Genomic DNA, 115,343 nt, shown 5'->3' with positions numbered 1-115,343 from the left:
CTGTATGGTCTGTTGATGAAGGAATAAAGGAAGCTTCAAATCTAGGATACCCACTGTTAGTTAGACCATCTTATGTACTAGGTGGACAGGGAATGGAGATAACTCACAATGAGAAAGAACTAAAGGGATATCTTGAAAATTCATTTGAGAGAGATCCTAAAAATCCTGTTTTAATAGATATGTATTTAACAGGAAAAGAGATAGAAGTAGATGCAATATGTGATGGAAATGATATATTAATACCTGGAATAATGGAACATCTTGAAAGAGCAGGAGTTCACTCTGGAGATTCTATATCTATATATCCAAGTCAAAATATAAGTGATGATATTAAAAAACAAATAGAAATAAAGACAAGAGAAATAGCAAAAGAGCTTAAGATAGTTGGAATGATAAACATACAGTATATAGAGTTCAAAGGGGAACTATATATCATAGAGGTAAATCCAAGATCATCAAGAACGGTACCGTATATTAGTAAAGTTGCAGGAGTTCCTATGATAGAACTTGCAACTAGAGCTATGCTTGGAGAAAAAATTCAAGATATGGGATTTGGAACAGGAATTTATAAGGAATCTAAGAAAATATCTGTGAAGGTTCCAGTATTCTCAACTCAAAAACTTCCAGATGTTGAGGTGAGTCTTGGACCTGAGATGAGATCAACTGGAGAAGTGTTAGGAATAGGTGAAACTTTTGTAGAAGCTTTATACAAAGGACTTATAGCTGCTGGAATTAATATACCAAACCAAAAATCTACAATACTTGCAACTATAAAACCTAGCGATAAAGAGGAATTTGTTGATATAGCTAAGCGTTTTGATAAAAAAGGATGTAAATTTATAGCAACTAGCAAAACTGCTGATGAACTTGAGAAAAATTCAATAGATGTTCAAAGAGCAAAAAAAATAAATGAAGGGGTACCTAACATATTGGACATTATAAGAAGTGGAATGGTGGATATGTTGATAAATACCCCAACTAAAGCAAATGATTCAACTCGTGATGGATTCAGAATGAGAAGAGCTGCTATAGAGACTTCTGTACCAGTGTTTACATCACTGGATACTGTAAAAGGAATACTAGATATAATGGAATCAGATATAAAAGTAGAAGATATGAAAGTATATAATATGGGGATAAAGTAGGGGGGATATTATGTGCGTAAGTAAGAAAAAGGTAATAGCAAAGATAATAAAAAATGAGATTTTAGTGGATAATGTGTATAAGATGGTGGTTAAATCAGAAGAATTAATATACGATTTTAAGCCGGGTCAGTTTGTAAACTTATATAGTAAAGATAAATCAATGCTACTCCCAAGACCTATAAGTGTATGTGAGGTGGATGAAGAAAATAAAGAGATAACATTAGTATTTATGGTCGTAGGAAAGGGTACTAAAGAGTTTTCAAAACTTAGAGAAAATGATGATGTTTATTTGATGGCGTTTTTAGGAAATGGATTTGATTTAGATTGTGAAGGGGAAAATATAATAGTTGGAGGTGGAGTGGGAACACCTCCTCTTCTAGAACTTGCCAAGAGATTAAAGGGAAACAACAAGATATTTTTAGGTTTTAGAAAAGATGTTTATTTAATAGATGAATTTAAAAAGTACGGAGAAGTCTATATAGCAACTGAAGATGGAGAACATGGAGAAAAGGGAAATGTTATAGATTTAATGAACAAGTATGTAAAAAAAGCGGATAGAATATATTCTTGCGGACCTAAAGGTATGCTAAAGGCTGTAAAAGAGTATGCATCTAATAATAATGTAGATGCATACTTGTCTCTTGAAGAAAGAATGGGATGTGGATTTGGAGCATGTGTAGGATGTGCTGTTAAGATAAAGGAAGATACTGATAAGGGATATAAGAATAAAAAGGTTTGTGTAGATGGACCTGTATTTAAAGCTTGTGAGGTGATGTTTGATGAGTAATCTAGGGTTTAATATAGCTGGAGTAGAATTTAAAAATCCGGTTATGACTGCATCAGGAACATTCGGTTCTGTTGGAAAAGAATTTGAGCAGTTCATAGATTTAAGTTCACTTGGAGCAATTGTTGTAAAAGGAATTAGTTTAGATCCTTGGGACGGGAATAACTCACCTCGTATAGCTGAGACTTACGGAGGAATGATAAACAGTGTAGGACTTCAAAATGATGGAGTAGATAATTTTATAAAAAATGACATGAAGTTTCTTCAAAAACAAAACACTAATATTATAGTAAATATCGCAGGTAAAACTGTTGATGAATACAAGGAAGTAGCTAGAAGATTAGATGGTACAGATATTGATATGATAGAGCTTAATATAAGTTGTCCTAATGTCAAAGAGGGTGGGGTAGCTTTTGGAACAAACGCTTTAATGGCTGAGAGTATAACTAAAGAGGTAAAAACAGTTACTAATAAGCCTTTAATAGTAAAATTATCTCCTAATGTAACTGATATAACTGAGATTGCAAGAGCAGTTGAGAGCGGAGGAGCAGATTGCATATCTATGATAAATACTTTAATAGGTATGAAGATAGATATACACAGAAGAAAGCCGGTTCTTTTTAATAAAATAGGAGGGCTGTCAGGTCCAGCTATAAAGCCTGTTGCAATTAGAATGGTTCATCAAGTTTCTAAAACTGTCAAAATTCCTATAATAGGAATGGGTGGAATAATGAACGGTGAGGATGCTATAGAGTTTATAATGGCAGGAGCTACAGGAGTAGCTGTAGGAACTGCAAACCTTATAAATCCAACAGCTACAATGGATGTCTTAGATGGGATTAAAAAGTATATGAATGATTACAACATAACAGATTTATCTAGTATAAGAGGAATAATAGATTAAAAAGGTGGGATATTATGAAAAAGTATAAACAAGAATTTATAGAGTTTATGGTTGAGTGTAATGTTTTGACGTTTGGAGATTTTGTAACTAAAAGTGGTAGAAAGACGCCTTTTTTCGTGAATACTGGAAATTATCAAACTGGAGAACAGCTTAGCAAATTAGGCGATTTTTATGCAACAGCTATAAAGGAAAATTTTGACGAGGATATAGATGTATTGTTTGGACCAGCTTATAAAGGTATACCTCTTTGTGTTACAACATCGATATCTTTAAACTCAAAATACAATATGAATGTTAGATACTGCTCAAATAGAAAAGAGATAAAAGATCATGGAGATAAAGGGATTCTTCTTGGAACAAAGTTAAATGACAAGGATAAAATTCTTATAATAGAAGATGTTACAACAGCTGGAACAAGTATAAGGGAGACTATGCCAATACTTAAAAATGACAAGGATGTAGATGTTGTAGGTCTTATTATATCAGTTAATAGAATGGAAAGAGGAGCAGGTGAAACATCAGCACTTGATGATATCAAGGATACTTATAATATGAAGACATGTGCAATAGTTGATATGAATGAAGTTGTAGAATATCTGCATAATAAAGAAATTAATGGGCAAGTTATTATAGACGATAATATAAAGGCAAGAATTGAAGATTATTATAAGGTTTATGGAGTAGTATAAAAATTAAACTTTATGATAAAATTTATTTTTTATGTTGACATAGTAGATTAAAGAGAATATAATCTAATCTAACAAAAGATAATATTTAAATCCGAAGAAGTGGAAAGTAGGTATAATGATTGTTTCAGCGAGCTGAAGTAGGTGTGAGTTCAGCAACATAGTTATATTGAACAAGAGCCATGGAGGAGATCTTCTGAAATAGTAGTATGAAGATACGGACCTATCGTTAAAGGATAATGAGTGGATATGAAACTATATCAACAAGAGTGGTAGCACGGGAATTTTACTCTCGTCTCTTATTTAAGAGACGAGAGTTTTTTAATTTTCTGGTATTATTTGTTGTATAGACATATCAACAAGAGTGGTAACACGGGAACTATATCTCGTCTCTTATTTTTAAGAGACGAGATTTTTTAATATAAAAAAGCGCGCGCGAATTTAAATAAATCTAGCTAGATACCAAATTAAAAGAATATATTAAAAATTTTGAGGAGGAATCTATTATGAAAGAAAATATGAAGGAAAAAGTTGTTTTAGCATACTCAGGAGGTTTAGATACTTCTATAATAATACCATGGCTTAAGGAAAACTATAATGCAGAGATAATAGCAGTTTGCGTTGATGTAGGTCAAGATGAGGATATGAGTGAGGTTGAGGTAAAGGCTATAAAATCAGGAGCATCAAAAGCATATATTGAGGACTGTAAAGAAGAATTTGTGTCTGAGTATATATATAAGGGAATAAAGGCTGGAGCTATATATGAAAATAAGTACCTTTTAGGAACAAGCTTTGCAAGACCTCTTATGGCTAAGAAACTGGTTGAGGTTGCACATAAAGAAGGGGCTAAGTATATTTGCCATGGATGTACAGGAAAAGGAAATGACCAAGTAAGATTTGAGGTTGGAATTGCAGCAATTGATCCTAGCATTAAGATAATAGCGCCATGGAGAATTTGGGATATAAAATCAAGAGAAGATGCTATAGATTATGCAAAATCAAAGGGTGTAGAGGTTGCTGCAACAAAAGAAAAGATATATTCAAGAGATCAAAATATATTCCATATAAGCCATGAAGGTGGAGAACTTGAGAATCCAGAGAATGAGCATAACCCACATGATATATACATGATGACAACACCACTTGATAAGGTTAAAGATCAAGCAACTTATGTTGAAATATACTTTGAAGAGGGAATACCTAAGAAGATAAATGATGAAGAAATGTCTCCTGTTGAAATAATATCTTATTTAAACAAAATAGGTGGAGAAAATGGAATAGGAGTTATAGACTTGCTAGAGAACAGATTAGTTGGTATGAAATCAAGAGGTGTATATGAAACACCAGGTGGGACAATACTATTTAATGCACACAAGGAACTTGAATATTTAACACTTGATAGAGATACACTACAATATAAGCAAATTATATCTCATAAATATTCACAGCTTGTATATGATGGACTTTGGTTCTCAACTTTAAAAGAAAGTTTAGATGCATTCGTTGATTCAACACAAAAAACTGTTACTGGAAGTGTAAAATTGAAGCTTTATAAAGGAAATATTATGATAGCCGGTATGAAATCACCTTTTGCACTATATGATGAATCAATTTCATCATTTGGAGATAGTGATATGTATGATCATAAGGATGCAGAAGGATTTATAAACTTATTTAGCTTACCTTTTAAAATAAAGTCAAATATGAAAAATAACATCAAAAGTGAGGTTGGTGGAATCTAAATGAAGCTTTGGGGTGGACGTTTTAAAACTGAAGAAAGTAAACTTATGGAGGATTTCAACTCTTCATTAAAATTCGATAAGGTAATGTATTTCGAAGATATAAGTGGAAGTATAGCACACGTTAAGATGCTTCTTAAATCTAAAATATTAACACAAGTTGAAGCTGATACTTTGATTAAAGGATTGAATGAAATATTAGAAGAAATAGAAAGTGGAAGACTTAAAATAGAAGGAGACTATGAGGATATACACAGTTTTGTAGAGATAAACCTTATAAAAAAAGTAGGGGATGTAGGTAAAAAGCTTCATACAGGTAGAAGTAGAAATGATCAAGTTGCTGTAGATATGAGAATGTATACAAAGAAAAAAGCTCTAGAGATAATAGCTAGTATACAAAATCTTCAAGACGTTATAAAAGATAAAGCTGATAAAAACAACTATATAATGCCGGGATACACTCATCTTCAAAGAGCTCAAATAGTAACATTTAAATATCACTTGATGGCTTATTATAATATGTTTAAAAGAGATAAAAAGAGAATGTTAAACTCGTTGAAGTTAATGAATGAAAGTCCACTTGGATGCGGAGCTCTTGCAGGTACTACTTATGATATAGATAGAGAATATACGTCTGATTTACTTGAGTTTGACAAACCTGTTGACAATTTCTTAGATGGTGTAAGTGATAGAGATTATATAATAGAGATTATATCTAATATGAGCATATCTATGATGCACCTTAGTAGATTAAGTGAAGAGATAATAATATTTAGCTCTAAGGAATTTGAATTTATTAAGATAAGTGATGCGTATTCAACTGGAAGTAGTATAATGCCTCAAAAGAAAAATCCAGATGCAGCAGAGCTTATAAGAGGAAAAACTGGAAGAGTATATGGAAGCTTAATGTCTATGCTTACAACTATGAAGGGTCTACCTCTTGCATACAATAAGGACATGCAGGAAGATAAGGAAGTGTTTTTCGATTCAATAAAAACAACACTTAGTTGCTTGAATGTTATGGCTAATATGATAGATACTCTTACAGTTAATAAAGATAATATGCTAAAAGCTGTAAAACACGGATTTTTAAATGCAACAGAAGTTGCTGATTATCTAGTGAATCATGGTATGGCTTTTAGAGATTCTCATAAGGTTGTTGGTGAAATAGTTTTGTACTGTGAAGAAAAATCAATAGCTATAGAGGATATGAGCATTGATGAATTCAAGAAGTTTAGTGACTTGTTTGATGAATCTATATATGAATTTATAGATTATGAGAACATACTTAAAAAAGGAATAAAAAAGGAAATCGGTAATTAAAAATTAATAATTATTTGATTACAGATTAATCCAAAAATGAAGCTTATTTAAATAAGCTTCATTTTTTGTCCAAAAGTTAAAAGTTTATGAATTAATTCACGTTATAAATTAAAAAAATAAATATTAAAAATCATAAGAATACGGTAATGTTTTAACGAGAGTAATTGTGATTAAGTGGCTTTGATTATGAAAAATAAAAAAATGAAGTGAAAACGTTTTCGAAAATAAATACGATATAACTTCTACTTTTATGTTAAATAAAAGTTATTTTACAGATAAAGCATTTGGACAATTTAATATATGGATTAGTGCATGTATATGGCAATAAATCAATATATTCTGCATTTTAAAAAAATTCTAATATATTCCGTATTTGAATCTTTTTTAGGCAACATACAACACATATAACTATTAGTATTTAGTATAAAAAAGAACACTGGGAAAGTATAAGCAAACGTTTTTAAACTATTTTTGAAACACACATATAGATAAAAGTTTGTTAAAAAAATATTTTAAATTTTCTTAATATTTCAAAAATACCTTGTTTTCTACATTTTTTTCTATTATACTTAATATAAATTGTATTTATATGAATACACAATATTATTCGCAATTTTACAAAGGAGTGGTTTTTTTGGAAGCTTTAAATAATTTTTTTACTCAATTAAGTGGTATTGTTTGGGGACCAATTATGCTTATATTATTGGTAGGGACAGGTATTTTACTAACATTTAGACTTGGATTTGTTCAAGTTACTCATCTTCCTTATGCTTTAAAATTAGCTTTTTCAAAACCTAAAGAAGAAGAAAATAAGCCTAAAGAAGAAGGAGATATATCTCATTTCCAAGCTCTTATGACAGCACTTGCTGCAACAATAGGTACTGGTAATATAGCTGGAGTTGCTACAGCTGTTTCAGCAGGTGGTCCTGGAGCAGTATTTTGGATGTGGGTTACAGCATTCTTTGGAATGGCTACAAAGTATGCTGAAGGTATGCTTGCTGTTAAGTACAGAACTATTGATGAAAATGGAGAAATGGCTGGAGGTCCAATGTACTATATAGAAAAAGGACTGAATGCTAAATGGTTAGGAGTTTTATTTGCATTCTTTGGTGGGGTAGCAGCTTTTGGTATAGGAAATATGGTTCAAGCAAACTCGGTTGCTGAGTCTATAAATGTTACTTTTGGAGTAAGTCCAGTTGTAACTGGTATTATTTTATCAGTATTAACTGCGATAGTTATACTTGGTGGAGTTAAAAGTATAGGTAAAGTTACAGGTCTTATAGTTCCTGTTATGGCAGTATTTTATATAGCTGGTGCTGCGTTAATATTAATTATAAATGCATCTGAAGTTCCTCATGCTTTCTCTCTTATATTTAAATATGCATTTACACCTGCAGCTGCAACTGGTGGATTTATGGGATCTGCTGTAAAAATAGCTATTCAAAAGGGTGTATCTCGTGGAGTATTCTCAAATGAGTCAGGTCTTGGTTCAGCGCCAATCGCCGCTGCTGCTGCTAAAAGTGACGTACCTGGACGTCAAGCACTAGTATCGATGACTGGTACATTTATAGATACTATATGTGTTTGTACAATGACTGGTCTTGTATTAATTTCAACAGGAGCTTGGACTAGTGGAGAAACTGGTGTTGCATTAACTACAAGAGCATTTAGTACGGGTCTTCCAGGATCCGCAGGAGGATTTATAGTTTCAATAGGAATTATATTCTTTGCTTACTCAACAATACTGGGTTGGAGTTATTATGGAGAAAAATGTATGCAATACTTATTTGGTTCAAAAATTGTTAAACCGTATAGATATGCTTGGATCGTATTCGTTTTAGTTGGTTCTGTTATTAAATTAGATCTTGTTTGGGCAATTTCAGATGTATTTAATGCACTTATGGCATTCCCTAACTTGATAGGACTTATAGGATTAAGTAGTGTACTTGTTGCTGAAACTAAAGAATTTAATAAATTATTGGAAGAAGAAAAGAAGCAAAATCTACGAGCATAAACAATAAAAAAAGCATTGAAGAACTTATTTAAGTTCTTCAATGCTTTTTTCTATTGCGTGGGATATTAACATTATCCTTCTTAACTATTTCAAGGATTAGTGGATATAATAAAATGACAACAACATAGACAGATTCATAGAATTAGCCAATCTTAATGCTTTAGATAGCTTTGAGATGGTGCTATGTATGACTAATCAAATTTTTGATGAGCAGCGTTATTTTAGATTTTAAGCAAATTAAAACTAGTACTTATCGAGAAATTTATTTATAACTAGAATAAAAATTATAAAATATGATTAATTGAAATTGTTAAAAATTCAGGCATGGGTATAAAACTTCCTAAACTTGAATTTAATTATTCCTGAGATATCTTTCGTAATCCTTCAGAAAGTATATCTGCAACGAATACAACAAGAAGGTAACATATTAAAATAACAGTTATGTCAGTATATTGAAACCAACTCATGCTGAGTTTAAATTGTTGTCCAAGTCCTCCTGCACCAATAAATCCAACTACTATAGTTGTACGTATTATAACTTCCCATCTATATAGTATGAACGTTATAAATTTTGGAGTTACTGTAGGTAAAATACCATAAAGAAGTATTTGAATAGTACCAGCACCACTTGAAGATAAGTTTCTTATCGCTCTATGATCTATATCTTCAATTACTTCAGCACATAATTTTCCCAAAATTCCAAAGTTATGAAGTGCAAGAGCTATTGCTCCTGGAAGTATACCAGGTTTAAGAATAAAAATTATTACCATTGCCCATATAAGTTCTGGAATTGCTCTTGTAAATATATAAAGAGCTCGCATTATAAAAAATAGAGACCAACCAAGTAAGCCTTTTTTTAGAGTTAAAGTTCCATCCGCATAATTTCTGGCAGCAAAGAGAACTGTTAATAGCATTCCGATTGTTGCAAAGCCTGCAGCCATAACACTCATCTGAATTGTCTCGTATGTGAGCTTTAATGAATTCTTCCAAGTATTTATATCTAAAAAAGCTGGCTTATCTTCTTCAATTCCTATTAATCCTATCAAAAATTTTTTTGCATGAAAAATATTTTTTTGAGTGAATAATCCAGAAAGACTAGCATCATCCACCCTATATATATAAATCCATGAAAATAATATTATAAAAATAGCAAATAGCATTGACATTTTAACAAAGTCTATATTGAAACGAGTCCTCGATTTTTTTAAACGTATCATTTTATCAGCCTCTTTCTAAGCGCGTTGCTCCAGCAATCTATAGCTGTAACAAGAAATATCAAAAAAAATATAAATGTCCAAACACGCTCGTACATTAAATCGGACAATGCTAACTGTATTTGATATCCAAGACCTCCAAGACCTACAAAACTCATTATTGTAGATGAACGTACAGAGCATTCAAATCTATACATAGAGTAACTTATCATATCACTGATCGACATTGGAAGATATCCATAAAATAAAATTTGAAGCTTAGAAGCTCCGCTTGCTTTAAGTGCATTTATAGGATGCCTTTGTACATCATTAAAAATATCTGCAAAAATACGTCCTAAAGTACCTCCATAAGGTATAGCAAGAGCAAATATTGCTGCGTAAGGAGATAGCCCTATAGCGGCTACAAAAAGCCAAGCCCATACAAGTTCATGTATAGCTCTCATAGAACCTAATATGCCTCTAAAAAAAGCTTTCAAAAAATTTTTTGCAACACCTTTTTCAGAAAAAAGTATACCAGATGCTAGTATACTTAGGAAAAAAGCTATTATAAATGCTATACTCATACCAGCAGCAGCGTAAGCAAGAGTTATCCATGAAGAAGTTAGTGCAAGCTTTATAGTTTCATACGAAAAATCAGGTTTGAAAATAGAATATATTATTTGGATCATAGTCGCTTTTCCACCAGAATGCATAAGTTCACTGTTCCAACTTACAGAAAAGAGACTCCATAAAAAAAGTATAAATAAAAAAATATTCAAAAATGATTTTTTATACATGTCGATTGAAGTTCTTATCTGTTTCATATCAGATCAACTCCTCTATAGTATAAAGATTGTCTAGATCATATTGTGTAACTTTTTTAGAAGGTAAATCGAAAAATATTTTCCCATTTCTTAGCGCTATTATTCTATCAAAGTATTTTTTCGCATACTCAACAGAATGCAGTGTTGTTATAAGTGTTTGATTTGCTTCTTTTACTAACTCTGTGAGCATAGACATTATATCTTCAGCTCTCGCAGGATCTAGAGAAGAAACTGGTTCGTCTGCAAGAATTATCTCTGGATTTTGAACTAATAAGCGTGCAAGAGCTACTCTTTGCTGCTCACCTCCAGATAATTTTGAAGTCTTATCATATATTTTTTCTATTAATCCTATTCTAGAAAGTGCATTTTCAGCTGATTTTTTATCTTGGGGAAAAATCAGAGAAATGAGTGATTTAAGAAGACTCCATTCGGAAAAGTGACCTATTAGAACGTTGTGAATAACAGGAAGCTGAGGTATAAGGTCAAATTGTTGGCGTATTATTCCAACTTTTTTTGCGAATTTTCTATTATCACGATAATTTTTTAAAGATATGTCGTCTATAAAGACGCTGCCGATATCAGGCTCTATTAAGTTGGCAAGGATATTTAAAAGAGTGGTTTTTCCAGCACCACTTGGACCTATAAGTGCTATAAGCTCACCTTTTTTTACATTAATAGAAATGGAAGACAAAGCTTCCATTTCTTTGTAGTATTTTGATATATTTTTTATTTCAATTGAGTTTGACATCTTTATGCACCTACTATTTTATTATTCCTATTTTTTCAGCTACTTGACGTATAGCATCATAGTTATCATTGCTAGCTCCTATAAATTTATCAGTTCCTAAAAGATGAAGTATCTCATTTTCAGACTGCTCATCTCCAAGAGAAAGAAGTGCTTGTTTTATTTTTTCTTTCGAACCTTCTCCAAATTTCGAATCTATATTGTTTATAGACCAGTTATAGTCATAGTAAGAAGGAGTAGTGTAAAAAGCTTCAACCTTGTTAAGATCAACTTTGTTTTCTTTTACAGCATTTTCCCAAACAGCTTCGTTCAAAGCTCCAGCATGAAAAGCACCAGATTCTACAAGTTTATATGTTTTATCATGAGATCCTGAAAAATTAGGCTTTCCGTCAAAATCAGTCATAGGATCAATATTTTCTTCCATTATAAAATAACGAGGCATAAGGTGACCAGAAGTTGAACTTTCACTTCCAAATGTGAAACTGTGATCTTTTAAGTCAGTAAGAGACTTTATTCCAAGTCCTTTTTGAGCTATAAATACAGAGTGAAACTGCTCGTCCCTAGGTCTTTGAGCTATAGCTTCTGCATCTTGAACTAGTTCTCTTGCTTGAACACCTGTAAGTCCACCAAACCAAGCAAGATCAATATCTCCTCTTTCAAAACCAGTTACAACCGCTGAATAATCGACAGATGGAACGTATTCAACTTTAAGACCTGTTTTTTCGCTTAAGTAAGATGCAAGATCATTGAATCCCTTTTCCATATCAGAAGCATTTTGGTCTGGTATTCCAGCAATTTTTAAAACTTGAGTTTCAGATGAAGCATTTTCTTCTTCCGTGTTCTCTTTTTGAGAACAAGCAGTAAGTGAAAAAATCATTAAAAGTGATAAAAGTAAAACGACAATTTTTTTCATAATAAACCTCCTAATAGTAAGTTTTATGTAAGTACAATAATTGAAATATATTTTCAATTGAACGGCTAAATGATAAGCCTTAAGATTAATTATAAAGTAAGAAAATAGAAAAAGTAAAATAGAAAAAAAAAATAAATAGACAGGAAAGTATAAAAAAAGACTATAACAAACAAATTTTTACAAAAAAATCTTGAATAACCATATTTATTAATATAATCTTAAAAAGATATAAAACACTATAAACATATAAAAATGCTATAAGGAATCAATAGATATAATTACTAAAGCAAAAAGTATAGTTTGGAGGAATCAATTTATGGAAAAGTTAAGCACGTTAGAGCATGCTAATATCATAGAAACGAGAATGTTTTTATACAATATATTAAAATATGCTTTTTATGTCGAGCCGAATATTGAGCTTATAAAGCTTTTTTCAGAAGATGATTTTTTGATGAATCTGCCGTTTAAAGAGGAAGATTGTCTTATAAGTGAAGGGATATATGATTTGATTGAATATTTTAAAAAAAATGATGTATTAGAAACAAATAATTTCAAGTGTTTGCATTGGGACTACACAAAAATGTTTGTAGGTCCAGGAAGCCTTCCTGCACCACCTTGGGGATCAGCTTATATAACTGAGGACAGATTACTATTTCAAGAATCTACGTTAGATGCTAGAAAATCTTATTTGAAATACAATCTTATAGTAAAAAATTATCTTCAGGAGCCTGACGATCATATAGGGAGCGAACTTGATTTTATGTATAGGTTATGTGAATTTGCAGTTAAAAATATAGATAAACCTAATAAATTGATTGAAATATTAGAAGATCAGAGGAGTTTCTTAAATGAACATATTGGGAAATGGGTTTTCGAATTTTCAGATGATATTATAGAATATTCAGATACTCTTTTCTATAAAGGAATAGCTAAAATATTAAAAGGGTTTATAAGAATAGACAAAGTGATTGTAAGTGATTTAATTAAAACTCTAAATTAGACTTAAACAAATGCCATAAATATAAGGAGGCAGTGAAAAATGAAAAATCTTATTCAAAAGATAAGTAAGCATACTATTAGTAGGCGATCTTTCTTAAAATGGAGCGCAGCAATTGCTGCTACTACTGCAGTAACTGGGTATGAATCGGGTCTTATGCAAATATCTGACAAAGATGTTGAAGCAATAAAAAAAGATAGTGGCAAATGGATATCAGCAGCGTGTTGGCACAATTGCGGAGGTAGATGTCTTCTAAAAGCATATGTAGAAGATGGAGTAGTTACTAAATTAAAAACAGATGATACAAAAATAGATAGTGAAGATAATCCTCAGCAAAGAGCATGCGCAAGAGGAAGAGCTCAAAGAAAGCAAGTCTTTGGAGCTGATAGATTGAAATATCCTATGAAACGCAGTAATTGGGATGTTGGTGGTGGAAATAAAGAGTTAAGAGGTAAAGACACATGGAAAAGAATTTCATGGGATGAAGCTATATCAATCGTATCTGAAGAAATTAAGAGAACTAAAGAAAATTTTGGAAATGAGTCTATATATCTTGTGCATGGAGGAGATATGAAAAGAACATTATCTCTTTTTGGAGGATATGTTGAAAAATATGGGAGTAGATCCCGTGGAGCATGGCATAAAGCAATGAAGCCAATACTAGGTGTTAATCAAAAAAATCATATAATAAATGATAGAATGGATATTCTTAATTCAAAGCTTATAGTTCTATGGGGGAACAATCCTGCATGGAGTTCTGCGGGAAATCCTATAAATAATTTTTTAAGAGCTAAGAAAAAAGGAATAAAATTTATATGTATAGATCCATATTATTCTTCAACAGCATCTGTACTTGCTGATGAATTTATTCCGATAAGGCCAGCCACAGATACAACAATGCTTCTTGCAATATCATATGTTCTTATAACTGAAGATTCTCCACAAACGCCATTAATAGACTGGGATTTTTTGAATAGGTGTACAGTTGGTTTTGACAGTAATCATATGCCTAAAGGTGCTGATCCAAAGGAAAATTTTAAGGATTATGTTCTTGGAACATATGATAATCAGCCTAAAACTCCTGAATGGGCTTCGCAAATATGTGGAGTTCCAGCAAATAAGATATATTCATTTGCATTAGAACTTGGAATGGCAAAGCCTGCTACTGTACTTTTTGGATGGAATTCTGCAAGAATAGAAAAGGGGCAGCATGTATGTCTTGCACAAACATGTGTAGGAGCTATGACTGGGAATATGGGAATAAAGGGAGGAGCGTTTGGTATAAGTTGTCAGGAACCTGCTTCAAATGGAGGTCCCCCTCTCGTTAAGCCTGGAAAAGATGGACTTGATGAGATAAAAAATCCTTTAAAATCACCAAAACTTTGCACAAATGAACATTGGAATGCAATACTTACAAATAAGTATACAGCAGGAAAAAATGATATAAGAGATATTGATATAAGACTTATATATCACAGCCACAGTTCTACACTAAATCAAACAAATAACATTAATAAAGGTATAAAGGCACATAGAAAAGTTGATTTTGTAGTTACTCATCAATATGTACTCAATCCTAATGCTGCATATTCAGATGTAGTACTTCCAGTTACTACTGAATGGGAACGATATGGTACAGTGCTTACTGGAAATAGAGAAATATTAATATGGGCAAGTCAAGTTATAAATCCTCTCTTTGAAGCAAAAGATGATATGTGGATAGCGAAAGAGATAGGGAAAAAGCTAGGTATAGATGAATCAAAAATAGAGCCATTACCCCTTAAACAAAGGGTATTCAATCAAATTGCAGGAGCTACAGTAGTAAATCAGGACACTTCTGAGTACGAACCACTTGTTGAAATAACTCAACAAGACATTGAAGAACTTGATGTGATAGGAAGTCCTCAGAATGGAAGAATATCTATTATGGAATTTAGAGAAAAGGGGATATATCAGATTCAAAGAAAACTGGATGACAAATTTGTATATATACATAATAAAGAATTTAGAGAAGATCCAGAAAATAATCCACTAGAAACAGAAACAGGAAAAATACAGCTTCACTGTAGAGAATTAGCTGATATCGTTACTAATGCAGGGTGGAATGAAGGATGTCCAATAGCAAAATACGATCCACCTACAGAAGGATATGAGGCTACTTTTTACAATTGGGATAAAAAAATAAAGGGCAAGTACCCATTGCAGTTATGCAGTTATCATGGAAGAAGACAAACACATTCCATTATGGGAAATGTTCCTTGGCTAAGAGAGGCTTTTGAAAATGAAGTAATCATGAATCCTATCGATGCAAAAGAAAGAGGTTTGAAAGAAAAAGATACAATAAGGGTATTTAATGACCATGGTTCTTTATTAAGAAGAGTACATATAACAGAGCGTGTAATGCCTGGAGTAGTTATGCTTGCGCAAGGGGCCTGGGTTGATATTGATGAGGAAGGAAACTGTAGAAGTGGAGCTGCGAATATACTAACGGGAGACTATCCTTCTGGACCGAATATAGAATCATGGCAGGCTTGTGTAGTCCAGGTTGAAAGACACTATACTCATCTTAAACCAGATTATAAATGGCCTCAAAAAATAGTAGAAATATAAGAAATGAGAAAAATTCAAGTCATAATTAAGGAGGATAAAAATGTCTCAAAATGGGTTTTATTACGATATGACAAGTTGTGTCCAATGTAAGGCTTGCCAAATTGCATGTAAAGATAAGAATAATTTGGACGCAGGAATATGCTATAGAGAAGTTAATGAATTCGAAATTGGAAAGCTTCCGAATATATGCGTATATTTTATATCTATGAGCTGTAATCATTGCAAAGATCCTATTTGCGTGAAAAATTGTCCTACAGGTGCTATGAAAAAAAGGAGAAAAGATGGAATAGTAAGTGTAGATAGAGAAAAGTGCATAGGTTGTAGGACATGTGAAAGAAAATGTTTATATGGAGCGCCTAAATATCTGGGAGATAAGATCAGAAAGATGTCAAAATGTGATGGGTGTATAGACCTTATAAATCAGGGTGAAAAGCCAGTTTGTGTAACGGCGTGTATGACAAGGTCTCTTGATTTTGGAAATCTGGAGGAAATGAAAAAAAGAGGTATGTATAATGTCGATATACTGGGACTTCCAAACCCTAAAAAAACAAAACCCTCAATAGTTGTAAAGCCGAAAAAACGAGCTTTAAAAAAATAATATGTTAAAAAGCAAATTAGGAGGGCTTTACTGTGCTGTTAAACCTAATTATGAAAAAAATTTCATTGGACAATAATTTAGAAATAGAAAATCTAAAATGTATAAATAATAAAAATAAATTTTTAGACTGTAGAAAATGTATAGACTCATGTACTCAAGGTGCAATTGAGATCAAAAATAAAAAAATATCAATAAAGAAAAGCTTATGCAAAGGATGTGGGGTGTGCAGTACTGTATGTCCAACTAAGGCATTATATATTGAAATGAAAGAAAATGAGAAAAAATATGTTTTTTTAAAAGAAAAAAAGAAAAATATTATTACAATAGGCTGCAGATATTCTAATTTTTATACTGATTTAAGATACCAATGTTTAAATGGTATTCGAAAGGAATATCTAGCTGCGCTTATTTTATATTTTAGAGAATCTATTATAAATATCTATAGAGGAAAATGCAGTGAATGCTCAAATGGATGCTTTAAGGAAGAAGATTTAATTTTAATAGTGGACGATATTTTGAATTTTTTTGGTAGTATGAATATTCATATAAATGTAGTTTATGATGAAAAGAATAAGAAAAAAAATATAAAGAAATATTCGAGAAGAGATTTTTTGAAAATTGTAAAAAAAAGTTCATCAAAAGCTGTTATTAATGTAAGAAACCAAGGTATTCAGTATATAAATTCTCGAGAAATCAAATTTGAACCAAAAAAAATCATATCAAAAGCTATAAAAGATTCTAAAGGATATATTATAAAAACAGATATGTTCACTAATTTTGAAGTAAGCGATAAGTGTACAATGTGCGGAGTTTGTGTAGCTATGTGCAGTTGTAAGGCTTGGAAAAAAGAAGACAGTGAAAATAAGATATTTCTTCTACATAGTACGTTAAGGTGTACTGGGTGTGGACTTTGTATTAAAAGTTGTCCTTATAATTCAATAATGAAAAATGATTTTATAAATAACGTGCTTATAAAAAATGAATATAATTGTAAAAAAGAATTCAACATTGGAATATGCCAGATTTGCTGTGATAAATTCACAAAGTTTAAAAGTGAAGATAAACTTTGTGAAATTTGTAAACGCAAGCTTAATAGAAAGAATGATTAGCATAAATAAATATTTTTAGAGGAGGATGAAGCTATGTTTGGAAGAATGGGTATGCCAGAACTTATAGTAATAATGGCTATAGCTCTTATAATTTTTGGACCTTCAAAATTACCGGAAATAGGAAGAACTTTTGGAAAGGCAATTGGAGAATTTAAAAGTCATGCTAGTAAAATATCTGAAGATGTTGAAGTGGAAGTTGAAGAAATTAAAAGTAGTTTAGAAAAATAAAGATAATTTAGTAAGATACTACATATGTAGTATCTTATTTAAATGGGTTAATATGATGTATAAGGAGGAATCAGCTTGGAAGATTCAAAATTTACTATAATAGAACATTTAGATGAACTAAGAAAGAGAATAATAATTATTGTAATTTCAATACTTATTGGCACTGGATCAAGCTATATTTTTATAGAAGAGCTTGTAGATATAATACTAAAGCCTGCAGTAGATTTAGATTTTATATATATAAGTCCTCCCGAATTATTCTTAGAATATATAAAAATAGCTTTTGTATTTGGAGTTGGAGTTTCTATACCTATAATTATGCTACAAACTTGGCTTTTTATCAAACCTGGATTGAAAAAAAAGGAAAAGTTTTTTATTCTTTTTTCAATGATAATGGGACTTATATTTTTTGTTTCTGGTATATCCTTTGCCTATTTTATAATAACACCTTTAACTCTTAAGTTTTTTGCCAATATGTCTCTTAATCAAATTTCTCCACTTTTTTCATTTTCAAATTATATAAAGTTTATTAGCTCACTTTTAGTATCATTTGGATTGGTATTTGAATTACCAATGATAGTTATTCTTCTTACTCAGTTAAATCTCGTAACACCTTTTGTATTCAAAAAGTACAGAAAAATTGTAATACTAATAGTATTTATATTGGCATCATTGCTTACTCCGCCAGATGTAATATCTCAAATCTTACTGGGGGTTCCTATGGCTTTATTATATGAATTGAGCATATTATTTTCAGTTATCCTATATAATAGGAAGCAAAAAAGTTAATAGAGCAAAGAGTAATTAAAAATAGGAAAGTACAACTATTTTATATAATTTGTGTTATAAATTTAAAAAAAAGACATTAAAAACTACAAAAAAATGGTAAAAATTTAACGAACATAATCGTGATTAAATAATTCGAAATATTAAGTGATAAGTTATTGCAATGAAAACATTTGCAATAAATAAATGTAGCATAAATGCAACTTTTATTTAAAATACGCGGATATAACTAAGGCTTTGTCTTATTAATAATTCTAAAATTTACGAACTCCCTATGCTCAGACACGCAAATTTCTAAACGAATTATTAAACGTAAAAACCTAAGTTAGATTAGTCAAAATATTTAAAAGCATTCGATAACATTTTAATAGAAAGTTTTTAAGACTATTTTTTTTATATGAACTAATAAATAAAAACCATGATGCAGAGTAGATTGATAAATTTATTGCACATGGTTTTTTAAAATTATGCTAAGCATTAATATTATTCTCTTTAACTATCTAAAGGGTTAGTGAATATATTAAAATAACAATAAAAATAACTATTAACAGATATATTTATAGAATCAGGTAATTTAAATACTTTAAATAATTTTGAGGTGGTGTTATGTATGACTAATCAAATTTGAGATTGGCGCAATAACTATAATGGTGAATTACATGATAGTACTTTTAGGACGAATGTGAATATACCAAAGGATTCTACTGGTTTTCTAAATAGAGTTATAGCTATATCTGCTGGTAATCATCATAGTTTAGCCCTTAAGGTTGATGGATCAGTTTGGGCTTGGGTGAGTAACTCTAATGGTCAGTTATGAGATGGAACTTGTGAAACGAATAAGAACACCCCAGTACAGGTTATAGATTTTAATGATTCGACGGGATTTTTGAATAATGTTATAGCTATTTTTACTAGTTGGAGACACAGTTTAGCTCTTAAGACTGATGGAACAGTTTGGGTTTGGGGAAATAACTACGATGATCAATTGGGGGATGGAACTTCTGGAATGAATAAGAACATACTAGTACAGATTAAGGATACCACTGATCCGACTGGATTTCTGACTAATAGTATAGCTATATATGCTGCGAATCGCCATTATAGACTTTAAATAAAAGATGATTCTTTGAATCATCTTTCTGTATTTTATATGAAGCTTTATACTGTCTAGTTTGTATCAAAAACCTCAATAATATAAGGATTTGACTCGATATCAAAACCACCAAAATATGCAAACCTTTTTAAATATAGAACTATTGTACATAATGTCTATTACTTGTTAGTACTAATCTGTATCAGAAGACAAGAATGTGTAGAGGTAGAGGAAAATAAGAACATGACATTAATTTTCAAAAAAATATATATATTTACAAAATATTCAATCAAAATATAATTAATTACAAAATTCTGCAAATTATGGAGCGTTTTAGATTGAAAAAAGTTTTCCTTTTGCATATAATGAGAACTATAAAGTAAATAAACATCTTAAAGGGGAGATATACAAATGATTGACAACATATTAACAAAATTCACGTTTAAATGGAAAGTTATAAGTATTGTATTAACTTTATTTCTTATCTCTATTTCAATTCTTATGGGTGCATCTATTAGAACAGTTAATAATAAATTAGAAGATGAAATAACAAAGAATGGTATGAATTTAGCTGAACAGATAGTGAATCAAATACAGGGCAGTAAAGAAATTGAAAATATATTAGAGAATATAATAGATGACAAAATTATAACTGCTTCTTCTATGATAAAGTATATGGATATGAATACGATTTCTAATGAAAAAATAGTTCAACTAGTTTCTGATTTAGGGATTTCGGAAATAAGTATTGTAGGTCCAGATAGGATTATAGATTATTCTAATGTTCCTGCTAATATAGGTTGGGCGTATCCTGAAGGACATGCTATGGATGCTGTATTTAATGGCAGCTCAGATACTTATTTAGAGGATGCAAGAGAAAACCCATTAGATGGAAAGCTTTATAAATTTGGAGGTATTAGTTTAGGTAATGGTTATTTTGTACAGGCTGGTGTTTCTGTAGGTATAATAGAGGAGTTTAAGAAAAATGTTAATATCCAAAATACACTTACAAAAGTAACAGAAGATGAAAGTGTATTATATGCAATACAGATTGATAAAACAGGTTTAGGTGTTGCAGGTACTAAGGAAATGATTGGTAGAACATATGATGATGATGTAACAAAATCAGCAGCTATAAACGGAAAATCTGCTGCGAATAAATGGTTTGATGAAAAATTAAATATTTGGGCATATGATGTACAAATACCATTTTATGAAGATGGAAAGCATGTTGGTTCTATTGATGTAGGATTATCATTAGATTCTTTAACAAATGCTAAAAATGATATTATGAAAACTTCAATTATATTATCCTTAATTATAATTTTATTAGTTGCTCTAATTCTATATTTTGTAATAGGGTATTCTATGAAACCATTAAAAACAACTTCTAGGCATATTCAAAGAATTGCAGAAGGAGATTTTGCTGAATGTATAGATTCAAAAATATTAAAATACAATGATGAAATAGGATACATAGCTAATTCAGTTCAAAAAATGCAGGAAGAATTAAAAAATCTTGTAAGCAATATTAAAAATAGCGCATATACAATGTCGAACCATTCAGATAGTTTAGCTGAAATTACTGATCAATCTAATCAAGCTATGAGCGTTATTGCTCAGTCAGTTGAACAGATATCATTAAGTGCATCTGAACAAGCAAATGATGCTCAATCAGTTGCTATTAGTACAGAAAAATTGGGTGAAAAAATAAATATTTCTACTGAGGTTATTAATGAAGCTGTTTGCTTGACAAATGAAACGGACAAGATATGTAAAGAAGGTAGTATTATTATATCTGATTTATATGAGAAAACAGAAAACAGTAAAAAGAAGAACAGAGATGTTCATAGCATTATTGAAGAAGTAAACATTGCAACCGTAAATGCAGAGGGCATCACAAATCTTATAACTCAGATTTCAGAACAAACCAATTTATTAGCTCTTAATGCAAGCATAGAAGCGGCTCGAGCAGGGGAAGCTGGTAAAGGATTTGCTGTAGTTGCAGATGAAATTAGAAAACTAGCAGAAAATACAGGAAATGCAACAAAGGATATAAATGAGATAATAAACAACATACAAATGAAAGCAGTTAATGCTGTAAGTATAATGAATGAAGTAAATCATATGACAGAAATTAATGATCAGACTATTGATAATACAGGTAATGCATTTAGAAAAATTGAACAAAAGTTAGAAGAACTTGTATCAAAAATAGTAGAAGTAAAACAAGTTAGTAATGATATTTCAGATAATAAAGAAATTATTATCGAGTCTATACAAAATATATCAGCAATAACAGAAGAAACTTCAGCAGGAACAGAAGAAGTTTCAGCTTCAGCAGAAGAACAATTAGCTTCTATACAAGAAATAATGTCCTTAGCTAAAACATCAAATGAATTGGCTAAAGAACTTCAAAGTAATGTAGAAAGATTTAAAGTTGAATAGTTAATAAGACTATATGATTTTTAATAAAAATCCTGCATTTTTAATCCTTAAATAGGGTTTTAAATGCAGGATTTTATTTTGTATATGAATGAAAGTTATTGGCATTTGACAATAATTAAAAATGAGAGTATACTTAAAGTGGCATATGCTAATAAAAAAATTACATATGATAAATAGGAGGGTTAAAAATGGAAATTCAAAAAGAAAAAACAAATGATCTCACAAGTATAAAAAAAGTAATAGCTGTTATGAGTGGTAAAGGAGGAGTTGGAAAGTCTTCTGTAACTTCTTTAATGGCAGTATCTTTAAAAAATAAAGGATATAATGTAGGTATTTTAGATGCTGATATTACAGGACCGAGTATTCCAAAAGTATTCGGAGTCAATTCTAAAAGAGCTGATAGTGATGGTACTCATATATATCCTGTATCTACAACTACAGGTATTAAGGTGATGTCTATAAATTTACTTATAGAGAAGGAAGAGTCACCAGTTATATGGAGAGGGCCTGTAATAGCTAATAGTGTGAAACAATTTTATACAGATACAGCATGGGGAGAACTTGATTATTTATTAATTGATCTTCCTCCAGGAACAGGAGATGTACCTCTTACTATAATGCAATCTCTACCGGTAGATGGAATAGTTGTAGTTACATCACCTCAAGACTTAGTAAGCTTAATTGTAACAAAATCTATAAATATGGCTAAAATGATGAATACTCCAATACTTGGAATAGTAGAGAATATGAGTTATTTTGAGTGTCCGGATTGTAATAAAAAAATCAATATATTTGGGAAAAGTAATATAGAAGAAATAGCACAAAATCTAGATATTGACGTAATTGCCAAACTTCCGATAGATCCACAGTTTGTAGAACTTTGTGATGAAGGAAAAGTAGAACTTTATGAAAAAATCAATTTAACTTTTGAAGATATTTTTTCTAAAAAAATAGAAGAAAAAATAGGAGGAACAATATAATGAAATTATGTATATCAAGCATAACAAATAAAGAAAATTCTCAAGCTGATTCTAGATTTGGAAGATGCCCTTACTTTGCAATATACAATACAGAAAATAATACTTTTGAATTTATAGAAAATAGTGGAATAACATCACCACAAGGAGCAGGAATTGCTGCTGCTCAACAAATTGCTGATCAAAAAGTTGAAGCCGTTATTACAGGAAACATGGGACCTAATGCTATGAAAATAATAGATGCCGCAGGAATAAAAACATATAAGATTAATAATGAAACAATAAAAGATGCTGTTAAACTTTATATTGATAATAAATTACCTACAATAGATAAAGCAGGTCCATCTCATTTAGGGATGCAAAAATAGAAAGGATTGACAAAATGCAAATAACTATTCTAAGTGGTAAAGGAGGAACTGGTAAAACTACTATATCTACTAATCTTGCTAAAGTGATGAAAGCAAGATATATAGATTGTGATGTTGAAGAGCCTAATGGCTTTATATTTTTAAAACCTGACATTGAAGAAAGTAGTGATGTTTTTATACCTGTTCCAAAGGTAGATAAAGATAAATGTATATCTTGCAAAAAGTGCGTTGATAGATGTCAATTCAATGCTTTAGCTTTTGTAAATAAAGAAATAGTTTTATTTGAAAAACTTTGTCATGGTTGTGGGGCTTGTTCACTTATATGTCCAACAGATGCAATTTCAGAAGAACAAAGAATTATAGGAAAAACTCACAAAGGAAAAAGTGATGATTTAGAGTGTTTAATGGGAATTTTAAATATAGGAGAGCCAATGGCAGGACCTATAATAAGTAAGTTGAAAAAGGCAATTGATGAAAAAACTACAATAATAGATAGTGCACCAGGAAGTTCCTGTAATGTAGTTAAAGCTTTGATTGACTCTGATTATGCTATTTTGGTAACTGAGCCTACAGCTTTTGGTCTTCATGATTTAAAAATAGCAGTAGAACTTGTTAGAAATATGAATATTCCATTTGGGGTAATTATAAACAGAGCTGATGATTATGAAAATATAATTGTTGATTATTGTATGGATGAAAATATAAAAATTATTGGAATAATTCCATTTTCAAAACAAATAGCACAACTATACTCTCAAGGGAAATTATTAATTGAAAATAATGAATATAGAAATATATTTAAAAAAATAATAAAAGAACTTGAGGGGGAAATCATATGGAGTTAATTGTCATAAGCGGAAAAGGAGGAACGGGTAAAACTACAGTTGTAGGTTCTTTTGCATATCTAAGTGAGGAGAGTCTTAAAGTAGATTGTGATGTAGATGCATCAAATTTACACATACTATTAGGTGTAAATGATATAGAAAAAGAAGCATTTATAGGTGCTAAAGTTGCTCATATAGATAGGGAAAAGTGTGTGAAATGTGGAAAATGTGAAAACACGTGTAGATTCAATGCTATAAGTAATTTTGCTATAGACCCTTTGAAGTGCGAAGGTTGTGGTGTCTGTAATATTGTCTGCAAGTATGAGGCAATTAAATTAGAGGATGAAGTAACGGGTGAAACATTCATAACGGATACAGATAAGGGGATTTTATCAAGAGCAGAGATGATTGCAGGTGCAGAAGGATCTGGAAAATTAGTTACTACTGTTAGAAAAAATATATCAAAGTATAAAAAAGACGAGAATCTTATAATATTAGATGGTTCTCCTGGTGTAGGATGTGCCGTTATGGCATCAGTAACAGGGTGTGATGCAGCACTTATAGTAGTAGAGCCTACTCAGTCAGGGCTTGAGGATTTTTTAAGAGTACTTTCTGTAACTATACTTTTTGGATTAACTTCATTCGTATGTATAAATAAATACGATATTAATGAAGATATGTCAAATGAAATAGAAAAAGTTTGTGAAAAAGAGAATGTAGAGGTAATTGGAAAAATTCCTTTTGATGAAATGGTTAAGAAGTCAATAAATGAATTAAGACCTATTGTAACTTATGAGAATAGTAATTCTGGAAAAGAAATAAGAAATATATGGAAAACATTGAATGAAAAATTAAAGGAGGTAAATTAAATGAAAGTAGCAATTGCAAAAGAAGGAAATATGGTATCAGGTCATTTTGGACATTGTGAAGGCTTTGAAGTTTTTGATATAGAAAACAATAGTATAGCAGGAAGAAATTTTATAGAAAATCCAGGACACAGACCAGGATTTCTTCCTGGATTTGTAGCTGAAAAAGGAATAAAGCTTATTATTGCAGGTGGAATGGGAGAAACAGCACAAGAACTATTTAAAGAAAATGGAGTAGATGTAGTAGTTGGAGCACAAGGAAATTTAGATGATATAATTAATAAATATATAAGCGGTGAACTCAAATCAACAGGAAGTGTATGTAAAGAACATCAACATGAAGGACATTGTAACGATTAATTTGGTAAGAAAATCCCTGGATATACATTTTAAATAAATGATATAATTAAACATATACAGTACAGGGAGGTATAACTATGGCAAGACCTACAAAGGCTAGGACAGTAGAATTTTTTCCGGAAAATAATTATTTCGTTCCAGTTGGAAAACAAAAATGTGATATAGAAGAAGTTGAGGTAAAGATAGAAGAACTTGAAGCTATGAGACTTAAGGATATTGAAGGATTGAACCAAGAAGAATGTGCAAAGAAAATGCAAGTGTCTAGACAGACATTTCAAAACATAATAGACAGTGCCCGTAAAAAAGTAGCCTTATCATTAACAGAGGGAAAGGCTATAAGAATAAGTGGAGGACATTACACTACTAAGCACTGTAAGTTTAAATGTATGGACTGTGGAAATGAGTATAACATACAATATAGTCAAGATAAGATATCTTGTCCTTCCTGTGGATTAAGCAAAGTTGCTTGCACAAAGAAGGTTGGATTATGTAAGAATTTATGCAAAGATAAATAATATATTTGCAAAATAATAGATTTGATGTATAATTAAACCAGACTTTGAGAAAAGTTTAAAACAATTTAATAAAAAGCTAGGGGTGCCTTTTGGCTGAGAAATAGACATTGTCTATTAACTCTTTAAACCTGATTTGGTTAGTACCAACGTAGGGAAGTTATGATTAAATGATTTTAGTATATGCATATTAATTGTATTCGTTATGAATACAATTTTTTTTTGCAAAATCACTTATTTATATATAAAGAATTCCCCCTAGACTTTTTGAGAATAGGGGGAATTTTTCATGAATATTAAAAAGAATTACAGAGTACCAGTACTTACAATAGCAGGATCTGATTCATCTGGAGGAGCCGGTATTCAAGCTGATTTAAAGACTTTCAGTGCTCTTAAGACTTTTGGTATGAGTGTTATAACAGCAATTACAGCTCAAAATACTAAAGGAGTATTTGCTGTAGAGGAGATTAGTCAAGAGATAATAAAAAAACAGATAGAAGTAATATTTGAAGATATTCCTCCTAAGGCTTTGAAAATAGGTATGGTTTCAAGTGCTCAAATAATAAAAGAAATAGCAGATACATTAAGCAGATATGAGGTTAATAATCTTGTGATAGATCCTGTTATGATTTCAAAGAGTGGATACTCTCTATTAAAAACAGAAGCGAAGAAAAGCCTCATCCATCATCTGATACCAATGGCTCATATCATAACTCCTAATACAATGGAAGCTGAGGAAATAACAGGTATACATATTCAAAACTTAGAAGATATGAAAGAAGCTGCTAAAAAATTACTAGAGATTGGGCCTAAGTATGTATTAGTTAAAGGTGGTCACTTAGAGGGTGATGCTGTTGATTTATTAATGGGTGATGGTATATGTGAATTATTCGAATCTAAAAGGCTTGATAGAAAAAATACTCATGGAACAGGGTGCACACTATCATCAGCTATAGTTACTCAATTAGCTCATGGATATGATATAAAACAAGCAGTCAAAAATAGCAAGGAATATATAACAAATGCGATAGAAAATAGCTTTGATATAGGTCATGGCATAGGTCCTGTTCATCACTTTTATGAATATGATAAGGGAGGAAATCAATAGTGTACGAATTAATAGAAAAAGTAAAAAAAGTATCTCCATTAGTAGTTCATTACACTAATGAAGTTACTATAAATGATTGCGCAAATATGACTTTGGCAATAGGAGCAAGTCCTTTGATGAGCTATTCATATGAAGAATTAGAAGATGTAATAAATATTGCAAGTTCAGTTGTTATAAATATAGGAACTATGAATACTGCTTACTTAGATTTATTTATAAAAGCAGCTAAATATGCAAATAAGATTAACAAAAAACTTGTATTAGATCCTGTCGGAGTATTTGCATCAAATAAAAGACAAGAAATAGTAAAAAGACTTCTAGAAGAAGCAAAATTTGATGTTATCAAAGGTAATATGGCAGAAATAAAATTCATAGGAGGACAACAGGTAAATGGTCAAGGTGTTGATTCTCATGAGGAATGTGATGATATTGAATATCCAAAAAAAATAAGCAAACAATTCAGTGCCACACTAGCTATAACAGGCAAAACAGATATTATAGTAGATGGTGATAGTGTTGTAAAAATACACAATGGAACATCTAAGTTAAAGAGCGTAACAGGAACAGGATGTATGATAAATAGTTTGATAGGAAGTTTTTTAGGAGTTAGTGATAATAATATGGATGCTGCAATTATGGGAACATTGTGCATGTCATTAGCAGGTGAGTTAGCAGATGAAGGTGGGATTGCAATCGGATCATTTAAGGTAAATTTATTTGATAATATATATACACTTACTGAAGATAAAATACGAAGTTTTGGAAAGGTTGAGACTATATATTAAAAAGAGGGGATATAAATATGAAGGATTATGGTCTTTATATAGTAACAGATAGTAAAATATTAGATGGAAGAGATTTTCATGAGTGCATAGAAGATGCATTAAAAGGTGGAGCTAAGACTGTTCAACTTAGAGAAAAATATGCAACTGGAGCTGAGTTTTTGCAAAAAGCAATTAAGCTAAGAACATTGACTAAAAAGTATAATGCTATGTTTATTATAAACGATAGGGTTGATATTGCTATGATATCAAATGCTGATGGAGTTCATATAGGGCAAAGTGATATACCCGTTTCTTATGTGAAATCTATAGTAGGTAAGGAGAGGATAGTAGGAGTATCAGTATCTAACATTGAAGAAGCAAAAATAGCTAAATTAAATGGAGCAGATTATATAGGTGTAGGAGCTATGTTTAATACCTCTACAAAACTGGACGCTAAAAGTGTTAGTATAGAAACACTTAAGAACATAAGAAAAGAGATTGATATTCCGATAGTTGCTATTGGAGGACTTCAATTAGATAATATAGATTTATTAAAAAAGTGTGATATTCAAGGGTATGCAGTTGTATCTGCAATACTAGGAAACGATGATATAGAAAGTGAATGTGATAAATGGTTATGTAAAATAAAATAGCTCCATCAACAGGGGGGAGGTAGTTGATGGAGCTAATCTAGGAATTAATTAAAAGTTATTAATTCCTCAGTAGATTATTTATATTATTTACAGTTATAAATTTTATATACATTTTTTATTTAAAAAAATATATATAAAAGATATAAATTATTGTAACAAAACTGTGACAAAACTTCTTTAGAATAAAGAGTAAGAAATAAAATATCTGAATTCGAAAGGAGAAATAAAAATGAAAACAAATTCAAGAGTAAGAAAATTACTTAGTGGAGTTTTAATAGGAGGAACAGTATTATCATCTATTGCAGGTGTTGCTTTTGCAAATGAATTGGACAATTTAAATACTACAGAAAAAGCATCTATTAATAGTCAAATGAATAAAGGAATCGGTTCTAAAGATTGTAACTTTAAACAAAATAGAAATGGCGTTAATAAAGACATGGATACTTTAGTTGAAAAAGGTATTATAACTCAAGAAGAAGCCGATAAGTGGAATGACTTCCGTGAACAAAAAAGAAATCAAATGCAAGAAGCTACTAAGGATATGACAAGACAAGAAAGAATGGAATATATGAAAGAAAATCATGTTAAAGGTGAAGGACTTTCGCAATTAGTTGAAGAAGGAGTATTAAATCAAGAAAGAGCAGATGAAATACAAGATAAGATGCATCAAATGAAGGTAGATTTAAATAAACAAAAGCATGAAGAAAGAGTAAATAAATTAGTTGAAGATGGTATAATAACTCAAGATGAAGCTGACAAGTGGATAAAGTTTAGTGCTGAAAAAATGGAAGAAAGAAAAGCAGAAATGGAAAAAATTAAAGATATGACAGCGGAAGAAAGAAAAGCATATTTTACTGAGAATCGTAAAGAAAAAGGAGAAGGATTAGCAGAGCTTGTAGAGGCTGGAGTAATATCTCAAGATACAGCAGATAAAATAAAAGAAATCCATCAAGATAATCAAAGAGGAAATAGACAAAGAAAAATGATGAAAAACTTTTAATAAAAAAGACTCTCGAAATCTGAGAGTCTTTTTTTAGTATTATATATAATACTGAGACTGAATTAAAAAGCCGAAGTAAAAATCTTAGATAATTATAAAAGTTGTTGGAATTGACAAAAATTTATTAATCATGTATAATAAATGAAACGATTGTATACAAAAACTTATAATAAGAGGGTGTTTAATCAAGAAAATATAGAAAAATTAATTTAAAAAACTAATAGAATAAGGTTAATTAAATTTAAAAGTCTCATTTATTTCATAATATGTAAATGAGCAAAAAAACAAAGATTAATAAACAAAATATTATGCGAAAAAATTAGGGGGTTATTATGAGTGAAAAAAAACGTATAACGTTAGGAGTATCACTTATACCGATAATTTCATTGGTATTATTTTTAGCAATAGCAGTATTTAAATTTGAGTCATCTCCACATATACCATTAATAGCAGCATCTGCTATTGCTGGTCTTGTTGCAACTTATATAGGTTACACTTGGAAAGAGATAGAAACTGGAATGTTAAAAAGTATAAATATGGGAATGCAAGCCATATTAATACTTATGATAATAGGAACTATTATAGGTACTTGGATATTAAGTGGAGTTGTTCCAACGATGATATATTATGGACTTCAAATATTATCACCATCTATATTCTTGGTTGCAACTGCTATAATATGTGCAGTGGTAGCGCTTTCAACTGGATCATCTTGGACAACTGTTGGTACTGTTGGTATAGCACTTGTTGGTGTTGGTAAAGGACTTGGAATGTCAGAACCTATGATAGCAGGAGCTATAATATCTGGGTCTTATTTTGGAGATAAAATGTCTCCTTTATCGGATACAACTAATTTAGCGCCTGCGATGTCAGGAGCTACGTTGTTTGATCATGTAAGACATATGATATATACAACTGGACCTTCGTTTTTAATAGCACTTGTGATTTATGGAATACTTGGGATGAAGTATTCTGGAGGAGAGGTTGATTCTGAAAGTATTAATTTAATACTTAACACTTTAAATAATCAGTTTAATATAAACTTTATGTTATTGATACCACCGCTTTTAGTTATAGCTCTTGTTGTATTCAAGGTTCCAGCTATACCTGGGCTTGTATGTGGAACTATAATAGGAGGTATATTTGCTGTAGTATTCCAAGGCGCAGGTCTTGAAAGTATTTTAGCATCAGCTCAAAGTGGATTTGTATCTAATACTGGAGTTGATGTGGTTGACCAACTATTAAGTAGGGGTGGACTTGATAGTATGATGGGAACAGTATCGCTAATACTATGTGCCCTTAGTTTTGGTGGTATATTAGAAAGTACAGGTATGCTTGAGTGTATGGCAGCTAATATATTAAAGTTAGCAAAAGGGACAGGATCATTAATACTTGTTACTGTATTATCTTGTATATTCACTAACCTAGTTACTGGAGATCAATATTTATCTATAGTTGTGCCGGGTAGAATGTATAAGGATGCATATAGAAAGAGAGGATTACATCCTAAGAATCTATCTAGAACGCTTGAGGATTCAGGAACTCTAACTTCTGCATTGATTCCGTGGAATACGTGTGGAGCTTATATGTCAACGACACTTGGAGTTCATCCGTTTGCTTATATGCAATATGCATTTTTAAACCTAATTAATCCTGTAGTGGCTATAGTATATGGATACTTAGGAATTACAATAGAATATGTAGATGAGGAATTCTTCGAAGAAGAAACAGCTTAAACATAAAAAAGGCTACTTTAAAATAATTTTAAAGTAGTCTTTTTTATGTTTAAGTAGATTATATAATTTTCAATTTGTGGTAATACTTATGAAAGAACTACGATATTAACTATTTTTTAGAAACGTAGTTAGTATCACTAGTTGGGTACATATAGGTATGTGATAGAATAAAACGAATTTTTTTATACATATCAACACTATTATATGAAAACAATATTAAATATAAGTTAAACAATGCTGATTTTAACTTTTATTTAACTTATATTTAACTTAAACTTAACAATACTAACATTCTATTTTGTTAAGATGAATTAGAAGGTAGAATTACATTTATGAGGACTATCGAGGAGGAATAATATGTTTTTAGAAATAGCATTAGGAGTAATTGGCGGTCTTGGATTATTTTTATATGGGATGAATCTAATGGCAGCAGGACTTCAAAAGGCAGCAGGAGAAAAATTAAAAAAGATAATAGCGATGTTAACAAGTAATAGATTTATGGCTGTTTTAGTTGGAACTTTTGTTACTGCTGTGATACAGAGTAGTAGTGCAACGACTGTTATGGTGGTTGGATTTGTTAATGCAGGTATAATGCAATTGACTCAAGCTATAGGTGTTATAATGGGAGCAAATATCGGTACGACAGTTACAGCTCAGCTTGTATCTTTTGAATTAACTGAAATAGCACCAGTTGCTGTTGGAATTGGTATGATAATATATTTATTTTCGTCTAATGAGAGAAATAAAAAATTTGCAGAGATACTAATAGGTTTTGGTATATTATTTATAGGTATGGATTTTATGAAGGATGCCGTTAAGCCATTAAGAGAGGTTAAGGCTTTTACTGATGCATTAGTAAGTTTTGGGCATAATCCTTTCTTAGGTATATTAATGGGATTTGGACTTACTGTAATAGTTCAAAGTAGTAGTGCTTCTATGGGGATACTTTTAGCTCTTGCATCTGAAGGGTTGATGCCTTTATCATCAGCACTTCCTATATTATATGGAGAGAACATAGGAACGTGTATTACTGCGCTGTTATCTAGTATAGGAGCTAGTAAAAATGCAAAAAGAGCAGCTATTATGCACTTAACATTCAATATAATAGGTACTACTATATTTGCTTTTGTTTTAAGGGCACCTATAACTATGCTTGTAACTAAACTTAACCCTATTGATGTGACGAGACAAATAGCTAATGCCCATACTTTATTCAACATTATAAATGTTATAATACAGTTTCCTTTTGCAATGTTTATAGTGAAAATTGCTATGACTATAATACCTGAAAAAGAAGATGAAAAAGAATACAAGCTTACTAAGTATATAGATGATAGAATTCTTGAAACACCATCTATAGCTCTTTCGAACTCTATAAGAGAGGCTTTAAGAATGGGTAAGACTGCTAGAAAGTCGTTTGAATCATCTATGAATGCAGTTTTAAATAGATCGAGAAAAGATGTAGATGAAACGTTTGCAAAAGAAAGAAAAATAAATGAATTACAAAAACTGCTTACAGAATACTTAATGAAATTATCAAATAAAGATTTATCTGTAAATCATAGAGAAATAGTAGATGGGTTATTCCATACTATCGGTGATATAGAAAGAGTTGGAGATCATGCTGATAATATAGCTGAACTTGCTATAGAAGTTATAGAAAAAGAGATAGTTTTCTCTGAAAGTGCTATACAAGACTTAAAAGTTATGTTTGAAAAAGTTATGTTAGCATATAAGACATCTATTGATTCTATGAAGAATGCAGATATAGATTTAGCTTTAAGTGTATTAAAGATAGAAGAACAAATAGATGAGATGGAGAAATCATATAGAAAGAATCATATATATAGATTGAATAATAATAAATGTAGTATAGAATCGGGAATAATATTTTTAGAATTAATAAGTAATATGGAAAGAATAGGCGACCATGCTTCTAATATAGCCAAGTATGTAATAGATGCAAATCCTAATAGTTAAAATTAAAAAGTATTCTTTATAAAAAACCAGCTTCGAATTTTCGGAGCTGGTTCTTTTATTTAAAAAAATACAAAAAAAGAAAAAACCTAGATTATACTAGGTTTTCCTTGAAATAAATATATATTAAAATATATAATTATTTATTATACTCTACTTACGTTAGCAGCTTGAGGTCCTTTAGGTCCATCAGTTACTTCGAATTCAACTTTTTGTCCTTCTTCTAAAGTTTTGAATCCATCAGTTTGGATTGCTGAGAAATGTACGAATACGTCTTCTCCACCATCTACTGTTATGAAACCAAATCCTTTTTCACTATTGAACCACTTAACTATTCCTGTTTTCATTTAAAAATCCTCCAAAAAAATTATTCTGTAACTACGTTACTCATATTCTGTAACTATATTACTTATATAGAGTAACACGTATACTTAGTATTGTCAAACTTTATATTTCATATACATCTATTTATTTTTTTTATTTATCATAATCATATGCTCTTGATAAACATCTTTTATTAAATCTTTTAAAAACCACGATTTATTAGTTTTAGTTAGTAGTGCTACCAGTGGTTTGGCGAAATTATTCTCTTTTATAAAATTAAAGAAATCTATAACTTCTTTATTAGAAAAACCACTTAAAAGTATAAAAGGTATATCTGGAAAATCTTGATTTGAATTATTATTTTGATTAATATTATTCGAAGTAACTATATCATACACTTTTTGATTTAAATATGACTTATTTAAAAATACAAAATTATTTTCACCAATATCTTTGAAGGATGTCTCAAACTTAATAATATCTTGGTCAGAATATCCATATATTAAAATTTTATGTGGATCATTAGGTTTTTCATTATTTCTATCATCTATTTTATTAAAACTCATTTTTAACACTCCTTTATATATATCATATTATATTTATATCCCAAAAAAAGATATTTAAAAGCTTGTTTTTGATTTTTACACATACAATTATAATATAAGTTTTAATTTATATGATAAGGGAGGGCAATTAGTTGGATTTTGAAGTTATAGTTAAATATCATGGTGATTTATTAAAACTAGAAGAAGAACTAGATGCAGATGTTGAGCTTTTGAACGAAAGATTTGCAATAATTACTTTAAAAGAAGAAGATATACCAAAATTACTAGATTATGAAGAAATAGAATATATAGAGAGACCCTTTGTTTTGGGTCCTAGCTTAACTAGTTCTGAAGCAAGTGGAATAGATTCTTTCAAAAGTACTACTGGTCTTACAGGTGATGGAGTTATATTAGGGATTATAGATTCGGGAATAGACTATAGACACCCATATTTTATTAATGAAGATTCTAGATCAAAGATAATAAGTATATGGGATCAGACTAGAGAAGGGAATCCCCCAGATGGATTTAAACAAGGATATGTTTACACTAATGAAGATATTAACAAAGCACTTGAGGAGGGGGAGAGTATTCCTTTTATAGATCAGGTAGGTCATGGCACACATGTATCTGGGATAGCATCTTCTATAGCGCCAGATGCCGATATAATAGCCGTTAAGGTAGGTAGCAAAGGGATAGAGTCGTTTGCTAGAACAACAGAGTTTATGAGGGCTGTAAAGTATATAATAGATGAAGCAGAAAAATTAGGTAAACCAGCTGTTATAAATATAAGCTATGGTACTAATGAAGGGCCTCATGATGGAACTTCGTTGTTTGAAGAGTATTTAGATGATATGTCATTAAGGTGGAAAACTTCTATAGTTGTTGCGGCTGGCAATGAGGGAGATAAAGGGCATCATAAGTATGTAAAGCTTCAAAAGGATGTATCTAAGCCAATTGAATTCTCTGTAGGACCTGGAGAAAGGGAACTGGATATTGCTATATGGAAAAAGTTTTCTGATGATTTTACTTTTAAAGTAGTAAGTCCATCAGGTATATCTAGTCCTAATATAGGAGAATACTCAGGTGAAATAAATGCAATATTAGGAAATACTAAGATGATATCTTTTTTTGTTCCTCCAACACCATATACATTAAGAGAACAGGCTAGAATTAATCTACAAGGTAATCCATATATTCAAGAAGGTATATGGAAGATAATAATTGATGCTACAGAGGTTGTAGAAGGAGATGTTGATTTATATTTGCCTATATCGGAAAAATTAAGTGAGAATACTAAATTTTTAGATCCGAGTATAGAGCTTACGATAACAACTCCAGCTACAGCACAAAGAGTCATATCTGTTGGAAGCTATGATTATACAACAAATACAGCTTCATCTTTCTCAGGAAGAGGTGATGTATCAAGAAATGTAGTTAAGCCTGACATAGTAGCTCCTGGAGAAGATATAGTATCTAGTTTTCCTGGAGGGGGATTAGCTTCTTTGTCAGGGACTAGTATGTCTGCGCCACAAGTAGCTGGAAGCATAGCTCTTTTGATGCAATGGGGTATAGTTGATGGAAACGACCCCTTCTTATATGCAGATAGAATTAAAGCTTTAATATTGAAGAATGCTACAAGAGATAAAAGTTTTTTAGAATATCCAGATGAAATTTGGGGGTATGGTACATTGAATTTAAAAGATATTGAAAATGTAAGATCAAGAAGTTTGTATAGAAATAAAATAGAATTTAGTAGATTTAATACAAAAGAATATATAATACAATATGATGATGAAAATATAAAAGATATATTAATAGAAAATGGTATAAATGATATACAAATGATAGCAGATAGGTACGCTATTGTTTATGTCCCAGATGATTTTGATGAAAATAAATTTAATGAAATACAAGGAATTGCATATTACGAAAGAGCATATAAAATGGTACCTTTATTAGATACAAGTGTTGAAGATATAGGAGCTAAGTTTTTTCATAATAATCCATATATACCTTTAACAGGAAGAGATGTGCTTGTTGCTGTTATAGATTCAGGTATAGATTATTCTCACCCTGACTTTATATATGAAGATGATACTTCGAAAATTGTAAGTATATGGGATCAAACACTGGAAGGAGATCCTCCTGAAGGGTTCTTATTTGGAAGAGAGTATACAAGAGAAGAAATAGATGAGGCTATTCAAACAGGAGAGAAATTAGATACTGTTGATGAAACAGGGCATGGGACACTAGTATCTGGAATAATATCAGGAAGAGGAAGTGAGGATGATAAATATGTAGGGGTGGCGCCAGATAGTGAGTTGATAGTTGTAAAATTAAATAAATATGATGATAAATACTATAAATCATCTGATTTAATGCTTGGAATAAGATATGCATATGAAAAAGCGTTAGAACTTGGCAAACCATTAGTGATAAATATATCTCTTGGAACTAACGAGGGAAGTCATGATGGAAGAACTATGCTTGAAAGTTATATATATGAGCTCACAAGAGATAAGGGAGTAATAGCAGTCGCTGCCGCTGGAAATGAAGCAGATACAAAAACTCATTACAGTGGTAGAATTGAAAATAGTGGAGACTATCAAGATATAGAGCTTAGAGTAGGAGATAATCAAGGTGATTTAGAAGTTCAGATATGGGGGAAAAAGCCAGATAGGTTATCTGTTGCTCTTGTATCCCCAACAGGAGAAATTATAGATAAAATACCTGCAAAATTAAATGAGACAGAACTTGTTAAATTTACAATGGAAGATGTAGAAGTATATATAACATATAGATTTCCAGATGAATTAACAGGAGATGAATTTATATCTATCTTATTTAAAGATATAAAACCTGGCAATTGGATTATAAGAGTTTATGGTGATTATATAGTCGATGGAAAGTTTGATGTATATCTGCCTAGTAAAGAGCTTTTAGCACAGGATACGGAGTTTTTAAAGGCAGACCCATTTGGAACTATAGTAACTCCTGCAACAGCAGAAGCTACTATAACTGTTGGTGCATATAACAATGATGATAATAGTCTTTATAGAGCATCATCAAGGGGACCAACTAGAGACGACAGAATAAAACCGGATTTGGTTGCACCGGGAGTCAATATAACTTCAACATATCCAGGCGGGGGATACGCAACTATAACTGGAACCAGCGCTGCGGGAGCTCATGTAGCGGGTGCGGTTGCATTGTTATTGCAATGGGGAATAATTGAAGGAAATGACCCTAAAATGTACACTCAAAAGGTAAAAACATATCTCATAAGGGGAACTGATAGAAGAAAAGGAGAGATATATCCTAATGTATCTTGGGGGTATGGAATACTAAATCTTAGAAACACATTTGAGAATATAAGATCTGTATTCAGATGGAGATATTCACAAAGTGCTAAGAGACATAAAGAATAAGTAAAGCCTACGTCATGATGACGTAGGCTTTAACTTAGTTCAATTCTGCGATTTTAGTTACAGCTACATAAATATCAGAAATTTTAAACCAGGTTCTAAAATCTACTGTTCCTGTAACAGGTAACCTGAAAACTTCTTGAAATACTCTTACAGACTCAGCTGTTGAGTCTCCATATACACCATCTACTTTCATCTTAGGTATAGCAGGGTAGTTGTTAGATATTCTATTTAGCTGTGTTTGTATTGTTCTAACCTCACTTCCGCTTGAGCCAATTCCTAGAGTGTATCCGGGATATGATGTAGGAACTCCCGTTACAACTTGAGCTCTATCAAAACCTATATCATTTCCATAAAAATATTTTAATATCTGATCATAAGATTTACCAAGGTCTCCTTGATATTTACTACCCCATTGAGTCATCCATGTAGGGCATTGAACCTGAACACCATCACAGTATTGAGCAAGAAGAGGCTGTCTTCTATCAGATGGTCTTTTAAAATATAGATTGAATATATCATCTACAACTAAACTTATATTTTCAAATATATTTCTACCATATATCCATTTATGATCGTATGCTGTTGAAGATGTTATGGTGAAATTTTTACCTTTTCCTCTATACCATTCTGTAAAAACTCTATTTAAAGTAAATGATACTATAGCGCATACATTTGCGTATATTGTACTTATTGGCCATGTTGAGTATATTTCAGATGATGCTACATTTTTGATATAATCTTTATATCTAATCCAATAGTTAGGAGCAGAGGCATCATCTGGGGAACCATCATGCACTATAATATATTCAGGAACTTGAGGATAATCTAAAACTACAAATCCTGAAGGTGGAGGTATAATCTTATTTGGAGCTTCGGGAATCTTTGGGGGAAAGGTTCCCCATAAAGTGTGTGGACCAATAACTATAATTTCAGTTTCTTGTCTCATAAGTCTAGGATTTTCTATTTTATTAAGCTCTATCGTTTGAATGGAAAGTTCAGTTGGAAGTATTTGAATACCCTCCACTACTACATCTATATATCCATCTTTTATAACTTCTACTAAATAGTCGCTATAAGGCTTTACGTCAGATGGTTCTTGTGAATATTCAATATCAGGTGCTGGCAAATTTATAATTGCTGTTTGACCAGATATATTTGTTGGAACATTCTGTGCTAAAGTTTGTTGAGTTTCAGTTTCTGTAGAGTAAATATTAATTCTACAATCTGGTATTGGAGTTTTAGTTTTACTATCTATGACTTGAACCAATAAGCTACCATCTGCCATTATTACATCACCTTCCTAACTTCGAATAAGTTGTTTAGGATATACCACGTAGGAGCTATTTCGGTATTTAATACCCAATAACCAATACCTTCAAGGTTCATATCTCTTGCAAGTTCATGCTTATACAATTGGCTTAAAGCATCTTCAAAATGAACTTCATGAAGATCGTTATTACTATCCGTATATCTAAAGTATGGAGTCTTAGACAGGTTATTCCACATTATTTGAGCATTATTATCTATTGCTAATTTATACGCATTTTCAAGTGTTACTGTTTTTGCAGACTCTTGCTTATATTTGTAAACAAGCCAATCATATCCATATAAATTTACTCCCATATAGATTACATTTTTAGGCATTTTAGTTATAGCATAATCAAGTACTTTTTTTACATTAGGAAGAGGAGCTATGGGCTGAGGATCTCCACCTACCCATCCCCATTCATAAGTCATAATATATGCTATATCTAGGTGTTTTCCTAATTCTTCATAGTCAAAGAATCCAACCCAAGGTCTATCAGGCCAATCTTCCCATTTAGGGGCAATAGCCATACCTAAAACTTTATCATTTTGATGAAGCTTATCTGAGAGTTTTCTTACGAATTCATTGAATAGAGATCTATCATCTGGATATAGGTTTTCAAAATCTAAAATAACTCCACCGTAATTGTTATCAATAGTTAACCTAACTATGTTGTCTATTAATGTATCCATATTGTTAGTTAAAACTTCTCTTGCTAAATCTTTATTGAAATTTACTCCGTCAAAATTAGTTATAACTGGAAGCGGACTTATATTATTATCTAAAATAAACTTAGACAGACCATTTGGAATTTCATTTATTAAATTGCCAGTATTGTCAGTTCTTACATCGAATATAGCCATATAAGTCAATTCATCTGATATTTGTGTTATATAATCATAATATTTTTCATAATCTTTTCCTGGTTGAAAAAACGGTAGTGTAGAAATTGATTGTCGTGTTTTAGAGCTAGGAATTTTAATGATTTGACCAGGATAAACTACATATGGAGATTTTAAATTATTAATATTTATTATATTTTGGTAATTCACATTAAATTTTTTAGCAATTTTATATAGGAAATCACCAACTTTTACCTTATATTCGAAAAAGTTTTTATTAGATTTATTGGAATTTGAAGGTATTAGAAGATTCATTCCAACAGCTAATTTATCATAGTATGGAAGATTATTGCTTTTTACTATATCATCTATAGAAACTTTGAACTTCTTTGAGACATCGTAAAGACTGTCTCCTTTATTGACTTTATAAATTTCCATTTTACCCCTCCTAAATTAAATTATTATATAATATGAAAAAAATCATATTTTGTTAAGTGATTTTGGGAATAATAAGATTAAATAAAGAGTTTGGAGGAAGATTATGAATATTAGACTTTTGATTATAGCTATAGCGCCGTCTTTTGCACTTTTAATAGGAATCTATCTTACAGATAGGTATGATAAAGAGCCACCAGAACTTTTGATAAAGGTATTTATACTGGGGTGTTTATCAGTAATTCCGACTATTGTAGTTGAAAAAATATTAGATAGATTTAATGTATTTTCAGGCATAATGTGGCCTTTGTATACAGCCTTTATAGTGGCTGCTTGCACAGAAGAATATTTTAAGAGATTAGTAGTTTTAAATAGTGCATTTAAAAGTGCTCATTTCAATGAAAAGCTTGATGGAATAGTGTATTGTACTTTTGCATCCCTAGGATTTGCAACGGTAGAGAATATAATGTATGTTGTCTTTAAATTTAGTTCGAATCCTACTGTAGGAATAGGAAGAGGTTTATTTTCAGTTCCGTCCCATATGTTATATGGAGTAACTATGGGCTATTACTTGTCTCTTGCAAAATACTGTATTATGGATGATCGCATTTGTAAAAAATATCTGAGAAAATCTTTAACTATGCCTATAATACTTCATGGTATATTTAATTTTATATTAATGTCTAATATGCCTATACTAATGGCTTTATTTATACCTTATGTGATTTATTTGTGGAAGATAAATCTGAATAAATTAAATGAATATACAAAAGATTCAAAAGATAGATTTGGCTTTATAAATAAAACGGAAAAGGAATAAAGTTAAAAAAGAATATCTACTATTTAATTTATGATATATTATAGTAAATATATCTATTTAATTTATTACGTTTTTATAGTAAAGTGCTTTTAAAATGATATAATATATTTTATATACGGATTTAATCAAACAGAAAAAATCTAGTTAAACATATTTTGGGGGATTTTATGAAAAATAAATTCTATAAGAATTGGATTATATTGTCGATTGTTGTTTTATTTATAGATATATTAATTTTAAATAATATATCTTTTGAAGGGAATGATCAGTCGGTTATATTCGATTTTTTTATTAAAACATTAGGATATATACTATCATTGTTATGTCTTGTGATATCGATTAAGTTTAAGACAAGGCATTTAAGTTTTGGATGGATATTCTTCTCTTTATATATACTTGGAGATATTATAAATATAATGGGATACGATATAATAAATAACGAGATAATTAATGTTTTGTTTAATAGTTCATTACTATTGGCTATAATATTTATCTTTTATGGATTTTTAAGAACTATAATAGAAAGAGAAAATTTATTGAAAGAGATAAAGCATACTACATTTAACGATTCTTTAACGGAACTTCCAAATAGAAGAGATATCGAAAAAAATATTGAGAAGGCTTTATCAGAAGATAAAAAATTTGCGATATTATTTATGGATTTAGATAAGTTTAAATTGATAAATGATTCTCTAGGACATAGTCATGGAGATGACATATTGAAAAAAGTGGCTATAAGAATTAAAGAAAATATAAGAAAACAAGATTATTTAGCAAGATCTGGTGGAGATGAATTTCTTATAATACTTAATAACATTGAAGACGAAAATATAATAACTAAAATTGTTAAAAATATCGTATGTGAATTTAGAAAGCCGTTTGAATTAGATGATAACACTGTACATATAACATGTAGTATAGGTATTTGCTTATATCCTAAAAATGGAGATAATATGGAAACACTTATGAAAAATGCCGATATAGCTATGCATAAAACTAAGGAAAAGCAAGGAAATGATTATCAATTTTATAATGACAATATGCATAGTCAGATAAAAAATAAATTTGACATTGCAGAAAGCCTTATAATTGGTATACAAAAGGATGAGTTTGTTCTACATTATCAGCCTAAAGTTGATATAAAAACAAACCAAATAACTGACATTGAAGCTTTAGTTAGATGGAATCATACTAAAAAGGGAATGATTTATCCTAATGAATTTATACCGATAGCAGAAGAAACAGGTTTCATAAAAACATTGGATAAACATATATTAAAGCTTGCATGCCTTCAAATAAGAGAATGGATAAATCATGGAAAAGAACCTATAAATATTTCTGTAAATATATCACCTAAATTATTACATGAAGAAAGTTTTATTCCATACTTAGAATCTATATTTGAGTTTACAAAAATAGATCCTAAGCATATAAGTATCGAAATAATAGAAACTGCTGCCATGGAAGATAAAGAATATGTTTATAATGTTTTAAATAAATTGAGAGGCAAGGGTATAAAAATACATTTGGATGATTTTGGAAAGGGATACTCATCATTGAGTTATTTAAAAGATTTACCTATAGATAAGGTTAAGATAGATAAACTATTTGTAGATGAAATTTGTTCTAATAATGTAAATAGAACTATAATGAAGGCTATTATAGATATGTCAAAGGCTCTAAATCTTAAAGTGTTAGCTGAAGGAGTAGAGACAGTAGATCAATTGAATTTATTACAAGAATTAGATTGTCAGTCTTATCAGGGGTATTTATATAGTAAACCAGTACCTATTGATAAACTTGAAAAAATGATATATAAAGAAGAAAAAGAAGGCACTATTGTATAATGGTGCCTTTTCTTATAGTATAGAAATTATATTTTTCTTTAAATTGTGAATAAATATAATTTCCATTATGGGTTTCAAAAAAGTTTACATTTAATATTCTTTAAAGAAAAACTTTTTTATTTTGTAAGTATAGATATTATTTCATCTACATTTGATTCTGTTTTTATTTTATATGTATTTGCTTTTATAGAATTTCCAAGATTTAATTTTTCTAATTTTGTTAAAAAATCTTGTGGTGATTCAATTAATCCTAAACTTTCAAGGTTAGTAGCTACGTTAACAGCTGGTTCACCAGATTTGACTTGGAAGTATACAATATCTTGTATTTTGATTTTAGAATTATCTTCATTTGAATTATCATCAGGTAGAGTATTGATATCTTCAATAGTAGTATTTATATTCATTACTGATTCCTTATCTTTATCAAACCATCCATAAAATTGATATCCAATGGTGTAAACTATGATTAATAAAACAAAAAATCCTAGCAATAAATCACTTGTTTCATAAAAAATATTTTTAAATCGTTCTATGGGAATAACCTCCTTTGTTATTAGTTTTGTCCTAATTATATTTTAATGTATATATGTATATAGTCAACAGAAAAATTAATTGAAATATATAATTGGAAATGTTATCCTAATTATAAAGATATGATTGTGTATTTATATAGATTTTATATGAAGATAGAAATTTAAATTAGATAATAATAAAAACAAGGGGGATAAAATATGAAAAAGAGGATATCATCATTACTTATAGTTAGTATTATTTTAACTTTATTTAGTCCGTTACCATTAATAGTTAGTGCAAATGAAGATGAAACTACTATAACAATATTAGGAACAAGTGATATGCATGGAAGAATATTTCCATGGGATTATGCATTAGATACAGAGGATTCTGATGCAGGATATTTGAAGGTTGCAACTGTTGTAAAAGAAATAAAAAGCAATAATAAAAATACAATATTAGTTGATGCAGGAGATACAACTCAAGATAATTCAATAGAACTTTTCCAAGGAAACGATAAAAATCCTATAATTGAAGTTATGAATGATATAGGATATGATACATGGACTCTTGGGAATCATGAATTCAACTTTGGTCTTGATATATTAAATAAGGCAGTTAAAACTTCAAATGCAGCGGTTCTAGCTGGAAACGTATATAAAGAAGATGGGCAAAGAGCTTATGATGCTTATAAAATAGTAGAAAAAGACGGAGTTAAGGTAGCTATAATAGGAATGATTACTCCTAATATACCAAGATGGGAATCATCAACTCCCGATCATTTTAAAGGATTAGAATTTAGAAATCCTGTTGAAGAAACTACCAAGGTGATTAATGAGCTTAAGGGCAAGGTAGACGTATTTGTTGGAGTATTCCATATGGGACTTGAAGATGAATATACAGATTTTGACGGAACAAGAAGTATAATAGAAAAAAATCCAGAGCTTGATGCTGTTATAATGGGACATGCTCATAGTGATATTGGTGGAGAAAAAGTAGGAGATACGTTAGTTGTTGAGCCTATGAGCTATGGAAGTAGAATATCTAAAATAGATTTGAAATTAAAAAAAGAAGATGGAAAATGGGATGTATTTGAAAAAAGTAGTGAAAATATAGATACTAAAGGTTATGAGGTAGATGAAAATCTTGAAGTTAAATATAGCTATATTCATGAAACTTCTAGAGATGATGCAAACATGGTAATAGGAAATGTTACTGACGATTTTATAAAAAATACTCAAGTATTACCTGGAATACCTACAGCTCAAGTACAAGATACTTCGTTAATAGATTTTATAAATGAAGTTCAAATGCATTATTCTAAAGCTGACATATCATCAGCGGCAGCTTTTAAAAATGATATGAATCTTTTAAAAGGGGATTTTAAGAAAAAAGATGTTGCTAATATATACAAGTATGCAAATACTTTAATTAGTGTAAAGGTTACTGGAAAGCAATTAAAAGATTATATGGAGTGGTCTGCTAGATACTATAATATATACAATGATGGAGATGTTACAGTTAGCTTTAATCCTGAAATAAGAGGATATAACTATGATATGTTTTCGGGTGTTGATTATGATATAGATATATCAAAGCCAGAAGGTCAAAGAATAATTAATCTTAGGTTTAAGAATAAACCTGTTACTGATGACATGACATTTACTATTGCGGTTAACAACTATAGATTTGGAAATATGGTTAAAGACGGATATTTTAAAGAAGAAGATAAGGTCTTTGATTCTTCTTTGGAGTATGCAGATGGAAGTATAAGAAATCTTATTGTTAAATATGTTACTGAAAACAAAGAAATAGTTCCAAAAGTTGATTATAACTGGAAAATAGTTGGGGTGGATTTAAATAATCCTTTAAAAGATGAAGTTTACAACTTAGTTAAAGAAGGAAAGATAAGTATTCCGATGTCAGAAGATAAGAGAACTCCAAACGTTAAATCTTTAAACGTATATGAACTTCAAAAGCAAGGATTGATTAAGTCGAATGTTAAAGAGAAACCTAAAAAGAAAGAAGTTATAAAAGAAGGAATTGAGAAGGAAGAGATTGCAAAAAAAGAAAGCAAAAATGGAGTTGTTGCTAAAGAACAAAGCTACACAGTTATAAAAGGAGATTCTCTTTGGAAGATAGCTAAAAAATTCAATGTGGATTGGAAAAAGTTAGCTGAGTATAATAACTTAAATAATCCAAATTTAATATATCCAAATCAAATAATTAAAGTACCGATTATGTAACCATAGAAAGACCCTGTAGGGTCTTTTTATGGTTATAAGATAAAAATTATTTATATTATTATAAATTAATATATGAATTCTTATGTCAAAAATTTAATTGTTTTAATAAGCTAAATAAAAGGCATTATATATATAGATACTAATTTTGCTTTATAGGAGGATTATATGGGAAGCATAGATAAAAAATATGAATTTGTAATAACAAAATTTTTAGCAAGGTATAATTATGATGCGGTTATAGATATATTAGAAGAGCTTGGAATAAATAATGGAGATGTTCATATATTGATTAGTTATTGCAAGTCATCTGTTAATTTTGACTTTAAAACTGCAATAAAAAAGCTTGATATGTTAAGTCCTCAAATTAAAAATAGGAAAGATATAAAAATGCTTAGAAATAATTCTATAGACTTGATAGATGGAGATGTTGCGGCTATATTCTCTGAATTCATAGAAAATATAAAAATAAAGTTAATAAATGAAGAATATATAGATTTTTTAGGCAGGATATATAGATTAAAGGAAGCTTTATTTAAGTATGTATTTGTCCAAAGTCAATCAAATAAAACAAAGGTATCTATGATAGGTTATATGGTATCTAAAAAAAACATATTGAATATACTTAAAAAGAGGTATAATATATATACTAGCAACTTAACTTATGGAATTACTAGGTATATAAACAAAAATATGAGAAAGACAAAAAAAATAGTTGAAGTATTGGAAATACTCAATAGTGAAAAATTAGAAAACTTAATAAGACTTAGAAATGAATGTCCTGTGGGGCATGGTTTTAAAGGAGTTAGTAAAGAAGACATAGAACATATATATGGTAAGCCGTTTGAAGTTGTGGATGACTTTATAACAGCGTGTGAAAAATTAGATGTTGATATAAAGTTTGATAAATATGATGATATAAATAATATAATAATAGAACTTCTGAGTAAATATGTAAGGGATAAAGGAGACGTTTACTATGAATGAAAAATTAAAGAGTGAAATTTTAGAGTGGATAAAGACTATAGGAATAGCGTGTGTATTGGCTTTTTTTATAACCTTATTTATAAGGCCTACTCTTGTTAAGGGATATTCTATGTATCCTACACTTGAAGAAAATGATTACCTTATAATAAACAAAATACCATATACTATGAATGAACCTAAAAAAGGAGATGTAGTTATATTTAAATCACATCTTGTACAAGAAAACGGAAAAGAAAAAGACCTTGTTAAAAGGGTTATAGGACTTCCTGGAGATAAGGTTAAGGTTATGAATGGTAAAGTATATGTTAATAGTGTAGAACTTAAAGAGGATTATATAAATGGAGATTATACAGATGGAGTTATAGATTCAGTAGTTCCTAAAGGTCATATATTTGCTATGGGAGATAATAGACCTAACAGTTTAGACAGTAGAGACCCTAGAGTTGGTTTTATAGATGAAGATGAAATAATAGGTAGAGCTTTTATAAGACTTTATCCGTTTAATAAAATAGGTTTATTAAAATAATTATGAAAATTAGGACTGGATTATCTTCTATGGCATACCAGATAAAAGAAAAAATAAAAATATGCCAAAAATTAAAATTTAATCATATAGAAGTTGGGATAGACAATCTTGAAGATTGGGATTATTTATATCATAATAAGGATGAATTTACGAAAAACGATATATCAATAGGTATTCACATGCCTATGGAGCTTAATACTTGTGATCCTATAACAAGGGCAAATGAGTTTTGGCTTGATTATTTTCATGAAAACTATAAAAAAGGAAAAACATTGAATGTAAAATATTATAATTTACATTTAGGGTATGGAATTGAAAATAAGGTCAAAAAAAATAGAATTGATTACTTAAATAATACTATAAGTTTTCTTTTGAAAATTTTAAACAATGTAGATGATGTGGATATATATATTGAAAATACATACTCCAAAAATGGAGACTTGATTAATCTTGGAAATAAGGTAGCAGATTTTGAATATTTGTTTAAAAATGTGACAAAATATAATTTGGGATTTTGTTATGATACAGGACATAATCTTATAAATAAAGATAATTATTTAAGTAGATTATCTGATAATGTAAGATTAGTTCATTTAAGTGATAATGATGGAAATGATGATTTACATCTAGGTTTGAGTGAAGATGGATTGTTAACTGAAAAAGACATAATAGATATATTAGAAATCAAGAATAACAAGTATTTAGTGTTTGAAATGAACACTGAATATATAAATGAGAGTTTCGATTTATATAAAAAAATATCTGAAAAGTAGAAGAAGGGAGCAATTGCTCTCTTTTTGTACATATACTATTATACAGACTCTAAAAAAGCAAGGGAGATGATAATGTGAATAAAGTTAAAATTAATATAATGGATGATATTAGAGAGTATGAAACTGGGATTACACTTCTTGAGATAAGCAAAGAATATGAGGAAAAATACGATTCTACTATAGTTCTTGGAGTTGTAGACAATAATCTAAGAGAATTAACGTATAAAGTAGAGACAGACTGTAATGTTGAATTTATAGATCTAACAAAGCAAGATGGAATAAGAACTTATATGAGGAGCTTATCCTTTGTGTTTATAAGAGCCTGTGAGGAGATGTTATCTGGATGTAAAGTATCTGTAGAACATTCCCTAGGAAAAGGCCTTTATTGCGAAATAAACTATGATAGAGATATAAACGAAGCAGATATAGAAAAGGTAAAAGCTAGAATGAGAGAAATAATAGATGAAGATACTCTTATAGAAAAGAAAAAGTTACCTATAGAAGAGGCTATAAAAATATTTGAGACGAATGAGAAGAATGCAAAAGCTGATTTATTCAGATATAAAGAATCTGATACTGTGAGTATATATAAATGTGGATGGATAAAAGATTATTTTTATGGTTATATGGTTCCTTCTACAGGGTATTTAAAAATATTTGATTTAAAGTACCATAATCCTGGAATTATAATACTTGGACCTAAGAAGGAACATCCTGATAAAGTAGCTAAATTTATAGATCAACCAAAGCTTGCACAAGTTTATAAAGAGGCAGAGGAATGGGCTAAGATAATGGATGTTCACAAGGTTGCTATGTTAAATCATCTGATTGAAGATGGAGATTATGGAGATGTTATAAGAACTGTAGAGGCTTTACATGAGAAGAAAATAGCTCAAATAGCTGATATGATAGTCAAAAACAAGGAAAAGAGCAAGGTTATATTAATTTCGGGACCATCATCATCTGGTAAGACCAGTTTTGCTCAAAGGCTATCTATACAATTAAGAGTTAATAAGGTAAGACCTGTATCCATATCTTTAGATGATTATTTTGTAGATAGAGAAGATACACCTAAGGATGAAAATGGAGATTATAATTTTGAATCTATATATGCTATTGACTTAGAACTTTTTAATAAAGATTTACAAAAAATTATAAATGGGGAAGAAATACAGGTGCCTTATTTTAACTTTAAAACTGGTAAACGAGAATATAGAGGAAATACATTAAAGGTTAATGAGGATCAACCTTTAATAATAGAAGGTATACATGGCCTTAATGATTTGCTTACAGAATCTATTTCTGAAGATAATAAATTTAGGATATATGTTAGTGCTTTAACTCAGCTTAATTTGGATGAACATAATAGAATACACACAACAGATGTAAGGCTTATAAGAAGAATGGTAAGAGATAATAAGTTTAGAGGACATAGTGCAATAAGAACTATTCAAATGTGGTCTATGGTAAGGCGTGGTGAGAAACGCTATATTTTCCCATACCAAGAAAATGCAGATGTTATGTTTAACTCTGCTTCTGTTTATGAGTTGTCTATATTGAAAAAATATGTAGAACCTTTGTTAAAAGAAATAGATCCTAATTGTAAAGAATACAGAGAAGCTAATAGATTATTAAAATTTCTACAATATTTTGTTACAATAGAAGATGAGGGAGATATTCCTCCAACATCAATACTTAAAGAGTTTATAGGTGGAAGTAGATTGGTACATTAGATAGAAAGCGGGGGGCAGGAATTGGAAAAAATATTACAAAAGATAGTATATGACAATAAAAGGTATACTGAATATGGGAATGTAGCAACGTATATACCTGAGCTAAGAAAGGCTAATAAGAATGATTTGGGGATTTGCATAATAGATATGGATAATAATATCTATGAGGCAGGTAATTGTAATGAGAAATTTACTATTCAGAGTGTTTCAAAGCCCATAACTCTTGCTTTAGCTCTTATGGATAATGGTAAAGATAAGGTTTTTTCGAAGGTAGGAATGGAACCTAGTGGAGATCCATTTAATTCTATAATGAAACTGGAAACGTCAAAGCCTTCAATTCCTTACAATCCTATGATAAATGCTGGGGCTATAATGATAACGTCTATGATTAAAGGTAGAAACAATGGAGATAAGTTGAATAGGATGATGAACTTTTTTAAAAATCTTTCTGGAAATAAAAACTTGAGTGTAAATGAGGACGTCTATATGTCTGAAAAGCTTACTGGGGATAGAAATAGAGCTATGGCATATTTTTTAAAGAGCGAAGGTATTTTAACTGAAAATGTAGAGGATGTGCTTGACCTATATTTTAAACAGTGTTCTATTGAGGTAACGGTTAGAGATTTAGCTAGAATAGGAGTAAATCTTGCGGGTAATGGCATTGATATACTGACTAGAAAGAGATTAATAGATGAAGATGTATCTAAGGTAGTAAAAACATTTATGGTTACATGTGGTATGTACGATGCATCTGGAGAATATGCTATAAATGTTGGAATACCTTCAAAATCAGGAGTCGGAGGAGGCATTATGGGAACCGTTCCTAATAAAATGGGAATAGGAGTATTTGGGCCATCTCTTGATGAAAAAGGTAATAGTATAGCTGGTATAAAGTCCATGGAAAGTGTATCTCAAAAATTTGGTTTAAGCATATTTTAAAAACTATATATAAAAATATTTTGACAATTGCAATATTAAATAATATAATATATAAAAACCAAGTAAAGGTGATGCTTATGAAGGATATATTAGTTTTAAGAGATATTGAGCAAATAAAGGCTGTGTCTCATCCGTATAGAGTAGATATACTAGAGGCTTTTGCAGAAGAACCTTTATCAGCTAAGCAATTGTCAGAATTATTATCAGAACCGCATGCAAAGGTTAACTATCATATAAAAACATTGTTAAACGCGGGTATATTAGAGTTAGTAGAAGAAAAGGTTAAATCTGGAATTATAGAGAAATACTACTTGCCAAAGGCAAAAATGGTTATTATGGATAAAAGTATCTTAAATTCTGCTGTTTATGATGAAAATGTAGCGAGAACATTAAATCAAGTGTCGATATCTTTATTTGAAAAGATAAGTGATGATTTTTATAGAGCTGCAGAGAATGATGAAGTTAAGTCTAAGCATGTAAGACATTATAATCAGTATTATTTAACAGAAGAAGAATGTAGAGAAGTAATGGAAACTTTAGAAAAAAAGATTACTGAAATTTTACATGATAAGGATAAAAAAGATAGAGAAAGCACTAGACCATATAATATAACATTAATGGGAGTGCCGGATCTTAGAAAAGAAAAGAAGGTCAAAAAATAGACATCGACAATTTTGTTGATGTCTATTTTTTTTGGGTATATTAAAGATATGATTGAATTTTTAAATAGGAGTGATTGTATGTTAGTTATAGGACCACATATATCAATAGCAAAGGGATATTCAAAGGCGGCTAAGGCTGCTTTAAACATAGGAGCTAATACATTTCAGTTTTTTACAAGAAATCCAAGGGGAGGAAATGCAAAAGAATTTAATGAAAAAGATATAGCAGAGTTTCAAAGAATAAGAAAAGAAAATAACTTTGGAGTAATGCTTGCTCATGCACCTTATACTATGAACCTTGGTGGTAAAAAAGATGATGTGTATGAGTTTGGAAGAAGAATATTTAAAGAAGATATAAAGAGAATGGATGAACTTGAAATAGAATATATTTGTTTTCATCCAGGAAGTCATGTAGGTGGAGGTATAGAATTTGGGATAAACAGAATAGCAAATGCATTGAATGAATCTTTAACTGAGGAACAAAATGTAACTATACTTCTTGAAACTATGTCTGGAAAAGGAAGCGAAATAGGATATAATTTTGAGCAGATAAAAAGTATTATAGACAAAATTGATTATAAAGATAAAATTGGAGTATGTCTTGATACATGCCATATATTTTCAGCTGGATATGATATAGTAAATAATCTTGATGGTGTACTTGATGAGTTTGACAGGATAATAGGACTGGATAAATTAAAGGTAATACATTTTAATGATAGTATGATGCCGTTCAATAGTAATAAAGATAGACATGCAGGTATTGGGGATGGAGAAATAGGATTTAATGCATTAATGGAGTTTATGACTCATGAAAAGCTTAAGCATCTTCCTTTTTTCTTGGAGACTCCTTATGATGATGAAGGTCATAAAAAAGAAATTGAGATGATAAGGAATACTTTGAAAAAATAGTTTGGTAAGTTTAATAATTGAATTTTATGTATAAGTGAAAAATGAAGCTTATTAAAATAACGAGAACGTGTTAAATGATTTTAATAAAACTAAGCATTACGTCTTATTGAATATCTTAAAAGTTCTAAACTCCCTTTGGTCAGACAACGAACTTTCTTAACAGATATTTAAACGTCATAATACAAGTTTTATTTAAAAACATTTAAATCATTCTCTAACATTTTAATAAGCTTAATTTTTAAGTGCGCTGTTTAGAGTTTCAAAGGGATAAAATCTTATCCAAACAATAAAAACTTAAACTAAAAATATAAAATCTTCAAGAATTTATTTAAATGAAAAATCAAAATATAAACTATTTTTAAATAAATGATTCTGTTATGATTCCGTAGGAGTGTGATTTGTAAAATACCATAAAAAAAAATATATATAATATGTTCTAAAATTAACCTCCTATAAATATATATTAATGTATCACTTTTAGGACAAGAATTATTTAATAAGGGGGATAAATAGTTATGAAATTTGATTTGTCAAAAGAACATAATATGTTGAAGCAAATGTATGAAGAATTTGCTAAGAATGAGGTCAAGCCTTTAGCAAGTGAAATAGATGAACAAGAGAGGTTCCCTATTGAAACTGTAGAAAAGATGAAAAAGGCAGGGTTTATGGGCATACCTTTTAGTAGTGAGTATGAAGGTGAAGGTGGAGATAATTTAGGCTATATATTAGCTGTTGAAGAATTATCTAAATATTGTGCAACAACAGGTGTTATATTATCTGCACATACATCTCTTTGTGCATCTCCTATAAATGAGTTTGGAACAAACGAGCAAAAAGAAAAATATTTGAAGCCTTTAGCAAATGGGGAAAAATTAGGGGCATTTGGACTTACAGAACCTAACGCTGGAACGGATGCATCATCGCAACAGACAACAGCTGTTCTTGATGGTGATTATTACATATTAAATGGTTCGAAAATATTTATAACAAATGCAGGATATGCAGATATTTATATAGTTATGGCTATGACAGACAAGTCAAAAGGAACTAAGGGAATAACTGCTTTCATAGTTGAAAAAGATACTCCAGGATTTAAGGTAGGACCTAAGGAAAAAAAATTAGGTATTAAAGGGTCATCTACTTGTGAACTTATATTTGAAAATTGCAAGATACCTAAAGAAAACATGTTAGGAAGAGAAGGTAAAGGTTTTGGAATAGCAATGAAGACTCTTGATGGAGGAAGAATAGGAATAGCAGCACAGGCTCTTGGAATAGCACAGGGTGCTCTTGATACTACTGTTAATTATGTTAAAGAAAGAAAGCAGTTTTCAAGACCAATAGCCAACTTCCAAAATACTCAATTTCAACTAGCTGATATGGGAACTAAAATAGAAGCAGCTAGAATGTTAGTGTATAAGGCTGCTTGGAACAAAGATATGGGGTTATCTTATTCTAAGGAAGCTGCCATGGCAAAGTTATATGCATCTGAAGTAGCGATGGATGTTACAACTAGATGTGTTCAATTACATGGAGGTTATGGATACACAAGAGAATACGATATAGAGAGAATGATGAGAGATGCTAAAATAACTGAAATATATGAAGGAACATCAGAAGTTCAGAAAATGGTAATAGCAGCTAATTTATTAAAATAAGGGGGAGAAATTTATGAATATAATAGTTTGTATTAAGCAAGTTCCAGATACTACTGAAGTTAAAATTAACCCTAAAACTGGTACATTAATCAGAGATGGAGTAAAGAGTATAATAAATCCGGATGATAAAAGTGGGCTTGAAACTGCTCTTAGAATAAAAGAAGAAATAGGGGCTAATATAACAGTTATATCTATGGGACCAAAACAGGCAGAATTAGCATTAAGAGAAGCAATTGCCATGGGTGCTGACAGAGGTATCCTATTAAGCGATAAGAAATTTGCAGGAGCTGACACTCTAGCAACATCATGCACTCTTGCTGGAGCTATTAAAAAGCTGGATTACGATATTATAATAACTGGGAGACAGGCTATAGATGGAGATACTGCTCAAGTTGGTGTCCAAATAGCAGAGCATCTAGATATACCATCTATTAGTTATGTTGAAGACTTAGATATCCATGATGACAGTATGATACTAAAAAGAATGTTTGAAGATAGATACTACAAAGTTAAGGTTAAAACTCCATGCTTAATAACTACTTTAAAAGAGATAAATAATCCTAGATATATGAGAATTAAAAGAATATATGAATGTTTTGATGAAAGTAAACTAGAAATGTGGACTTTAGATGATATAGATGTAGATGAAAAGAATATAGGTCTTAGTGGCTCACCTACAAAGGTTAAAAAATCATTTACAAAAGGAGCTAAAATAGCTGGAGTGAAACATGAAGCAACACCTAAAGAAGCTGCAAGTATTATATTAGATAAATTAAAAGAAAAATACATTATATAAAAGGGGTGGTATTGTGAATAATGTAAAAAATGAAGGTGTACTTGTATATATAGAACAAAGAGAATCTAAAATTCAAAATGTATCACTTGAACTTTTAGGAAAGGGAAGAGATCTTTCAGATAAATTAAATGTTAAATTAACTGCTGCTTTAATAGGAAATAATATTCAAAATGCAGAAGAATTAATACATCTAGGAGCTGACAAAGTGATAGTTGTAGATGATGAAAAGTTTGAATACTACATAACAAAGACTTATGCAAAGGCACTTACATCTATTATAAATACAGAAAATCCAGAAATAGTATTAATAGGAGCAACGTCAATAGGAAGAGATATAGCCCCTAGAGTATCTGCAAGAATAAAGACTGGACTTACAGCTGATTGTACATCACTAGATATTGATGAAGAAGATAAGAATCTGTTGATGACAAGACCAGCATTTGGGGGAAATATAATGGCTACAATAACATGTAGTGAACATAGGCCTCAAATGGCTACAGTAAGACCTGGAGTTATGAAAAAATTTATGAAGGACGAATCTAGGGAAGGTATAATAAAATACCATAGTATAGATATAACTGAAAATGATATGGATATTGAGGTACTAGAAGTGGTTAAAGAAGAGAGTAAAAAAATAAATATTGAAGATGCAAAGGTACTTATATCAGGAGGTCGTGGTATAGGTAATAAGGAAAATCTATCTATTTTAAATGAACTAGCTGATATATTAAAGGCAGAAGTATCTGGGTCACGTGCTGTAATAGATGAAGGATGGTTAGAAAAAGACAGGCAAGTAGGCCAAACAGGAAAGACCGTAAGACCAGATTTATACTTTGCATGTGGAATATCTGGTGCTATTCAGCATATAGCTGGTATGGAGGATTCAAATTTTATTATAGCTATTAACAAGAATGCGGAAGCTGCTATATTTGATGTAGCAGATTTAGGAATAGTATGTGATGTTAACAAAGTTATACCTTGTTTAATTGAAGAGATAAAATCTCACAAATTTAAAGCTTAGAATTAAGCAATCAACAAAAAAATGATGCAAATTGAAATGCTGATAAATTATCTAACATTTCAATTCGCGTCATTTTTTTATTTAAATACTTAAATCTTCTTTATAATTAAGAATGTTTTATTTTAACAAAAGACTCTGTTATAATTAATTAATAAGAAATTATAAGGGGGGCATATTTATGAGAAGACTTGGAAAAACAGACTTATATATAAAAAGAGTAGGATTTGGAGGGTTACCTATTCAAAGAGTATCTCAAGAAGATTGCGATAAAATAATATACGAGCTTATAAAGTATGATATAAACTTTATAGATACAGCAAGAGCATATACTGTAAGTGAAGAATATATAGGAAATAGTATAGAGAATAAAGATTATGAATTTATAATAGCTACAAAATCTATGAATAGAGACTATGAAGGGATGAAAAAAGATATAGATATAAGCAGAGCAAATTTAAAACGTGAAAAAATAGATCTATATCAAATGCACAATGTTAAAATGGAAGAATATGATTCTATATTTGAAGATAATATGGCGTATAAGGCTTTATTAGAAGCTAAAAAAGAAGGAAAAATAAAGTATATAGGAATAACTAGTCACAGTGTAGATGTTATAAAAAAGGCTATAGAAGATGAAAAATTTGATACAATACAAATACCTTACAATATAGTTGAAACTCAAGGAGAGGAAGTATTAAAGCTTGCAAATGATAAAAAAATAGGAACAATAATAATGAAGCCGCTTGCTGGTGGAGCATTGGATAATGCAAAGCTTGCACTTAAGTACATAATGTCAAAAGAATATATAGATGTTGTAATACCTGGGATGGATAAAGTTGAGCAAATAAAAGAAAATGTATCTATATTAGGGGATAAAATTGAATTGTCGGAAAAAGAAAAATCTTGTATAGATAGAATTAAAGAAGATTTAGGAAATAGTTTTTGTAGAAGATGCGAATATTGCATGCCTTGTGTTGAAAACATAAATATACCGCTTCAATTTTTATTAGAGGGATATTATACTAGATATAATTTAAAAGAGTGGTCTGTAAAGAGGTATGAAAGTCTAGATAAAAAAGCTTCTGATTGTATAGAGTGTGGACTTTGCGAACGAAAATGTCCGTATGATTTAAATATTAGAGCGATGCTGAAAAATGCAGCTAATGTATTAGGAAAATAAAATCTGCTAACAATTGAGATCAAAAGACCGTCATCTGAATGAAGTTTCGCCTTAAAGGGAAATATATATTGGATAATAATATATATGTAGAGGTGAGATAGGTGGGTGCTTTTATTGCTAGTTTGATAACTGGACTTTGTACTGGAGTTGGAGCAGTTCCTATATTATTTATAAAAGAATTAAATGAAAAAACTGAAGATATACTTCTTGGATTTGCAGCAGGGATAATGGTATTTGCTGGTGCTTATAGTCTTATATACCCGTGCATTGAACAAGGTCATATTATACAGGCTGTGGTTGGAATACTTTTGGGAGCTTTTTTGATGTATTATTTAGAGAAAAAGATACCAGAGGACAAGGTTGAGGGAAACGTCATGTTTGTTGTAGCTAATATAATACATAACATACCAGAAGGTTTTGTTATAGGAGCTGGATATGAGGCTCAAGGAAATAATACAGGAATATTATTTGCAATAGCTATAGCTATACAGAATATACCGGAGGGATTGATTATTGGTAACATACTTAAGAATACTGTACATTCAAAGTATAAAGCTATACTATATACATTTTTGATAGGTCTTGGAGAACCTTTAGCTGCTGGAATAGGAATTCTAACACTTCAATATATAAGGGGTTTGATACCTTTTTCTATGGCTTTTGCTGGAGGGTCTATACTTTATGTTGTATCTAATGAAATGATTCCTAAGTGTCATTGTAGAGGAAATGAAAAAAAGGCTACCTTTGGATTTATATCAGGGTTTGTAGTTATGATTATTTTAAAAGGAATAATATGATTTGTGTTTAATATCAAAATGAAGGATATTATAATATCCTTCATTTTTTAAGTTTGAATATATTTGATAATACGTATAAACAAATTATAAAAAGTTTTTACAATGAAGATTTCTTGTGTATAGTATAATCAATCTCATATTCCGATGCTTTGTAAAGTTCAATTTCAACTCTTGGATTTTCTTTGTCTATGAAGTCGAACAATAATACTGGTTTTAATTGTTTATCATTTTTTATTATCCCGCTTTTTTCTATCCCATCGCAAATACTCTTAGGATAATTGTGCAGATCACCCATTTTTTTATTAGGGAAATAAAATTTCAAAACTGTAATAACATCACCTTCAAGAGGCTCTATTTGATATTGTTGATTTATATGCCCTGCTATCATATTTTCATAAGCTACATATTTTGAATGTTTTCCCTGTTTTGGCATCCAAGATTGACCATGTACATTATGAAGTTTAAAGTTGGATTTACTTATAGGTCTTCCTGGTATAACAACTTTTATCATGAAATCACCTCTTTAAGTATTTTATAATGTCATATAACATATAGTCAAATTAATTATACGAAAGGAAAATTTATATGAAGCAAAATATAAAAAAATATTGTAAAGATTTGAATATAGATTATGTAGGGATTGCTGGAATAGGTCCATATTATGAATTAGAAAAAATATTAAAAAATAAAATCGACAAAGGATACTATACCGGAATGGAAGAAAAGGATATACAAAAAAGGATAAATCCAAGGATTACAATGGAAAATGTAGAGTCTATTATTGTTTGTTTATTTCCATATTTCTCGGGAAATGTAGAAAATACAAATATATCAAAATACACACATAATGTAGATTATCATATAGTGGTAAAAGAAAAGCTTGAGAAACTTTCAAAAATGATAAAAAAAGACATTGATGAATTTGAATATAAGATATTTGTAGATAATGGACCGTTAGTAGATAGATATTTAGCTCAAATATCTGGAGTTGGATATTTTGGTATAAATAATAATATAATAAATGATAAATATGGTTCATACGTGTTTATAGGATATATAATGAATAACATTAAATTAAAAGAGGATGATAAATTAGATAAAAAATGTATACAATGTGGTGAATGTATTAAAAAATGTCCTGGTGGGGCTATTCTTGGGAATTTTGATATGAATCCAAATAAGTGTTTATCATTTATAACTCAAAAAAAAGAAGAACTAACTGATGAAGAAAAAAAATTATTAAAAAATAATCCTACTGTTTTTGGTTGTGATATATGTCAAGATGTATGTCCTCACAATAAAAAAATAAACACTACTAAAATGAATGAATTTACTGAAAATTTAATTTACAATATAGATTATGAGAAAATAAATACTATATCAAATAAAGAATTTAAAAGAAGATACAAGGATAGAGCGTTTAGTTGGAGGGGAAGAAAAATTATACTTAGAAATTTAGAAATAATAAATAAAAAATAGTAGAGTCATATAATGCTTTTTATGAATAAAGTATTATATGACTTTTTTTCATAAATAGGAAATTCATAATATTTAATTATAAATTTTTTTCTAAACAAATAACGTATTAAAACATACTATGTATTAATACGGGAGGGGGTATAGTATGAAATACAAAACAACCGCTGATATTGAACCTTTAAAGGAAATGTTGGGTCAAGAAAAGGCTATAGAAGCTATGGAATTTGGTTTGAAAATAGATGATGTAGGATATAACTTATATATAAGTGGAGAAACTGGAACTGGAAGAACTTCATATGTATTAAAAAAATTAAAAGAACATACTAAAGATAATGTTAAGCAAAAGGATTGGTGTTATGTATATAACTTTGAAGAGCCAAGAGAACCAATAGCACTTGACTTTGAAATAGGTAAAGGTAAACTTTTTAAAAAAGATATGGAAAAATTTATAGATGATTTATATATAGAGCTTCAAAGAGCATTTGAAAGTGAAGAGTTCGAAATGGAAAAAAATAGAATACTGGATGATTATGAGATAAAAAAAGAAATGTATATAAAAAAGATGAAGGAATATGGAGAGGAAAGAGGATTCAAGTTAAAAAATACTAAATATGGAATGGTATTTGTTCCAAAGGATGAAGAAATGGATACAACATCAGAAGAATTTATTAAGCTAAAAAGAGAGATGGAAAATATAACAATAAAAGTCATATCGAAAATAAAAGAATTAGAGATGACTGCAAAAGAAAATTTATTAGAATTAGAAGAAAAAGTAGGAATTTATATAATAAAGCCACATATAGAATATATGACAGAGGAATATGGTGAAAATTATAAAGTCAAAAAATATTTGGCACATTTAAGTGATGATGTATTAGAAAATATGTATATATTCTATCTTGACGAAGAAGAACTTAAAAGTATAAATGAAAAAGAATACTTAATGAAATATAAGGTTAACTTATTTATAGACAATGTAGCAAATTCGAATGTAGATAAGGCTCCGATGGTACTAGAATTAAATCCAACATATTTAAATCTATTTGGTAAGGCAGAATATGAAAGTGTAAATGGAACTATAAAAACCGATTTTACAAAGCTGGTTCCAGGGGCGTTTCATAAGGCAAATGGAGGGTATCTAGTATTGTATGTAGACCAAATTTTAAGAAATCCTTATTGCTGGGAAATGATTAAAATATGTCTTCAAACCAAAAAAATAAAAATAGAGACTGTGACAGGTTTAAAGCCAGAGGCTATACCTCTTAATGTAAAAATAATATTAATAGGAAGTCAGTATCTATATAATGTACTTTATAGGTATGATGAAGATTTTAACAAATATTTTAAAGTAATGGTAGATTTCGATAGTGAAATGAATAAAAACAGTGATAATGAAATGGGTGTTGCAAAATTCATATCATCTTATTGTATAGATAATAAATTAAAACACTTCACATATGACGCAGTTCAAGTTGTATTAAAATATAGTTCAAGACTTGTTGAAAGTAACAAAAAATTATCTACTAGATTTAATAAAATATCTGAAATACTAATAGAGTCAAATGTATTTGCAAAAATGAGGAATTCAGAATTTGTAGATGATATTGATGTTAAAAAAGCTATACATGAAAAATGGAATAGAGTAAATAGAATAGAGAAAAAAATAGATAGTATGTATGAATCAAACCAGCTTCTTATAAGTGTTGATAAGGAAAAAGTAGGAGTTATAAATGGTTTATCTGTTCTTAATATGGGAGAGTATTCATTTGGAAGACCTGTGGTAATAAGTGTTACAACTAGTCCTGGAAATAAAGGTATAATAAATATAGAAAGAGAAGCTAAGCTTAGTGGAAAGATACATGACAAAGGTGTACTAATACTTAGTGGATATCTTCTTGAAAATTTCTCTAAAGAAACGCCAGTTTCTATTACAGCTAATATATGTTTTGAGCAAAGTTACAGTGGAGTAGATGGAGATAGTGCATCAGGTGCAGAATTGTATGCATTATTATCTTCTTTGAGCAAAGTTCCTTTAAAACAAAATATAGCTGTTACAGGATCTATAAATCAAAAAGGAGATGTTCAGGTAGTAGGAGGAGTTACTGAGAAAATAGAAGGATTTTATAGTATATGTAAACAAAAAGGTTTGAACGGAAAACAAGGAGTTATAATACCTAAGAATAATTTGGAGAATTTAGTTTTAAGAGATGAAGTGCAGAACAGTATAGATAAAGGTGAATTCTATATATATCCTATAACTAGAATAGAAGAAGCTATGGAAATATTAACAAATAAGTCTTTTTCTGAAATATATGATAAAATAATAGATAGACTAAATAAATTTTATGAAATATCAAGATAGCTTTAAGCTATCTTGATATTTAAATTTATAATGAATAGAAATTTATATAGTTTTAAATCTAGGGATAACATTAATTAAATATCTAAACTTGCAACTATTTTTAAGCAACAGAGACCGTTAGGGATTGTTGTCGACATGAGTCAGTATGTAGCTAATAGAGAAATTTTTTATAGATGGAAGTGATTAATATGGTGGTTGGAATTTGCGAAATAGAATGCATAATATTTGAATGTAATTCTTTAAAAGAAAAAAGACATGTGATAAAGAGTATAATACAAAGATTACAGTCGAGATTTAATATATCAATAGCTGAGGTAGGGGAAAATGATAAGTGGCAAAGAAGTATAATTGGATTTAGTGTTGTTTCTAACTCGAATAAACAGATAGAATCTGTAATAAGTTCAGTTATAAATTTTATTGACAACGATGAAAGGATTGAAATCATTTACATAAATACCGATAATTACTAGGAGGTAAAAATGCAAGTAGATAAAATATTAGATATACTAGAAAATGATTATCCAGATGCAGAGTGTGAACTGAATTATGAAACTGCATTTGAGCTTTTGGTTGCTACAATACTTTCAGCTCAATGTACAGATATTAGAGTTAATAAGGTTACAAAAGAGCTATTTAAGAAGTATAATAAGAGTGAGGAATTTGCTTTGTTAAAAGAGGAAGAATTACAAGAATTAATAAAAAGTTGTGGACTATATAAAAGTAAGTCAAAAAAAATAATAGATTCATCAAAAATGATAGTAAATGAATATAATGGTAATGTACCTGATGATTTAGAAAAACTCATTAAATTACCAGGTGTGGGCAGAAAAACAGCTAATGTTGTTTTGAGCAATGCATTTGATATTCCTGCCATGGCGGTTGATACTCATGTATTTAGAGTTAGCAATAGAATTGGACTTGTTGATTGCAAGACTCCTGAAGCGGTAGAAGTTGAATTAATGAGAATTATACCTAAACATAGATGGACAAAAGCTCATCATCTAATTATATTTCATGGAAGAAGGACATGTAAAGCTAGAAGCCCAGAATGCAATAATTGTTCTATAAGTAAATATTGTAGGTATTATAATCAATTTAATAGTTAAAATATAATTTGATATATGGGAGGAAATTTAATTGAAAAAGAATGTGATTTTAATTGTGGTATCTATTTTACTAGTATTTTTAGCAGGTATTATTTTATGGAGTTATTCTCTTAAAAATGATGATAAGATATATGAAAATGTATATATAAATGACGTTTATGTAGGGGGATTATCTAAAGAAGAAGCTAATAGTTTATTGAATTCTAATTATAATAAAAAATCTATAAAGCTTATATATAATGATAAAGCCTTTGATTTGAATCTTGATAATATAGGATTAGATTTTAAAACTGAAGAAGCTGTTAATCTAGCGTATGAAGTTGGAAGAAACAAAAACTTTATATATAATATAAAAACTGTGATAGGTCTTAGAAATAATCACAAAATGACTATAACTCTTAAAATAGAGTATGATGATCAAAAATTAGATGATAGTTTAACTAAAATATCAAATCAAATAGATAAAGAACCACAAAATGCAAAGATAAATATAAAAAATAAGGCTATAAATATAACTCCAGAAATTAATGGGTATACAATAGAAAAGGAAAAACTAAAAGAAACGATAATTAATAATATAGAAAATAATAATTATTCAGATATAACTATGCAGGGAAAAGCAATACATGCGCATATAACTAAGGAATATTTATCTAAAATAGATACATTATTAGGAGAATTTTCAACAAAATTTAATTCTAGCAATTATAACAGAAGTTACAATGTTAAGCTTGTAACTGAAAAGGTTAACGGTATTATATTAAATCCTGGGGAAGAGTTTTCATTTAATAATACTACAGGCAAACGAGGTTTATCACAAGGTTTTAAGATGGCACCGGTTATAGTTCAAGGACAATTACAAGAAGGTGTAGCGGGCGGGGTATGTCAAGTATCGTCAACACTATATAATGCAGCACTTTATTCTGGAATAACTATAACAGATAGAAGAAATCATACGATACCATCATCTTATGTATCTAAAGGAAGAGATGCAACTTTAGCATTTGGAAGTATAGATTTTAAATTTAAGAATTATTATAAAAATCCTATATATATAGAAAACGTAGTTGTTTCAAATAATATAATTTCAAGAATTTACGGGAATGCAAGTGATAGAAATAATATAGATGTAACTACTAATATTACAGAGACAATACCAAGAGAAGTTGAAGTTAAAGAAGATCCTAATTTGGCATTAGGAAAAGAGAGAGTAGAAGATAAAGGAAGGGATGGATATAAAGTTGACACATATAGACTTTACTATGAAAATGGGAAAGTAGTTAAAAAAGAACTTATATCTAAAAGTTACTACCCTGCTAGAAAAAAAGTTGTGTATAAAGGAACAAAGAAGATAAGTCAGACTAATAATAAGCAGGATACAAAAAAGGTAGATTCTATTCCGACTAATAATACAAATAAACAGACAGATAATACAAATAAACAGACAGACAAAAAAACAGATGAAAGCCTAGATAACTTGATGTTTGAATAAAACAGGACTTTATAATTAAACATACTTTGACGATATAGACTATAGGTCATACTAAAATAGGCCTATAGTCTATTTTCAGAAGAGGTGGAATGCATTGGATAAAGAATTGTATGATAAAAAAGTGAAGTGCCCTATATGTAAAAATGAATTTACTACAAAAAAAATAAAAACTTCTGCTCTTAGAATAGATAAAAGAGACACCGATTTGTATGTTCATTATAAGACTGTGAATCCATATTTATATTCGGTATGGGTATGCCCTAAATGTGGGTATGCAGCTATGGAGGGCAAATATAATATTATAAAAAAGTACCAGCATAATATAATAACAGAAAATATAACAAATCTTTGGAATCCAAGAGATTATGGGAAAAAAAGAAATATAGATGAAGCTATACAAACTCATAAATTAGCTATATATGAAGGAAATTTACTTAATTGGGAGAAATCTTATATAGGAGGATTATCTCTTAGGTTAACTTGGTTATATAGATTAAAAGGAGACAAAGGGCTTGAAATTAAATTTCAAAAATATGCACTGACTATATTTACAGATTGTTTTTCAAAAGAAATCTTTCCTATGGCTGGCATGGATTCTGTATCTATGGCGTATTTGATAGGGGAATTGAATAGAAGGTTTCAAAACTACGAAGAGTCTATAAAGTGGTTTCAAACAGCTTTAAAAGATCCTAATATAAAAAGAAAAAGGCTTATAGAAAATATGGTTAGAAACCAATGGTTTATAGCTATAGAGGAACATAAAAAATTAAAACAACTAGCTGCTAAGAGTGAAGAAAATAATGAAGAAAGTAACGATATTGAAGAAAATGAAAAAGAACAGAAGGGGAGAATAAAGATTGAGCAAAATAGTAATGGTGACAGGGGGAGCAAGATCGGGAAAAAGCTCTTTTTCAGAGGAGCTTTGTAAAGATGTATCAGAAAAAGTAGCTTATATAGCTACTTCTACAGCTTTTGATGAGGGGATGAAAGATAGAATAAAGAAACATAGAAAGTCAAGACCACAACATTGGAAGACATATGAAGCATACAAGGATATATATAAGTTAATTGGGGATATAAAAAAGAATCATGATACTGTTTTATTGGATTGTGTAACATTACTTGTAAACAACCTGATGTTTGATTTTGATATTAACTGGGATAAAATATCAAGAGAAAAAATTGATGATATAGAATATTATATAAATGAACAAATTATAAAATTAATAGAGTCAATAAAGAATACAGATTTATATTTTGTATTTGTGACAAACGAGTTAGGTATGGGCATAGTTCCTGAGAATAGACTATCTAGAATATACAGAGATATAGCTGGAAGAATTAATCAAAAAATAGCTACATTAAGTGATGAAGTATATTTAGTGGTAAGTTCTATACCAGTAAAGATTAAGGGGTAATAATATGAATAGATTTTTAGGTATATTAACATTTTTGACTAGGATACCTGTGAATGCTAATATAGAATTTGATGAGAATTTTAATAAGGGCATGATATATTTTCCTACTGTTGGATTAATACTAGGAATATTATATTGTTTATTCACATATAGTACAGCTAATTTATTTGATGCTTATATAGGAAGCGTAATATTTGTACTTTGTGGAGTAGTGTTAACTGGGGGACTTCACTTAGATGGTGTAGGAGATACATTTGACGGGATTTATAGTTATAGAGATAAAGAAAAAATACTTGAAATTATGAAAGACTCAAGGCTTGGAACCAATGCACTTTTAGCTATATTATTTGTTGTAATTTTAAAAATAGGTTTTGTATATAAGTCTCTAAATTTAAATATATATTATATAACGATATTGATGCCTATATATGGAAGGCTTTCTATAGTATTTGCATCTTATAAGAATAAAAGTCCTAGAAAAAATGGCATGGGAAATGTATTTATAGGTAAGGTAAATAAAAAACAAATAGCTATATGCTGTACTTTTACTATATTATATATAATTTTATTGAATATATTTTTTGATTTTGGTTTAAAGCTATTGATTTATAATATAATGTTTATAATTATATTGTGGATATTAATTAGATTTTATACTAAATATATAACTAACATAATAGGTGGAATAACAGGAGATATATTGGGTTGTATTTGTGAAATTACAGAGGTGATATATTTGCTGTTTATTTGTTTGGGGGTATATATATGATAAAATTTATATTCATAAGGCATGGCTTGACGCTAGATAATGAGAGTATGAGGCTTTCTGGTTTTATAGACAGTAAGCTAAGTGATATAGGAAAAAATCAAGCTAAGCAAACTAGTATAAGGCTAAAAAATGAAAAAATAGACTTGATATATTCAAGCCCTTTGAAGAGAGCTATGAATACTGCTAGAGAAATATCTAGAATAAAGAATATAAGTATAAATGTTTGTGATGAATTTAAAGAAATGAACTTTGGAGATTTCGAAGGATTAACATTTCAAGAGATAGAGTCTAACTATAAAGAAGAATATGAAAGATTAAAAAATGAATCTTTTGAATATAGTTTTCCAAATGGAGAAAATATGATAGGATTTCACGATAGGATATCAAATAAAATTGACGATATAATCAAGAATAATGATGGTAAAACTGTACTAATAGTATCTCATGCTGGAGTTATAAGGGCTTGCTTATCTCACCTTATAAGTAAAGATCATACATATCATTGGAATTTCAAAATAGACAATTGTAGTATGACTATAGTCGAAGTTGTTGATGATTTTTCTGTCATACACAATTTAAACAATACTGAACATTTGAGGTGATAAAAATGAAATATAAATTAATAGTAACAGATATGGATGGAACTCTTTTAAGTAACCATAAAGAAATTCCTAAAGAAAATAAGGAAGCTTTAAAGAAAGCAAAGGAAATGGGAGTTAAAGTAGCAATAGCTACTGGAAGGATATATACATCTGCTAGATATTATGCGAACTTACTAGAACTAGATGCTCCTATAATAGCGTGTAATGGAGCTATTATAAGAGAGGAAAAGACTAATAACACATTATATGAAAATACTATGGATGAAGGTGATTGTAAGATAGTCGCAGATATATGTGAGAAATTCGGGATATACTATCATTTTTATAATGATAGTGGATTTTATTGTAAAGAATTAAAATATTCATCTCTTCAATATTCTAAGTGGAATGAGAGTCAAACAAAAGAAAATAAATTGAACATACAAATAATGGATGATCCTATAAAATACATACAAAATACAGATAATATATTAAAGTTTGTAATAATTGATGATGATTTAGAAAAATTGAATAAAGTAAAAAGTGAACTTGAAAAGATAGATAATGTAGAGGTTAGCAAATCATGGCATAATAATATAGAGGTTATGAATAAAGGGGTAAGCAAAGGGGAAGCCGTAAAAAAATTGGCAGAGCATTTTGGAGTAAAGCAAAATGAAATAATAACATTCGGAGATAATTTCAATGATTTAAGTATGATAGAATACGCTGGAATGGGAGTTGCTATGGGGAATTCCGAAGATAAGGTAAAAGAAAAAGCCAACTTCATAACTGATTCTAATGATCAAAGTGGAGTAGCTAAAGCATTAAATAAATTATTAAATATAGAATATTAAAAAAGGTTGTGAATGTATTGGATAAAGAAATTGTATCTATAATTGGGTGTAGAGAATATGATTACAATTTAGTAAAAAAATCAATAGAACAATCCTTTGAAAATTTGGGTGGAATAGATAAATATATAGATAAAAATGATACGGTTTTACTAAAACTAAACCTTTTAATGAAAAAAAAACCAGAAGATGCAACTACTACACATCCTATATTTGCAAAAGCATTAGCACAAACAATTATAGATTATGGTGCTAATGTTATTATAGGGGATAGTCCGGGTGGACCTTTTAATACAAATTTATTAAAAGGTGTATACAAGGCATGTGGAATAGAAGCAATAGCAAATGATACAGGAGCTAAACTGAATTATAATACAAATTCAGTAGAAATTAAAAATGACAAAGGTTTAATATTAAAAAAAATAACTGCTATTGAGGTATTAAATGAAGTAGATAAGGTTATATCAGTTTCTAAGCTAAAGACACATGGCATGATGATGTTTACAGGAGCAGTTAAAAATATGTTTGGTGTGGTTGCAGGACTTGAAAAAGCAGAATATCACGTTAGAATGCCGGAAAATATTGATTTTTCAAATGCTTTGGTAGATATATGCATGGCGTCTAAACCTGTATTATCTTTTATGGATGGGATAGTAGGTATGCAGGGAGAGGGGCCAAGTGCTGGAGAGGCAAGGGATATAGGGGTGGTTATATCTTCTTCAAGCCCATATCATTTAGATGTAGTTGCAACTAATATTATTGGATTAAAACCTATTAAAGTACCTACTATTCAAAGGTGTGTAGAAAGAAATTTATGTTCTGGAACTTTTGAAGATATAAAATTAAAAGGAGATAATATAGAAACTTTTATAATAGATGATTTTGTAATCCCTGAGATAAGAAGCCTAGACTTGTTAGATGGAAAAATACCAAAGTTTTTAAGAGAAATACTAAATGGACTTTTACAGCCAAGACCTATATTTATACACGAGAAATGTATAGGATGTAGAGATTGTGCAAACAATTGTCCACCTAAGGTTATAGATATGGTAGATAAAAGACCTGTAGTGAATTTGAATGAATGTATAAGATGTTTTTGCTGTCAAGAATTATGTCCTGTGGAAGCTATTGAAATAAAAAGACCTTTATTAATGAAACTGTTAGCAAAGCTATAAAGTTGTTTTAAAGAAAAAATTAATATATAATTATATGGAAATTTATAAATATTAATACATAAGATTGAGAATAGGAGAATGTTTATGTCGATAAATATAGTTTTAGTAGAACCTGAAATACCTCAAAATACAGGAAATATAATAAGAACATGTGCTGCAACTGGAGCTAGACTACATTTAGTAAGGCCTCTTGGCTTTTCTATGGATAATAAGTATCTAAAAAGAGCAGGACTAGATTATTGGGATTTAGCAGATGTTCAATATTATGACAATCTTGATGAACTTAAAGAAAAAAATAAAAATGCCAAGTTTTTTTATTCTACAACAAAAACAAATCAAAATCATAGTGATGTAAAGTACGAAAAAGGTTGTTTTATAGTATTTGGAAAAGAGACGAAAGGTCTTCCGGTGGGATTACTTAATGATAATAAAGAAACATGTATAAGAGTACCAATGAGAGATATAGAAAGAGCTAGATCGTTGAACTTATCTAATTCTGTTGCTATAGTTGCTTATGAAGCATTAAGACAAATTGGTTATCCAGACATGAGATAAGGGGGGGAACATGGTAAAAATAGTTACAGATAGTGTATCTGATTTACCTAAAGAATACATTGAAAAATACGATATAAAAGTTATGAATCTAAATATCATATTTGGAGAAAAAACATACAAAGATAGAGTTGATATAAGCCCTAATGAAGTATTTAAAAGAATTGAAAATAATAATGAATTTCCTAAAACTAGTCAGGTGACTCCGTTTGAATTTATAGAGACGTTTGATGATTTAACCAAGAATTCGGATGAGGTGTTAGCTATTTTAATGTCTTCTAAAATGAGTGGAACATATAATTCTGCTATTATTGCTAAAAATGAACTTGAAGATAGAAAAATAGAAGTTATAGATTCTAAAGGAATAACATTAGGATATGGTTTAATGGTAATAGAAGCTGCTAAAATGGCTGAACAAGGAAAATCAGTTGATGAAATAAAGAAAAGAATGCACTCTATGATAGATAACATGGAGTATCTAATAGTATTTGATACATTAGAATATGCATATAAGGGAGGAAGAATAAGCAAAAGCCAGTATGTAATATCTAATTTTTTAAATATAAAGTCTATAGTTACTATGCAAAATGGAGAATTGATAGTGAAAGATAAAGTTAGAGGAAGAAAGAAAGTTATAAAGTGGCTAACTGATTATATAAAAAGTAATAATATAGATATTAATGATAAGGTTATAGGACTTAATCATGTAAATGATTATGAGTACCTGGAGAAATTAAAAACTGAAATAACTAATGAATTCAATCCAAATGAAATAGTAATTTCAGATGTTGGTTGCACGGTAGCAGCGTATTCCGGTCTAAGTGCTATAGCTATTTATTTTGAAAAGGAGGCGTAATATGAGTATAAAAATAGTAACAGATAGTTTGTCAGATTTACCTAAAAATTTGATAAAAGAATTCGACATTGAAGTGCTTCCTCTTATGGTTATATTTGAAGATGCAGAATATAGAGATGGTATAGATTTGACTAGTGAGGAATTCTATAAAAAGCTTAGAGCCAGCTCATCAATTCCTAAAACAAGCCAAATTACACCTGCTAAGTTTAAAGAGGTTTTTGAAAAATACTTAAATACACATAAAGATATAATTTATATATCAGGATCTTCTAGAGCAACTGGTACATACCAATCATCTATTATAGCTAAAGATCTACTTGAGAGTGAGAATATATACATATTTGACACTATGGCTTTATCATTTGGGTGTGGTATCATAGTTTTAAAAGCAGCTCAGATGGCTAAAGATGGAAATTCTGTTGAAGAAATTTTATTAGAACTGGAGAACATGAGAAATAATGTAGATCATATATTTACAGTTGATACATTGGAATATCTTCAAAAAGGTGGAAGAATTTCCTCTACTAAGGCAGCTATAGGAACTATATTAAATATAAAGCCTATACTTACGGTTGAAGAAGGTCTTGTTTCTCAACTTGATCAAGTTAGAGGTAAGAAAAAAGTAATATCTAAAATGATTGAAATAGTTAAAAAAAGGAGCAATGATATACAAAATCAAATTATTGGTGTAAGTCATGCTGACAATGAAGAATTATTAAATGAATTTAAAAAAGTTATAAAAGAAGAACTAAACCCTAAAGATATAATAGTTACAAATATAGGATCGGCTATAGGAACACATGCAGGTCCTGGAACGATAGCCATATTTTATATGAAATAATATAATTAAGACTCTCAGATTTCTGAGAGTCTTTTTAAAATTTAAATATAATAATTGTTAAAAAAGTTTTTGTTAAACAAAAAAGAATAAATGTAGTTATAAAATGTCGAAATATTGTTAAAAAAAAATCGAAATATCTATTGATAAACTTATAAGTTTTATTTATAATGTATTTAAGAGATATAAAAAAAATAAATAGTTACTGGAAGAAGAATAGGGGAGAGAGCGAAATGCCGCCGAAGGGACAAGTTTTATTTTAACCTAAAAAATAAAATGAAATTCTCAGGCAAAAGGACCTTGTTTGGACAGGACTCTGGACTGAACAGAGAAGTGATTTCTAGGATATCACTTCTCTTTTTTTACTTTATCAATACAGAAAATTCTGAAATATACTTTGCGGAGGAGACGATATTATATGAAGATAATTACTAATAATTCATTAGTAGTGCAAAAATTTGATGGTATATATGAAGTAGAGTATATAAAAGGAGATTTTTTAAAAATACTTACCATTTGTAGGGATTATATACATAATAAATATAAATTATTGACACATCCATTAGCTGGAAGTATAAAGCCTAATGAGACACCATATAAAACGATAATGATAGATGATACAGAAAAATTAGATGCTGACTCTCTTTTACTTATTGAAAAAGCTATAGAAACTACTAAAAAATTCCAAAATAATTTCAAAACACCATTGTGGTCAGATGCAGTATTAGAAGATTTTAGGGTTATAGATTTTGATTTAATAAGAAATGTGGTAGAAACAGTAAATTATTATGTTAAGTAAAAATTAATATTTACAGAATGGACAAATTAGAATTTTTATAAAATAATGACAAAAAAATAACGAAGATATTAATTGAAATAATCTAGTTGCTTATATTAGCAAAAATTTGCTAATTAAGAAATATATATTATATGCAAAAATTTGAAAGGGAGGTAGATTAATGTTATCACTTGATAAAAACATCTTTGAAACAGAAGTTTTGGAAGCGCAAGGATATGTTTTAGTAGACTTTTGGAGTGAAGGATGCGAGCCCTGTAAAGCTTTAATGCCAGATATTGAAGAATTATCTAAGGAGTATGCTGATAAAATCAAATTTTGCAAGTTAGATACAACGAAAGCTAGAAGACTTGCTATAAAGCAAAAGGTTTTAGGTCTTCCAACGATAGCCTTATACAAAGATGGTCAAAAAATAGAAGAAGTTACAAAAGATGATGCTAATAAAGAAAATGTAGAGAATATGATTAAGAAGTACTTGTAAGGGTTTTAAAGACTAAAATTAAATAAATTTGATTTTAGTCTTTTAAATAAAAAGGGAGGTGACATTATGCGTCTAGAATTAGGAAATATCTTTATTAAGGATGTAAAATTTGACAATGAAACTAAGGTTGAAGGTGGAATATTATACGTAAATAAAGATGAGATGATTAAGGAAATTGGAGCCGACGAGCATATAAAGTCAATTGAAATTGAGATTGCTCGTCCGGGGGAAAGTGTAAGAATAACTCCAGTTAAAGACGTTATAGAACCAAGAGTTAAGGTTGAAGGTCCAGGAGGAATATTCCCTGGAGTATTGTCAAAGGTAGATACTGTAGGAAGTGGAAAAACTCATGTACTTAAAGGAGCTGCTATTGTTACTACTGGTAAGATAGTAGGTTTTCAAGAAGGTATAGTTGATATGTCTGGTCCAGGAGCTGAATATACTCCTTTTTCTAAATTATTAAATATAGTAATTACAGCTGAGCCAGTAGATGGATTAAAGCAACATGAACATGAAAAAGCTGTTCGTATGGTTGGATTTAAAGCTGCAGCATACTTAGGAGAAGCTGGTAGAAATGTTGAACCAGACGAAACTAAAGTCTATGAAACTGAATCATTACTTGAATCAGTTCAAAAATATCCAGACCTTCCAAAGGTAGGATATGTATATATGCTTCAAACGCAAGGATTACTTCATGATACATATGTATATGGAGTTGATGCAAAAAAAATAGTTCCAACTATACTATATCCAACAGAAATAATGGATGGAGCAATAGTAAGTGGAAACTGTGTATCTGCTTGTGATAAGAACCCTACTTATGTACATGTTAATAACTCTATAGTAAATGATTTATATGAAAAGCATGGAAAAGAAATAAATTTTGTAGGTATTATCATAACAAATGAAAATGTTTACCTTGCTGATAAAGAGAGATCTTCAAATTGGACTGCTAAGTTATGTAAATATTTAGGCTTAGATGGTGCAATAGTTTCTCAAGAAGGATTTGGAAATCCTGATACAGATCTTATAATGAACTGTAAAAAAATTGAAGGTCAAGGGGTAAAAACTGTTATTGTAACAGATGAATACGCAGGAAGAGATGGAGCATCTCAATCACTAGCAGATGCAGATTCTAAAGCGGATGCAGTTGTTACAGGAGGAAATGCTAATGAAGTTATAGTTTTACCTCCAATGGATAAAGTTATAGGACATGTAGAATTTGTAGATACAATAGCTGGTGGATTTGATGGAAGTTTAAGAAAAGATGGAAGTATAGAAGTTGAAATTCAAGCTATAACAGGTGCTACAAATGAAACAGGATTTGGATATTTAACTACTAAAGGATACTAAGAGAGGATGAATATAATGGGATTTTATGATGATAAAAAAGTTATCATAATTGGTGATAGAGATGGTATACCAGGCCCTGCTATGGAAGAGTGTTTAAAGGGGACTGGAGCTGAGGTTGTATTTTCATCAACAGAGTGTTTTGTCTGAACTGCTGCAGGAGCGATGGATCTTGAGAATCAACAACGAGTTAAGGATTTAACTGAAAAGCATGGAGCTGAAAACGTTGTTGTTCTTTTAGGTGCCGCTGAAGCTGAAGCTGCTGGTCTAGCAGCTGAGACAGTAACTGCAGGAGATCCAACTTTTGCAGGACCACTTGCAGGTATAGAGCTTGGACTTAGAGTATATCACGCTGTAGAAAATAAATTTAAAGGTGAAGTAGATGAATCTGTATACGAGGATCAAATCGGTATGATGGAAATGGTTCTTGAAGTAGATGAGATAATAGAAGAAATGAAAAATATAAGAGAAGAATTCTGTAAGTTTAATGATTAGTAAAAAACCTGAGAGGGGTGAGAGTTAATGGAAAAAATAAAAGTAGTTCATTATATTAATCAGTTTTTTGCAGGAATCGGAGGAGAGGAAAAGGCAGATATCAAGCCTTTAATTATGGAGGAAATGCCTCCTATTAGTAAAAATCTAGATAAACTTTTAGGAGAAGAAGCGGATGTTGTAGCAACTATTGTTTGTGGAGATTCATATTTCAATGAAAATTTAGAATCTGCAAAAGCAGAAGTTATGGATATGATAAAGGGATTTAATCCTGACTTATTTATAGCTGGACCAGCTTTTAATGCAGGAAGATATGGAGTAGCAGCTGGAACTATTACTAAAGAAGTAAAAGATCAGCTTAACATTCCTGTACTTACTGGAATGTATCCTGAAAATCCAGGATCAGATATGTTTAAAAAAGAACTTTACATAGTTGAAACAAGTAACTCAGCTGCGGGCATGAGAAAGGCTCTTCCAAGTGTTGCTAAGTTCGCATTAAAGCTTGCAAAAAAAGAAAATATAGGTTCACCTAAAGATGAAGGATATATTGAAAGAGGAGTTAGAGTAAACTATTTCTCTGATGTTAGAGGGTCTTTAAGAGCTGTAGATATGATGATTAAAAAACTGAAAGGTGAGGAATATATAACTGAGTATCCTATGCCTGATTTTGATAGAGTAGATCCAAATTCAGCAGTAAAAGACTTAGCGAAGTGCAAAATTGCAGTTGTAACTTCAGGTGGAATAGTCCCAAAGGGAAATCCAGATAGAATAGAATCATCTTCAGCATCAAAATATGGTAAATATGATATATCTGAATTTGATAATTTAACTGAAGAAACTCATGAGACTGCTCATGGAGGATATGATCCAGTTTATGCAAATTTAGATGCGGATAGAGTACTACCTGTAGATGTTTTAAGAGACTTGGAAAAAGAAGGAGTTATAGGAGAACTTCACAGATACTTCTATACTACAGTTGGAAATGGTACATCTGTTGCTAATTCTAAGAAATATGCTAATGAATTTTCTAAAGAATTGGTTGCAGACGGTGTAGATGCAGTTATATTAACCTCTACATGAGGTACTTGTACTCGTTGCGGTGCAACGATGGTAAAAGAAATAGAAAGAGCAGGAATACCTGTTGTTCATATTTGTACAGTAGTACCTATCTCTTTAACGGTTGGAGCAAATAGAATAGTACCAGCTATAGCAATACCTCATCCTTTAGGAAACCCAGCTTTAGAAGCTAAGGATGAAAAATCACTTAGAAGAAAATTAGTTGAAAAATGTTTAAAAGCTTTAACTACAGAAGTTTCTGAGCAAACTGTATTTGAAGATTAAAAGCATGAAAAAACTGGGCATGTATATATGTGTCCGGTTTTTCGCATTATATAATATATTTATACTTAACAAATGTTTAAATATATTATATAATGTTTATGACTAACTTAATTAGTGAAATATTAACTAATTAACCAATATATATTAAAGAATTTTAAATTGAATAAAATTAATATTAATTGAAATAATAATTCAAATGGAACCATTAATATATCTTGAGTGAGATAGATTTAAAAAATTATATTTTTCTGAAATTTAAAGGGTTTTAAAAATAAATATAGAATAAATAATATTCATGAAATATTTACTTGATATTGCATGAAATAATATATTAAAATAATAATCAAATCAAATGAGGAGGTTTCTTTTTATGGCAATGAAAAAAAAATTAATTTCTCTTGCATTAACTGCAACATTACTTGGAACTATGGTAGTTGGTTGTTCTAAGCCTGCAGAAGAAAATGCTGGAGGAACTGAAGGTACAAAAGAAGTTAAAATAGGTATGGTAACAGATACAGGTGGAGTTAATGATCAATCGTTTAACCAATCTGCATGGGAAGGGCTTCAAAAAGCTGAAGCTGATTTTGGAATAAAAACTACTTACCAAGAATCAAAGCAAGATGCAGATTATGTACCGAATATAGAAAACTTGATAGATCAGGAAAACGATTTAATTTGGGGAATCGGATTCAAAATGGCAGATGCTATTAAGGGTGCTGCTGAAAATTACCCAGATCAAAAATTTGCTATAATAGACAATTCTTATGGAGATGAAACTCCTGAGAATGTAATCGGAGTTACTTTTAAAGAAGAGCAATGCTCTTATTTAGTTGGTTTAATAGCAGGAAAAATGACTAAGACTAACAAAGTAGGATATATAGGTGGAATCGAAGTTCCAGTTATCCAAAAATTTGAATATGGATTTAGAGCTGGAGTTAAAGAAGCTAATCCAGATGCAGAAGTATTTGTTCAATATGCGAACTCATTCAGTGATCCAGCAAAAGGTAAAGCTATAGCTAAGCAAATGTACTCAAATGGAGCTGATATATTATACCATGCAGCTGGAGATACAGGAACTGGTATGATAGAAGCAGCTAAAGAAGAAGGAAAATACGCAATTGGTGTTGATAGAGACCAAAATTCTCTAGCTCCTGATAATGTTATAACTTCAGCAATGAAGAGAGTTGACAATGCATTATACGATGTAAGTAAAAAGCTAACAGATGGAACTTTCGAAGGTGGAACAACTGTAACTTATGGTTTAGCAGAAGGTGGAGTTGATATAGCGCCAACTACTGATAAGCATGTTCCAGCAGAGATATTAACATACGTTAATGAAGAAAAGAAAAAGATAATCGATGGAGAAATAGTAGTTCCTTCAAATAAAGAAGAATTTGATGCTATGAAATAAAAATATTAATAAATATTAAAGCCCAGATATAATTCTGGGTTTTAATTTTTATTTGAGTAAATAGGAAATTAAGGAAGTTTACTTTAAAAATTTTTAAATAAAGATTTTCTTATTATAAAATAATAAGAAAATCTTTATTTAAAAATAAATTTTAAAAATAATCGAAATTTATTGTTATATTCAAATAAATTTAGTATAATTATAATGTCGAAAGCAAAAAATGATATAAGGAGGGATGAAAGTTGGATAATACAAAGAAAAATGTAGATTTTGATAAAAAAGTTGTACAGATGAAATCTATAACTAAAAAATTTGGAAGCTTTACAGCTAATGACAATATAAACTTAACTGTCCATAAAGGAGAAGTACATGCGCTTCTTGGAGAAAATGGAGCAGGTAAATCTACACTTATGAATATATTATATGGTCTGTATCAACCGACTTCAGGAGAAATATATATAAATGAAAAAAAGGTAGAGATAGATAATCCAAATATAGCAATAGAAAATGGAATAGGAATGGTACATCAACATTTTATGTTAATACCACCATTTACAGTTGCGGAAAACATTATCCTAGGAATGGAACCGACTAGTTCGTTAGGAAAAATTGATATGCAAAAAGCAATTAATGATGTGAAAAAAATATCTGAAAAATATGGTCTTTATGTTGACCCAATGTCTAAGGTAGAAGATATTACCGTGGGTATGCAGCAAAGGGTGGAGATATTAAAGGCATTATATAGAGGAGCAGAAATTCTTATATTAGATGAACCTACGGCAGTTTTAACTCCTCAAGAAATAAAAGAATTAATAAATATTATGAGAAATTTAACTGAACAAGGAAAATCTATAATTATAATAACCCATAAATTAAAAGAGATAAAAGAAGCGGCAGATTTTTGTACTATAATAAGAAGAGGTAAGTATATAGATACTGTTGATGTTGAAAAAACGACTGAAGATGATCTTGCAGCTATGATGGTTGGAAGAGAGGTAAATTTTAAAGTTGATAAAAAAGAACAGAACCTAGGGGACGTAGTTTTTAAAGTTGAAGATTTAGTAGCAAAAGACAATAGAGGGTTGGATGTTTTAAATAAACTGTCTTTAGAAGTTAGAAGAGGAGAAATATTAGGAATAGCTGGAATTGATGGAAATGGGCAATCTGAGCTTGTTGAAGTGCTTACAGGACTTAGAAAGGCTGAAAGTGGAATCGTTTTCATAAACAATAAAGATATAACTAATAAGACTCCAAGAGAAATGTTTGAAAATGGGCTTTACAATATACCTGAGGATAGACAAAAAAGAGGTTTAGTTCTTGATTTTACGATTGCAGAGAATATGGTTCTTGAAAATTATGCAAAACCTCAGTTTTCTAAAGGATTTAGATTATTAGAAGATAATATAAAAAGTTTTGCTAAAGATTTAATAGCTAAATTCGATGTAAGACCAGCAGATGAAACATTAAAAGCAAGAGGATTATCTGGAGGTAACCAACAAAAGATAATTATCGCTAGAGAAGTAACTAATGATCCGGATTTATTAATAGCAACTCAACCTACAAGAGGACTTGATGTTGGAGCGATAGAATTTGTTCATAAATCGTTAGTAGAACAAAGAGATAAAGGAAAAGGAGTACTTTTAGTATCTTTAGAATTAGATGAGGTTATGAGTGTATCCGATAGAATAGCTGTAATTTACGAAGGAAAGATAGTTGGTATCGTAGACTCTAAAGATGCTGATGAGAATACTCTGGGTCTTATGATGGCAGGAGGTACTGAAGATGAAAAATAAAAAAATAATTAATGATACACTTTTATATACTATAATATCTATATTTCTAGGATTGTTAGTTGGAGCTATTGTTCTTAGTGTATCTGGATTCAGTCCTATACAAGGATATGCCGAGATGATTAAAGGTATATTTGCAAAGCCTAAGTATTTAGCTTGGACGGTAATAAAGTCAACACCTTTAATTCTTACGGGATTATCTGTTGCATTTGCATTTAGAACAGGATTATTCAATATAGGGGCTGAAGGACAGTTTATAGTTGGAGCATTAACTGCAACTTTTGTAGGATATTTTGTACATTTACCAGCAATTATTCATGTACCATTAACACTTTTAAGTGGATGCTTAGCGGGAGCTATATGGGGAGGAATTGCAGGAATATTAAAGTCTAAATTTGGAGTTAATGAGGTTATATCTACTATAATGCTCAATTGGATAGCATTTTATTTTTCGAACTATGTTATAATGCTAGAAGGATTTAGAAAGCCAAATACAGAGGCATCTTTTGATATACAAGATACTGCAGCTATAGATATAACATGGCTTAAATCTTTAGTTGGACCGGCAACAAAGGTTAACTGGGGAATAATAGTTGCTTTAATATTAGTAGCTATAATAGCATATTTATTATATAAAACTGTATTAGGATTTGAATTAAGAGCGGTTGGATTTAACAAGTATGCAGCTGAGTATGCGGGAATAAATATAAACAGATCTATGATAATATCAATGGCTATAGCAGGACTTTTAGCAGGTGCAGCAGGAGCTATGCATGTTATGGGAGTATCTCATAAGATAACTATACTTGCAGCACAAGAAGGATACGGGTTTGACGGAATCGCAGTTGCACTAATAGGAAATAATACTCCTATAGGAGCAGTATTTGGAGGAGTTTTATTTGGAGCCCTTAAATATGGTGGAGGTAAGATGCAAAATATTGGAGCACCAACTGAGGTCATAAATATAGTTATAGGATCTATAATTTACTTTATTGCAGCAAGTAGAATGGTAAAAATAATAATAGATAAGATGAGGGGAGGAAAAGCAAATGTTTAGTAAAAATTTAGCCATGATACTTAGTACAACCCTTATGTATTCAACTCCACTTATATTTACTTCTTTAGGAGGACTTTTTTCTGAAAATGCTGGGGTTGTAAATATAGGACTTGAAGGAATGATGACTATAGGAGCCTTTGCAGGAGCAGCTGCTGCTGTAATGACAGGGAATCCATGGATTGCATTTTTAGTAGCAGGTATAGCAGGTGGTATATTTGCGCTTTTACATGCAATAGCTACAATAAAGTTTAATGCAGATCATGTAGTTTCAGGTATAGCAATAAACTTTTTAGCGCCCGGTTTTGCGCTGTTTTTATGTAGGAGATTATTCGATGGATCAACTATGACTCCGCCTATGAAGTTAACACAGAAAATGCCAAGACCTTTGAATGGGATATTTCCTAAGGAAAGTTTTATGGACATAGTATTTAACACATATGCTACTGTATATATAGCTTTTGCTTTAGTTTTACTTACTTGGTTTATACTTTACAAAACTAAGCTTGGTCTTAGAATAAGAGCTGTTGGAGAGCATCCAAAAGCTGCCGATACATTAGGAATCAATGTATATAAAATAAAATATTTAAGTGTAATACTGTCTGGTGTTCTTGCTGGATTTGGTGGAGCATCAATGAGTTTAGCTATAGTTTCAACATTTAGACCTACATTGATCTCAGGTCAAGGTTATATAGCTCTTGCAGCTGTTATATTTGGTAAGTGGAAGCCACAAGGAGCTATGCTTGCATCGTTATTATTCGGTGCATCTACAGGACTTGTTGTATTCTTGGGAAATCCAAGTGTAGGATTTAATGTATCAGAAAACTTATTATCTATGGTACCGTACCTAATAACTTTAATCGTATTAATATTATTCGTTGGACAAGGAAATGGGCCAGCAGCTAATGGACAACCATATGAAAAAGGTGAAAGATAATAATATATAAAGGTAATAAAATATAAAAAAAGGCGATTTTATCGCCTTTTTTTATATTGAAAAGAATATGAAGGGGTGAATTATGAAATTTTTAGATAAACCATTTACACCAAAAGAAAAAGTAAGTCATATAATAATAGATGCTAGAATACCTAAAAATATAGAATATGAATTAAAAAATAGAAATATAGAAATAATAAAGACATGCAGATGTGAAGAATTGTATGAGGCAGTTAGGTATCATGCAGATATGCAAGTATGTTATTTAGGTAAAGGCGATATAGTAGTAGCTCCAAACTTATATGAACAATATGAAAAAATATTGAGTGGATATGGATTTAATATAATTAAAGGAAACAAGTATATTAAAAACAAATATCCTTATAATATAAGTTATAATGTAGTCTTATTTGGAGAATATGCAATACATAATTTTCAATACACAGATGAAAATATAATTGAATATATAAATAACAACAATATAAAAAAAATAAATGTTAAACAAGGATATTGTAAATGCTGTGTATGTATTGTAGATGAAAATTCCATAATAACATCTGACGCAGGTATATATAAAGCGGTTTTAAAATATAATGAAATAGATTGCTTATTAATAGAAACAGGAAGCATAGATTTGTTTGATATGAATTATGGTTTTATTGGAGGTGTTAGTGGTATTTTATCTTGCGATGAATTAGCGTTTTTAGGCGATATAAAAAAACATCCAGATTACAATAAAATAAACGAATTTGTGAATAAACGAGGTAAAAGCATAATATCTTTGGGAATGAATAAACTTATAGATCTAGGTTCTATAATTCCTGTTATGACTAGAAAGGAGTGACTTTTATGGAACACATATATTTAGGAATAAGTAATGATTATAAAGAATTGGCAAATATGATCAAATTAAATAAGAATGTAAATCAACTAAATGGGATAATTGAAATAGATATACCTGTTTCTGAAGATAAACAACAAACAAAATTATTGATATGCTCGCAATTAACCAACTTTATTATAAATACAGTTAAAAATAAAATTTTGAAAGAAGTTGTAAATACAAGTTATAGAAATACATATCTATCGGAAATTGATAATATATATAAATGCTCTTTAAACTTGTTTAATAATAGAGAAAAAGAGATAAAACAGATTTTATTCAATAGGATGTACACTTATCTTTCGGATAATGATTATTTAAATATAAATGGATTTATAAAGTTCAGATTGAGAGATTTTATGGATTATATAATAGAACTAAAAGATAGAGGATTTGAAGAATATTTAATTGAAAAAGATTATAATGAATTTATAAATTTATTGAAATATTTTGTTGATGTACAAGAAGAGAAAATAGATGTTTTGAAGTTGTATATAGAAAAAGATGGGACATTTAAATTATATGATAAGCATGATAAAAACTTAGAGGAAAACTATATAGAAGATATATTTAATATAGCGTTAAAAGAAAACATGAATGAAGAAGACTTTTTAATAAGTTCATTAATAACACTATGCCCCAAGCAAATATATATTCAAGATAATTTAGAAAATAATGTATCAAAAGAAATTATAGAAACTATAAATGCTATATTTGAAGGAAGAGTTACAATTGGATATAGAGCTTAATGCTCTATTTTTTTTGTGTTTAATTGACATTATACGCTTATGAATATAAACTAATCTTAGAGTTTATAAGTAAGAAACTACGATAATATTAACATGAATTGTATTGATAAAAAAGTTTTGGAGATGATCTAATGAATGATATATTAAATTTTTCAAATGTGAACTGTAGGAATTGCTATAAGTGTATAAGAGAATGTCCTGTTAAAGCTATAAAAATAGAAAACGACAAGGCATATATTGTAGAGGAATTATGTATTGGCTGTGGAAAATGTTTTAAAGCATGTCCTCAAGACTCAAAAAAAATGATGTCTGATTTAGGTCAAGTTAAAGAGTACATAAAACTCGGATATAAAGTCGTAGCAACTGTAGCACCATCTACGGTATCAGATTTAGAAAGTATGAATTATAAAAAATTTGTAGGAGCTCTTAAAAAAATAGGGTTTTATAAAGTGGAAGAAACTATAGTGGGTGCAAAAATTGTGACTGAAAAATATGAAAAATACATAAAAAATAACAAGCAAAAACTATATATATCATCTTGTTGTCCAACTATAAATTATTTAATAACTAAATATCATGAATCGGTAATTAAATATTTAATACCTGTAGACTCTCCTATGATAGCTCATGGAAAATATTTAAAAAGAATATATGGAGAAGATATAAAGGTAGTTTTTATAGGACCGTGCATATCTAAAAAATATGAATCATTGGATGCTGATAGTGTTGGAGTAATAGATAAGGTTATAAGTATACAAGAATGCATAAGCTTAATAAATGATATAGATATAAAAAATGTAGAAGAAAATGAATTCGATAATAAGCCTTTAGGTGATATATCTTTGTTCCCTGTGGAAGAAGGTATGAATTTTAACATGGGGGATATAACTAAAATAAAAGTTTCAGGAATGAATAATGTTAAAAATTTGATTAAAAGTATAGAAAATAATGAACTTAACAATATGTTTATAGAACTTAATGCATGTATAGGATCATGTGTAGGTGGAGTGGGATTCAAACATGATCGGGGTATACATTATAGAAAAAACAAGGTTAAAGAATACACTAAGAGTAGACCTTTAGATAAAGAGTACTTGAATAAAATAATAAGTATATTTGAGAATTTGAATTTAGAAAAAGACTTTAAGTATTATGGTATAAAATTTGATACTCCAACTGAATATGAAATAAGAGAAATATTAGTTTCTATAGGGAAAAAGACTGTTAAAGATGAATTGAATTGTGGTGCTTGTGGATATGATACTTGTAAAGATAAGGCTATAGCTGTGTATAGAAACTTAGCTCAAAGACATATGTGTATGGGTTATATGAAGGATAGAGTGGAAGCTGTAAGTAATGTTATATTTGAAGCTACACCGAATTACATAGTAATAGTAGGTCATGATTTTAGAATAATAGATATAAATAGTGCAATGGCTAGTATTATAAAAAAAACAAGAGATGAATTAATTGGAGAATATATAGGGGACTATATAGATATTAAGAATTTTATAGATGTTTTATACAATAAGGATGATGTTATATCTAAAAAAGTAAAGTGGGAAGAGTATAATAAGGATGTTAATGCTAGTATAATTTCTTTAAATGAGCATAGAGCATTACTGGGTATATATATAGATATAACAAAAGAAGAAAATCAGAGAAAAACAATAAAAGAGGTTAAGTTGAATACTATAAATACAGCGCAAGATGTAATAAATAAGCAGATGAGGGTAGCCCAAGAAATAGCTTCTTTGATGGGAGAAACGACTGCAGAAACTAAGGTTATATTGACTAAATTAAAGGAATTGGCTATGAAGGGAGAGGAAGAAGATTAAACAATATTTTTTAGATATAGCATATCTAAGCTTAAATAAAGATAAAGAAGAGTTATGTGGAGATAAAGTTGAAATAGAAAAATTTGATGAAGGCTGTATAGCAGTATTATCAGACGGATTAGGATCTGGAGTTAAAGCAAATATATTAGCTACACTGACATCTAAAATAGCTGTTACTATGATGAAAAATGGGTTGAGCATAGAAGAAGTTGTAGATACAATAATAAATACCTTGCCCACTTGTAAGGTCAGACAGTTGGCATACTCTACTTTTACTATAATATATATATCTAATGTGGGAGAGTGCTATATAGCTAGATTTGATAATCCAGAGGTACTTATAAAGAGAAATGGGAATGTTGATATAATTGAAGGTAAAGAGGTTATAATATCAGGTAGAAGAGTCAGAGAGTCTAAGTTTAATTTAAAAAAAGATGATATAATAGTTTCTTTTAGTGATGGAGTATTGAATGCTGGAAGTGGAAAAGTTTTAAATTTAGGATGGGACTTGAAAAGTGTATCTGAATATATTAAAATGACTCCATCTAACATATCTTCTATGAGTTTGATTAAAAAAATAATAGGAATATGTGATGATCTATATCTTCAAAAACCAGGCGATGATACTACTGTACTTTCGATAAAAATAATAGAGAATAAACATGTAACCTTGTTTACAGGACCACCAATCAATGTAGGGGACGATAAAATAATAGTTCAAAGGCTTATTAAAAGTAACGGTAAAAAAATAGTTTGTGGAGGAAGTGCAGCTAAAATAGTCTCGAGAGAGTTAAATACTGATTTTGAGATGGATATGAAGAATATAAAAGGAGATATACCACCTGTTGGGTATATAAAAAATATTGATTTAGTTACTGAAGGTGTGTTAACCTTAAAAAAAGTACTCGAGGTACTTGTTGATTATAAAAAGAATAAATATCATATAGATGATATTTTTAAAGATGATAAAGATCAGAATGCAGCATATAAAATACTTAAAATATTGATTGATGAATGCACTCACATTGATTTTTTACTTGGAAGAAGTGTTAACTCAGCTTATGAAAATTTTGGTTTTCCTGAGGATTTGGCAACTAAAATTCAGATTGTAGAAAAGATAAAAGAAAAATTAATAGAACTGGGTAAAGAAGCTAATGTATTTTATTACTAAGGAGGAAACAAATGACAATTATGATGAAGATACTATTTTTAGGAGCTATAGGAGCGATTATAGGTTGGGTTACTAATATACTTGCTATAAAATTGATATTTAGACCTATAAGACCTGTGAATATACCTATTATAAACTTAAAAATAGAGGGACTTATACCAAAAAGAAGAAAAGAAATAGCAAAATCTATAGGAGATGTAGTAGAACAAGAACTTATATCTGTAGAAGATATAATAACTAATATGATAAAAGACGAAGACAAGGATAATCTTATGAAAGCTTTAAAACTTAAGGTTGATGAGATTATAGAACAAAAGCTTCCACCTTTTATACCTGTATCGTTTAAGGGTATGATAAAAGAATATTTGGATAAAATAATTCAAGAAGAAATAGGACAAGTAATAGGAGATTTAAGTGGATATTTAGTTCATAAATCAGCAAAGAGAATAAAAATAGGAAAAATGGTAGAAGATAAAATAAATGAGTTTGATTTAGAAAAATTAGAAGAGATAATAATAAATATAGCAAAGAAAGAATTAAAGCATATAGAAGTTCTTGGGCTTATATTAGGATTTTTTATAGGAATACTACAAGGTATAATTGTAATTAATTTTTAAAAAAATATTGACAATTCATTTTATGAGATATATAATCATATAAAATCAAATTAATGATAAAGCGATGAACAAGGAAAAGTAAATTATACCCAGTTTAAAGAGAAGAAGTGTCACCGGCTGAGAGCATTTCTAAATATGGATAATTGAAAACTACCTTAGAGTTGAATTGACTAGTCTTTAGATGAAAAATTCAGGATGATTACCTTATAATCTTCAAGAGGGCTTTTGCCAACTTGGGTGGAACCGCGAGATTATACTCGTCCCATATTCTATGGGACGAGTTTTTTTATTTATAAAGAAATTAAAATACTAATAAATACAGGAGGGTGAATATAATGGGTAAAGTAAAGATTACTTTAAAAGATGGATCAGTAAAAGAATTTGATAAAGGAATATCTATATTAGATATAGCAAAGTCAATAAGTGAAGGACTTGCAAGAAGCATAGTTGCAGGAGAAGTAAATGGAGACGTTGTTGGAGTTAATTATAAATTAGAGGAAGATTCAGAAATTAACTTATTAAAATTTGATGATGCTGAGGGTAAAGAAGTATTCAGACATACAAGCGCACATATACTAGCTCAAGCTATAAAAAGATTATACCCTGAAGCAAAACTTGCTATAGGACCAGCTATAGACAATGGATTCTATTATGATATAGATTTAGAAGAAAGATTAACTAATGAGCATTTAGAAAAACTACAGGCTGAAATGAAGAAAATAGTTAAAGAAGACTTAGCTATAGAAGGTTTTGAACTTTCAAAAGAAGAAGCAATAAAATTGATGAAGGAAAAAAATGAAGATTATAAAATTGAATTAATAGAAGATCTTCCAGAAGGAGAAATATTATCTTTTTATAAGCAAGGAGATTTTGTAGACTTATGTAGAGGACCTCATCTTCCTACTACTAAAAAAGTTAAATCTATAAAATTATTAAGTGTAGCCGGTGCTTACTGGCGTGGAGATGAAAAGAATAAAATGCTTCAAAGAATATATGGTACTTCATTTGAAAAAAATAAAGATTTAGATGCTTACTTAACAATGCTTGAGGAAGCTAAAAAGAGAGATCATAGAAAATTAGGTAAAGAATTAGGATTATTCGTAATTCCGGATGAAGGACCAGGATTCCCATTGTTCTTACCAAGAGGAATGGAACTTAAAAATAAATTATTAGAATACTGGAGAGAAATTCATAGAAAGGATGGATATGTTGAAATAGAAACTCCTATTATATTGAACAGAGAACTATGGGAGACTTCAGGACACTGGTACCACTATAAAGAGAATATGTATACAGTTCAAATTGATGAATCAGATTTTGCTATAAAGCCTATGAACTGCCCAGGAGGAATGCTTGCATATAAGACTCAAATGCATTCATATAAAGATTTTCCAATGCGTGTTGGAGAACTAGGAAGAGTTCATAGACATGAATTGTCTGGAGCACTACATGGACTTATGAGAGTTAGAGCGTTTACTCAAGATGATGCACATATATTTATGTTACCTGAGCAAATAAAAGATGAAATAAAGGGTGTTGCTAATCTAATAGATGGTATATATAAGACTTTTGGATTTAAATATCATGTAGAATTATCTACAAGACCAGAGGATTCTATTGGAACTAATGAAGAGTGGGAAATAGCTGAAAATGGATTAAGAGAAGCTTTAGAAGAATTAGGACTTGATTATAAATTAAATGAAGGTGATGGAGCATTTTACGGACCTAAGATAGATTTCCATTTACAAGATTGTATAGGAAGAACATGGCAATGTGGTACTATACAACTAGATATGCAGTTACCTCAAAGATTTGACTTGAATTATATAGGAAAAGATGGAGAAAAGCATAGACCTGTTATGATACACAGAGTTGCATTTGGAAGTATAGAAAGATTTATAGGAATATTAATAGAGCACTTTGCAGGTAAGTTCCCATTATGGTTAGCTCCTGTTCAAGTTAAGGTACTTCCTATATCTGATAAATATATGGACTATGCAAATCAAGTAAAAGAAATTTTATTTGATAAGGGAATTAGAATAGAGATAGACAATAGAGCAGAAAAAATAGGATACAAAATTAGAGAAGCGCAACTTGAGAAAGTGCCATACATGTTAATTGTAGGAGAAAAGGAGCAAGAAAATAATGAAATATCTGTTCGTTCAAGAGATAAAGGAGAAGTAGGATCTATATCTGTTGATGAATTTATAGAAAGTATATTGAAAGAACAAAAAGAAAGAACTATATAGTTTATAAAAAAATACCGGCTCACATGAGTCGGTATTTTTTTATGGATTTGATTGAATAAAAATAGAAATACAAGTAATAAAAATTGATAATTTACAATGTAATACAAAAATATCCATTTTTATGTTATAATTTATATAAAATTCTATATATTTGAAATGGTGGTAAAATGGGACATGTAACTTGGGTGACTATAATTTTAGCTAGTATACCAGAGGCATTTTTTATATTATTAATAGCAGTAACATCTATAGGCTATAAAGTGGATTTTAAGAAAATATTTTTAATGTCTGTTATAGAAGGTATATTTTTTTATATTTATATGAATTATTTGTTATTACCTGTGGATATACATTCATGGATAGTAACACTTATTTTGATATTATTAATACATTTTTTCTTTAAAATAGATTTTAAGAGTTGTTTTATAGGAGTTACTTTTTCTACTATGATTTCATTTTTAATTCAATATTTAAATCTAATATATATATATATATTGAATTTGAAATACAATAATTTATTAGAAAATGAAACCTTACGTATATTATTTTTTTATCCATCTTTAATTTTATTGGGAATAATAGCTTTTATAATATATAAAAAGAATATAGTATTTTATAAATTCTATATAAAAAAAGAAAATATGGATTATATTATAGATAATAAAGCTATATCTACTATGTTTCTGATATTGAATTTTATAATGATAGTAGTATTCGATATGTATGTGAAAATATTTGGAAATGATATTTTTAGTCTAAAAGAAAAAATAAATTTAATAATAGTAGCTTGTTTATTTCTAATGTTGTTTTTAGTATTAATGATGATATTTAGATTTGTAGATAAAAATATAAAAAATCAGTATGAAACTATTCTAATAGAAAAAAGTTTAGAAGATATGAAAAAAAATATAAATATTTTAAAAAAACAAAGGCATGATTATTTAAGACATATGCAGATTATATCATCTTTGTTGGATGATAGTAAATTTGAGAGTGCCAAAAATTATATAGATAATTTAACAGATTATATAAATAGCGAAGCTGTATATATAGATACAGGAAATATATTTTTGAATGCAGTTATAAGTCTTAAAGATGAGCAATCAAAGCATAAGCAGATAGAATTTAGAACTAACATAAAGGCTAGAATGGGGAAATTAAAAATTCCTAATTTTGAAATTTGTAATATAGTATCTAATGTTATAGATAATGCATTTGATGCTCTTGATGAAATTGAACAAAACAACAAATATGTGGAATTAACTGTATACGGAGATGATTTATGTTATATAGTTAAAATAAAGAATAATGGAAAGAAAATAGGATTTATAGATAGAATATTCGAAGAAGGATTTAGTACTAAGAAAGGTACGGATAGAGGTTTTGGTCTTTATATAGTAAGACAAACTCTTGAAAAATATAAGTCTAGTATATTTGTAGAAAGTGATGAGAATATAACTGAATTTAGTATTGTTATACCTAAATATTAATGGAGTGATGAAATTTGGTTGGAAATATATCTAATAAAATATCTTTTTATTTTCAAAATCAATTAAATCTTGATGAAGAAGATAGGGAAGTAATAGAATATGGATCATTTGTAGTTATAGGTGGTTTTTTTAAAGTGATGATGTTAATAATTTTAGGGGTATTATTTGGGGTTTTGAAGTATGCACTCATAATAGCTACTACATTTGCTTTATTTAGAACATTTTCAGGAGGAGTTCATGCTAATACATATAAGGGATGTATGATTCTAACGATGACTTTATTTATAGGATCATCTATGTTTATTAAAATATTTGAAAATAATATTAATTATAGTGTGTTAATGTTATTTATCGCTTTTATAATAATATATAGTATTTATTCTATTGTTAGATTTGTACCTAAAGATACACCAAATAGAGTTATAAGTGATTCAAATGAAAAGAAAAAGTTTAAAAAAATAACGTCATATTTATTTATAATATATACATGCTCGATGTTAGCTTGCTTATATTATAAGGTAGAATATACTTTTGTTCTAGCTGGATTCATAGGGATTTTCATGCAAATGGTATTATTACATCCTATATCATATAGGGTTGTTAATAGATTTGATAACATTATAAAAAGGGGGATTTTGAAATGAAAAATTTAAAGAGAATGGCGTTGGTTTCAACAAAAAAATATTTAGATAAGGTTGCTCAAAACACATGCAATGCAGCTAGCACACGTGCTTTATACCAACCAAAAACACCAAAAAAATTACAAAAATAATATAAAACCTGTACATTTTAAATGTACAGGTTTTATATTCTAAAAATGAAATGGAGATGTTAATGTGGGAATTAATGTTCTTGTATGTGATGATGATAAAATAGTAAGAAATCATATTGTGAAAGTTGCAAGTAAACTTAAAAATATAGAGTTTATAAAAACAGCTGAAAATGGATTGCAAGCTATTCAAGGTATAAAAAAAAGTGGATTTGATATTCTTATAATTGATATAGATATGCCATATAAAAATGGAATAGAAGCAGCCAAAGATATATTTAAGATAAATCCGGATGTATATATAATATTTGTTACAGGATTTAGAGAATATGCACTTGATGCATTTGATGTTTATTCTTTCGATTATATACTTAAGCCATTTAATGAAAAAAGACTTACAGCGACTTTGGAAAAGGCTGTAAGTGAAATAAATCTAAAGAAAAATGCTAGGGAAAGTTATAACAATGAAGAGAAATTTATATTTAAAAAGGACAGAGATAGATATATTGTTAATTTAAACGATATATATATGTTTGAAAAAAATGGAAGATTAACAAGGATATATACTTCTGAAATACAAGAAGATTTTTATGAATCTTTTTATGATATTGAAAAAAGATTGTCTTCTAATTTTTTTAGATCACACAAATCATTTATAGTAAATATAGACAAAGTGAATAAAATATTACCATATAACAAAACATCATTTGAAGTTTCTTTTAAAGAATGTGAATTAAAATCATTATTAAGCAAAAAAAATGAAATAAAGTTTTTAAATGAATTATATTTACATAAAAAAAAGGTTATATAAATAAGCTATCTCAAAATAGAAAGTAATTTCTAGAGCGAGATAGCTCTTTTTCATTCTACAAGTATATAATTTATAGCATTAAGTAAGTTAAAGTCGCAACCATTTTGAGTAACGGAGCCAGTAGACATGTTGTATATATAAGCTATGCGTTAGCATAAAAAGCGAAATTTTTATTTGAAATATAAATGTGGTTAGTAAATAGATTAAAAAAAACAAATATTAAGAAAATTGCATAAAAATATATTTTTATGATATGCATGTACACTTTTTATGACTGGAAAAGAACCCTATGAGCTTATATTGGAATTTGTAAAAAAGGAATTACTGATGTAGTATATAAAAAAAACAAAGTATAAGGAGGTTATGAGTTTAACTGTGGTTATTGCATAAAAAATTATTAAAAATTTGAAATGGAGGTATTATTAATGAAAAGAAAAATAACTTCAATTGCGTTATCGACAGTGATGACTGGCTCTATGTTATTTACGCCTGTAGCTAGTGCTCAGTATACGACTCCTAATAAGATAGTTGTAAATGAAAATATCCAAATACAATCTACAGAAGAAGAAAATTTAGCTGACGAGGTTAAAGAAGAAGTAAAAATTATAAAAGAAGAAGTGAAACAAGAAGAAGCAATTAAAGAAGAAGTGAAACAAGAGGAAGTAATTAAAGAAGAAGTGAAACAAGAAGAAGCAATTAAAGAAGAAGTGAAACAAGAGGAAGTAATTAAAGAAGAAGTAAAGCAAGAAGAAGCAATTAAAGAAGAAGTGAAACAGGAGGAAACAGTTAAAGAAGAAGAAGTAAAGCAAGAAGAAGTAATTAAAGAAGAAATACAAATAAAAGCTAAATTAAAAGAAAAAAGTGGATTAGAATTTATTGAAGTCAAAAACTCTGGTAAAAAAACTAAAAATATTGATGGAGTTGTAGAGTTCTTTGAAGAAAATAAAGAAACTTTTAAAATAGATAATCCTAAAGATGAATTTGAGTTGATAAATAAAAATACTGATAAATTAGGAAATACTCATATCAAATTACAGCAGTTATATAAAGGGAATCCTATTTATGGAAAAGAATACATAGTACATTTTAATAAAGAAGGCTCTATATATGCTATTAATGGAAAGATAGATAATGAGATATATAATAAGGTTCCAAGAAGAACTAAAAGATCTTTAGGAATAGATAAATCCATGGCTATAGAGGCTGCTAAAGCAGAAGTTGAGGCAAAAAAATTAATAAATGAAGCAGAAGTTAGCGAGTATCTATATGATTTAGACGGAAGATATATTCCTGTTTATGAGGTTAGATTAATAGTTGCAGAACCAGAACTTGCAGATTGGAAAGTTTTTGTTAATAAAGCAACTGGAGAAGTTGTAGAAAAAAATAACAGATTAGCTACAGCTGCTGTAAAAGGAACGGGTATAGGAGTACTAGGAGATGTAAAAGACATAAATCTTAACTATAGTCAAGGTAATTATGAAATGAAAGATGCTGTGAGTTCAGGCACAAATATAGTAACTTATGATGCAACGAAAGTTCCTACTCAATGGGGAGATTACTGGGCATCACGATATTTACCAGGTGATTTAATGATAGATAGAGATAACAAATTTGATGCAGAAAATCAAAAGGCAGCTGTAGATGCACATAAATATGCAAGTGACGTGTATCACTATTATAAAGATAATTTTAATAGAAACAGTATAGATAACAATGGAATGGATATAATATCTTCAGTTCATTATGGTAAAAAATACTCTAATGCAGCTTGGGTTGGAACTCAAATGATTTACGGAGATGGAGATGGAGTGCAGGCAGCAGCGTTATCAGGATCTTTAGATGTAGTAGGACATGAAATAACTCATGGTGTTACAGAACGTACAGCTAATCTAGAATATAAGGATCAATCAGGTGCTTTAAATGAATCATTCTCAGATGTATTTGGAGCTTTAATAGAATTTGAATATCAGCCAGAAAAAGCAGATTATTTATTAGGCGAAGATATATGGACACCTAATAATCCTAATGATGCATTAAGAGATATGGCTGATCCAGGAGGGGATAAAGCTTATAGACCACAACCGGCGCATATGAATGACTACTTAAATACTACTCAAGATCATGGTGGAGTTCATACTAACTCAGGTATACCTAATAAGGCAGCATATAATGTTATGCAAAGTATAGGACATGATAAGACTGGACAAATATATTATCATGCACTTACTAACTATTTAGTAAAAACATCTAATTTCCATGATGCAAAACTTGCATTGGTGCAATCAGCAAAAGACTTATATGGAGATGAAAGTAGTGAATCAAGATCTGTATCAGATGCATTTGATTCTGTAGGAATATATTAAGATATAATTTCCCATTAATTATAAAAAGAGTCTATACATTATGTATAGACTCTTTTTATAATATCTTTTAGTTCGTCATGCGTTAAAGTCTCATTTTCGTAAAGGTGGTTAGATACTAGGTGAAGTTCATCTAAATGTTTTTTTAATATGTCAAGTGTTTGATCATAACATTCTTTAATTATAGAATTCGATTCATTTTGAATTTTATTTATCATTAAATTTTTGTAATTTCCTTCTATTGTAATAGAACCTAATGAACTCATTCCATACTCACAAATCATTTGATCTGTAATAGAACTTACCTTCTTCAAATCATCTTTAGCCCCTGTTGATGTGTGATTAAATATCAATTGTTCAGAAGCTTTTCCTGCAAGGAGAATTTTAATTTTGTTTAGAAGTTCCTCTTTTGTGTGTATGAACCTATCTTCATCTGGAAGTTGAAGTACATAACCTAAAGCTTGACCTCTAGGAACAATAGATACCTTTTGAATAGGATTTTTCCCAATTAGGTTGCTTATAAGAGCATGTCCAGCTTCATGATAAGATACTATTTTCTTTTCTCTTTCTACTAATTTACTATTCTTACTTTCCAGTCCAGCAAGAATTCTTTCGATTGCATTATCAAAATGTTGCTTATTTATAGTGGATTTATTTTCTCTTACAGCCATTATAGCAGCTTCATTTGCTATATTGGATAAATGAGCCCCACTAAGGCCATGCGTTTTTTTTGCGAGTTCTTCAAGATTTACTGATTCATCTAATGGTTTATTTTTTGTATGAACTTTTAGAATTTGATGTCGTGTATGGCAATTTGGGTTTCCTATATATATATGTCTGTCAAATCTTCCTGGTCTTAGTAAAGCTTCATCTAATAGATCTAACCTGTTTGTTGCACCTATGATTATCACATTTGAGTCTTTGTTAAATCCATCCATTTCAACTAGAAGTTGATTTAAAGTTTGATCTTTTTCGTTATTACTTTCTAGATGTCTTTTTGCTCCTATCGCATCTATTTCATCTATAAATATGATGCTTGGAGATTCTTTTCTAGCTTTTTCAAAAAGAGTTCTTACTCTTTTTGCACCAACACCTACATATTTTTCTACGAATTCTGAGCCTGTTGTATTAAAAAAAGCTGAATTAGTTTCACCAGCAACAGAGGCTGCGAGTAATGTTTTACCTGTTCCTGGAGGTCCGTTGAATAAAACACCTTTTGGAATAGTAGCACCCATTTGCTTATATTTTTCTGGGTTTTTTATAAAATCTACTAATTCAAATAGCTCTTCTTTTACTTCCTCAAGACCAGCGACATCTTTAAACGTAGTTTTTGGTTTTGAAAAACTTCCATCATCTTTGCCAGTATCTTTTTCCATTTTGCTGTGATTAAAAGCGAATACCGGCATGTTAAATTTTTTAAATATTTCTTTAATCATGCTCATAATGCAACACCTCTAAATGTTAGGTTATTTTGTAGTTATTTTTAGTTTCTCCTAAAAGTGTAAGATTATTATTTGTTATTTTTACCATTACTAATAAGAAGAATTTAATTATAGAACTTTAAGATAATTCATTTTAATATTTATAATGTAGAGAAAATTATCTTTCATAATATATTATTGATATTTATCATTCATAGTATACAATAAAAAAATCAAAAAAAATGTTGACATATTAAACCTGAAATGATAATATAGTTTATGTTAAATAAAGAAGAAGTTATCCACTTCTCACCTTGCTCTTATGTTGTAGGGTTAATAACTAGATTTTAAATCTTGGTTATATTGAGTATAAACGGATAGCTTGTGCTATGCGTTTTTTTTATTTTAATATAATATAGATAAAATTTTATTTGATATAAATTTTATGATTTTAATATTATTTGGAGGTGTCTAACTATTAAAGAACTACCAATTAATGAAGAGATAAGAGATAAAGAAGTAAGACTTCTTTCTCAAACAGGCGAGCAATTAGGAATTGTTTCAGCTAGAGAAGCACAAATAATGGCTAATGAAGCAAATGTGGATTTGGTTAAAATATCACCAAACGCAAATCCACCAGTGTGCAAGATCATGGATTATGGTAAGTTTAAATACGAGCAGTCTAGAAAAGAAAAAGAATCAAAGAAAAAGCAAAAAACAGTAAGTTTAAAAGAAGTCAGATTAAGACCGTCTATAGAAGAGAATGACTTGAATACTAAAGCTAAGCAAGCTATTAAGTTCTTATCAAAAGGTGATAAGGTTAAAGTAGAACTTAGATTTAGGGGAAGAGAACTTGGGCATAAGGATGCTGGATTAGCGGTTGTTAACAAATTTATAGATATTGTTAAAGAGGTTGGAACTCCAATGAATCGCCCTAAATTTGAAGGGAATAGATTGGTTGTAACATTAGATCCTAAAAAATAATTATACTTTGAGAGGAGGAAATTAGCATGCCAAAAATGAAAACTCACAGAGGAGCAGCTAAGAGATTCAAAGCTACAGGAAAAGGTAAATTAAAGAGAGCTAAAGCTTACAAGAGCCACATATTAACTAAGAAAAGTGCTAAAACTAAGATGAATCTTAGAAAAGCAGGATTAGTAAGTGATGGGGATCAAAAGAGAATAGCAAGATTATTACCGTACTTATAAAATAAATACTTAAACAAAGGAGGTCGTAAAAATGGCAAGAGTAAAAAAAGCAGTTAACGCGCGTAAAAAACATAAGAAAATATTAAAGCTTGCAAAAGGATACAGAGGATCTAGAAGTAGATTATTTAGACCGGCTAATGCATTTGTAATGAAAGCATTAAAGCATGCTTATGTAGGAAGAAAGCTTAAGAAAAGAGATTTCAGAAAGCTTTGGATTCAAAGAATAAATGCAGGAACTAGAATGCATGGATTATCTTACTCTAAATTCATAAATGGATTAAAAGTAGCTAATATTAACATAAACAGAAAAATGTTATCTGAAATGGCTATAAATGATGCAGAAGGTTTCAAGCAATTAGTTGAAACTGCTAAGCAAAACTTAAAATAATAAAACAAAAACCTTAGATTTTATCTAAGGTTTTTTTATAATTGAGTAGGAAGTTATATTTATATCTAAATTATGGTAAGTATGATTTTCGTTATGGGTTTCAAAAAAGTCTACCTTTAGAATTGATAAAGGTAGACTTTTTTATTGCTTTTAGTTATTGTTTTAAATTATTAATAGTATTATAAATATTATCAGATTTCATTATCAAAGACATTACCGCAGCTCCATTTGAGCCACATTCATATAGATTTTTTATATTATTTTTGTTGATTCCACCTATACAGATTATAGGAATTTGAATATTTTGTTTTAATTTCTTTATAAACTCTACACCTTTGGGCTTAAGCCCCTTTTTACAATCTGTAGGGAATATATGTCCTGCTATTATGTAATCAGCTCCTAGATGTTGAGCTTGAATTGCCTCTTCTACACTATGTATAGAGACTCCTATTATTCCATTGAATTTAGGTAGATTGTTTTTAATACAGTTGAAACCTATATGAAAGCCATAGCAATTTAAATGTCTAGCGACATCTAAATTACCATTGATTATAAGTGGAACGTTCTTCTTATCTGTTATTATTTTGATTTTTTTAGCCATTATATATAGTGAGTCATAATCTAAATCTTTTTCTCTAAGTATTACAGAATCAACTCCTGCATTTACAGATTCTTCAACTACTCTGTATATATCACCATCAGGTATTAATTTTCTATTGGTTACAAGATGTAACATGCTCATTATCATCCCTTAATATATTTATATCTTTTCCTTCTAGTATCTTGTTCATATTTCTCATTGAACACATTTTTCCACACATTGTACAGCTATCTTCGTGTTTTGGCATTGATTCTGCTCTAAATTTTCTTGCTTTATCTTCATCTATGCAAAGTTCAAACATTTTTTCCCAATCCAAGCTTTGTCTAGCTTTACTCATTTGGTAATCCCAATCTTTTGCTCCTTTAATACCTTTTGCGATATCTGCTGAATGAGCTGCAATTCTTGTTGCTATTATACCTTCCTTCATATCATCTAGAGTAGGTAGTCTTAAGTGTTCTGCTGGTGTTACATAACATAAAAAGTCAGCACCACAACTTGCAGCGATAGCTCCTCCTATAGCACTTGTTATATGATCATATCCAGGTGCTATATCAGTTACAATAGGACCTAGAACATAAAAAGGAGCGCCGTGACATAGTTTTTTCTGAAGAATCATATTAGCTTTTATATCATTAATAGGCATATGGCCAGGTCCTTCGATTATAACTTGAACATTTCTTGCCCATGCTCTTTTTGTAAGCTCTCCTAAAACAATAAGCTCTTCAATTTGAGACGCATCAGTAGAATCGTTTATAGAACCAGGACGACAAGCATCACCAAGACTTAAAGTGACATCATATTCTTCACAAATATCTAAAAGTCTATCATAATGTTCATAGAATGGATTTTCTTTATTATTGAGCTCCATCCATGCAAATAACAAAGAGCCACCTCTTGAAACTATATTAGTAAGACGTTCGTTTTTTTTGAAAGTATCGCAAGTTACCTTGGTAAGACCAGCATGAATAGTTACAAAATCTACACCGTCTTTTGCATGTTTTTCAACAACATCTAAAAACTCTTCAGCTTTTATATCCTTAAGCTCTCTATCATAAAAGCCAACAGCATCATACATTGGAACCGTTCCTATCATTGCAGGTGATATCTCAACAACTTTTTTTCTGAATTCTTCTGTTTTACCAAAAGAACTAAGATCCATTATAGCTTCGGCTTTAAGTTCAATTGCTTTTTTTACTTTCTCTATTTCAGGCTCTATATTTGGACAGTCTTTTGAAATACCTAAATTTACATTGATTTTAGTTCTAAGACCTTCGCCTACACCTTCTGGACTTAAAGATTTATGATTTTTATTGGCAGGAATAGCAACTTTACCATTAGCTACTAAATCTCTAAGTAGATTAACATCCATATTTTCCTTTTGTGAAACTATTTCCATTTCTTTAGTTATAATTCCTTTTCTTGCAGCATCCATTTGAGTTGTATAATTCATATTAAAAACCTCCCGTTATATTGTTTTGCTATATATGTACCCAATCTTTAAAAATTGGCTGGTATCCTTTTCTTACAAGAGACTTTGCAATCTCTGAAACGGTTCTTGTGTCTGATATTTCGAATTGACTAGAACTTTTATTAGATTGAGAATGTCCACCAACCTCAGTACAAACTCCTGCTGACATCTTAGTAATACCAAGAGGAATAAGATTTTCTCTGAAATCTTTATTTTCTCTAGTTGAAATATTTATACCAGAATATGGCATAAATAATTTGAGAGCTAACATTATTTGAACTAAGTTTTTGTCACTTACATCATGTATATCTATAGGGCTTCCTATATATGGTCTTATTCTAGGAAGAGAGAAACTAATTTCTACATCTAAATATTTACTTTGAAGATAATATCCGTGAAGACCTGTTAAGAAAGCTTCTATTCTAAAATCATAAAGGCCAAGCAAAGCACCTATATTTACAGATCTCATTTTAGATATACATCCTCTCTCTGGAGCATCAAGTCTGAATTTATAGTTTTTTTTAGGACCAGATATATGAACCTTGTCATAAATATCTTCATTATATACTTCTTGATATATAGTAAGAGAATCTACACCTACAGATATAAGTTCTTTATATTCATCTTCTTCAAGAGGATAAATCTCAATGCATATAGAATCAAAGTAATTCTTAAGTACTTGAACACAGTCTTTAATATATGAAATAGGAGTTTTTGATTTAGACTCTCCAGTTAAAATCAATATATGCTTAAGTCCTGTTTTAGAAATGTTTTTAGCCTCTATTTCAACTTCCTCAAGAGTTAATTGTTTTCTACTTATATTATTTTCAACATTAAAGCTGCAATAAGCACATTTATTAGAACAATGATTAGCTAAATACATAGGTGTATATAAAACTATAGATTTTCCGAAATATTGAAGTGATAACTGATTGGATTTAGCTGCCATTTGTTCTATGTGTTTTTCAGCAATAGGAGATAATAATGTTAAAAAATCAAACTCATCTAGCCTGTCTTTATTTATTGTATTTAGTATGTCTTCATCAGTTATACTGCAAAAGAAATTATTAAAATCAAAGTTTTTGTACTTTAAGTATTCATCATAAAAACTCATTATTACTCATCTCCTTGTAAAAATCCTGTAAGGGGAGAAGAGGCACTAGCTATTTTTTTGACTGCTCCTAATTTTGCAAGGTATGCTTTTCTTCCAGCTATTACAGCATTACGAAAAGCATCCCCCATCATAATAGGATTGTTTGATGATGCTATAGCGGTGTTTACAAGAATTGCATCTGCACCCATTTCCATTGCATATGCTGCTTGAGAAGGTTTTCCAATGCCTGCATCAACAACTATAGGTATATCAATTTCATCTATTAAAATCTGTATCATTTCTTCAGTTCTAATACCTCTGTTAGTTCCTATAGGAGAACCAAGTGGCATTATAGCACTAGCACCGGCATCAACCATTCTCTTAGCATCCATTAAATCAGGATTCATATAAGGAAGAACTACAAATCCTTCTTTTGCTAATATATCTATAGTTTTAATAGTTTCATAATTATCTGGAAGGAGATATTTATTATCAGAAATAGCTTCGATTTTTATCCAATTACCACATCCAGTAGCTCTTGCAAGTCTTGCTATTCTAACTGCTTCTTCAGCATTTCTAGCACCAGAAGTATTGGGAAGCAAAATGCAATTTTTATTTATGTAATTTAATATATTTTCTTTTGGGGAATCTAAATTGACTCTTCTTAAAGCCATTGTTACAACTTGAGACTTAGAAGAATCTATAACCTTAGGTAATATATCATTTGAAGAATATTTACCTGTACCTATAAATAATCTACTATCTAACTGGGTTTCACCTATTTTTAATTTATCCATAATAAACCTCCCTTAAGTTTCTTCTTCATCTAGAATAAGTCTTAAAACCATATTAGCTTGGTGATTAGCTGCAATCCCAACTCTTGGAGCCATAAGCCCGCATCCTGGTTTTGATTCTGACTTATTATCGCCAACAATATATAAATTATTTTTTATCTTTTGAGTGGTTATTGAATTTGATGAAAAATATCCTGCTAATCCAGAAGCTGCTACTATCTTTTTATTTGGCATTTTGGAAAGAATAGTATTTACTAATGTGGCTTTTGACTCTGGATTATCAAATGCTTCAACTATTATTGGGGCACCTTCAAATAAATCCTTTATATTGTCTTTATCTATAAATAAATTCTTAGTATAAACATCTACAAATGGATTACACTGATAAATTATATCTTTTATAGCATCTGTTTTGTTCATTCCTATATGTTTTACAAAATACTGCTGTCTGTTTAAATTACTAGGTTCTACTACATCAAAATCGAATAAAAGTAATTTTCCAATACCTATTCTAGCGAGAGATACAGCTACATTTGATCCAAGACCACCAAGACCTGCTATTGCAACAGTAGATTTTTTAATTTTTTTATGAATATTAGGAGTATGCCTTGATACTAGAAGGTGTTCTAGTTCCTCTTCAGATGGTTGTTCTCCCTTTTTTATAAGTGTTATAGTGTCTGATTCATTAAGCTTTATATCTTTATTTATAATAAATCCATTTAATATAATTACATCAGCATTTTTTTTTATTGAATCTCTTACTTTATAAGCTGTTGTATTAGGTTTTATATTAAATTCTTTTTGATTCACATATATTTTCAATATTAACCACCTCCAACAAAATTGATTATTTCAACTTTATCGTTTTCATGAAGATTTGTACTATCATACTTATCTTTTGGTATTATATTTAAATTTACTTCAACTACAATGGTTTGTGGATTGAGATTAAGTTTTAATATAAGGTCTTTAACTGTTGTATTTTGATTTAAAGACATTTTTTTCCCGTTAACAATCATACTTACTCCTCCTTTCCATAGAAATAAAAAAGGTGCAAATCCAGAAAAAGGATTTGCACCTATATATTTACACATAAAAATATATACACATACACTTCCCTACGCTGGCATTATCCAGATCAGGTTAAGGGTTAAAGACTTATGGGTCTTAATCTCAGCTGGCCTACCAGCACCCCTAGCGAAAATTATTTAATTTAGGTTCATAATAACACATTAATAAATATTGTTCAACAATATTTATTAAAAAATTTAGAATTGGAAATGAAAGTATGAATTTACTAGATAAGGTAAATAATATATAAAAATAGGTTGGAGGAGGGTTCGTATGAGAATTCCAAAACATATAGGGGTAATACCTGATGGCAATAGAAGATGGGCTCAAAATAATGGTATGAGCAAAGAAATGGGGTATGATGAAGGTCTGAATCCTGGTCTTGAATTATTTAAAACTTGCAAAAAAATGGGAATAAAAGAACTGACATATTATGGGTTCACAGTCGATAATACAAAAAGGCCGTCTATTCAAACTAAAGCATTTACTAAAGCTTGTATAGATGCTGTGAAAATGCTTGAAAATGAAGATGCTTCTTTGTTGGTTGTAGGAAATCATAAATCACCTATGTTTCCAGAAGAGTTAAAAGAATATACTACAAGAAAAGATTTTGGAAAAGCAGATATGAAGGTGAATTTCTTAGTTAACTATGGATGGAATTGGGATCTTGGGAACCTCAAATTTGATGAGACTACAACTAGTAGGAATAAAATAATAGAAAATATACATTCAAAAGATATATCAAGGCTAGATCTTATAATAAGATGGGGAGGTAGAAGAAGGCTTAGTGGATTCTTACCAGTTCAATCAATATATGCAGACTTTTATGTAGTAGATGAATATTGGCCTGATTTCAAAGAACAACATGTACATGAAGCTTTGAATTGGTATGAAACTCAAGATGTAACTCTTGGAGGATGATAAATAGTGCGCAATTAAATTGTGCGCTATTTTTATTTTTTATATAAAAAGTAATAATATTACAAAAAAATATTTACATATACTGGATAGATATGTTACTATACATGTGTACCAAGTGTATTAATTGAATTAATACACTAAGAAGTTGCTTAAAGAAGGTAGGTGATAAATTGATTAGTATAGACAGTAGGAGTAGTAAGCCTATATATGAGCAAATAATTGATGGAATGAAAGAAAATATAATGAAAAAAATATTAAGACCGAATGATAAGATTCCGTCTGTAAGAGAACTAGCATCAATAATTACGGCTAATCCTAATACAGTATCTCGAGCATATAAGGAACTTGAAAGTCAGGGACTTATAGTTAGTATAAAGGGAAAAGGGACTTATATTGCAGATGATTATACACAAGATGTTGACTATCGAAAGGTTAAGCAAATTAAAGGACAAATCAAAAATATCATAATAGATATGCATCATATGGGAATAGATAAATCTGAATTTATAGAAATTATAAAAGAAGTTTACTTAGAAATAGACAAGGGGTGAAAACATGATAGATATTCAAAATGTAAGCAAAAAAATAGGGAATAAAACAGTGTTAAAAGATATTGATTTGAATATTAAAAAAGGTAGTATATTCGGAATTATAGGTGAAAATGGAGCTGGAAAAACTACGTTGATTAAGTGTTTAACAGGGATTTACAAAGTAGATGATGGAAGTATAAAAATAGATGATGAAGAGGTTTTTGAAAATAATAAAATAAAGCAAAGAATAGGATATGTAGCAGATCAAAATAATTATTTTACTTATTTTAAGATAAAAGAAATGATTGAATTTTATAAGAAATCTTATGATAAATTTTCGATTGAAAAATTCGAAAAACTAAATGAAATATTTAAAATATCTAAAGAAAAGAAAATTAAAGATTTGTCTAAAGGTATGAAGATGCAGCTATCGCTTATGTTAAATCTTAGCATTAATGCAGATGTTTTAATATTAGATGAACCAACTTCTGGACTTGATGCTATAGTTAAAAAGAAGTTTGTAAAAATATTAATAGATGAGGTTGCTGATAATGATACTACTATATTTATATCTTCTCATCATCTAGGTGAAATAGAGAGAATATGTGATAGCATAGCCATAATAAATAACGGTGAAATAAAGTATGTAAATTCTATTGAAGATATGAAAAATAGTATAAAAAAGATACAAGTATTATTTGAAGAAAAAGCTCAAGATGAAATTAAAGAATGGGATGAAGTATTATGTGTGGAATCTATAGGTAGAATAACTTACATAATAGTAAAAGACTATTCAAAAGAATTACAACTAAGACTTAAAGATAAAGGAGCTAAATTTATAGAGGAAATAGATTTGAGTTTAGAGGATGTATTTATATACTCTGTGGGGGAGGAATTAGAAAATGAAAAGTGTGTTTAACAAAGCTTTATTGTACAAGGAAGTCAAAAGTTCTAAATGGATTACTTTGATTATGTTATTTTCTATATTTATATGTAAGACTATGTACTTGATAGATTATGAAGGTAGATTAAAAAGGTTTAGGTATATGATAGGCGATTCGAAGGAGTATTTGTTCAATGTAGCATTTTTAGGAAATGATGTATGTTCAATTGTGATGGTATTTTTGGTGATAATTTTATCGACTATTTTATTTAAAAGTGAGAGGCAGAGTGAAACTTATTCTTTTATAGCGTCTATGCCATTTAAAAGAAAGGATATAATAAAAACTAAATGGTTTGTTGGAAGTTTTAGTATTTTTATTGCTTTTTTTATAAATGCTATATTGATAAGCATAATTTTTTATACTAAATATAAGGGTATATCTACAGATGCTTCAGGTTACATAATATTTCAGTGGGCACTTATAAATATATTGACCTATATAAGCATATTCACTATGATATTGTTTGCTCAAACTCTTATGGGTCAAAATATTGCAGCTAGTATAGTTGGAAGTATTGTTATATATCTTCCAACGGGATTTTGGCGTATGATGTCACAAATTCTAAGAGCTCATATAAACTCATATTATGATTATCCTATTCGATTTATGTTAATAGAGTTTAATCCGTATTCTATAAATAACCCATATTATAGAGTTTTGGATTCTGTAAGCAATTCTTTGGATAATTATTATGTTCCTGAATATCAAAATTATTTTTCTAAAATAATAATATTATTAATTCTTATAGTGTTGTTTTACAATTTAGCTGTATACTTTTATAAAAAGAATAAGCTTGAAAACAGTGGGAATTTAATTATGTTTTCTTCTTTAGAACCTGTATTCAAATGGGGATTTAGTATATGTTTAGGACTTTTTGCTGGAGTAATAGCTAGTTCTACGTTTGATGGTCAAAGTTGTAAAATTATAACGGACAGTTTTCTGGTTATAGGAACTATAATGGGTTATTTAATATCTAGAAAAGTTCTACATTCTTTATCTGTTCTTTAGATTTCGATTGATATTTAGTGGCGAAATGAGATTGTGTAAATTGAAAAAACAAATAAAATCAGAATATAAAAAAAAATGAAAAAATTCCCAATAAACGTCGTTGGGTGTATTTATATGCAATTATTTGATATAATATGTAAGAGTGTTAAAATTTTATAAAACTAGACGATTAAAATTTAATAGAATACAAAATAAAACAATCTTACGGAGGTATTATAAATGAGTTTTAAATTACCGAAATACAGACAACCTAATTTTGAACAAGAATTTTTAAAGAGTTCACCAAATGTTACAACTGTAGAAGTTGTTAAAGATGGTGTTGCTCCTGATAATTATCATGGAACTACAATATATCCTGAATACTTAAAAGTGGATGGAAAATGGGTTTTAGCCAAAGAAAGCAGAATGGACTGTGTAATGACTGTAACTGAAGATAATGATGTTGCAGTAAAAGAGTTTAGAAACTTACATGCTGGAGATAAGGTTATAGTTGGAAGAACTGAAGATGCTAGCGAAGGAATTTATGTATACACTGAAGGTTTTAAGTCTGAAGAAGAAGACGAAGAAGAAGAGACTTTCGCATTTAGAGCTGGAAGATCTAGAGAAACTGCATACTCTAAGGATTATGATGATTTATATGAAGCTCTAAGATATGAAAAAGAAAATGGATACATAGTTTGGGTATTAGGGCCAGCGGCTGTATTTGATAAAGATTCAAGAGAGGCTATGCAAGCTTTAATAGAAAATGGATATGCTCATGCATTCTTAGGTGGAAATGCAGTAGCTACGCATGATTTAGAGGCAGCTACAATAGGAACTGCTCTAGGTCAAGATATATATACTCAAAAATCTATGAAGGATGGACATTACAACCACTTAGATTTATTAAATAAAGCTAGAAGAGCAGGATCCATAGAAAAGCTTATAGAAGAAGAAAATATAGATAATGGACTTATATATGCTTGTGTTAAAAACAATGTACCTATAGTACTTGGAGGATCTATAAGAGATGATGGACCTCTTCCTATAGTTATAAGTGACGTGTATGAAGCTCAAAATGAGATGAGAAAACATACTAGAAAAGCTACAACTGTTATATGTCTTGCAACTCAACTTCACTCAATAGCAACAGGAAATATGACTCCGTCTTATACAGTTGTAAATGGTGAAGTAAGACCAGTATATATATACAGTGTTGATGTTTCAGAATTTGCAGTTAACAAGTTAAGAGACAGAGGGACTCTAGAAGTTAGTACTATAGTTACTAATGTCCAAGATTTCTTAGTTAATTTGAAAAACAACTTAACTAAATAATAAATAAAACAAAAAAGATAACTTAAATTTTAATTTAAGTTATCTTTTTTTAAAAAATTAGGTGTATTCACAACAAGCATTTTTACGTTTTTATTTGAGTTGTTTATCCAATTGTGATTTAAAGAAGAATTAAAATGAACGCAATCTTCCGGATAAAGTATATACTCTCTATTGTTAACATAAAGAGTCAATATACCCTCTAATACATATATAAATTCTTCTCCTTCATGCGAGTATTCCGTTACTATTTCTTCATTGCCTTCATATGGAAGAACGGTCACTAATTTTGGCAGCATAACTTTATCTTCTAAGTTTTGAGATAGATGGTAATAAACGACCTTGGAATTAACTATCTGAGATACTTCTTGTTCGTAACTTTTCATAATTAAAGAATCATTATTTTTTTGTCTTGCAAAAAAATAAGTTAAATCTACATCTAAAACAGAAGCAATATTATTTAGGCAATCTATAGCAACACTTGTTAATCCTCTTTCGAGTTGAGACAAGAAACCTATAGATAATCCAGATTTTTCGCTCAAAATTTTTAAAGTCATAGACTTACTTTGTCTTAATGTTTTTATTTTTTTTCCTATATCTTTATTCATAAGTTTACCTCTTTTCATTCGATTGAAATTATTATTTTGTATGTGTAATATTATAGCATTGGTTTAAATATTTTAAAATGTATATTACATAGTATGTTAATCATTATTACAAGGTTCAACGTGTATTATAACTTCTTTTACCCCGTTAAATTCAGATATAACTTTATCTTCTATATAATGAGATAAAATATGGGTTTTTTCAAGGGTAAGATGCTTATCCACTAGGATAGTAAGATCTACTCTTATGCGATTTTCTTTCCCGTGTGTGCGTATATTACTACAATGTAAGACTTCATCAATTTCTGTTACAAAATCATGTATCTGTATAGGATCAATCATAGCACCATCACATAATACTTTCATTGCAGGAATTAATATCTCCAATGATGCTTTTATAATTAGTATAGATATTATAAAGGATATTACTATATCTAGTACTATAAATCCTATTTTTATAGTAAATAAGCTTATTAAAACCGATATAGACACATATATATCACTTTTGGTGTGAATAGAGTCGGATATTAGTATTTCACTTTGAAGTTCTTTTCCTTTTTTAAACTCATAATTTGAAATCCATAAGTTAATTATTAATGTTAGTATCATTATTATAAAATTATATATATTAATATTAGGTAGAATGGGATTCAATAATTTATTATATGAACTTGTGATTATTTTAAGAGACATTGAAAATAATAATAAAGATATAAAAATAGATCCTAATGTTTCAAATTTTTCATGGCCATAAGGGTGTGTATCATCAGGTGGTTTAGAAGAAATATATATAGCAAATATTCCTACTATATTAGATGAACTGTCTCCTAAAGAATGAATACCATCTGCAATCATACTTGATACGTTAGTATAACATCCATAAAATATTTTTGAAAAAGCAACAATTAAATTTAATATTAATATAAATATCAATACTTTTTTTACGTGAATATAGTAATTTTCATAAGTCAGATTAATCACTCCTTTAACAAAGTATTATAAAAATCAATTATATTGATTGAAAATAGTTACTTAATATAATAAAATAGTAGTTATTATATGAAAAAGGCTGGATATCACGATATATATATTAATTAAAAATCTATAAATCATAATATAAATGAGGTATAGTTTATTGTTATGTATTAAAAATAAGATTGAATATTGAATTGAATAGTATATAATTTACATTGTTGTATTAATATGAAATTATTACAGTATATTCTTATTACATAAAAGAGGTGAAAAAATGTTAGGTAAATATATTCGAAAGAAGAATAGACTATCTCCTGCTCAAATAATGGTTATAGGATTTGCAATGATAATATTAATAGGAGCTGTACTTTTAAACACTCCTATGGCAACCAATAGTGGTGAGCAAATAGGATTTGTAAATGCTTTATTTACTTCAACGTCAGCTGTTTGTGTTACTGGCCTTGTTGTTGTAGATACGGGAACCTATTGGACTTTATTTGGAAAAGTAGTTATTATAACTTTAATACAGGTTGGAGGACTTGGATTTATGAGTATGGCTACCTTATTTGCTATACTAGTTAGAAAAAAAATATATCTTCATCAAAGACTTTTGATACAAGAAGCATTGAATCAATATGATTTATCTGGTCTTGTAAGACTTACAAGACATATATTAATAGGAACTTTTATAATAGAGGGTATAGGTGCTATTATACTATCTAGTGTATTCGTTCCTCAGATGGGGTTTGCAAAAGGGATAGGTTATGGAATTTTTCATGCGATATCAGCTTTTTGTAATGCTGGGTTCGATTTGATGGGGAATTTTTCATCTCTTACATCATATGTAGATAATATTACTATTAATATAGTAATAATGATACTTATAATACTAGGTGGATTAGGCTTTCCTGTTATATTTGATGTTATGAAGAAGCGAAAATTTTCAAAAATTAATCTTCATTCTAAAATAGTTATATATATAAGTTCTTTCTTAATATTGATTGGGTTTATATTATTTTTTGTAATTGAGTATAGTAACCCTGATACTTTAGGAGGTCTTTCTTTTAAAGGTAAGGTTCTAGGGGCTCTTTTTCAATCTGTAACAACAAGAACTGCTGGATTTAATACTATAGACCTTGGAGCCATGAAAGATAGTTCTAAATTTTTAACTATTATACTTATGTTTATTGGAGGATCTCCGGGATCGACTGCTGGAGGTATAAAAACTACTACTATAGGAGTATTGTTTCTTGCTGTAATAACTTTTGTAAAAGGAAAAGAAGATGTTGAAGCATTTGGAAGAAGAATATCTTATATTACTGTAAATAAGGCTTTGGGAGTTGTTGCTATAGGGTTTAGTGTTGTTATATTTGTAACCATGACTTTAAGTTTGACTGATACAAATTTTAAATTTATTCATATATTATTTGAAGCTGTATCTGCTTATGGAACTGTAGGACTTAGTATTTTTGGTAGTCCGAATTTAACTACTATGGGTAAAATATTAATAGCTCTGACTATGTTTGCAGGAAGAGTAGGAGCTTTAACTATATTGTTTGCTATTTCAAATAGAAAGAAAAAAAATGTTATAAGATATCCAGAAGAAAAAGTAATTGTGGGATAGAGAGGAGTTTTGATTATGAAGCAGTATGTAGTAATAGGATGTGGAAGATTTGGTAGTTCTGTAGCTACGACATTGTATCTTTTAGGACACGAGGTTATGGCTGTAGATAAAAACTATGATATTGTACAAGATATAGCTGATAAGGTAACTCATTCAGTTCAGGCAGATGCTATTGATGAGAATACTATGAGATCTTTGGGTATTAGAAATTTTGATATTGCAGTTATAAGTATAGGTTCGGATGTTCAAGCATCTACAATGGCTACATTAATAGCTAAAGAATTAGGCGTTAAATATGTACTTTGTAAGGCTCAAAATGAACTTCAAGCAAAAGTACTTTATAAAATAGGAGCAGATAGAGTAGTGTTTCCTGAGAGAGATATGGGAGTAAGAGTAGCTCATAATTTAGTATCTGAGAATGTTTTAGATCATATAGAACTTGACCCTAACTATTCTATAGTTGAGGTAGTAACTCCTAGTGATTGGATAGGCAAAAGTCTTATGGAGTTAGATTTGAGAGCTAAATATGGGATAAATGTTATGGCTGTAAAGCATAATAAAGATATAGATATATCTCCAGCTCCTGATGCTAAATTGCAACAGGGGGATATACTAGTAGTTATAGGTGAGAATACTAAAATAAACAAAATAAGTAAAGAGGACAGATAATAATGGTTGCACAAATAACTAGTAAAGATAATGAAAGAATAAAATATACAAAATCTTTGCTTAAATCAAAAAAGAGAAGTCAAGAAAAAAAATTTATAATAGAAGGATATAGGATAGTAAAACAGGCTGTAGAGTGTAGCGCTGTTATTGATTATATTGTATATAATGATGAGTTTTTAAATAAAGAGGAGCATAAAAAATTTATAGAAGAATTAGAGTTTGATAATTATAAACTCTATAAAACAACTAATAAGCTATTTAAAGAAGTATCTGATACGGAAAAACCACAAGGTATAATTGCAGTGGTTGAATATAAAGAGCATTCTTTAAATGAATCATTAAAAAAAGAAACTGATTTTATAGTTGTACTTGATAGAATACAAGATCCTGGCAACATGGGAACTATAATAAGAACAGCAGATGCAGCTGGAGCTGAGTCTATAATTTTATTAAAAGGCTGTGTAGATGTATATAATCCAAAGGTTATAAGATCTACTATGGGTTCAATATTTGATATGAATATTATAAATTGTATTGATGAAGATTTGAACATTATAAAGAATAAAGGATTTAACATAGTTTCTAGTTATTTAAATACTGACAATTACTATAATAATGTTAATTATGGAAATAAGGTAGCCTTGGTAATAGGTAATGAAGGTAATGGTATAAAGGATGAAATAATAGACAAGTCTGATATATTGGTTAAGATACCTATATACGGTAAGGCTGAGTCGTTGAATGCTGCCATGGCTTCTGGAATACTAATGTATGAGATAAAAAACAAATTATCTTCAAAATAAAGGCAGGGGAATAAATATGGACGAGATTAAAAGCGGCAAGATAAGTTTTTTGGAAAGATTTAAAAGAAGTATAGTTGATATACCATCTTATAATTTTTTTGTTAAAGAATCTTTAGGAAAAGGTATATTCTACTTGTTTTTATTATCTTTAATGGTTGGGGTTATAACTTCATCAGTAATGTCATATCAGTTTAAAAATTCTTTTGAGAGTGAAGCAAGAAGCTTTATAATACAGACTCCAGAGTTTGAATTTAAGAATGGAAAGTTAAATGTACAAGCTGATATGCCGTTTAAAATTGATGATTATATTATAGTAGATACTACAGGAGTTACAGATGAAAGTGTACTAGATTCTTATAATGAAGGTGTGCTGATTCTTAAAGATAAAGTTGTAGTGAAAAAGAACCTTGTTGAAAAAAGAGAATTTGATTTTAGTGCTATGAAGGACATTGAGTTTAACAAACAAGATGCTATGAAATATATTCCTGAGATTAATAAGTGGATAAGTATATTTATAATTATATTTGGAATAATTTTCGTAACCTTATGGATAATGTTATCTACTATGGTCAATGCGTTGATTTTAGGGATAGCTGGAATTGTAATAAGTAAGGTTCAGAAAATGAATATTGAGTTTGGGAATATATACAAGATATGTATATATTCATTTACACTTCCTATAGTGGTTGATAAGCTTATACTTGGATATTTGCCTATTTATATACCTTATGTTACTCTTGTGTATTATATTGTGGCGGGAATCTATATGTATAATGCAATGGATAGTTATAAAAGAGAGATTCAAGAGTAAAAATTATGTAGTGCTTAAGCTAAAAAAAAAGCTTATTGAAATAACGATACTTAGTCAATGTTTTAATAAAACTAAGACTTAGGCTTATAAAATATCCTAAAACTTCTTAAACTCCCTTACGGTCAGACAAAAGAAGTTTCTTAACGGGTATTTTAACGTCTAAATCTAAGTTTCATAGTAAAACATTAAGCAAAAAGTATCTAACATTTCAATAAGCTTTATTTTTTAATATTGTTATGAACGCGATTGAAAGAACGTAAATAAATAATGAAATTCATAAGAATTATAAGTGTAATTGAATATGATATAATTGAAATATAGTATTTCTATAAATTAAGAATAACTAATCAGTATGATCTAAAATGATGAGGAGATGATATGTATGTTAATGAAATTAATACTTTTGTTTACTGTAGTTCCATTAGTTGAATTAGCTATATTGTTTAAATTGAATGCTTATATAGGATTTTTTAGTACAATAGGGATTGTTGTTTTTACAGGTGTTTTAGGAGCTTATTTGGCAAAATCTCAGGGAAGAGAGATTTTATTTAGAATAAGATATGAAATGCAGGACGGAAGACTTCCTGGAGAACAATTAATCAATGGGTTATGTGTATTAGTAGGAGGAGCAATGCTCTTAACTCCTGGAATCTTAACAGACATATCTGGTTTTATTCTCGTTATCCCTATAACTAGAGAGGTCGTAAAGGTTTTTGTTAAAAAGAAACTACAAAAGATGGTTGATGAGGGAAATGTGAATTTTTATTTTAGGTGGTAGATAAGAAGTTATATCTTTAGGGTTAATAAGCTTAGAGATGTAACTTTTTTACTTTGGTAATTGATTAGAAAATAAAGGTTATTTAAATACCGCTATTTAGTCAATGTTTTAATATAACTACAGATTTTGCTTTATAAAATATCCTAAAAGTTCTAAACTCCCTTACGGTCAGACAACGAACTTTCTTAACGTACATTTTAACAGCACAATCTAAGTTATATAGTAAAATATTAACAAAAAAATAGCTAACATTTAAATAACCTTTATTTTGAGTGTTTGTGGGTAAACTGAAAATATTCTTTTTGTAGTAGAAAATAAAAGTATATGATATAATTTCGTATGTAAAAAATTACCTAAAATAGGAGGTTAAAAATGAATAATATTAAATATGAAATTATAGAATGGATAAAAACTATAAGTATATCAATAGTTTTAGCTTTTGTTATAACTATATTTATAAAACCCACTATTGTAGATGGTCAATCGATGAATCCCACACTTGAAGATAAAGATTACTTAATGATAGATAAGATTTCTTATAGATTAAATGAACCATCTAGAGGAGATGTTGTAGTTTTCAATTCAGAACTTACTACTGAAAAAGGGAATAAAAAACATTTAGTAAAGAGAGTTGTAGCTATTGGTGGAGATAGTGTAAAAATATGTAATGGTAAAGTATATGTAAATGGAAAAATTATAAAAGAAAACTATATAAATGGAAATAATACTGATGGCAATTTAGAAGTTACAGTACCCGTTGGGTATGTATTTGTATTGGGAGATAATAGATTACCTTATAAAAGTCTCGATAGCAGAAGTGAATCAGTAGGCTTTGTAGATGAAAATCAAATAAATGGGAAAATATTTATAAGGCTATATCCTTTTAATAAAATTAAATTATTTTAAAATTTATAGAACGACGAAAAAATTTTTAGAAAATAAAGCCTAATGTTATAATAATTTTAAATTATGGCAATGATTATATTAATAGAGAAATGGGAATTTTTATCACATCAAAACAGTTATTGAAAAGAAAGTATGAAAAAGAGTTAGATGCTAAATAAATTAGTATTTGACTCTTTTTTAATTATGCTAATAAATGGAATAGAGTATGATAAAATTATTATAATAAAAAATAATCAAACAGGGGGACTTAAATGAAATTTTGGAAAAAGATATTTACATATCATTTTATTTTGTTCGTAATTATCTTTAATTTAGGGGGAGTTTTTTTAATAGAGAATATGCATAGTTTAAGTTTAGATAGAGAAATTGAAAGAGGTTTAAGCGAACATTTAAGTATATACTCTGGAGTACAATTAATTGGTAAATATAGATTGAATTATGATGAAAAATTTAATAAGGGCATGCTTAGTTTAACTATGGGTGATTATTTAGAAAGCTTTCATGATAAAAGAATTTATATTGAAATTTTAGATAGATATGACAATATAGTTTTTAGTAATTTAGATTTTAATGTTTTCAAACAAAGAGAAGAATTAAAAAACCCTTATATAGATAAAAGAAAATATGTAATAAGGGATATAGGAGATAAAACATTTTTATTTATAACAAATCTATTAGATGTTAGTGGAGAACAGTTGAAATTCACATGTGTAAGAGATGTAACACATATTTATGAAGATAGAACAAAAGTATATTATTTTTTCATTAAGTTAGATATTATTATATCTATTATACTTGCATTTGGAAGCTATATTTTAAGTAAACATATAACAAGACCTATAGATAAACTTGTAAATTCTATCCAAATTATTGAAAATGGTAATTTTTCAGAACGAGTAGATATAAAGTCTAATGATGAAATAGGTATTTTATCTAATCATTTTAATAATATGGCATCTGTTATAGAAGAAAAAATGAATCAATTAAAGAAAAATATAGATGAAAAGCAAAGGTTTATAGATAATTTAACACATGAGATAAAAACGCCCTTAACTTCTATTATTGGATATGCTGATTTTTTAAGAAATACAAAATATAATGAATATGCATTCTCAAAGGGATTAAATAGTATATTCAAACAAGGGAAAAGGCTTGAAACTCTTTCTTCTAAAATGATGGATTTAATAGTATTTAAAAGAGAAAATTTTGTGATGAAAAAAGGAAATATTAAAAATATACTAATGGAAATAAAAGAAGTTCTAAAACCAAAACTTAAAAATAAAAATATAGAATTAGTTATTTCTGGACAAGACATGGAAATTGTAATGGAAAAAGACTTAATTGAAAATTTAATAATTAATTTAATAGATAATGCATTAAAAGCTTCTTGTGAAAATAGTAAAATAAATTTAAAATTATATAAAAATGAAAATTCAAAACCTATTATTGAAGTAAATGATGAAGGCATAGGAATAAAAGAAGGTGATTTAGCAAAGATATTTGAACCTTTTTATATGGTTGATAAATCGAGAAAAAAAACTAATGGTAGTGCAGGACTTGGACTTTCCATTTGTAATCAGATTGCAAAAATTCATAAAGCTAAATTATCAATAGAAAGTAAATTGAATATAGGTACTTCTGTAAAAATAATATTTGATTAAAATTTACAAATTATTTACAATTTGGATACATTTACTATAAGTTGTATTATTAAAATTTAGTTGTAAGAAAAATACAATTAAAGGAGATTTGCTATATGAAATTTAAAAGAGTAG

General features: G+C 29.4%; 113 protein-coding genes, 3 riboswitches and 3 other annotated features (2 of these 119 cut by a window edge). Of the genes, 94 read left to right on the top strand and 19 right to left on the bottom strand.

What is annotated here, in order from left to right; all coding sequences use genetic code 11:
• From carB to Tmeso_RS04860, 7 genes are all read left to right on the top strand, one after another.
• Window positions 1-1,145, top strand: partial view of a carbamoyl-phosphate synthase large subunit gene (gene carB, locus Tmeso_RS04890; protein WP_099188843.1) — the 3' end only. Its footprint begins 2,065 nt before the window's first position; 1,145 of the gene's 3,210 nt are visible here — the last part of the coding sequence; the start codon falls outside the window, past its left edge; its stop codon occupies window positions 1,143-1,145.
• 10 nt (window positions 1,146-1,155) lie between these two features.
• On the top strand, window positions 1,156-1,932 hold the full coding sequence (locus Tmeso_RS04885; protein WP_099188842.1) for a dihydroorotate dehydrogenase electron transfer subunit: 777 nt from the start codon (window positions 1,156-1,158) through the stop codon (window positions 1,930-1,932).
• Window positions 1,925-2,833 (top strand): dihydroorotate dehydrogenase, encoded by a 909-nt coding sequence (locus tag Tmeso_RS04880; protein WP_099188841.1) that lies wholly within the window; start codon window positions 1,925-1,927, stop codon window positions 2,831-2,833. Before Tmeso_RS04885 ends, Tmeso_RS04880 begins: the two co-directional genes overlap by 8 nt.
• Window positions 2,834-2,847: 14 nt before the next feature.
• Window positions 2,848-3,522 (top strand): orotate phosphoribosyltransferase, encoded by a 675-nt coding sequence (gene pyrE / locus Tmeso_RS04875; RefSeq protein WP_099188839.1) that lies wholly within the window; start codon window positions 2,848-2,850, stop codon window positions 3,520-3,522.
• An 85-nt stretch (window positions 3,523-3,607) separates the two neighbouring features.
• Window positions 3,608-3,822, top strand: a binding site (T-box leader).
• 215 nt (window positions 3,823-4,037) lie between these two features.
• On the top strand, window positions 4,038-5,261 hold the full coding sequence (locus Tmeso_RS04870; RefSeq protein ID WP_099188862.1) for an argininosuccinate synthase: 1,224 nt from the start codon (window positions 4,038-4,040) through the stop codon (window positions 5,259-5,261).
• On the top strand, window positions 5,262-6,581 hold the full coding sequence (argH, locus tag Tmeso_RS04865) for an argininosuccinate lyase (protein WP_099188837.1): 1,320 nt from the start codon (window positions 5,262-5,264) through the stop codon (window positions 6,579-6,581). It begins immediately after the preceding gene.
• 589 nt (window positions 6,582-7,170) lie between these two features.
• Window positions 7,171-8,595, top strand: a complete 1,425-nt coding sequence (locus Tmeso_RS04860) for an alanine/glycine:cation symporter family protein (protein ID WP_099188835.1) — start codon at window positions 7,171-7,173, stop codon at window positions 8,593-8,595.
• 356 nt (window positions 8,596-8,951) lie between these two features.
• Here Tmeso_RS04860 and Tmeso_RS04855 read toward each other — a convergent pair whose 3' ends face one another.
• Genes Tmeso_RS04855 through Tmeso_RS04840 form a run of 4 tightly spaced genes read right to left on the bottom strand, consistent with a single transcriptional unit; the run spans window position 8,952 to window position 12,270 of the window.
• Window positions 8,952-9,812, bottom strand: a complete 861-nt coding sequence (locus Tmeso_RS04855; protein WP_099188833.1) for a PhnE/PtxC family ABC transporter permease — start codon at window positions 9,810-9,812, stop codon at window positions 8,952-8,954.
• A complete protein-coding gene (locus Tmeso_RS04850; protein ID WP_242967869.1) occupies window positions 9,809-10,612 on the bottom strand; it encodes a PhnE/PtxC family ABC transporter permease in 804 nt (267 codons plus the stop codon). The genes Tmeso_RS04855 and Tmeso_RS04850 overlap by 4 nt, the downstream gene beginning before the upstream one ends.
• Before the next feature lies 1 nt (window position 10,613).
• Complete coding sequence (locus Tmeso_RS04845; protein ID WP_099188831.1) at window positions 10,614-11,360, bottom strand: phosphonate ABC transporter ATP-binding protein; 747 nt, start codon at window positions 11,358-11,360, stop codon at window positions 10,614-10,616.
• A 13-nt stretch (window positions 11,361-11,373) separates the two neighbouring features.
• A complete protein-coding gene (locus tag Tmeso_RS04840; protein WP_099188829.1) occupies window positions 11,374-12,270 on the bottom strand; it encodes a putative selenate ABC transporter substrate-binding protein in 897 nt (298 codons plus the stop codon).
• A gap of 316 nt (window positions 12,271-12,586) precedes the next feature.
• Here Tmeso_RS04840 and Tmeso_RS04835 point away from each other — a divergent pair, with 316 nt between their 5' ends.
• The 21 genes from Tmeso_RS04835 (at window position 12,587) to Tmeso_RS04735 (ending at window position 33,287) form a co-directional block, all read left to right on the top strand.
• Window positions 12,587-13,270, top strand: coding sequence for a TorD/DmsD family molecular chaperone (locus tag Tmeso_RS04835; protein WP_099188827.1), 684 nt, complete (start codon window positions 12,587-12,589; stop codon window positions 13,268-13,270).
• 39 nt (window positions 13,271-13,309) lie between these two features.
• Window positions 13,310-15,877: a molybdopterin-dependent oxidoreductase gene (locus Tmeso_RS04830; protein WP_099188825.1), complete on the top strand. Its 2,568-nt coding sequence runs from the start codon at window positions 13,310-13,312 to the stop codon at window positions 15,875-15,877.
• A gap of 40 nt (window positions 15,878-15,917) precedes the next feature.
• On the top strand, window positions 15,918-16,475 hold the full coding sequence (locus tag Tmeso_RS04825) for a 4Fe-4S dicluster domain-containing protein (RefSeq protein WP_099188823.1): 558 nt from the start codon (window positions 15,918-15,920) through the stop codon (window positions 16,473-16,475).
• Window positions 16,476-16,507: 32 nt separating this feature from the next.
• Window positions 16,508-17,584 carry a 4Fe-4S dicluster domain-containing protein gene (locus tag Tmeso_RS04820; RefSeq protein WP_099188821.1) on the top strand — a complete coding sequence of 359 codons (1,077 nt, stop codon included), beginning with the start codon at window positions 16,508-16,510 and terminating at the stop codon, window positions 17,582-17,584.
• Window positions 17,585-17,617: 33 nt separating this feature from the next.
• Window positions 17,618-17,812, top strand: coding sequence for a twin-arginine translocase TatA/TatE family subunit (gene tatA, locus Tmeso_RS04815; protein ID WP_099188819.1), 195 nt, complete (start codon window positions 17,618-17,620; stop codon window positions 17,810-17,812).
• A 75-nt stretch (window positions 17,813-17,887) separates the two neighbouring features.
• Complete coding sequence (gene tatC, locus Tmeso_RS04810; protein WP_099188817.1) at window positions 17,888-18,601, top strand: twin-arginine translocase subunit TatC; 714 nt, start codon at window positions 17,888-17,890, stop codon at window positions 18,599-18,601.
• 679 nt (window positions 18,602-19,280) lie between these two features.
• Entirely contained in the window at window positions 19,281-19,415 is a 135-nt protein-coding gene (locus Tmeso_RS04805) for an RCC1 domain-containing protein (protein WP_099188815.1), read from the top strand.
• A 69-nt stretch (window positions 19,416-19,484) separates the two neighbouring features.
• Window positions 19,485-19,709 carry an RCC1 domain-containing protein gene (locus Tmeso_RS04800; RefSeq protein WP_187296224.1) on the top strand — a complete coding sequence of 75 codons (225 nt, stop codon included), beginning with the start codon at window positions 19,485-19,487 and terminating at the stop codon, window positions 19,707-19,709.
• Window positions 19,710-20,102: 393 nt separating this feature from the next.
• Window positions 20,103-22,139: a methyl-accepting chemotaxis protein gene (locus tag Tmeso_RS04795; protein ID WP_099188811.1), complete on the top strand. Its 2,037-nt coding sequence runs from the start codon at window positions 20,103-20,105 to the stop codon at window positions 22,137-22,139.
• A 188-nt stretch (window positions 22,140-22,327) separates the two neighbouring features.
• Window positions 22,328-23,119, top strand: a complete 792-nt coding sequence (locus Tmeso_RS04790) for an Mrp/NBP35 family ATP-binding protein (protein WP_099188809.1) — start codon at window positions 22,328-22,330, stop codon at window positions 23,117-23,119.
• Window positions 23,119-23,484: a NifB/NifX family molybdenum-iron cluster-binding protein gene (locus Tmeso_RS04785; protein ID WP_099188808.1), complete on the top strand. Its 366-nt coding sequence runs from the start codon at window positions 23,119-23,121 to the stop codon at window positions 23,482-23,484. Before Tmeso_RS04790 ends, Tmeso_RS04785 begins: the two co-directional genes overlap by 1 nt.
• Before the next feature lie 14 nt (window positions 23,485-23,498).
• The gene (locus Tmeso_RS04780) at window positions 23,499-24,329 is read left to right on the top strand and encodes an ATP-binding protein (RefSeq protein WP_099188807.1); all 831 of its coding nucleotides are present in this window, start codon (window positions 23,499-23,501) and stop codon (window positions 24,327-24,329) included.
• Window positions 24,320-25,177: an ATP-binding protein gene (locus tag Tmeso_RS04775; RefSeq protein ID WP_099188806.1), complete on the top strand. Its 858-nt coding sequence runs from the start codon at window positions 24,320-24,322 to the stop codon at window positions 25,175-25,177. The genes Tmeso_RS04780 and Tmeso_RS04775 overlap by 10 nt, the downstream gene beginning before the upstream one ends.
• Window positions 25,178-25,534, top strand: coding sequence for a NifB/NifX family molybdenum-iron cluster-binding protein (locus Tmeso_RS04770; RefSeq protein WP_099188805.1), 357 nt, complete (start codon window positions 25,178-25,180; stop codon window positions 25,532-25,534).
• 77 nt (window positions 25,535-25,611) lie between these two features.
• Complete coding sequence (locus Tmeso_RS04765) at window positions 25,612-26,049, top strand: DUF134 domain-containing protein (protein ID WP_099188804.1); 438 nt, start codon at window positions 25,612-25,614, stop codon at window positions 26,047-26,049.
• Window positions 26,050-26,117: 68 nt separating this feature from the next.
• Window positions 26,118-26,221: riboswitch (TPP riboswitch) on the top strand.
• 114 nt (window positions 26,222-26,335) lie between these two features.
• Window positions 26,336-27,154: a bifunctional hydroxymethylpyrimidine kinase/phosphomethylpyrimidine kinase gene (thiD, locus tag Tmeso_RS04760; protein WP_099188803.1), complete on the top strand. Its 819-nt coding sequence runs from the start codon at window positions 26,336-26,338 to the stop codon at window positions 27,152-27,154.
• Window positions 27,154-27,939, top strand: a complete 786-nt coding sequence (gene thiM / locus Tmeso_RS04755) for a hydroxyethylthiazole kinase (protein WP_099188802.1) — start codon at window positions 27,154-27,156, stop codon at window positions 27,937-27,939. Before thiD ends, thiM begins: the two co-directional genes overlap by 1 nt.
• Before the next feature lie 17 nt (window positions 27,940-27,956).
• A complete protein-coding gene (thiE, locus tag Tmeso_RS04750) occupies window positions 27,957-28,571 on the top strand; it encodes a thiamine phosphate synthase (RefSeq protein ID WP_099188801.1) in 615 nt (204 codons plus the stop codon).
• A gap of 229 nt (window positions 28,572-28,800) precedes the next feature.
• Entirely contained in the window at window positions 28,801-29,571 is a 771-nt protein-coding gene (locus tag Tmeso_RS04745; RefSeq protein WP_099188800.1) for a hypothetical protein, read from the top strand.
• Window positions 29,572-29,903: 332 nt separating this feature from the next.
• Entirely contained in the window at window positions 29,904-31,307 is a 1,404-nt protein-coding gene (gene nhaC, locus Tmeso_RS04740; RefSeq protein WP_099188799.1) for a Na+/H+ antiporter NhaC, read from the top strand.
• Between the two features lie 357 nt (window positions 31,308-31,664).
• Entirely contained in the window at window positions 31,665-33,287 is a 1,623-nt protein-coding gene (locus tag Tmeso_RS04735) for a Na/Pi cotransporter family protein (RefSeq protein WP_099188798.1), read from the top strand.
• A 143-nt stretch (window positions 33,288-33,430) separates the two neighbouring features.
• Here Tmeso_RS04735 and Tmeso_RS04730 read toward each other — a convergent pair whose 3' ends face one another.
• Window positions 33,431-33,631, bottom strand: coding sequence for a cold-shock protein (locus Tmeso_RS04730; protein WP_099188797.1), 201 nt, complete (start codon window positions 33,629-33,631; stop codon window positions 33,431-33,433).
• A gap of 117 nt (window positions 33,632-33,748) precedes the next feature.
• Window positions 33,749-34,174 carry a DUF3783 domain-containing protein gene (locus tag Tmeso_RS04725; RefSeq protein WP_099188796.1) on the bottom strand — a complete coding sequence of 142 codons (426 nt, stop codon included), beginning with the start codon at window positions 34,172-34,174 and terminating at the stop codon, window positions 33,749-33,751.
• A 131-nt stretch (window positions 34,175-34,305) separates the two neighbouring features.
• On the opposite strand from Tmeso_RS04725, the gene Tmeso_RS04720 reads away from it, so the two are divergent.
• Window positions 34,306-37,584: a S8 family peptidase gene (locus Tmeso_RS04720; protein ID WP_099188795.1), complete on the top strand. Its 3,279-nt coding sequence runs from the start codon at window positions 34,306-34,308 to the stop codon at window positions 37,582-37,584.
• A gap of 34 nt (window positions 37,585-37,618) precedes the next feature.
• Here Tmeso_RS04720 and Tmeso_RS04715 read toward each other — a convergent pair whose 3' ends face one another.
• A complete protein-coding gene (locus tag Tmeso_RS04715) occupies window positions 37,619-38,869 on the bottom strand; it encodes a peptidoglycan-binding domain-containing protein (RefSeq protein WP_099188794.1) in 1,251 nt (416 codons plus the stop codon).
• A 2-nt stretch (window positions 38,870-38,871) separates the two neighbouring features.
• The gene (locus Tmeso_RS04710) at window positions 38,872-40,170 is read right to left on the bottom strand and encodes a LysM peptidoglycan-binding domain-containing protein (RefSeq protein ID WP_099188793.1); all 1,299 of its coding nucleotides are present in this window, start codon (window positions 40,168-40,170) and stop codon (window positions 38,872-38,874) included.
• Between the two features lie 103 nt (window positions 40,171-40,273).
• Here Tmeso_RS04710 and Tmeso_RS04705 point away from each other — a divergent pair, with 103 nt between their 5' ends.
• Together Tmeso_RS04705 and Tmeso_RS04700 are read left to right on the top strand one after the other, a co-directional pair.
• Window positions 40,274-40,987, top strand: coding sequence for a PrsW family intramembrane metalloprotease (locus Tmeso_RS04705; protein WP_099188792.1), 714 nt, complete (start codon window positions 40,274-40,276; stop codon window positions 40,985-40,987).
• A gap of 167 nt (window positions 40,988-41,154) precedes the next feature.
• Window positions 41,155-42,834 carry a GGDEF domain-containing phosphodiesterase gene (locus Tmeso_RS04700; RefSeq protein ID WP_099188791.1) on the top strand — a complete coding sequence of 560 codons (1,680 nt, stop codon included), beginning with the start codon at window positions 41,155-41,157 and terminating at the stop codon, window positions 42,832-42,834.
• A gap of 116 nt (window positions 42,835-42,950) precedes the next feature.
• Here the strand turns inward: Tmeso_RS04700 and Tmeso_RS04695 are convergent, their stop codons facing one another.
• The gene (locus tag Tmeso_RS04695) at window positions 42,951-43,325 is read right to left on the bottom strand and encodes an MltG/YceG/YrrL family protein (protein WP_099188790.1); all 375 of its coding nucleotides are present in this window, start codon (window positions 43,323-43,325) and stop codon (window positions 42,951-42,953) included.
• Between the two features lie 240 nt (window positions 43,326-43,565).
• Here Tmeso_RS04695 and Tmeso_RS04690 point away from each other — a divergent pair, with 240 nt between their 5' ends.
• The 13 genes from Tmeso_RS04690 to Tmeso_RS04630 all read left to right on the top strand — a co-directional run bounded on the left by Tmeso_RS04690 (window position 43,566) and on the right by Tmeso_RS04630 (window position 57,571).
• Window positions 43,566-45,593: a 5'-nucleotidase C-terminal domain-containing protein gene (locus Tmeso_RS04690; RefSeq protein ID WP_099188788.1), complete on the top strand. Its 2,028-nt coding sequence runs from the start codon at window positions 43,566-43,568 to the stop codon at window positions 45,591-45,593.
• 165 nt (window positions 45,594-45,758) lie between these two features.
• Window positions 45,759-46,577, top strand: a complete 819-nt coding sequence (locus Tmeso_RS04685) for a hypothetical protein (RefSeq protein ID WP_099188787.1) — start codon at window positions 45,759-45,761, stop codon at window positions 46,575-46,577.
• Window positions 46,570-47,103, top strand: a complete 534-nt coding sequence (gene lepB / locus Tmeso_RS04680) for a signal peptidase I (protein ID WP_099188785.1) — start codon at window positions 46,570-46,572, stop codon at window positions 47,101-47,103. The genes Tmeso_RS04685 and lepB (Tmeso_RS04680) overlap by 8 nt, the downstream gene beginning before the upstream one ends.
• Before the next feature lie 2 nt (window positions 47,104-47,105).
• Window positions 47,106-47,876, top strand: a complete 771-nt coding sequence (locus tag Tmeso_RS04675) for a sugar phosphate isomerase/epimerase family protein (RefSeq protein WP_099188783.1) — start codon at window positions 47,106-47,108, stop codon at window positions 47,874-47,876.
• A 74-nt stretch (window positions 47,877-47,950) separates the two neighbouring features.
• Window positions 47,951-49,609 (top strand): hypothetical protein, encoded by a 1,659-nt coding sequence (locus tag Tmeso_RS04670; RefSeq protein ID WP_330400298.1) that lies wholly within the window; start codon window positions 47,951-47,953, stop codon window positions 49,607-49,609.
• A 21-nt stretch (window positions 49,610-49,630) separates the two neighbouring features.
• Entirely contained in the window at window positions 49,631-50,548 is a 918-nt protein-coding gene (gene glsA / locus Tmeso_RS04665) for a glutaminase A (protein ID WP_099188782.1), read from the top strand.
• 77 nt (window positions 50,549-50,625) lie between these two features.
• On the top strand, window positions 50,626-51,210 hold the full coding sequence (locus Tmeso_RS04660) for a winged helix-turn-helix domain-containing protein (protein WP_099188780.1): 585 nt from the start codon (window positions 50,626-50,628) through the stop codon (window positions 51,208-51,210).
• 78 nt (window positions 51,211-51,288) lie between these two features.
• Window positions 51,289-52,122 carry a deoxyribonuclease IV gene (locus tag Tmeso_RS04655; RefSeq protein WP_099188778.1) on the top strand — a complete coding sequence of 278 codons (834 nt, stop codon included), beginning with the start codon at window positions 51,289-51,291 and terminating at the stop codon, window positions 52,120-52,122.
• A 515-nt stretch (window positions 52,123-52,637) separates the two neighbouring features.
• Window positions 52,638-53,777 (top strand): acyl-CoA dehydrogenase, encoded by a 1,140-nt coding sequence (locus Tmeso_RS04650; RefSeq protein ID WP_099188776.1) that lies wholly within the window; start codon window positions 52,638-52,640, stop codon window positions 53,775-53,777.
• A gap of 13 nt (window positions 53,778-53,790) precedes the next feature.
• Entirely contained in the window at window positions 53,791-54,573 is a 783-nt protein-coding gene (locus Tmeso_RS04645; RefSeq protein ID WP_099188774.1) for an electron transfer flavoprotein subunit beta/FixA family protein, read from the top strand.
• 13 nt (window positions 54,574-54,586) lie between these two features.
• Complete coding sequence (locus Tmeso_RS04640) at window positions 54,587-55,594, top strand: electron transfer flavoprotein subunit alpha/FixB family protein (RefSeq protein ID WP_099188772.1); 1,008 nt, start codon at window positions 54,587-54,589, stop codon at window positions 55,592-55,594.
• Between the two features lie 178 nt (window positions 55,595-55,772).
• Window positions 55,773-56,774: an aldo/keto reductase gene (locus tag Tmeso_RS04635; RefSeq protein WP_099188770.1), complete on the top strand. Its 1,002-nt coding sequence runs from the start codon at window positions 55,773-55,775 to the stop codon at window positions 56,772-56,774.
• A gap of 101 nt (window positions 56,775-56,875) precedes the next feature.
• Window positions 56,876-57,571 carry a ZIP family metal transporter gene (locus tag Tmeso_RS04630; RefSeq protein WP_099188768.1) on the top strand — a complete coding sequence of 232 codons (696 nt, stop codon included), beginning with the start codon at window positions 56,876-56,878 and terminating at the stop codon, window positions 57,569-57,571.
• A 97-nt stretch (window positions 57,572-57,668) separates the two neighbouring features.
• Here the strand turns inward: Tmeso_RS04630 and Tmeso_RS04625 are convergent, their stop codons facing one another.
• Window positions 57,669-58,082: a RusA family crossover junction endodeoxyribonuclease gene (locus Tmeso_RS04625; protein ID WP_099188766.1), complete on the bottom strand. Its 414-nt coding sequence runs from the start codon at window positions 58,080-58,082 to the stop codon at window positions 57,669-57,671.
• Window positions 58,083-58,156: 74 nt separating this feature from the next.
• Here Tmeso_RS04625 and queG point away from each other — a divergent pair, with 74 nt between their 5' ends.
• The 34 genes from queG (at window position 58,157) to Tmeso_RS04455 (ending at window position 93,642) form a co-directional block, all read left to right on the top strand.
• Window positions 58,157-59,050 (top strand): tRNA epoxyqueuosine(34) reductase QueG, encoded by an 894-nt coding sequence (gene queG, locus Tmeso_RS04620; protein WP_099188763.1) that lies wholly within the window; start codon window positions 58,157-58,159, stop codon window positions 59,048-59,050.
• Window positions 59,051-59,195: 145 nt separating this feature from the next.
• Window positions 59,196-61,412 (top strand): ATP-binding protein, encoded by a 2,217-nt coding sequence (locus Tmeso_RS04615; RefSeq protein WP_099188761.1) that lies wholly within the window; start codon window positions 59,196-59,198, stop codon window positions 61,410-61,412.
• 173 nt (window positions 61,413-61,585) lie between these two features.
• A complete protein-coding gene (locus tag Tmeso_RS04610; RefSeq protein WP_242967868.1) occupies window positions 61,586-61,882 on the top strand; it encodes a DUF503 domain-containing protein in 297 nt (98 codons plus the stop codon).
• Window positions 61,883-61,891: 9 nt separating this feature from the next.
• Window positions 61,892-62,518: an endonuclease III gene (gene nth, locus Tmeso_RS04605; RefSeq protein WP_099188757.1), complete on the top strand. Its 627-nt coding sequence runs from the start codon at window positions 61,892-61,894 to the stop codon at window positions 62,516-62,518.
• Between the two features lie 31 nt (window positions 62,519-62,549).
• On the top strand, window positions 62,550-64,010 hold the full coding sequence (locus Tmeso_RS04600; RefSeq protein WP_099188755.1) for a VanW family protein: 1,461 nt from the start codon (window positions 62,550-62,552) through the stop codon (window positions 64,008-64,010).
• Window positions 64,011-64,104: 94 nt separating this feature from the next.
• Window positions 64,105-64,938 (top strand): DUF2225 domain-containing protein, encoded by an 834-nt coding sequence (locus tag Tmeso_RS04595; RefSeq protein ID WP_187296223.1) that lies wholly within the window; start codon window positions 64,105-64,107, stop codon window positions 64,936-64,938.
• Window positions 64,868-65,428 (top strand): bifunctional adenosylcobinamide kinase/adenosylcobinamide-phosphate guanylyltransferase, encoded by a 561-nt coding sequence (gene cobU, locus Tmeso_RS04590; RefSeq protein WP_099188751.1) that lies wholly within the window; start codon window positions 64,868-64,870, stop codon window positions 65,426-65,428. Before Tmeso_RS04595 ends, cobU begins: the two co-directional genes overlap by 71 nt.
• A gap of 4 nt (window positions 65,429-65,432) precedes the next feature.
• Window positions 65,433-66,197 carry an adenosylcobinamide-GDP ribazoletransferase gene (gene cobS / locus Tmeso_RS04585; RefSeq protein ID WP_099188749.1) on the top strand — a complete coding sequence of 255 codons (765 nt, stop codon included), beginning with the start codon at window positions 65,433-65,435 and terminating at the stop codon, window positions 66,195-66,197.
• On the top strand, window positions 66,194-66,799 hold the full coding sequence (locus tag Tmeso_RS04580; RefSeq protein WP_099188747.1) for a histidine phosphatase family protein: 606 nt from the start codon (window positions 66,194-66,196) through the stop codon (window positions 66,797-66,799). The genes cobS and Tmeso_RS04580 overlap by 4 nt, the downstream gene beginning before the upstream one ends.
• 5 nt (window positions 66,800-66,804) lie before the next feature.
• Window positions 66,805-67,632 (top strand): Cof-type HAD-IIB family hydrolase, encoded by an 828-nt coding sequence (locus tag Tmeso_RS04575; protein ID WP_099188745.1) that lies wholly within the window; start codon window positions 66,805-66,807, stop codon window positions 67,630-67,632.
• An 8-nt stretch (window positions 67,633-67,640) separates the two neighbouring features.
• Window positions 67,641-68,804 carry a DUF362 domain-containing protein gene (locus tag Tmeso_RS04570; RefSeq protein WP_099188743.1) on the top strand — a complete coding sequence of 388 codons (1,164 nt, stop codon included), beginning with the start codon at window positions 67,641-67,643 and terminating at the stop codon, window positions 68,802-68,804.
• An 84-nt stretch (window positions 68,805-68,888) separates the two neighbouring features.
• Entirely contained in the window at window positions 68,889-69,359 is a 471-nt protein-coding gene (gene trmL, locus Tmeso_RS04565) for a tRNA (uridine(34)/cytosine(34)/5-carboxymethylaminomethyluridine(34)-2'-O)-methyltransferase TrmL (protein WP_099188741.1), read from the top strand.
• 10 nt (window positions 69,360-69,369) lie between these two features.
• Complete coding sequence (locus Tmeso_RS04560) at window positions 69,370-70,212, top strand: DegV family protein (RefSeq protein ID WP_099188739.1); 843 nt, start codon at window positions 69,370-69,372, stop codon at window positions 70,210-70,212.
• 1 nt (window position 70,213) lies between these two features.
• Window positions 70,214-71,053, top strand: coding sequence for a DegV family protein (locus Tmeso_RS04555; protein ID WP_099188737.1), 840 nt, complete (start codon window positions 70,214-70,216; stop codon window positions 71,051-71,053).
• A 206-nt stretch (window positions 71,054-71,259) separates the two neighbouring features.
• Window positions 71,260-71,361, top strand: a riboswitch (glycine riboswitch).
• Between the two features lie 107 nt (window positions 71,362-71,468).
• Window positions 71,469-71,849, top strand: coding sequence for a GrdX family protein (locus Tmeso_RS04550; RefSeq protein ID WP_099188735.1), 381 nt, complete (start codon window positions 71,469-71,471; stop codon window positions 71,847-71,849).
• Between the two features lie 160 nt (window positions 71,850-72,009).
• A complete protein-coding gene (gene trxA / locus Tmeso_RS04545; protein ID WP_099188733.1) occupies window positions 72,010-72,327 on the top strand; it encodes a thioredoxin TrxA in 318 nt (105 codons plus the stop codon).
• A 66-nt stretch (window positions 72,328-72,393) separates the two neighbouring features.
• Complete coding sequence (locus Tmeso_RS04540; protein WP_099188731.1) at window positions 72,394-73,680, top strand: glycine/sarcosine/betaine reductase component B subunit; 1,287 nt, start codon at window positions 72,394-72,396, stop codon at window positions 73,678-73,680.
• A gap of 15 nt (window positions 73,681-73,695) precedes the next feature.
• Window positions 73,696-74,172: a glycine/sarcosine/betaine reductase complex selenoprotein A gene (gene grdA, locus Tmeso_RS04535; protein ID WP_099188729.1), complete on the top strand. Its 477-nt coding sequence runs from the start codon at window positions 73,696-73,698 to the stop codon at window positions 74,170-74,172.
• Between the two features lie 27 nt (window positions 74,173-74,199).
• A complete protein-coding gene (gene grdB / locus Tmeso_RS04530; RefSeq protein WP_099188727.1) occupies window positions 74,200-75,510 on the top strand; it encodes a glycine reductase complex selenoprotein B in 1,311 nt (436 codons plus the stop codon).
• 376 nt (window positions 75,511-75,886) lie between these two features.
• Window positions 75,887-76,921, top strand: coding sequence for a BMP family ABC transporter substrate-binding protein (locus tag Tmeso_RS04525; protein ID WP_187296230.1), 1,035 nt, complete (start codon window positions 75,887-75,889; stop codon window positions 76,919-76,921).
• Between the two features lie 290 nt (window positions 76,922-77,211).
• Complete coding sequence (locus Tmeso_RS04520) at window positions 77,212-78,714, top strand: ABC transporter ATP-binding protein (protein WP_099188859.1); 1,503 nt, start codon at window positions 77,212-77,214, stop codon at window positions 78,712-78,714.
• Window positions 78,704-79,768 carry an ABC transporter permease gene (locus Tmeso_RS04515; protein ID WP_099188723.1) on the top strand — a complete coding sequence of 355 codons (1,065 nt, stop codon included), beginning with the start codon at window positions 78,704-78,706 and terminating at the stop codon, window positions 79,766-79,768. Before Tmeso_RS04520 ends, Tmeso_RS04515 begins: the two co-directional genes overlap by 11 nt.
• Window positions 79,761-80,702, top strand: coding sequence for an ABC transporter permease (locus Tmeso_RS04510; protein WP_099188721.1), 942 nt, complete (start codon window positions 79,761-79,763; stop codon window positions 80,700-80,702). The genes Tmeso_RS04515 and Tmeso_RS04510 overlap by 8 nt, the downstream gene beginning before the upstream one ends.
• Window positions 80,703-80,784: 82 nt before the next feature.
• A complete protein-coding gene (locus tag Tmeso_RS04505; protein ID WP_099188719.1) occupies window positions 80,785-81,546 on the top strand; it encodes a DUF6873 family GME fold protein in 762 nt (253 codons plus the stop codon).
• A 5-nt stretch (window positions 81,547-81,551) separates the two neighbouring features.
• Window positions 81,552-82,334 (top strand): putative sporulation protein YtxC, encoded by a 783-nt coding sequence (ytxC, locus tag Tmeso_RS04500; protein ID WP_099188717.1) that lies wholly within the window; start codon window positions 81,552-81,554, stop codon window positions 82,332-82,334.
• Between the two features lie 131 nt (window positions 82,335-82,465).
• The gene (locus tag Tmeso_RS04495) at window positions 82,466-84,172 is read left to right on the top strand and encodes a [Fe-Fe] hydrogenase large subunit C-terminal domain-containing protein (RefSeq protein WP_099188715.1); all 1,707 of its coding nucleotides are present in this window, start codon (window positions 82,466-82,468) and stop codon (window positions 84,170-84,172) included.
• Window positions 84,168-85,343 (top strand): SpoIIE family protein phosphatase, encoded by a 1,176-nt coding sequence (locus Tmeso_RS04490; RefSeq protein ID WP_099188713.1) that lies wholly within the window; start codon window positions 84,168-84,170, stop codon window positions 85,341-85,343. The genes Tmeso_RS04495 and Tmeso_RS04490 overlap by 5 nt, the downstream gene beginning before the upstream one ends.
• 11 nt (window positions 85,344-85,354) lie before the next feature.
• A complete protein-coding gene (locus Tmeso_RS04485) occupies window positions 85,355-85,960 on the top strand; it encodes a DUF445 domain-containing protein (RefSeq protein ID WP_099188711.1) in 606 nt (201 codons plus the stop codon).
• Between the two features lie 55 nt (window positions 85,961-86,015).
• Window positions 86,016-86,228 (top strand) — a binding site (T-box leader).
• A 67-nt stretch (window positions 86,229-86,295) separates the two neighbouring features.
• On the top strand, window positions 86,296-88,209 hold the full coding sequence (thrS, locus tag Tmeso_RS04480; protein WP_099188709.1) for a threonine--tRNA ligase: 1,914 nt from the start codon (window positions 86,296-86,298) through the stop codon (window positions 88,207-88,209).
• A gap of 167 nt (window positions 88,210-88,376) precedes the next feature.
• Entirely contained in the window at window positions 88,377-89,699 is a 1,323-nt protein-coding gene (locus Tmeso_RS04475) for a sensor histidine kinase (protein WP_099188707.1), read from the top strand.
• A 14-nt stretch (window positions 89,700-89,713) separates the two neighbouring features.
• The gene (locus tag Tmeso_RS04470) at window positions 89,714-90,343 is read left to right on the top strand and encodes an accessory gene regulator ArgB-like protein (RefSeq protein ID WP_099188705.1); all 630 of its coding nucleotides are present in this window, start codon (window positions 89,714-89,716) and stop codon (window positions 90,341-90,343) included.
• The gene (locus Tmeso_RS04465; RefSeq protein WP_099188702.1) at window positions 90,340-90,471 is read left to right on the top strand and encodes an AgrD family cyclic lactone autoinducer peptide; all 132 of its coding nucleotides are present in this window, start codon (window positions 90,340-90,342) and stop codon (window positions 90,469-90,471) included. Before Tmeso_RS04470 ends, Tmeso_RS04465 begins: the two co-directional genes overlap by 4 nt.
• A 64-nt stretch (window positions 90,472-90,535) precedes the next feature.
• Window positions 90,536-91,279, top strand: coding sequence for a LytR/AlgR family response regulator transcription factor (locus Tmeso_RS04460; protein ID WP_099188700.1), 744 nt, complete (start codon window positions 90,536-90,538; stop codon window positions 91,277-91,279).
• 425 nt (window positions 91,280-91,704) lie between these two features.
• Window positions 91,705-93,642: a M4 family metallopeptidase gene (locus Tmeso_RS04455; RefSeq protein WP_099188698.1), complete on the top strand. Its 1,938-nt coding sequence runs from the start codon at window positions 91,705-91,707 to the stop codon at window positions 93,640-93,642.
• 38 nt (window positions 93,643-93,680) lie between these two features.
• On the opposite strand, the gene Tmeso_RS04450 is transcribed toward Tmeso_RS04455, so the two are convergent.
• Window positions 93,681-95,075, bottom strand: a complete 1,395-nt coding sequence (locus Tmeso_RS04450) for an ATP-dependent metallopeptidase FtsH/Yme1/Tma family protein (RefSeq protein ID WP_408646049.1) — start codon at window positions 95,073-95,075, stop codon at window positions 93,681-93,683.
• Window positions 95,076-95,343: 268 nt separating this feature from the next.
• Window positions 95,344-95,469, top strand: a sequence feature (ribosomal protein L20 leader region).
• A gap of 47 nt (window positions 95,470-95,516) precedes the next feature.
• Here Tmeso_RS04450 and infC point away from each other — a divergent pair.
• From infC to rplT, 3 genes are read left to right on the top strand one after another with little or no spacing between them, the layout of a single operon-like run.
• The gene (gene infC / locus Tmeso_RS04445; protein ID WP_187296229.1) at window positions 95,517-96,044 is read left to right on the top strand and encodes a translation initiation factor IF-3; all 528 of its coding nucleotides are present in this window, start codon (window positions 95,517-95,519) and stop codon (window positions 96,042-96,044) included.
• Window positions 96,045-96,070: 26 nt separating this feature from the next.
• A complete protein-coding gene (gene rpmI / locus Tmeso_RS04440; protein WP_099188692.1) occupies window positions 96,071-96,268 on the top strand; it encodes a 50S ribosomal protein L35 in 198 nt (65 codons plus the stop codon).
• Between the two features lie 31 nt (window positions 96,269-96,299).
• Window positions 96,300-96,656 (top strand): 50S ribosomal protein L20, encoded by a 357-nt coding sequence (gene rplT / locus Tmeso_RS04435; protein ID WP_099188689.1) that lies wholly within the window; start codon window positions 96,300-96,302, stop codon window positions 96,654-96,656.
• 154 nt (window positions 96,657-96,810) lie between these two features.
• Here rplT and Tmeso_RS04430 read toward each other — a convergent pair whose 3' ends face one another.
• The 6 genes from Tmeso_RS04430 to thiS are packed head-to-tail and all read right to left on the bottom strand — an operon-like array spanning window position 96,811 to window position 101,631.
• Complete coding sequence (locus Tmeso_RS04430; protein ID WP_099188687.1) at window positions 96,811-97,392, bottom strand: thiamine phosphate synthase; 582 nt, start codon at window positions 97,390-97,392, stop codon at window positions 96,811-96,813.
• On the bottom strand, window positions 97,370-98,707 hold the full coding sequence (thiC, locus tag Tmeso_RS04425; RefSeq protein WP_099188685.1) for a phosphomethylpyrimidine synthase ThiC: 1,338 nt from the start codon (window positions 98,705-98,707) through the stop codon (window positions 97,370-97,372). Before thiC ends, Tmeso_RS04430 begins: the two co-directional genes overlap by 23 nt.
• 28 nt (window positions 98,708-98,735) lie before the next feature.
• Window positions 98,736-99,839: a 2-iminoacetate synthase ThiH gene (gene thiH, locus Tmeso_RS04420; RefSeq protein WP_099188683.1), complete on the bottom strand. Its 1,104-nt coding sequence runs from the start codon at window positions 99,837-99,839 to the stop codon at window positions 98,736-98,738.
• A gap of 2 nt (window positions 99,840-99,841) precedes the next feature.
• Window positions 99,842-100,615, bottom strand: coding sequence for a thiazole synthase (locus tag Tmeso_RS04415; RefSeq protein ID WP_099188681.1), 774 nt, complete (start codon window positions 100,613-100,615; stop codon window positions 99,842-99,844).
• A 12-nt stretch (window positions 100,616-100,627) separates the two neighbouring features.
• The gene (gene thiF / locus Tmeso_RS04410; RefSeq protein WP_099188679.1) at window positions 100,628-101,434 is read right to left on the bottom strand and encodes a sulfur carrier protein ThiS adenylyltransferase ThiF; all 807 of its coding nucleotides are present in this window, start codon (window positions 101,432-101,434) and stop codon (window positions 100,628-100,630) included.
• Between the two features lie 2 nt (window positions 101,435-101,436).
• Entirely contained in the window at window positions 101,437-101,631 is a 195-nt protein-coding gene (gene thiS / locus Tmeso_RS04405; RefSeq protein ID WP_099188677.1) for a sulfur carrier protein ThiS, read from the bottom strand.
• A 79-nt stretch (window positions 101,632-101,710) separates the two neighbouring features.
• A riboswitch (TPP riboswitch) is annotated at window positions 101,711-101,818 on the bottom strand.
• A 138-nt stretch (window positions 101,819-101,956) separates the two neighbouring features.
• Here thiS and uppS point away from each other — a divergent pair.
• From uppS to Tmeso_RS04380, 5 genes are all read left to right on the top strand, one after another.
• Window positions 101,957-102,604, top strand: coding sequence for a polyprenyl diphosphate synthase (gene uppS, locus Tmeso_RS04400; RefSeq protein WP_099188675.1), 648 nt, complete (start codon window positions 101,957-101,959; stop codon window positions 102,602-102,604).
• Between the two features lie 170 nt (window positions 102,605-102,774).
• On the top strand, window positions 102,775-103,155 hold the full coding sequence (locus Tmeso_RS04395) for a GntR family transcriptional regulator (RefSeq protein ID WP_099188673.1): 381 nt from the start codon (window positions 102,775-102,777) through the stop codon (window positions 103,153-103,155).
• 4 nt (window positions 103,156-103,159) lie between these two features.
• The gene (locus tag Tmeso_RS04390) at window positions 103,160-104,053 is read left to right on the top strand and encodes an ABC transporter ATP-binding protein (RefSeq protein WP_099188671.1); all 894 of its coding nucleotides are present in this window, start codon (window positions 103,160-103,162) and stop codon (window positions 104,051-104,053) included.
• Window positions 104,037-105,086 (top strand): ABC transporter permease subunit, encoded by a 1,050-nt coding sequence (locus Tmeso_RS04385; RefSeq protein WP_099188669.1) that lies wholly within the window; start codon window positions 104,037-104,039, stop codon window positions 105,084-105,086. The genes Tmeso_RS04390 and Tmeso_RS04385 overlap by 17 nt, the downstream gene beginning before the upstream one ends.
• Window positions 105,087-105,305: 219 nt before the next feature.
• Window positions 105,306-106,400: a putative NPN-dependent ornithine cyclodeaminase gene (locus Tmeso_RS04380; RefSeq protein WP_099188667.1), complete on the top strand. Its 1,095-nt coding sequence runs from the start codon at window positions 105,306-105,308 to the stop codon at window positions 106,398-106,400.
• 29 nt (window positions 106,401-106,429) lie between these two features.
• Here the strand turns inward: Tmeso_RS04380 and Tmeso_RS04375 are convergent, their stop codons facing one another.
• Both Tmeso_RS04375 and Tmeso_RS04370 read right to left on the bottom strand, forming a co-directional pair.
• Entirely contained in the window at window positions 106,430-107,005 is a 576-nt protein-coding gene (locus tag Tmeso_RS04375) for a helix-turn-helix domain-containing protein (protein WP_099188665.1), read from the bottom strand.
• Window positions 107,006-107,101: 96 nt separating this feature from the next.
• Entirely contained in the window at window positions 107,102-107,935 is an 834-nt protein-coding gene (locus Tmeso_RS04370) for a cation diffusion facilitator family transporter (protein WP_207653825.1), read from the bottom strand.
• Between the two features lie 316 nt (window positions 107,936-108,251).
• On the opposite strand from Tmeso_RS04370, the gene Tmeso_RS04365 reads away from it, so the two are divergent.
• The 8 genes from Tmeso_RS04365 to Tmeso_RS04330 all read left to right on the top strand — a co-directional run.
• A complete protein-coding gene (locus tag Tmeso_RS04365) occupies window positions 108,252-109,601 on the top strand; it encodes a TrkH family potassium uptake protein (RefSeq protein ID WP_099188664.1) in 1,350 nt (449 codons plus the stop codon).
• Between the two features lie 15 nt (window positions 109,602-109,616).
• Window positions 109,617-110,270 carry a potassium channel family protein gene (locus Tmeso_RS04360; RefSeq protein ID WP_099188662.1) on the top strand — a complete coding sequence of 218 codons (654 nt, stop codon included), beginning with the start codon at window positions 109,617-109,619 and terminating at the stop codon, window positions 110,268-110,270.
• A 2-nt stretch (window positions 110,271-110,272) separates the two neighbouring features.
• Window positions 110,273-111,073, top strand: a complete 801-nt coding sequence (locus Tmeso_RS04355; RefSeq protein WP_099188660.1) for a TrmH family RNA methyltransferase — start codon at window positions 110,273-110,275, stop codon at window positions 111,071-111,073.
• Window positions 111,074-111,089: 16 nt separating this feature from the next.
• Entirely contained in the window at window positions 111,090-111,884 is a 795-nt protein-coding gene (locus tag Tmeso_RS04350) for a DUF1189 domain-containing protein (RefSeq protein ID WP_099188658.1), read from the top strand.
• A gap of 382 nt (window positions 111,885-112,266) precedes the next feature.
• On the top strand, window positions 112,267-112,662 hold the full coding sequence (locus tag Tmeso_RS04345) for an FxsA family protein (RefSeq protein ID WP_099188656.1): 396 nt from the start codon (window positions 112,267-112,269) through the stop codon (window positions 112,660-112,662).
• Window positions 112,663-113,034: 372 nt separating this feature from the next.
• Entirely contained in the window at window positions 113,035-113,568 is a 534-nt protein-coding gene (gene lepB / locus Tmeso_RS04340) for a signal peptidase I (RefSeq protein ID WP_099188654.1), read from the top strand.
• A 251-nt stretch (window positions 113,569-113,819) separates the two neighbouring features.
• Window positions 113,820-115,229 carry a sensor histidine kinase gene (locus tag Tmeso_RS04335; RefSeq protein ID WP_099188652.1) on the top strand — a complete coding sequence of 470 codons (1,410 nt, stop codon included), beginning with the start codon at window positions 113,820-113,822 and terminating at the stop codon, window positions 115,227-115,229.
• Window positions 115,230-115,324: 95 nt separating this feature from the next.
• Window positions 115,325-115,343, top strand: the start of a protein-coding gene (locus Tmeso_RS04330; protein WP_099188650.1) for a YcdB/YcdC domain-containing protein. 1,151 nt of this gene lie beyond the right edge of the window; the window shows 19 of its 1,170 coding nt (coding positions 1-19); it begins with the start codon at window positions 115,325-115,327; its stop codon lies off the right edge, out of view.

This window comes from Tepidibacter mesophilus, assembly GCF_002724055.1.
Lineage (GTDB): Bacteria > Bacillota > Clostridia > Peptostreptococcales > Peptostreptococcaceae > Tepidibacter_A > Tepidibacter_A mesophilus.
The sequence above is the reverse complement of the archived record's forward strand: the minus strand, read 5'-3'. Positions and strand labels throughout refer to the sequence as shown.

Excerpts from the sequence above, each read along its gene's own strand:
- Tmeso_RS04885 (WP_099188842.1), top strand. The coding sequence starts at position 1,156 with ATGTGCGTAAGTAAGAAAAAGGTAATAGCAAAGATAATAAAAAATGAG.
- Tmeso_RS04880 (WP_099188841.1), top strand. The coding sequence starts at position 1,925 with ATGAGTAATCTAGGGTTTAATATAGCTGGAGTAGAATTTAAAAATCCG.
- pyrE (WP_099188839.1), top strand. The coding sequence starts at position 2,848 with ATGAAAAAGTATAAACAAGAATTTATAGAGTTTATGGTTGAGTGTAAT.
- Tmeso_RS04870 (WP_099188862.1), top strand. The coding sequence starts at position 4,038 with ATGAAGGAAAAAGTTGTTTTAGCATACTCAGGAGGTTTAGATACTTCT.
- argH (WP_099188837.1), top strand. The coding sequence starts at position 5,262 with ATGAAGCTTTGGGGTGGACGTTTTAAAACTGAAGAAAGTAAACTTATG.
- Tmeso_RS04860 (WP_099188835.1), top strand. The coding sequence starts at position 7,171 with ATGAATACACAATATTATTCGCAATTTTACAAAGGAGTGGTTTTTTTG.
- Tmeso_RS04855 (WP_099188833.1), bottom strand. The coding sequence starts at position 9,812 with ATGATACGTTTAAAAAAATCGAGGACTCGTTTCAATATAGACTTTGTT.
- Tmeso_RS04850 (WP_242967869.1), bottom strand. The coding sequence starts at position 10,612 with ATGAAACAGATAAGAACTTCAATCGACATGTATAAAAAATCATTTTTG.
- Tmeso_RS04845 (WP_099188831.1), bottom strand. The coding sequence starts at position 11,360 with ATGTCAAACTCAATTGAAATAAAAAATATATCAAAATACTACAAAGAA.
- Tmeso_RS04840 (WP_099188829.1), bottom strand. The coding sequence starts at position 12,270 with ATGAAAAAAATTGTCGTTTTACTTTTATCACTTTTAATGATTTTTTCA.
- Tmeso_RS04835 (WP_099188827.1), top strand. The coding sequence starts at position 12,587 with ATGGAAAAGTTAAGCACGTTAGAGCATGCTAATATCATAGAAACGAGA.
- Tmeso_RS04830 (WP_099188825.1), top strand. The coding sequence starts at position 13,310 with ATGAAAAATCTTATTCAAAAGATAAGTAAGCATACTATTAGTAGGCGA.
- Tmeso_RS04825 (WP_099188823.1), top strand. The coding sequence starts at position 15,918 with ATGTCTCAAAATGGGTTTTATTACGATATGACAAGTTGTGTCCAATGT.
- tatA (WP_099188819.1), top strand. The coding sequence starts at position 17,618 with ATGTTTGGAAGAATGGGTATGCCAGAACTTATAGTAATAATGGCTATA.
- Tmeso_RS04795 (WP_099188811.1), top strand. The coding sequence starts at position 20,103 with ATGATTGACAACATATTAACAAAATTCACGTTTAAATGGAAAGTTATA.
- Tmeso_RS04790 (WP_099188809.1), top strand. The coding sequence starts at position 22,328 with ATGGAAATTCAAAAAGAAAAAACAAATGATCTCACAAGTATAAAAAAA.
- Tmeso_RS04785 (WP_099188808.1), top strand. The coding sequence starts at position 23,119 with ATGAAATTATGTATATCAAGCATAACAAATAAAGAAAATTCTCAAGCT.
- Tmeso_RS04780 (WP_099188807.1), top strand. The coding sequence starts at position 23,499 with ATGCAAATAACTATTCTAAGTGGTAAAGGAGGAACTGGTAAAACTACT.
- Tmeso_RS04775 (WP_099188806.1), top strand. The coding sequence starts at position 24,320 with ATGGAGTTAATTGTCATAAGCGGAAAAGGAGGAACGGGTAAAACTACA.
- Tmeso_RS04770 (WP_099188805.1), top strand. The coding sequence starts at position 25,178 with ATGAAAGTAGCAATTGCAAAAGAAGGAAATATGGTATCAGGTCATTTT.
- Tmeso_RS04765 (WP_099188804.1), top strand. The coding sequence starts at position 25,612 with ATGGCAAGACCTACAAAGGCTAGGACAGTAGAATTTTTTCCGGAAAAT.
- thiD (WP_099188803.1), top strand. The coding sequence starts at position 26,336 with ATGAATATTAAAAAGAATTACAGAGTACCAGTACTTACAATAGCAGGA.
- thiE (WP_099188801.1), top strand. The coding sequence starts at position 27,957 with ATGAAGGATTATGGTCTTTATATAGTAACAGATAGTAAAATATTAGAT.
- Tmeso_RS04745 (WP_099188800.1), top strand. The coding sequence starts at position 28,801 with ATGAAAACAAATTCAAGAGTAAGAAAATTACTTAGTGGAGTTTTAATA.
- nhaC (WP_099188799.1), top strand. The coding sequence starts at position 29,904 with ATGAGTGAAAAAAAACGTATAACGTTAGGAGTATCACTTATACCGATA.
- Tmeso_RS04735 (WP_099188798.1), top strand. The coding sequence starts at position 31,665 with ATGTTTTTAGAAATAGCATTAGGAGTAATTGGCGGTCTTGGATTATTT.
- Tmeso_RS04730 (WP_099188797.1), bottom strand. The coding sequence starts at position 33,631 with ATGAAAACAGGAATAGTTAAGTGGTTCAATAGTGAAAAAGGATTTGGT.
- Tmeso_RS04725 (WP_099188796.1), bottom strand. The coding sequence starts at position 34,174 with ATGAGTTTTAATAAAATAGATGATAGAAATAATGAAAAACCTAATGAT.
- Tmeso_RS04715 (WP_099188794.1), bottom strand. The coding sequence starts at position 38,869 with ATGGCAGATGGTAGCTTATTGGTTCAAGTCATAGATAGTAAAACTAAA.
- Tmeso_RS04710 (WP_099188793.1), bottom strand. The coding sequence starts at position 40,170 with ATGGAAATTTATAAAGTCAATAAAGGAGACAGTCTTTACGATGTCTCA.
- Tmeso_RS04705 (WP_099188792.1), top strand. The coding sequence starts at position 40,274 with ATGAATATTAGACTTTTGATTATAGCTATAGCGCCGTCTTTTGCACTT.
- Tmeso_RS04700 (WP_099188791.1), top strand. The coding sequence starts at position 41,155 with ATGAAAAATAAATTCTATAAGAATTGGATTATATTGTCGATTGTTGTT.
- Tmeso_RS04690 (WP_099188788.1), top strand. The coding sequence starts at position 43,566 with ATGAAAAAGAGGATATCATCATTACTTATAGTTAGTATTATTTTAACT.
- Tmeso_RS04685 (WP_099188787.1), top strand. The coding sequence starts at position 45,759 with ATGGGAAGCATAGATAAAAAATATGAATTTGTAATAACAAAATTTTTA.
- lepB (WP_099188785.1), top strand. The coding sequence starts at position 46,570 with ATGAATGAAAAATTAAAGAGTGAAATTTTAGAGTGGATAAAGACTATA.
- Tmeso_RS04675 (WP_099188783.1), top strand. The coding sequence starts at position 47,106 with ATGAAAATTAGGACTGGATTATCTTCTATGGCATACCAGATAAAAGAA.
- Tmeso_RS04660 (WP_099188780.1), top strand. The coding sequence starts at position 50,626 with ATGAAGGATATATTAGTTTTAAGAGATATTGAGCAAATAAAGGCTGTG.
- Tmeso_RS04655 (WP_099188778.1), top strand. The coding sequence starts at position 51,289 with ATGTTAGTTATAGGACCACATATATCAATAGCAAAGGGATATTCAAAG.
- Tmeso_RS04650 (WP_099188776.1), top strand. The coding sequence starts at position 52,638 with ATGAAATTTGATTTGTCAAAAGAACATAATATGTTGAAGCAAATGTAT.
- Tmeso_RS04645 (WP_099188774.1), top strand. The coding sequence starts at position 53,791 with ATGAATATAATAGTTTGTATTAAGCAAGTTCCAGATACTACTGAAGTT.
- Tmeso_RS04635 (WP_099188770.1), top strand. The coding sequence starts at position 55,773 with ATGAGAAGACTTGGAAAAACAGACTTATATATAAAAAGAGTAGGATTT.
- Tmeso_RS04625 (WP_099188766.1), bottom strand. The coding sequence starts at position 58,082 with ATGATAAAAGTTGTTATACCAGGAAGACCTATAAGTAAATCCAACTTT.
- queG (WP_099188763.1), top strand. The coding sequence starts at position 58,157 with ATGAAGCAAAATATAAAAAAATATTGTAAAGATTTGAATATAGATTAT.
- Tmeso_RS04615 (WP_099188761.1), top strand. The coding sequence starts at position 59,196 with ATGAAATACAAAACAACCGCTGATATTGAACCTTTAAAGGAAATGTTG.
- Tmeso_RS04610 (WP_242967868.1), top strand. The coding sequence starts at position 61,586 with ATGGAAGTGATTAATATGGTGGTTGGAATTTGCGAAATAGAATGCATA.
- nth (WP_099188757.1), top strand. The coding sequence starts at position 61,892 with ATGCAAGTAGATAAAATATTAGATATACTAGAAAATGATTATCCAGAT.
- cobS (WP_099188749.1), top strand. The coding sequence starts at position 65,433 with ATGAATAGATTTTTAGGTATATTAACATTTTTGACTAGGATACCTGTG.
- Tmeso_RS04580 (WP_099188747.1), top strand. The coding sequence starts at position 66,194 with ATGATAAAATTTATATTCATAAGGCATGGCTTGACGCTAGATAATGAG.
- Tmeso_RS04575 (WP_099188745.1), top strand. The coding sequence starts at position 66,805 with ATGAAATATAAATTAATAGTAACAGATATGGATGGAACTCTTTTAAGT.
- trmL (WP_099188741.1), top strand. The coding sequence starts at position 68,889 with ATGTCGATAAATATAGTTTTAGTAGAACCTGAAATACCTCAAAATACA.
- Tmeso_RS04560 (WP_099188739.1), top strand. The coding sequence starts at position 69,370 with ATGGTAAAAATAGTTACAGATAGTGTATCTGATTTACCTAAAGAATAC.
- Tmeso_RS04555 (WP_099188737.1), top strand. The coding sequence starts at position 70,214 with ATGAGTATAAAAATAGTAACAGATAGTTTGTCAGATTTACCTAAAAAT.
- Tmeso_RS04550 (WP_099188735.1), top strand. The coding sequence starts at position 71,469 with ATGAAGATAATTACTAATAATTCATTAGTAGTGCAAAAATTTGATGGT.
- trxA (WP_099188733.1), top strand. The coding sequence starts at position 72,010 with ATGTTATCACTTGATAAAAACATCTTTGAAACAGAAGTTTTGGAAGCG.
- Tmeso_RS04540 (WP_099188731.1), top strand. The coding sequence starts at position 72,394 with ATGCGTCTAGAATTAGGAAATATCTTTATTAAGGATGTAAAATTTGAC.
- Tmeso_RS04525 (WP_187296230.1), top strand. The coding sequence starts at position 75,887 with ATGAAAAAAAAATTAATTTCTCTTGCATTAACTGCAACATTACTTGGA.
- Tmeso_RS04520 (WP_099188859.1), top strand. The coding sequence starts at position 77,212 with ATGAAATCTATAACTAAAAAATTTGGAAGCTTTACAGCTAATGACAAT.
- Tmeso_RS04515 (WP_099188723.1), top strand. The coding sequence starts at position 78,704 with ATGAAAAATAAAAAAATAATTAATGATACACTTTTATATACTATAATA.
- Tmeso_RS04510 (WP_099188721.1), top strand. The coding sequence starts at position 79,761 with ATGTTTAGTAAAAATTTAGCCATGATACTTAGTACAACCCTTATGTAT.
- Tmeso_RS04505 (WP_099188719.1), top strand. The coding sequence starts at position 80,785 with ATGAAATTTTTAGATAAACCATTTACACCAAAAGAAAAAGTAAGTCAT.
- ytxC (WP_099188717.1), top strand. The coding sequence starts at position 81,552 with ATGGAACACATATATTTAGGAATAAGTAATGATTATAAAGAATTGGCA.
- Tmeso_RS04495 (WP_099188715.1), top strand. The coding sequence starts at position 82,466 with ATGAATGATATATTAAATTTTTCAAATGTGAACTGTAGGAATTGCTAT.
- Tmeso_RS04485 (WP_099188711.1), top strand. The coding sequence starts at position 85,355 with ATGACAATTATGATGAAGATACTATTTTTAGGAGCTATAGGAGCGATT.
- thrS (WP_099188709.1), top strand. The coding sequence starts at position 86,296 with ATGGGTAAAGTAAAGATTACTTTAAAAGATGGATCAGTAAAAGAATTT.
- Tmeso_RS04475 (WP_099188707.1), top strand. The coding sequence starts at position 88,377 with ATGGGACATGTAACTTGGGTGACTATAATTTTAGCTAGTATACCAGAG.
- Tmeso_RS04465 (WP_099188702.1), top strand. The coding sequence starts at position 90,340 with ATGAAAAATTTAAAGAGAATGGCGTTGGTTTCAACAAAAAAATATTTA.
- Tmeso_RS04455 (WP_099188698.1), top strand. The coding sequence starts at position 91,705 with ATGAAAAGAAAAATAACTTCAATTGCGTTATCGACAGTGATGACTGGC.
- Tmeso_RS04450 (WP_408646049.1), bottom strand. The coding sequence starts at position 95,075 with ATGATTAAAGAAATATTTAAAAAATTTAACATGCCGGTATTCGCTTTT.
- rpmI (WP_099188692.1), top strand. The coding sequence starts at position 96,071 with ATGCCAAAAATGAAAACTCACAGAGGAGCAGCTAAGAGATTCAAAGCT.
- rplT (WP_099188689.1), top strand. The coding sequence starts at position 96,300 with ATGGCAAGAGTAAAAAAAGCAGTTAACGCGCGTAAAAAACATAAGAAA.
- Tmeso_RS04430 (WP_099188687.1), bottom strand. The coding sequence starts at position 97,392 with ATGTTACATCTTGTAACCAATAGAAAATTAATACCTGATGGTGATATA.
- thiC (WP_099188685.1), bottom strand. The coding sequence starts at position 98,707 with ATGAATTATACAACTCAAATGGATGCTGCAAGAAAAGGAATTATAACT.
- thiH (WP_099188683.1), bottom strand. The coding sequence starts at position 99,839 with ATGAGTTTTTATGATGAATACTTAAAGTACAAAAACTTTGATTTTAAT.
- Tmeso_RS04415 (WP_099188681.1), bottom strand. The coding sequence starts at position 100,615 with ATGGATAAATTAAAAATAGGTGAAACCCAGTTAGATAGTAGATTATTT.
- thiS (WP_099188677.1), bottom strand. The coding sequence starts at position 101,631 with ATGATTGTTAACGGGAAAAAAATGTCTTTAAATCAAAATACAACAGTT.
- uppS (WP_099188675.1), top strand. The coding sequence starts at position 101,957 with ATGAGAATTCCAAAACATATAGGGGTAATACCTGATGGCAATAGAAGA.
- Tmeso_RS04390 (WP_099188671.1), top strand. The coding sequence starts at position 103,160 with ATGATAGATATTCAAAATGTAAGCAAAAAAATAGGGAATAAAACAGTG.
- Tmeso_RS04385 (WP_099188669.1), top strand. The coding sequence starts at position 104,037 with ATGAAAAGTGTGTTTAACAAAGCTTTATTGTACAAGGAAGTCAAAAGT.
- Tmeso_RS04380 (WP_099188667.1), top strand. The coding sequence starts at position 105,306 with ATGAGTTTTAAATTACCGAAATACAGACAACCTAATTTTGAACAAGAA.
- Tmeso_RS04375 (WP_099188665.1), bottom strand. The coding sequence starts at position 107,005 with ATGAATAAAGATATAGGAAAAAAAATAAAAACATTAAGACAAAGTAAG.
- Tmeso_RS04365 (WP_099188664.1), top strand. The coding sequence starts at position 108,252 with ATGTTAGGTAAATATATTCGAAAGAAGAATAGACTATCTCCTGCTCAA.
- Tmeso_RS04360 (WP_099188662.1), top strand. The coding sequence starts at position 109,617 with ATGAAGCAGTATGTAGTAATAGGATGTGGAAGATTTGGTAGTTCTGTA.
- Tmeso_RS04355 (WP_099188660.1), top strand. The coding sequence starts at position 110,273 with ATGGTTGCACAAATAACTAGTAAAGATAATGAAAGAATAAAATATACA.
- Tmeso_RS04350 (WP_099188658.1), top strand. The coding sequence starts at position 111,090 with ATGGACGAGATTAAAAGCGGCAAGATAAGTTTTTTGGAAAGATTTAAA.
- Tmeso_RS04345 (WP_099188656.1), top strand. The coding sequence starts at position 112,267 with ATGTTAATGAAATTAATACTTTTGTTTACTGTAGTTCCATTAGTTGAA.
- lepB (WP_099188654.1), top strand. The coding sequence starts at position 113,035 with ATGAATAATATTAAATATGAAATTATAGAATGGATAAAAACTATAAGT.
- Tmeso_RS04335 (WP_099188652.1), top strand. The coding sequence starts at position 113,820 with ATGAAATTTTGGAAAAAGATATTTACATATCATTTTATTTTGTTCGTA.